The 92,908-nt window shown below is 37.8% G+C and carries 66 protein-coding genes; 27 read left to right on the top strand and 39 right to left on the bottom strand.

Annotated elements, in window-relative coordinates; genetic code table 11:
* Positions 1–122: 122 nt before the first annotated feature.
* The gene (locus tag ACSSV9_RS13330) at positions 123–2,561 is read right to left on the bottom strand and encodes a sigma 54-interacting transcriptional regulator (protein WP_437347755.1); all 2,439 of its coding nucleotides are present in this window, start codon (positions 2,559–2,561) and stop codon (positions 123–125) included.
* 64 nt (positions 2,562–2,625) lie between these two features.
* On the opposite strand from ACSSV9_RS13330, the gene ACSSV9_RS13325 reads away from it, so the two are divergent.
* A complete protein-coding gene (locus ACSSV9_RS13325; protein ID WP_437347754.1) occupies positions 2,626–3,417 on the top strand; it encodes an alpha/beta fold hydrolase in 792 nt (263 codons plus the stop codon).
* Positions 3,418–3,436: 19 nt separating this feature from the next.
* Here the strand turns inward: ACSSV9_RS13325 and ACSSV9_RS13320 are convergent, their stop codons facing one another.
* Positions 3,437–4,354: an EamA family transporter gene (locus ACSSV9_RS13320; RefSeq protein WP_437347753.1), complete on the bottom strand. Its 918-nt coding sequence runs from the start codon at positions 4,352–4,354 to the stop codon at positions 3,437–3,439.
* 96 nt (positions 4,355–4,450) lie between these two features.
* Between ACSSV9_RS13320 and ACSSV9_RS13315 the strand changes: the two genes are divergently transcribed.
* Genes ACSSV9_RS13315 through ACSSV9_RS13305 form a run of 3 tightly spaced genes read left to right on the top strand, consistent with a single transcriptional unit; the run spans position 4,451 to position 7,164 of the window.
* Positions 4,451–5,677 carry a mechanosensitive ion channel family protein gene (locus ACSSV9_RS13315; protein ID WP_437347752.1) on the top strand — a complete coding sequence of 409 codons (1,227 nt, stop codon included), beginning with the start codon at positions 4,451–4,453 and terminating at the stop codon, positions 5,675–5,677.
* Entirely contained in the window at positions 5,674–6,837 is a 1,164-nt protein-coding gene (locus ACSSV9_RS13310; RefSeq protein WP_437347751.1) for a thiamine pyrophosphate-dependent enzyme, read from the top strand. Before ACSSV9_RS13315 ends, ACSSV9_RS13310 begins: the two co-directional genes overlap by 4 nt.
* Before the next feature lie 3 nt (positions 6,838–6,840).
* Positions 6,841–7,164, top strand: a complete 324-nt coding sequence (locus tag ACSSV9_RS13305) for a cupin domain-containing protein (protein WP_437347750.1) — start codon at positions 6,841–6,843, stop codon at positions 7,162–7,164.
* A gap of 63 nt (positions 7,165–7,227) precedes the next feature.
* Here ACSSV9_RS13305 and ACSSV9_RS13300 read toward each other — a convergent pair whose 3' ends face one another.
* The 7 genes from ACSSV9_RS13300 to ACSSV9_RS13270 form a co-directional block, all read right to left on the bottom strand.
* Complete coding sequence (locus tag ACSSV9_RS13300; protein WP_437347749.1) at positions 7,228–7,500, bottom strand: co-chaperone GroES; 273 nt, start codon at positions 7,498–7,500, stop codon at positions 7,228–7,230.
* Between the two features lie 13 nt (positions 7,501–7,513).
* Complete coding sequence (locus tag ACSSV9_RS13295; protein WP_437347748.1) at positions 7,514–7,762, bottom strand: glutaredoxin family protein; 249 nt, start codon at positions 7,760–7,762, stop codon at positions 7,514–7,516.
* 68 nt (positions 7,763–7,830) lie between these two features.
* A complete protein-coding gene (locus ACSSV9_RS13290) occupies positions 7,831–9,726 on the bottom strand; it encodes a sodium:solute symporter family protein (RefSeq protein ID WP_437347747.1) in 1,896 nt (631 codons plus the stop codon).
* 9 nt (positions 9,727–9,735) lie between these two features.
* Complete coding sequence (locus ACSSV9_RS13285) at positions 9,736–10,917, bottom strand: ROK family transcriptional regulator (RefSeq protein WP_437347746.1); 1,182 nt, start codon at positions 10,915–10,917, stop codon at positions 9,736–9,738.
* A gap of 62 nt (positions 10,918–10,979) precedes the next feature.
* Entirely contained in the window at positions 10,980–13,919 is a 2,940-nt protein-coding gene (locus ACSSV9_RS13280) for a GH92 family glycosyl hydrolase (protein ID WP_437347745.1), read from the bottom strand.
* An 8-nt stretch (positions 13,920–13,927) separates the two neighbouring features.
* Positions 13,928–16,444 (bottom strand): carboxylesterase family protein, encoded by a 2,517-nt coding sequence (locus ACSSV9_RS13275; protein ID WP_437347744.1) that lies wholly within the window; start codon positions 16,442–16,444, stop codon positions 13,928–13,930.
* 11 nt (positions 16,445–16,455) lie between these two features.
* Positions 16,456–18,384, bottom strand: a complete 1,929-nt coding sequence (locus ACSSV9_RS13270; RefSeq protein WP_437347743.1) for a sodium:solute symporter family protein — start codon at positions 18,382–18,384, stop codon at positions 16,456–16,458.
* Between the two features lie 222 nt (positions 18,385–18,606).
* Here ACSSV9_RS13270 and ACSSV9_RS13265 point away from each other — a divergent pair, with 222 nt between their 5' ends.
* The 3 genes from ACSSV9_RS13265 to ACSSV9_RS13255 are packed head-to-tail and all read left to right on the top strand — an operon-like array spanning position 18,607 to position 24,495.
* A complete protein-coding gene (locus tag ACSSV9_RS13265) occupies positions 18,607–20,841 on the top strand; it encodes a glycoside hydrolase family 20 protein (RefSeq protein ID WP_437347742.1) in 2,235 nt (744 codons plus the stop codon).
* A 17-nt stretch (positions 20,842–20,858) separates the two neighbouring features.
* Positions 20,859–22,283 carry an alpha-L-fucosidase gene (locus ACSSV9_RS13260; RefSeq protein WP_437347741.1) on the top strand — a complete coding sequence of 475 codons (1,425 nt, stop codon included), beginning with the start codon at positions 20,859–20,861 and terminating at the stop codon, positions 22,281–22,283.
* Between the two features lies 1 nt (position 22,284).
* Complete coding sequence (locus ACSSV9_RS13255; protein ID WP_437347740.1) at positions 22,285–24,495, top strand: alpha-L-fucosidase; 2,211 nt, start codon at positions 22,285–22,287, stop codon at positions 24,493–24,495.
* On the opposite strand, the gene fucP is transcribed toward ACSSV9_RS13255, so the two are convergent.
* The 13 genes from fucP to ACSSV9_RS13190 form a co-directional block, all read right to left on the bottom strand.
* A complete protein-coding gene (gene fucP / locus ACSSV9_RS13250) occupies positions 24,482–25,780 on the bottom strand; it encodes an L-fucose:H+ symporter permease (RefSeq protein ID WP_437347739.1) in 1,299 nt (432 codons plus the stop codon). The genes ACSSV9_RS13255 and fucP overlap by 14 nt on opposite strands.
* Positions 25,781–25,785: 5 nt before the next feature.
* Complete coding sequence (locus ACSSV9_RS13245; protein ID WP_437347738.1) at positions 25,786–27,579, bottom strand: L-fucose isomerase; 1,794 nt, start codon at positions 27,577–27,579, stop codon at positions 25,786–25,788.
* A 228-nt stretch (positions 27,580–27,807) separates the two neighbouring features.
* Positions 27,808–30,150 (bottom strand): glucosamine-6-phosphate deaminase, encoded by a 2,343-nt coding sequence (locus ACSSV9_RS13240; RefSeq protein ID WP_437347737.1) that lies wholly within the window; start codon positions 30,148–30,150, stop codon positions 27,808–27,810.
* Between the two features lie 18 nt (positions 30,151–30,168).
* Positions 30,169–31,278 carry an ROK family protein gene (locus ACSSV9_RS13235; protein ID WP_437347736.1) on the bottom strand — a complete coding sequence of 370 codons (1,110 nt, stop codon included), beginning with the start codon at positions 31,276–31,278 and terminating at the stop codon, positions 30,169–30,171.
* Positions 31,279–31,303: 25 nt separating this feature from the next.
* Positions 31,304–32,494, bottom strand: a complete 1,191-nt coding sequence (locus tag ACSSV9_RS13230; protein ID WP_437347735.1) for an MFS transporter — start codon at positions 32,492–32,494, stop codon at positions 31,304–31,306.
* A 95-nt stretch (positions 32,495–32,589) separates the two neighbouring features.
* Positions 32,590–34,368 (bottom strand): T9SS type A sorting domain-containing protein, encoded by a 1,779-nt coding sequence (locus ACSSV9_RS13225; protein ID WP_437347734.1) that lies wholly within the window; start codon positions 34,366–34,368, stop codon positions 32,590–32,592.
* A gap of 52 nt (positions 34,369–34,420) precedes the next feature.
* The gene (locus ACSSV9_RS13220; protein WP_437347733.1) at positions 34,421–37,384 is read right to left on the bottom strand and encodes a TonB-dependent receptor; all 2,964 of its coding nucleotides are present in this window, start codon (positions 37,382–37,384) and stop codon (positions 34,421–34,423) included.
* Between the two features lie 176 nt (positions 37,385–37,560).
* Positions 37,561–40,143: a glycoside hydrolase family 3 protein gene (locus ACSSV9_RS13215; RefSeq protein WP_437347732.1), complete on the bottom strand. Its 2,583-nt coding sequence runs from the start codon at positions 40,141–40,143 to the stop codon at positions 37,561–37,563.
* A 3-nt stretch (positions 40,144–40,146) separates the two neighbouring features.
* Positions 40,147–41,478, bottom strand: a complete 1,332-nt coding sequence (locus ACSSV9_RS13210; protein ID WP_437347731.1) for a glycoside hydrolase family 125 protein — start codon at positions 41,476–41,478, stop codon at positions 40,147–40,149.
* Complete coding sequence (locus ACSSV9_RS13205; RefSeq protein WP_437347730.1) at positions 41,475–42,575, bottom strand: carbohydrate-binding family 9-like protein; 1,101 nt, start codon at positions 42,573–42,575, stop codon at positions 41,475–41,477. Before ACSSV9_RS13205 ends, ACSSV9_RS13210 begins: the two co-directional genes overlap by 4 nt.
* Entirely contained in the window at positions 42,559–43,518 is a 960-nt protein-coding gene (locus tag ACSSV9_RS13200) for a glycoside hydrolase family 130 protein (RefSeq protein ID WP_437347729.1), read from the bottom strand. The genes ACSSV9_RS13205 and ACSSV9_RS13200 overlap by 17 nt, the downstream gene beginning before the upstream one ends.
* 8 nt (positions 43,519–43,526) lie before the next feature.
* Positions 43,527–45,923 (bottom strand): glycoside hydrolase family 94 protein, encoded by a 2,397-nt coding sequence (locus ACSSV9_RS13195; protein WP_437347728.1) that lies wholly within the window; start codon positions 45,921–45,923, stop codon positions 43,527–43,529.
* A gap of 187 nt (positions 45,924–46,110) precedes the next feature.
* A complete protein-coding gene (locus ACSSV9_RS13190; RefSeq protein ID WP_437347727.1) occupies positions 46,111–47,559 on the bottom strand; it encodes a PQQ-dependent sugar dehydrogenase in 1,449 nt (482 codons plus the stop codon).
* 78 nt (positions 47,560–47,637) lie between these two features.
* Between ACSSV9_RS13190 and ACSSV9_RS13185 the strand changes: the two genes are divergently transcribed.
* Positions 47,638–48,165 (top strand): hypothetical protein, encoded by a 528-nt coding sequence (locus ACSSV9_RS13185; RefSeq protein WP_437347726.1) that lies wholly within the window; start codon positions 47,638–47,640, stop codon positions 48,163–48,165.
* A 1-nt stretch (position 48,166) separates the two neighbouring features.
* On the opposite strand, the gene ACSSV9_RS13180 is transcribed toward ACSSV9_RS13185, so the two are convergent.
* Positions 48,167–50,215 (bottom strand): bifunctional 3-deoxy-7-phosphoheptulonate synthase/chorismate mutase, encoded by a 2,049-nt coding sequence (locus ACSSV9_RS13180; RefSeq protein ID WP_437347725.1) that lies wholly within the window; start codon positions 50,213–50,215, stop codon positions 48,167–48,169.
* A 250-nt stretch (positions 50,216–50,465) separates the two neighbouring features.
* Here ACSSV9_RS13180 and ACSSV9_RS13175 point away from each other — a divergent pair, with 250 nt between their 5' ends.
* From ACSSV9_RS13175 to ACSSV9_RS13120, 12 genes are all read left to right on the top strand, one after another.
* On the top strand, positions 50,466–51,368 hold the full coding sequence (locus tag ACSSV9_RS13175) for a 4Fe-4S dicluster domain-containing protein (protein WP_437347724.1): 903 nt from the start codon (positions 50,466–50,468) through the stop codon (positions 51,366–51,368).
* Positions 51,368–52,603 (top strand): NrfD/PsrC family molybdoenzyme membrane anchor subunit, encoded by a 1,236-nt coding sequence (gene nrfD, locus ACSSV9_RS13170; protein WP_437347723.1) that lies wholly within the window; start codon positions 51,368–51,370, stop codon positions 52,601–52,603. The genes ACSSV9_RS13175 and nrfD overlap by 1 nt, the downstream gene beginning before the upstream one ends.
* Positions 52,603–53,697, top strand: a complete 1,095-nt coding sequence (locus ACSSV9_RS13165) for a cytochrome c3 family protein (RefSeq protein WP_437347722.1) — start codon at positions 52,603–52,605, stop codon at positions 53,695–53,697. The genes nrfD and ACSSV9_RS13165 overlap by 1 nt, the downstream gene beginning before the upstream one ends.
* A complete protein-coding gene (locus tag ACSSV9_RS13160) occupies positions 53,694–55,586 on the top strand; it encodes an ATP-binding protein (RefSeq protein ID WP_437347721.1) in 1,893 nt (630 codons plus the stop codon). Before ACSSV9_RS13165 ends, ACSSV9_RS13160 begins: the two co-directional genes overlap by 4 nt.
* On the top strand, positions 55,579–56,397 hold the full coding sequence (locus ACSSV9_RS13155; protein ID WP_437347720.1) for a response regulator: 819 nt from the start codon (positions 55,579–55,581) through the stop codon (positions 56,395–56,397). The genes ACSSV9_RS13160 and ACSSV9_RS13155 overlap by 8 nt, the downstream gene beginning before the upstream one ends.
* 24 nt (positions 56,398–56,421) lie before the next feature.
* Positions 56,422–57,564 carry a response regulator gene (locus ACSSV9_RS13150; protein ID WP_437347719.1) on the top strand — a complete coding sequence of 381 codons (1,143 nt, stop codon included), beginning with the start codon at positions 56,422–56,424 and terminating at the stop codon, positions 57,562–57,564.
* Positions 57,565–57,805: 241 nt separating this feature from the next.
* Positions 57,806–60,208 (top strand): multiheme c-type cytochrome, encoded by a 2,403-nt coding sequence (locus ACSSV9_RS13145; protein ID WP_437347718.1) that lies wholly within the window; start codon positions 57,806–57,808, stop codon positions 60,206–60,208.
* A gap of 87 nt (positions 60,209–60,295) precedes the next feature.
* The gene (locus tag ACSSV9_RS13140) at positions 60,296–60,841 is read left to right on the top strand and encodes a multiheme c-type cytochrome (protein ID WP_437347717.1); all 546 of its coding nucleotides are present in this window, start codon (positions 60,296–60,298) and stop codon (positions 60,839–60,841) included.
* A gap of 9 nt (positions 60,842–60,850) precedes the next feature.
* Entirely contained in the window at positions 60,851–62,119 is a 1,269-nt protein-coding gene (locus ACSSV9_RS13135; RefSeq protein ID WP_437347716.1) for a hypothetical protein, read from the top strand.
* 6 nt (positions 62,120–62,125) lie between these two features.
* Positions 62,126–63,331 (top strand): cytochrome c3 family protein, encoded by a 1,206-nt coding sequence (locus ACSSV9_RS13130; protein ID WP_437347715.1) that lies wholly within the window; start codon positions 62,126–62,128, stop codon positions 63,329–63,331.
* Between the two features lie 15 nt (positions 63,332–63,346).
* Entirely contained in the window at positions 63,347–64,342 is a 996-nt protein-coding gene (locus ACSSV9_RS13125) for a cytochrome c3 family protein (protein WP_437347714.1), read from the top strand.
* Positions 64,343–64,455: 113 nt separating this feature from the next.
* Positions 64,456–65,592, top strand: coding sequence for a 4-phosphoerythronate dehydrogenase (locus tag ACSSV9_RS13120; RefSeq protein ID WP_437347713.1), 1,137 nt, complete (start codon positions 64,456–64,458; stop codon positions 65,590–65,592).
* Between the two features lie 38 nt (positions 65,593–65,630).
* Here the strand turns inward: ACSSV9_RS13120 and ACSSV9_RS13115 are convergent, their stop codons facing one another.
* From ACSSV9_RS13115 to ACSSV9_RS13105, 3 genes are all read right to left on the bottom strand, one after another.
* Positions 65,631–67,226: a phosphoenolpyruvate carboxykinase gene (locus ACSSV9_RS13115; RefSeq protein ID WP_437347712.1), complete on the bottom strand. Its 1,596-nt coding sequence runs from the start codon at positions 67,224–67,226 to the stop codon at positions 65,631–65,633.
* Between the two features lie 102 nt (positions 67,227–67,328).
* Entirely contained in the window at positions 67,329–68,603 is a 1,275-nt protein-coding gene (locus tag ACSSV9_RS13110; protein WP_437347711.1) for a 3-deoxy-D-manno-octulosonic acid transferase, read from the bottom strand.
* Positions 68,600–69,652, bottom strand: a complete 1,053-nt coding sequence (locus ACSSV9_RS13105; protein WP_437347710.1) for a glycosyltransferase family 9 protein — start codon at positions 69,650–69,652, stop codon at positions 68,600–68,602. Before ACSSV9_RS13105 ends, ACSSV9_RS13110 begins: the two co-directional genes overlap by 4 nt.
* A gap of 66 nt (positions 69,653–69,718) precedes the next feature.
* Between ACSSV9_RS13105 and ACSSV9_RS13100 the strand changes: the two genes are divergently transcribed.
* Entirely contained in the window at positions 69,719–69,979 is a 261-nt protein-coding gene (locus ACSSV9_RS13100) for a hypothetical protein (RefSeq protein ID WP_437347709.1), read from the top strand.
* 62 nt (positions 69,980–70,041) lie between these two features.
* On the opposite strand, the gene fbp is transcribed toward ACSSV9_RS13100, so the two are convergent.
* From fbp to leuS, 6 genes are all read right to left on the bottom strand, one after another.
* Positions 70,042–71,052 carry a class 1 fructose-bisphosphatase gene (gene fbp, locus ACSSV9_RS13095; protein WP_437347708.1) on the bottom strand — a complete coding sequence of 337 codons (1,011 nt, stop codon included), beginning with the start codon at positions 71,050–71,052 and terminating at the stop codon, positions 70,042–70,044.
* A 13-nt stretch (positions 71,053–71,065) separates the two neighbouring features.
* Positions 71,066–72,856 (bottom strand): ABC transporter ATP-binding protein, encoded by a 1,791-nt coding sequence (locus ACSSV9_RS13090; protein WP_437347707.1) that lies wholly within the window; start codon positions 72,854–72,856, stop codon positions 71,066–71,068.
* Entirely contained in the window at positions 72,856–73,866 is a 1,011-nt protein-coding gene (locus tag ACSSV9_RS13085) for an NAD(P)-dependent oxidoreductase (protein ID WP_437347706.1), read from the bottom strand. Before ACSSV9_RS13085 ends, ACSSV9_RS13090 begins: the two co-directional genes overlap by 1 nt.
* A 12-nt stretch (positions 73,867–73,878) precedes the next feature.
* Entirely contained in the window at positions 73,879–75,630 is a 1,752-nt protein-coding gene (locus tag ACSSV9_RS13080; protein ID WP_437347705.1) for an ABC transporter ATP-binding protein, read from the bottom strand.
* Positions 75,631–75,693: 63 nt separating this feature from the next.
* Complete coding sequence (serS, locus tag ACSSV9_RS13075; RefSeq protein WP_437347704.1) at positions 75,694–76,971, bottom strand: serine--tRNA ligase; 1,278 nt, start codon at positions 76,969–76,971, stop codon at positions 75,694–75,696.
* A gap of 13 nt (positions 76,972–76,984) precedes the next feature.
* Positions 76,985–79,450 (bottom strand): leucine--tRNA ligase, encoded by a 2,466-nt coding sequence (gene leuS, locus ACSSV9_RS13070; protein ID WP_437347703.1) that lies wholly within the window; start codon positions 79,448–79,450, stop codon positions 76,985–76,987.
* A 181-nt stretch (positions 79,451–79,631) separates the two neighbouring features.
* On the opposite strand from leuS, the gene queC reads away from it, so the two are divergent.
* The 6 genes from queC to murI all read left to right on the top strand — a co-directional run bounded on the left by queC (position 79,632) and on the right by murI (position 85,864).
* Positions 79,632–80,318, top strand: a complete 687-nt coding sequence (gene queC, locus ACSSV9_RS13065) for a 7-cyano-7-deazaguanine synthase QueC (protein WP_437347702.1) — start codon at positions 79,632–79,634, stop codon at positions 80,316–80,318.
* Positions 80,319–80,363: 45 nt separating this feature from the next.
* Complete coding sequence (locus ACSSV9_RS13060; RefSeq protein ID WP_437347701.1) at positions 80,364–80,519, top strand: hypothetical protein; 156 nt, start codon at positions 80,364–80,366, stop codon at positions 80,517–80,519.
* 69 nt (positions 80,520–80,588) lie between these two features.
* On the top strand, positions 80,589–80,945 hold the full coding sequence (gene queF, locus ACSSV9_RS13055; protein ID WP_437347700.1) for a preQ(1) synthase: 357 nt from the start codon (positions 80,589–80,591) through the stop codon (positions 80,943–80,945).
* A gap of 62 nt (positions 80,946–81,007) precedes the next feature.
* Positions 81,008–82,396, top strand: coding sequence for a tyrosine phenol-lyase (locus ACSSV9_RS13050; RefSeq protein ID WP_437347699.1), 1,389 nt, complete (start codon positions 81,008–81,010; stop codon positions 82,394–82,396).
* Positions 82,397–82,469: 73 nt separating this feature from the next.
* Positions 82,470–85,028: a [protein-PII] uridylyltransferase gene (glnD, locus tag ACSSV9_RS13045; protein WP_437347698.1), complete on the top strand. Its 2,559-nt coding sequence runs from the start codon at positions 82,470–82,472 to the stop codon at positions 85,026–85,028.
* 17 nt (positions 85,029–85,045) lie between these two features.
* Entirely contained in the window at positions 85,046–85,864 is an 819-nt protein-coding gene (gene murI / locus ACSSV9_RS13040; protein ID WP_437347697.1) for a glutamate racemase, read from the top strand.
* 360 nt (positions 85,865–86,224) lie between these two features.
* Here the strand turns inward: murI and ACSSV9_RS13035 are convergent, their stop codons facing one another.
* From ACSSV9_RS13035 to ACSSV9_RS13005, 7 genes are all read right to left on the bottom strand, one after another.
* Positions 86,225–86,764, bottom strand: coding sequence for an NUDIX hydrolase (locus tag ACSSV9_RS13035; RefSeq protein ID WP_437347696.1), 540 nt, complete (start codon positions 86,762–86,764; stop codon positions 86,225–86,227).
* Positions 86,765–86,964: 200 nt separating this feature from the next.
* Positions 86,965–87,429 carry a bacterioferritin gene (gene bfr / locus ACSSV9_RS13030; protein WP_437347695.1) on the bottom strand — a complete coding sequence of 155 codons (465 nt, stop codon included), beginning with the start codon at positions 87,427–87,429 and terminating at the stop codon, positions 86,965–86,967.
* A gap of 27 nt (positions 87,430–87,456) precedes the next feature.
* Positions 87,457–88,449: an L-glyceraldehyde 3-phosphate reductase gene (gene mgrA, locus ACSSV9_RS13025; RefSeq protein ID WP_437347694.1), complete on the bottom strand. Its 993-nt coding sequence runs from the start codon at positions 88,447–88,449 to the stop codon at positions 87,457–87,459.
* Between the two features lie 545 nt (positions 88,450–88,994).
* Complete coding sequence (locus ACSSV9_RS13020) at positions 88,995–91,169, bottom strand: T9SS type A sorting domain-containing protein (RefSeq protein WP_437347693.1); 2,175 nt, start codon at positions 91,167–91,169, stop codon at positions 88,995–88,997.
* Between the two features lie 32 nt (positions 91,170–91,201).
* Entirely contained in the window at positions 91,202–92,077 is an 876-nt protein-coding gene (locus ACSSV9_RS13015) for a T9SS type A sorting domain-containing protein (RefSeq protein ID WP_014856207.1), read from the bottom strand.
* The gene (locus ACSSV9_RS13010; protein ID WP_014856206.1) at positions 92,074–92,535 is read right to left on the bottom strand and encodes a T9SS type A sorting domain-containing protein; all 462 of its coding nucleotides are present in this window, start codon (positions 92,533–92,535) and stop codon (positions 92,074–92,076) included. The genes ACSSV9_RS13015 and ACSSV9_RS13010 overlap by 4 nt, the downstream gene beginning before the upstream one ends.
* A gap of 34 nt (positions 92,536–92,569) precedes the next feature.
* Entirely contained in the window at positions 92,570–92,854 is a 285-nt protein-coding gene (locus ACSSV9_RS13005) for a hypothetical protein (RefSeq protein WP_437347692.1), read from the bottom strand.
* Positions 92,855–92,908: the final 54 nt, after the last annotated feature.

The following is a 92,908-nucleotide window of genomic DNA, read 5'->3' as shown; positions in this document are numbered from 1 at the left end:
TATTTTTCAAGGGAAATCGCTTCTTCGGTCTATTCAGATATCTTCTAAATTTTCATCGTGCGGTCGCTGAGTAGTCCTGGTAAGGACGTATCGAAGCGACCGAGTACAAGTAACCATAAGAACTAAAATTGACCTAACTTCCGATTTTTATCCGAGAGTAGATATTTAATAACATCGTCAAGATAATCGTGATAACGTACAGGCAGGTTTTTATATTTAGATGCAAAGACTTTTTTGACCTCTTCAAAATTGTTACTTTTAATTTTTTTCAGGTCGTTATTAATATTTTCGATATACTTGGAAGCCTTCGATTTTAACCTGTCTAATATTTCTTCGTCTTCAGTTCCGGCTATCGCTTTTACAGCTGCTTCAAAATTATAATTGTTTTGGACATAATTCTTAAAAAAGAGTCCTCGCAAAATTTCACCTACGATGGTTCGGCTGACATTTCCAATTTCCCGGGCTGTTTCCACAACAGAAGAATGTGAAAATTTTTTAGCACGCAGGGAATCGAGAATAAAGTTTTCCATGTCAGCTTTACGATAATGCCTGTATTCGTCGGGCAGGTCCGTAATCAAAATGATATTGCGTTCTTCTGCTTTAGCAAAAATAGCCGCTCTTTTTACAATCGATTCCAGCTCTCTTACGTTCCCTTTCCATTCATTTTTTACCAAGCATTCGAGTGCGGCTTTTGAAAACCTTAAATTGTCGTCCTCTCTTTCGAGAAAATATTCTGCTAAAACAGGAATATCTTCTTTCCTTTCCCTTAATGGAGGAATTTCGATATTAAGTACATTGAGTCTGTAATACAAATCTTCCCTGAATTTACCTTCTTCAATTAAACGTGCAAGATTTCGATTAGTAGCTGCTATTACACGTACATTGACCTTTTGCGTTTGAGCGGAGCCAACCTTCTGAAATTCGCCGAACTGAATAACTCTTAATAGTTTTGCTTGAAACGAATCGCTTGTTTCCCCAATTTCATCAAGGAATAGGGTACCGCCGTCTGCTGCTTCAAATAATCCTTTTTTATTGCTGAGAGCATTTGTAAAGGCTCCTTTAACATATCCAAACAATTCACTTTCGAGTAAACTTTCTGTCAAAGCAGCACAATTAAGAGCAATAAATTCCTGCTCTCTACGATTACTTAAATTATGAATTGCTCTTGCAACCAGTTCTTTGCCGCTGCCACTTTCGCCAATGATCAAAACTGTTGCATCTGTTGGTGCAACTTTTTCGATTGTTTTAATTACTTTGTCCATTGCACTGCTCTTATAAACAATATTTTCGAATTGATGCCTTCCTGCGTGTTTCTCCACTGGCTGTGAATCCTGCTCGAGCTCCTTTAATTGTGTTATTTCATTTTTTAATTTTTCTATTTGATTTAGCAATTCACCTTTAGCTTGTTCAGAAATCTTAGAAATGTTTTCGAGCAAAGCTTCTTTGCTTTCAAGAGTTTTTTTCAACAACTCGCTTTCGCTCAACGCATGCGTCGCCTGCTGTTTGTTTACCATTATTTTAAGATAAACTTCGAATGCCAGACATAAAATTGCAGGCAGGAAAGCCATCGTAAAATTGAATATTACGAAGAAGTAATTAAAAAGAATAAATGACGCAATTAGTATAAAAAACAGGTATGAAACAATCCGTATTTCATTTGAGCCAAAGTGGAAGAAATAAATGAATCCAATGAGGAACAACACTGAAAGTACTGACAATAAATTTGAGTATTTGTAATTCAATGATCGGTGTGTAATAATATTATCGAGAACAAAGGCATGAAATCCGACACCCGGTAATTCATCATCGTAATAAGTCTTGACCGTTTTTGCAATGGTAGGATCGCTCACTCCAATTAATACATATTTATTTTTGAATTTTTCCGGCCTTTTTTCAAATTCTCCGAAGAATTCAATCAAGGAGTAAGTTTTGAATTTGTGCCATGAATTATAAAAATTAACTTTAAGCAAATCTTTCGCTTCCGCATCGTCTTTGCCTGCAAGTTCAATTGCAAAAGCTTTCTCGTAACGACGATTTACAGATATAAACTCAGGAACGTAATATCCGTCAGAATCAATATAGTTCAGGTGTCCCGTTTTGAGCGAAGGGATTTCGTACTTTGGCTGTGAATAGATAATCGTATCGGAATTTGTAATAATGGAAGATAAAACTATATTATTATTTGACTTCTCTAAAACATCGTTCAACAAATCGTTATAAATCTCCTGAAACGCCAGTCTTGAAGAAAACATCAGTTCGATTCCAATTTTTTTTGCCCCAACCCGATTCAGATTGTCAACCAACAAAGCATAATAACTTCTTTTAAGAGGCCATCCTCCAAGCTGTTCAATGTCATCTGAATTAATATGAATAATAACAATCGAACTATCGGTTTCCTTGGGACCACCAATAAAGCGCATCAATTCTTCATAACCTTTATTTACAGGGATACGGATTAGTTCTAATTCTAAAGCAATAAGCAACCCGACTAATATTAACGACAAACGAATAATTTTTTCGTACTTAAATAAATTCGATAATGTCGAATAGTTTTTATCCATCAGAAATATTATTTTGGTTTCTTAATAGAAATAAATTTACGAAAAAATAAGTAAAGGAATAGTAATGAAAACCAATATCAACGGAATTGCGGTTTATACTTATGGCGACCCCAAAAATAACGCGATAGTATTTGTACATGGTTTTCCATACGACCATACAATGTGGGATGAACAGGTAAAAGAACTTCAGAAAGATTATTATTGCGTAACTTACGATGTAAGAGGACTTGGCAAAAGCCATATCGGCGATGGACAATATACAATGGAATTTTATGTTGATGACCTGTTTATGGTAATTAAGGAATTGAAGCTTCGTAAACCGGTCTTGTGCGGATTATCGATGGGTGGTTATATTGCCCTGAGAGCCATTGAAAGAAATCAAAATAAATTTGGTGCATTAATACTTTGCGACACCAGAGCAGAAGCGGACAATAACGAAGGCAAAATTAAACGCTCTGCAAATATTGATATGATTAATACAAAAGGACTCGAGGCATTTATAAATAAATTCGTCCCGACATGCTTTGCTGCAGAGGCAGTTAAAAAGAAAGCGAATTATTATACGTCAACGCTCGAAAAAGCTTACCGGAACAATCCCACAGGAGTTAAAGGTGCAATAATTGCGATTATGAGTCGTACCGACACGACCCATGTTTTACCCGAAATTAAAATTCCCACTCTTGTATTATGTGGCTCGTTCGACAGCTTAACACCTCATCAAACAATGCGCAAACTGGCAGAACAAATTCCTAATTCTGAATTTGCTATAATCCCACTTTCGGGTCATATGTCGCCAGTCGAAAATCCTGGAGCAGTTAACGATTTAATCAAAGGTTTTCTAAAAAGGAGAATTTAACTACAAATTAGCAGGGCGGTCACTTCTCCGTCCTGCTTAATTTCATTCTCAATTCCACACTCCCCTTTTTTACCAGATAAACCCCGGTCAAAATTATTGCAGCCGATAAAAGCAATACCAGATTAAATGCTTCGTCCAGAATAAGCCATCCCAGAAAAATTGCAATTATAGGATTGATATACGCATAAGTGGAAACGAACGAGACGGGTAGATGTTCGATTGCATAGATATAAGAACCATATCCGATTAACGATCCAATTATCAAGAGGTAGATAAAAGCCAGTGTGCTTTCTGTAGTAAAACTGAGATGTCTATGTTCTCCGATGATAATACTGACTAAAGTCATCAACGTACCTGCAATTGTCATCTGAAGAGCGGCACTCATTAAAGGATGAACTTTCGTCGTATTATATTTCGAGTAAATTGTGCCAAAAGACCAGCACGTTACAGCAACGAAAAGTCCTGCCACACCTTTAAGATAATGAGAATCAAAAATACTTATAATATTGCTACCAAAAATTAGCATTACACCCACCATTCCTGACAACAAACCAATCACAGTTTGTAAATTTAGATTCGCTCCTTTTACATAAAAAGATTCGATGCCAACAATCCAGAAAGGGACAGTAGTTATTAAAAGTGCAGCCAGGCCGCTTGGAATCCATTGTTCTGAAAAGACAACAAATCCATTCCCAAATCCCAATAGCAGGATGCCCACTACTGTGGAATGTTTAATGTCGTTCCACTCTGGCAGACGGTAGTTTTTTTTCATGAGGAATAAAAATAGAATTGGACCGGCTAAAAACCATCTGAAACCCGCAAAAAATAAAGGCGGCAGATCTTCCACTCCAACCCTTATTGCCAGATATGTAGTCCCCCAAATTATACAAATTGCAGCCCACGCCAGGTAGGCTTTTGTTTTTGTCTCTAATACCATAGTCAATTAAATTAGTGAATATAAAAATAATATTTTCTTACGGTAATTCCGGTCTTAACTATTTTATTAGTTTCGTAATTCAAGGATTTTGTTATAATGGAAAGTATAGAAAAATTTGTGAAAAAATTTCCTTTTGTTGCCGAGAACCTTAAGTTCTTAGGCATTCTTCTTTTGGCGGTAATAGTATATGCACTTACTAAATATATTTTGCTCCGTCTAATAAAAAAATTCGTACGTCACACAAAAACTGAGTTTGACGATATTCTACTGCACGATCGTGTTCTTAAAAACGTTTCCTACATTGCACCGCTGATAATAATCAAACTGTTCGCTTATACCATCCCTTCAATTGAAAATTTCATTCATGTTTTTGTAAATGCGCTTATTGTACTCTTGGTCATTTTTACTATTAATGGTTTATTGACGGGATTTACGGGCGTTTTAAATCGGATGGAAAGATTTAAAGAAAAGCCCGTAAAAGGATACATACAGGTTGTAAAAATAATCGTTTATATTTTCGGTGGAGTTATTTTCATATCGACATTACTTGGCGAATCGCCGTGGGCACTGATTGGTGGTCTGAGCGCCCTGACAGCTGTGCTTGTACTGGTTTTCAGAGATACAATTCTTTCATTCGTTGCCAGCATTCAGATTTCATCTTACGACCTTGTAAAGGTAGGTGACTGGATCGAGGTTCCCAAATACGGTGCAGACGGCGAGGTAATCGATATTTCCTTAAATGTCATAAAAATACAAAACTGGGACAAAACAATTACAGTTATTCCCACCTACAAATTAATTGAAGACTCATTCAAAAATTGGAGGGGAATGACTCTTGCAGGTGGCAGGAGAATCAAAAGGTCAGTTTATATTGACCAGTCAAGTATAAAATTCTGCAGCGAAGAAATGATTGAAAAATTCGAACGTATTCAGTTATTAAAAAATTATATAAAAACGAAAAGAGAGGAAATTAATAAATATAATCAGGAACGGAACATCGACGATTCTGTCCTTGTCAATGGAAGAAGAATGACAAACATCGGAACATTCAGAGCATATCTCAAAGAATATCTTCTGCAGCGCGAAGAGATAAACAAAGAGATGACATTTCTTGTAAGGCATTTACCTCCCGGTCCTGAAGGATTGCCGATCGAAATATACGTATTCACTAAAACTACCAACTGGAACGAGTACGAAGAAATTCAATCGAATATATTTGACCATATTCTTGCGGTAATTCCCCAATTTGAATTGAGAGTATTCCAGAATCCGACGGGATATGATATTAAAGAAGCGATCAATTCATTAAAAGAATACAAATGATGATGGAACCGATCCATAAAGCATTAGGTCAGGCACTCCACGACAACGGAGTAGAAGTAGTTACTTTTGTGCCCGGTTTCGGCGCATCCGAAACGTTTATGTCGTACAACGAAATTGCTGGCAAAATTGGTAAAATATCGTATCACGAAGAAGTTGCCTATACAATATCACACGGAGCATCAATAATCGGGAAACGTTCTGCACTACTTTGCAAATCACACGGTGTAATGAAAGCAGCAAACAGTATTACTGATTCGCTCTACACATCACCAGCAGCAGGATTGGTTTTGTTTGTTTTTGAAGACTTTACAGGCAAACATTCCGACAATATTCTCGATATTTATCCCATTCTAAGATCCATAAATATTCCCGTAATCAAGGCGGATAAAACAAAAATTTACGACGATGTACACACGGCTTATCAGCTCTCTGAGAAAACAAAACTTCCTGCGGCTCTTCTAATTGATGCCATGACGATTAATGAACCGTGCACATTTGAGCCACGCCTGGATTTAAAAAAGAATTTTTCATATAAAAGAAATATCTATTTCCATGTAGTTCATCCATTACTTGCAGAATATCAATACAAAGTTTTAACGACAAAAGTAGAAGGCGGTAATCTCGAAGCTGTATCGCGTCCAGAATTACCGATTGTGCCCGAAAGTTTGACCCCAAAAGTTAAAGAGGGAGCATCTAAGTATATCACTTTTTTCGAAGTATTTAAGAACATTAAGAGAGATATTACAACAGGCGATACAGGCTCGTCAAGTGCGTTTGCTTTTCCACCGTACAACTCGATCGACATTGTTACTTATATGGGCGGCTCGATCCCATTGGCATTGGGTGCATATCTCGGAGGATTCAAGAATGTTTGGGCATTAACCGGCGATTTTGCTTTTATATCTGCAGGTCATCTTGGATTGATCGAAGCTGTTCAAAGAAATATACCCTTGAAAATTGTTATCTTCTACAATCGCCGCTCTTCTGCAACCGGAGGGCAATTGATCAGTAAAAACATTCTATTCAGAATTCTCGCAGGCTATGAAAAGTTTATACTCGAAATCAGTAATCCTGAGGATATGTTCGAAATCGATTCTGTTTTAAATGAAGCCGCAGTTTCAGACGAAATGAAAATAATAATTGTCAACTATCCCGAATAAATTATGTTGCCAGAATTAAAAAATCTTTACGAAAAGATTCCCGATAAAATTCCAGATGAAATTTTTGAAGAAATTTTACGAACGGACAAACTAAGAATAGAAAGAATAATTTCGAAAGGACAGAAAAGTCCGGAAGGTTTCTGGTATGATCAAGATGAAAATGAATTTGTATTACTTTTAAAAGGATACGCCCGACTTGAATTTGAAGACGGGAAAAAAGTCGAGCTCAGAGAGGGGGATTATTTAATAATACCTTCGCGGTTGAAACACCGTGTGGATAAGACTTCCGCAGAAAAAGAAACGATCTGGCTGGCAATTTTTTATTAAAAAAGCGGTAATGACATTAAAGTCAGTACCGCTTTTACCAGTAAAGGAACATATGCAAATTTACTAATCTTCAATTATGGCAAGAATATCCGACCTCTGAATAATTTTGAGGTCTTTGCCATCGACACTAATATCCTCGCCGCCGTATTTGGCAAATAATACGCGGTCGCCTTCTTTAATATTTTGGCGTAAGTCTTCGTCGGTTCCAACTGCAAGAACCTTACCGATAATCGGTTTTTCTTTTGCAGTATCGGGTATTATAATGCCCGATGGCGTCTTAGATACTTCATCGACAGGTTCGATTAAAACTCTGTCGTCCAATGGTTTTACTTTCATAAACCAGCAACTCCTAATCTTTTATGTTTAACAAACGGTTTATTTTGGGTTTATCGAATCCCACAATTGGTTGATTATTGATTAAAATTACCGGTACGCCAGTTTGGCCTGTCCGTCTCATCATATCTCTGGCTGCAGCCTGATCCCGCGTAACGTCGATATCTTTAAAACGGATATTCTTTTCGCGGAAATATCTCTTTGCTGCATTACAGAAACTGCAAGTTGGTGTTGAAAATATTATTACTTTCGGTTGTGCAGACATCTTAAAGTACCACAAATTTTTTTAGCATATGATGAAAGTGGGATGAAAAGGATTCAAGGAGGAGGAAATTATTTTATAATTTTCTCAAAACCAATTTTTTTCAGATTATAATAAATTATAAAAGCACCACACGAACTAATTAAAAGAAGAATAAATCCCTTAAAATAATTCTGAAAAATCAGTGCACCCGTTCCAAACAAAAACGAATAAATGACAACAATGCCCGCCAACCAATTCACGAACATTCTAACAAAAATACTGCCTGATTGTTTAATCCCCATCAAATCCGTTATCTTTCTCCATCCAATGCCTCCCGGCTCAGTTCTTTCATAAAATTCAATTAATTTTTTTTGATTGACAGGTTTTGTCGTATAAGTTACAATCAACCAGATTATTGTTGTTATTAAAACTATTGGAAAAAGAGAGATCGGCGAGGGTATTCCGAGATAATATCTAACAAGAGGATATATAAACAATGGGGCAATCATTGCCGAGATTTCAGACCAGGCATTTATCCGCCACCAGTACCAACGCAATATCAGTACTGCACCAATACCTGCGCTTGCATTCAATATAAATTCCCATGCTCCTGAAATAGTAGAGAGAAAATATTTTGTGATCAAAAGTGAAAGTATCGTAAGAATGAGAATACTTACTCTTGAAATCATTACATAATGCCGTTCGTCGGCATTATTTTTTATAAATCTTCTGTAAAAGTCATTAATAATATACGAGGTTCCCCAATTCAGTTGCGAAGCTATGGTCGACATATAAGCGGCAAGAAAAACTGCAATAAGCAGACCAAGCAGACCAGCTGGTAAAAATCGTACCATCAATTTGGGATACATCATTCCAGGGTCTACAGTATTTTCATAAACTTCATACATTTCTTTAAATTCTGGTGAATTAGCATATTGAAGAGTATTTAAGTCTGTATTTGAATTATATGCTTCAACGACTTTATCATACATATCAGGATTTTGCGTTTTGAGTTGTTCAAGATTATCCGTGCGCGGCAAAATTACCAGCGCTGCCAGTGCAACCAGAATCCATGGCCAGGGTCTGATAGCATAGTGCGCAATCGTAAACCATAGAGTCGCAAAAAGACTATGTTTTTCGTCTTTGGCGGACATCATTCGCTGGGCAATATATCCTCCTCCACCTGGATCGGCGCCAGGATACCAGCTTGCCCACCATTGTAAAGCCACATAGGCAAAAAACGAACCAATTGATATTGAAAATATTCCACTTACTACTTCACTACTTCCAATTCTTGGAATGAACGATATAACCTGTGGTGATAATTTTTCTTTCAATTTCGTCATTCCACCCACCTCAGGTAACGAGACCACTATCACGGCAAGGATAATGCATCCGATCATGGCAAATACAAACTGAAAGCTGTCCGTTCTTGAAGTGCCTAATAGTCCAGAGGCAGCCGAGTAAATTCCAATAATGATTGCAGCAATTACAACAAGTCCAAACGAATCGTACTGTGGAAAAATCACAGCAAATATTTTTTCCATCGCCTTATGTACCCAACCGAGAATGATTATATTCATAAATAATCCGAGATAGAGTGCTTTAAAACCTCGAAGGGCTGCGGCGGCTTTGCCATCGTATCGAAGTTCAATAAACTCCACGTCTGTCATAATTTGAGCGCGGCGCCATAAACGCGCAAAAAAGAATACAGTAAGCATACTACCGATTGCCATATTCCACCAGAGCCAGTTACCCGATATCCCGTTTTTAGCAACTAATTCGGTAACTGCCAGTGGTGTATCTGCGGCAAAGGTAGTGGCAACCATCGCTGTACCCGAAATATACCACGGGAGGTTTCTGCCGGATAGAAAAAATTCACCGGTATTTTTACCGGCTTTTTTGGAATAATATAATGCGATAAAAAAAACCACCAGGAAATAAAACAAGATGACAGCTATGTCAATATAATTTAAGGTATGCATCGGTCAATACTATTGTTTGACCACAGGTAGTTTAAAGAAATTCTCCAGCACAAGAGATGCAGCGCCAACTGCTACGGAGAATTGATGATACCTATCTACTACGATCTCAAGTGCATTGCTCGTAATAGAGATTACCCTCATTTCAATCTCTTTCCTAACCGCTTCTATGATAACACCTTCAAGTTCTGAAACCACTCCTGTAAGTATAAGTGTATCGGGATTCAAAAGTGAAACAGCAGGGGCAATTGTCTGTCCGACAATACTCCCAATCTTTGAAAAGATCAGTTTTGCAATTTCATCTTCTTCTTTTGCAGCATGGAGCAACAATTCAATATCGATAGAATCGATAGAATTCAAAAAATTTTTCAGTACTTTCCCTTCGTGAAAGCGGCTTCTGTAGGATGCCAGTATCTCTTTGAGTGTGGGCAGATGTGGGTAAAGCTCGCCGGCGCAATATGAAGAACCTCTGTATAAATTGCCGTTTATTACGATTCCGATTCCAAGACCGCTTACATTTTTATCAATTTCAATCAAAATTGTTAGATAGTTTCTCGAGGCTTTAATATTGTTTTTCCATTTATATCCAACTGCTACTGCATTTGCGTTATTTTCAAGCAATACTTTAAAAGGAAATACATTCAATTTTTCAATAAGATTAAAATTAAGATCTGGTAATATACTCGACATAACAACCACACCTCGTTGACAATCAACAATACCTGCAAATGCGATTCCAACCCCAAGTATTTTCGATGTCTCTAAATTGTTATCTTCGATGGCAAAATTTACGGCAGTAATTATACTCTCGGCTAACTCATCAACAGTATTTACAGTATCAATCTTTATATTGCGACTATAAATCAGCTCGCCTTTAAAATTGAGAACTACCAAAGACATTTCGCCTACTTCGATGTCCAGTCCTATTACATAAGCAGCATCTTTATTGAGTGTCCACATATACGGTTTTTTGCCGCCTTTGCTGGTGGAATCCCCTTTTCCATAAAAAAGCACGAAAGATTTAGCCGATAGTTCTTTCAAAATATTAAATATTGTCGAGGGTCTCATACCGGTAATTTTAGCTAATTCGGAGCTGGCAATAACTTCATTCTCCTGAATTAAATTCAAAACCAATTGCTCGTTAATGTCTTTAACAACTCTCGCATGGAACGAAATTAATTTTTTACTTCTCATTCTTTTTTGTTCCTATGAAATTAAACTATATAAATAATACATATCGATATCAATTACAAGTTTTAATTAATGTCGATCTCATCGACAAAGATCCATGCTTTTCCACCACTTCCAGGATGCCAGGAAGGACACAATCCAATATTTTTTCCGATTATTTTAATATATCGGGCTTCACTATTTTTGAGTTCGACACTGAAACTCTTAATTCCTTCGAATTTATCGTACTCGGCTAACTTATATTCCCCGCTATAAACATTTACATAGTTCATTCCATCGATGGATAAATAAAAATCAACTTTTTCAGGTAGAAAAATCCACGAACCGATATTCTGGAGAAAACTTACCGATAATTTATTTATTTTCATAGATTTTCCAAGATCTATAATTACATCGAGATTTTTTCCTTCATATCCCTGCCATGCATCCGAATTAAAATTTTCATTTCCTTTAATACCGTCTATCAGTCCCCACTTTCCTCCTCCTGTATATGGATTGTCAAACGTAGTATTATAATGAATATCCCAATCACTCGGTACCTCGTGAAATTCGGAAGTTACTACTTTACTGTATTTGCCATTTTTAGTCGATACAAATTTAAGCTGACTCGAATTATTTAGAATTAATGGCTTATTATACAATTTGCCGTTTGTTATCGGGTCAGAGTCGTCCAGGGTATAATAAATTTCCGCTGCGTCTATACTTTCCAATTCAATCACTGTTTCGCCTTTAAATACTTTTTCACCGCTTTTAATAAAAGGAATCGGAATGAACTGGAGATCGACATAAGAGTGTGGTCTGTCGGATTTATTATATCCCCAATTCGTTGGTTTATCGGTCATCTCAAAGACTATACTTCCGCCATTTATAATATCTTCATGGGTTATATACGATTCAGAATGGTTCAAACCATTTAGTATTGCTGATTTTATATAAATATTTCTATCTGATAAATTCTCGGTCTTAATTTCGAACGATTTACCATTTGTGAAATTGATTACTGCTTTTTCAAAGTGAGGTTTACCAATAATATATTCGTTACTTCCCGGGCAAACTGGATAAAATCCGAGACTGCTTAAAACATACCAGGCGGACATCTGCCCGCAGTCTTCATTACCGCTTAATCCATCAGGTTTGTCAGTATACAATGTATTCAGAATTTTATCTACAATTTCCTGAGTTTTATACGGTTTCCCTACATAGTTATAAAGATAGGCAATATGGTGACTCGGTTCGTTGCCGTGAGCATATTGACCTATAAGTCCCGAAATATCCGGCTGATGTCGCCCTTTTAATTCTGTATTGGCATTAAACAGCTCGTCGAGTCTGTTTTCGAAATTCTCGTCACTACCGTAAAGGTCAATCAGACCATTGACATCGTGAGGCACAAAAAAGCTATACTGCCATGAATTTGCCTCAGTATAATCCCTGCTGACAACATAAGGATCAAAAGGAGAAACCCATTTCCCATTCTTCTTGGGTCTGAAAAAACGTGTTACCGGATCAAAAAGATTGACATAGTATTTTGAGCGTTCGAGATAATAATGATATGCGTCTTTATTACCAGCTCGATTGGCAATTTGAGCTATGCACCAGTCATCGTACGAATATTCAAGAGTTTTTGACACGCTCTCGTGCTCGTAATCAGAAGGTATATAACCCATTTCCTTATAAACATCGAGTCCCCGAAAATCGGACATTGCAGAGCTATTCATGGCTTTTAGAGCAAGATTTATATCGATACCAGGCAAATTTTTAATTATAGCATCTGCAATTACAGGGACTGAATGATAACCAATCATAGTGCCTGTTTCATTCGAGGCGAGTTCCCATATCGGCAATTGACCGCTTTCTTCGTACTTACGCAGCATTGAATTTATCATATCAACATTTTCTTCTGGAGCAATTAGTGTAAACAAAGGATGAAGCGCTCTAAAGGTATCCCATAGTGAGAAAACCGTATAGAGGGTAAAATTTCCCTCCTTATGAATCTTTCCATCCATGCCAATATACCGGCCGTCAACATCTGATTGAATATTAGGACTTAGAAAAGCGTGATATAGTGCAGTATAAAAGATTCTTTTTTTGGTTACATCTAAATCTTCAATGATAATTGAGGAGAGGCGTTTTTCCCATTCGCTCTCAGCCTCTTTTTTTATACTTTCGAAATCTTTGTTATTAATCTCGTGTCTTAGATTTTTTTCCGCTCCTTCCAGACTCGTATGCGAGATTCCAACTTTGACAAAGATCTTTTCGTTGGCTTCGGTTTTATAATGGAGAGCGACTTTTATGTTATTGCCCGATGCTTTATTAGAATTGACAGTTTTTCCGTTCTTAAAAATTGAGTAAGATTCGATGGGCCTGGAGAGAACTGCAAAGAAAAAAATTGTATGGTCCTTAGCCCATCCTGTTGATCTTCTGTATCCCTTTACTATTGTATCATTAACAATAATTATTTTTGAATCGATTACTCTGTCCTGAATTCCGTGTTTCAGGTCAATGAGAATATGAGAACTATCGGATTTCGGGAAGATATATTTATGATATCCTGCTCTTTTTGTAACAGTTAGTTCCACTTTAATTTTATAATCATCGAGAAAGACTGAATAAAAACCAGGTTCAGCAATCTCAGATTCATGTCTGAAACGAGAGCGATAACCGGAATCCGGATTATTTTTTGAACCCGGTTCAATTTTCAATTTACCTGTTGTAGGCATAAATAAAATATCACCGTAGTCGCCACAGCCCGTGCCACTGAGGTGAGTATGACTGAATCCAATTAATGAATTATCTGAATAATGATAGCCTGAGCACCAATCCCATCCTTCAGTATCCGTATCAGGACTTAGCTGTACCATACCGAATGGTAAAGTGGCGCCTGGATATGTATGACCATGTCCGTCAGTTCCGACGAATGGATTCACAAATTGTGTAAGTTTACTTTGTGCGACAATGCAAACTGCACCTGTAAAAACTATGGCAAAGAAATATTTAATGATTTTCATATAAGTACCTAAAACTTATTTATAAATTCACCATTTTCAATGCTCCAGTCGTTTCCGAAATAACCGATATAACGAATTCCATTTTCATCCGAATCGAGAATATTGCTGTCAAAAACCACAATATCCGGAAAACTAAGATAAGGGTGATAATATTGAGCTAATTCTGCCAGTTTCATTCCTTTTATTCCGGTGCCTGCAACAACGGCTACGCTGGCTATATCACTGTCTCTTCTCGGTCTGATCATTAGACAAGATAAATCTTTGCCGGAGTAAATTTTGTCTCCTATTTTAATTTTTCCTTTTTCAACGTTGACAGGGGAATCTTTCAATAATTTATTCCAGGCCGAATTAGTGGCAGCATTACCGTAGAGTACAACATTTCTGTCTTTATAAACAAGTGGATCGAATTGATCATCTTCAATAACCTCGATTGCCGAATTTCCCTGATACCACAAATACTCTGCATCAAACCGAGCTTTCTCATAAGCCCATTTGTTTTCTTCTTTTGTTCCGTGGGTACCATATACAAATAAAACATTGTTATTCAATACTTCTCTTATGTTTCCAAGGCGCGTAGGATTTTTATTTCCAGCATCCGGTTTGGTGGCGATTTCCCATATTCCGCCATTTTTACGAAGATATAATTTATAGTCCGGAGTTACATGGATATTCTCAATTTTCTGTCCATCAATTTCTACGGAAAAAGGCAAACCTGAATTTAGTACCGAAACGTCAAGCATTAAATAACATATATTATCAGTTACTCCTTTAAAAACTCTTTTGCCGTATTCCAGCGTGAAATCTACTTTGCTTGGTTTTTGTTGTCTTTCCTGATTAATAATTTCTATCCAATAATATTTTGATGAAATAGCTGGGTTAGCCGTTGTAAATTCAACTTTTCTGATCATCTGTTTTTTTGGAATGGAATGGCGCGCAAAGAAATCGAACATTGGCATCCAGTCCACGCAATCTGCACCAATTTCGTCGGAATTATCCCACCAATGTCCGGCACCTTTTTCAATATGGAATTCGTAATCCTTATGAAACTTAGAAACCACCTCCAGCATCGATTCAGCTTGAGATATCGGCACATTGTCGTCTGCATCACCGTGAATAACATAGATCCCGTTTTTGCTGAGATTTTTGGCAAATTGATAAGTGTCGCTCTGTTTTGATGAGCGAACCAGCATTTCTTTTACGTCTGATGTATCGATTAGATTTCTAATTCGATACGACCAGATGCTAATCCATCCAGCGCTTGGTCCGATGGCTGCAAAACGGTCGGGATAATTAATACCGAGCTGCCAGGTACCGTGTCCTCCCATCGAATGTCCTGTCAAATAAACTCTCTCTTCGTCAATGTTAAATTTCTTCAGCGCAATTTCAAGTACTTCAAGAGCATCAATTCTGCCCCAGTTCTCCCAATTAAAACCGTATGGTCTTCTGTTTGTAGGAGCTACAATATATCCCCAATTTTTATGACCATAGGAACTAGCCTGGTTAATTGCTTCGACGCCGGCTCCGTGCAAGCTCAGAAAGAGAGCTGGTTTGTTTTTCAACTCAAGCGGCGGATTAACAGCATAATATTGTACGCTTCCATCTAGTTTACTGATAAATGTTTCTCTTCTCGTTTCAAATCTATCTACTACTTTCAGTTCAATTCGTTCTGAAATTAAAATTTTTTCTCCATGATTCGATTTTTCTACAAGGTCAATCGTCAGCTTAATAACGTCCCTTTTATCTACTGCAGGAAGTTCAATCTTAAAAGGTGCTTTATAAACTGAAAGCGGATTAATTACGGGAAGTTTCGAATATGCTGGTATACTTCCTACTATAGAACTACCTGCATAAGTTTTAATAAACAAGTTGTTCAATTTTCGGTTATCAGCATTTATTAATAAAATGGCACCGAAGGACGAGGTTGGTTGATCGATGATCAAATCGGGTACAGTAAGGTCTTCTTTACTGAAAAGAATTGGAGGAATATTTTGATGAATTTTTACTTTTAATGCCCCACTTCTATTGCATCGGAAAACAAGATAGTTAACACCTTTTTTAAATTCAACGGGAATTAATGAATAATCAAACCTGGGTTCCCACGCTTCATATATATCCTTTGTTCTGTAAGGATTACCGCTTCTCATAGTGCCATTCACAAAAACAAAAGAGTGACCCATTGCTTCAAGTAAAACGATTTTGTCTCTTTCAGAATTATATTTCATATAGACATAACCGTTTTGTAATTCAGGGGCATTGAACCAGCCGTTCTCATCGGCATCAATTTTACGCCATTGTCCGATAATTTTATCACCTTTTTTAATTTTCTCTCCTGCAGTGGGCTCTTTCCAGTTATCGGTAACAATTGAACCGACAATCGGATCGGGACTAATTACATTATCTCTATAGGGATAGTCCATCTGGATAGCTAATCCGTCTTTTATTAATATCGTATCAGAGGTCTGAGCATTTAAGTTTAACAATGTAAAAAATAGCACAAGAAATGAAATTAATACTCTGGTTTTCATATTAGCCTCGTTTATTCATTGTTGTTAACTGTGCCGTCATCGTTATAATCTCTGGTCATGGTTTTCAGACGGTTCATCATATCCTTAAAATCGACGGTTCCGCCAATTATGAACCAGATGATAATAACGAATGAAACTGCAAGATTTATTTCGACATACTTTCTCCAGAAAGCCAGCCAAACCGAATCAGGTACATCGTATAAAAGATTCCATATCGTACCTATAATAAAAACCATTACCCATGCAAATGTCCACACATACGAAATGATATAAATCAGTTTATCACCTTTCGTAAATTCTTTACCTATACCGAGCATACGAAACCCTTTTAGAGGGACCTCGTTGACAACGATGCTCTCGTCTTTAATTGCATATTGACCGCGGTGTAACATTTTATCCATATTAAATTCCTGTCTTTTTCCCAACAACGAAACAAGGATATAGCTGAGAGACGAAACTCCCATCGAAATTGCCCAGAAATATTGTCCATTTATTGGAAAATCAGGATAAATTTGTTGAAGTATTATACCGCTTACAGCGACAATCGAACCGATAGTGAGCGAGACCCAAGCCGCTGCAGTAGTACCATATTTCCAGTAAAGCCCTCCGATAATGACTGAACCCGAGCCGCCAACAAAAATTGCTGCTGTAATAGCAAAGTAGAGAAAAATATATTCGGTCATCGGGAAAAATAAACTAAAGAGAAAAATAAATACACAAACACCCAGTATCGAATAACGGAGAACCTTGAGGTGTTGTTCGTGAGAAAATTTCTTTTTCCTGAAAGGTAGAACAACATCCTGGATAAAGATGCTGCCCCATGAATGCATATATGAACTGTTTGTACCAACAGTCGCCATAATCATTACCGCAAGCAGTGCACCTCTCAAGTAGAAAGGTAATATTTCGGAAAAAACAAGAGGAACTCTTAACTGGTTTTGAACAGCTTTGTTATCGATTCCATTCAATGTTTTTTCGACTGCCATCGACACATTTGAAAAATCCACATGGTGCAAAATGGTAAAAGCCACAACCGGGACGAATATATAGAATAACCACCTTGGAATATCTCTGAAGTTTGCCAGCACTTCACCCATTTTAGCTTCATGGGCGCTTTTGGCAGAAGAATAATATCCCTGTCCTCCCTGCCATGACATTTTACCATAGATAATTCCAACAACATTAATTAGAAAATACCAGAAATTAAAATCCTGAACCTCACTCGCCTTAAAAGGATTAATCAAAGAAGCGTTTTTTGGAACAGTACTTACAGCCTGCATTATTTGCTCCCAGTTGACGAAGAAAAGACAAAAAACGAGGATAGCAATAAATGTTATGTTTAAGAAAATGCCCTGTATAAATTCGGTAACTATTATAGCCACCTGTCCACCTACAAAAACAAAATAGAGAGAGACTACCAACAAAAGAGCCATAGTTACTGGGAATGTGGAAAATTCAACTCCCAAGAATTGAAAACTCAATGGGAGTCGGCAAAAATAAATAATAAAGCGAGCACTGACAGCTGGAAAAATTCCAAAATTCAGTAGTCCCGATATGAACGCCAGTATACCTGCATAAATTCTAAAATTTCGGCTGTATCTCATTTCGAGGAATTGTGCTACAGTTAATGCCCTTGTCTGTCTGAATCTGTAGATAACCCATCCGCTAACGGTTACAATTAAGAGTACAACAGCCATTATAAACTCCCACCAGCGCAGCACAAAACCGGCTACATAATTCATTTCCCACTGACCAACAATGGTAATGGCTCCAATTGCAGCCATTCCTTGAGATACTGTTATCATATATCTGCCTGCAGAACGACCTGCCGACAAAAAATCGGCCACACTTTTTACATGTCTTTTACTTAGATAAACCCCGTAGAAAGAAAAGCTCATTACTACGGCTACTATTAACCATTCATAAAAAGTTAAATCCATAAAATCACCATATTTTTTAGATTTTAAGTGAAAGCAGAATTCTTTAATTTAAGTAACTTTATTTTTAGAACGTTTTTATTTTATGAAAATAAACGCCGTATTTAATAAAACTATTTTAACTATTTTTTTATAAATTGCCAAAATAATTTTAGTATTTTTTTGATTTTTTGCATATTATTGTCAAAGGTATATTTTTTATAAAAAAATACAATGGAGGCAGTTATGAAGCTTTCTGCCGTAATTATGATTGGGTTACTGTTATCTATAACTCCTAAATATTATGGACAAAACAGCGCATTACAATCGCTGATTCCTAAACCGGAGAAAGTTATTCCATTGAAAGGGATGTTTACCTTTGACAATAAAATAAGCGTCATATCAACTAATAATAAATTAACAGCTTATTTTACAAATAGAATATTTGAACTGACAGGTATTAGTCTACTCAACAATACAACTAAAAACAAAACAATAACCTTTGAATTGGGTAAATTACCATCTGAAAGCGACGAGGAAGCGTATAACATCGAGATTAACGAATCAACAATTCATATTTATGCTAATACAGACGAAGGAATTTTTAGAGGGATTCAAACAATATTCCAGCTTATCCCCCCCGAAGTAAAAATGAAACGGAACGGTCAGCCATTCAAATTAGCCGCTTGCAAAATCGAAGACAAACCACGATTTCAGTGGCGGGGTTTGAATCTCGACTGTAGCCGCCATTTTATGAGTAAAAATTTCATCAAAAGGTACATCGACATTCTCGCGTATTTCAAGTTCAATACTCTTCACTGGCATTTTACCGACGACCAGGGGTGGAGAATCGAAATCAAGAAATATCCCAAATTAACCGAAATTGGGGCATGGCGAAAAGAAGCCGACGATTCAATTTACGGGGGATACTATACTCAGGAGGATATAAAAGAAATTGTAGACTATGCACAAAGCAGATATATAAATGTGGTTCCAGAAATTGAAATGCCAGGTCATTGCCTCGCTTCACTGGCAGCTTATCCTGAAAATTCCTGTACAGGTGGACCCTTCCAGGTTACAAATATGTGGGGCGTTATGAAAGATGTTTATTGTGCCGGCAGAGATTCTACTTTTATCTTCCTGGAGAATATACTGGATGAAGTAATTCAACTATTCCCCGGGAAGTATATTCATATCGGCGGCGATGAAGTTCCGAAAGACAGATGGAAAAACTGCCCCCGCTGTCAGGCGAGAATCAAATCGGAAGGTTTAAAAGATGAGAAAGAATTGCAAAGTTATTTCGTAAAACGGATTGTCAAATATTTAGAATCGAAAGGCAAGGTGGCAATTGGCTGGGATGAAATACTTGAAGGAGGACTTGCCCCCGGAGTAATAGTTCAATCCTGGCAGGGACACGACGGTGCAATAGCAGCGGCGCATCAAAAACATGCAACTATTTGTTCTCCTACTTCGCATACATATCTAAACTATGACCCGGATAATCTTGATCTCAAAATAGCATATTCATTTGAACCAGTCCCCGAAGAACTTAACGCAGAAGAAGCAGCTTACGTGATAGGAAGCGAAGTCAATTTATGGACAGAACATTGCCCTCAGGAAAAAGTAGACACTCAACTTTTTCCCCGTATTCTTGCCCTTTCAGAAGTATTCTGGACAAACAGCCAGAAAAATTATGACGAATTCTACAAACGTCTTAAATTCAAATACGATGACCTTGCTGCACTGGGCATTAAATACGGAAGGGAGTCAAAACTGATTACATATAAAATTGACCACGACAGCGATAATAACCAGTATAGAGTCACCTTCGACATCCATCAAGAAGGCATCGATCTCCGTTATACAACGAACGGAATAATGCCTACGTACAGGGCAAATATTTATAAAGAACCAATATTAATTGGCAACACGACAAAGCTTGTGGCCGCAGCTTTCAGAGATACAGTTTTTTTGGATAAAAAGATTAACTTCGATTTCATTTTTCATAAGGCCGTTGGAAAAGATATAAGATTAATTAACAGTTACAGCCTGCATTACAGGGCTAATGGCGACAATTCTTTAGTCGATGGAATAAGAGGGACAAACGATTTTCACGATGGTATGTGGCAGGGGTACCACGGTGTTGATTTCGAGGCAATTATTGACTTAGGTTCTATAAAGGAAATTTCGAAAGTTGTACCTCGTTTCATATTAAATTCAAACTCGTGGGTATTCCTTCCACAAAAAGTTATTATTTCAATCTCAGACGACGGAACTGAATTTACAGACGAAAAAGTAATAACAAACACTACCCCACAACAAAATTCTGAAATAATCGTAAAAGAATTTCAGGTGGATTATAGTGCAGCCAGAGCCCGTTTTATAAAAGTATTCGCTGAAAGTATAAAAGTATGCCCCGAATGGCATCCAGGAGCGGGTCATAAAGCCTGGCTCTTTATAGATGAAATCGTAGTTGAATAAATCTAAAGAGGAATTTTATGTCAGAAAAGAAAAAGAAATCGTTGCACGCCGGTGCCGTAAATATTGACGAAGCACTGAAAGTTTATTACCCGGAAACAGATAAACGAGTTCTCAAAAAATTGAAAGAATGGCAGAGTTTGAAATTTGGCCTGTTAATGCACTGGGCTCCTTCAAGCCAATGGGGGATAGTTGAATCGTGGTCATTGTGTTCAGAAGACGAAGACTGGTGTAAACGTAATATCGAAGATTACTGTGAATACAAAAAACAGTACGAAAACCTTATTACTACTTTCAACCCACTTAAATTCAATCCTGATAAATGGGCTGATGCAGCACATTCTGCCGGTATGAAATATTTTATCTTTACAACAAAACATCACGATGGCTTCTGCATGTACGACAGCCATTATACCGATTATAAAATTACTGGAAGCCGTTGTCCTTTCAGAGAGAATCCAAAAGGAGATATTACAAAAGCACTTTTTGATTCTTTCAGAAAATATAATTTTATGATTGGCGTATATTTTTCAAAACCTGACTGGCACTCCGACTATTACTGGTGGAGACGTTTTGCCACTCCCGACAGAAATGTTAATTATGACATAAAAAAATATCCGGAAAGATGGAATCAATTCGTAGAATTTACTCATAATCAAATTATGGAACTGATGACTGATTATGGAAAAATTGACATCCTCTGGCTCGACGGCTGCTGGGTGCGAAACTATACGGAAGAAGAATTGGAGTCAGAACGTAAAAAGGCAAATTTCAATATTTATCGCATTCAGAACCAGGACATTAACATTCCACTTCTTGCAAGGAAGGCAAGGAAAAAGCAACCTGGATTAATAATTGTCGATCGGGCAGTGCCGGGTCCTTATCAAAATTACCTTACACCCGAAAACCAGATTCCCGAAAACACCCTACCTTATCCGTGGGAAACATGTATGCCGATGACACCTTCCTGGTCTTATCAACCAGGGCTAAAGTATAAATCTACGAGAGAATTAATTCATCTATTAATCGATATAGTTTCAAAAGGAGGTAATTTACTATTGAATATTGCACCTACTCCTGAGGGAGACTGGGAACCGGAAGCCTATCAGCGGTTGAGCGAAATTGGGAAATGGATGAATATACATGGCGAGGCAATTTATGATTCGGCACCTCTCTTTCCTTATAACCAGAATCAAATTTCTTTTACACGTCGTGGCAATACCTTTTATGTATTTTACAGAATTAAAGAAGGAGAAACTACCTTACCGAAAAAAATCAACTTAGTTATTCCAGAGATAAAAGCAGAACCGACCGTCACGACTCTGGAACACGACAGAATACTTGATTACAAACGCTTGGAACAAAAAATTACAATCATAATTCCAGAAGAACTTCGAAGTGTGGGAAAGGATCAATATACATTTACCATGAAATTAAGGACATGATATGAGAAGGATATTATTATTAATCTTTACTCTTCCTCTGGTTATTTTTTCACAGTACAAAAGCAATATCGTATTTATTAATCAAGACGATACGCCCGCAGAAATTATTTATAAAGCTGCTAATGTAGTTCCAACAAAACGTCAATACGAGTGGCAAAAACTGGAACTTACAGCTTTCATCCATTTTGGTATGAATACATTTATGAATCTTGAGTGGGGACGAAAAGATTTTGATTTATCAATATTCAACCCGGTATCTATTAATACCGATCATTGGGTAAAAACTTTAAAGGATGCTGGTTTTAAACTTATCATACTTACTGCCAAACATCACGACGGATTTTGTCTGTGGCCAAGTAAATATACCAATTACGATATCGAGAATACGCCTTATAAAAACGGGAAAGGAGATATTGTAAAAGAGCTATCGGAATCCTGCCGCAAAGAAGGCATCAAATTCGGAATATATCTTTCTCCATGGGACATACACGAAGAAACCTACGGTACCGATGATTATAATGAATATTTTAGAAATCAATTAAGAGAATTATTAACGAACTATGGGCAGATTTCCGAAGTATGGTTCGACGGCGCATGCGGAGAAGGACCAAATGGAAAGAAACAGATTTACGAATGGCATACATATTATGAGTTGATTAGACAGCTTCAGCCCGAGTGCATAATTGCAAATATGGGTCCGGATGTAAGATGGGTAGGCACCGAATCAGGTTATGGAAGAAAAACTGAATGGAGCGTTCTACCCGGCAATATTTTGAATCAGGATTCGATTGCTGCATCGTCCCAGCAGAAAATATTGGATAATGCATTTATTCCACGTGACCTTACAGAAGAAGACCTGGGTAGAAGAGAAAAAATTTTCAAAGCCCGATCACTTATCTGGTACCCCGCCGAAATTGATGTTTCTATCCGCCCCCGATGGTTCTATCATAAAGAAGACGATAATTTCGTTAAATCGCCCGAAAAGCTTTTTGACATCTATTTTAATTCTGTTGGACTTAACGGTGTGTTACTCTTAAATGTTCCGCCCAATAAAGAAGGTCTTTTTGCCGAAGAAGATATCATGAGTCTTAATGGTTTTAAATACCTGATAGAAAATACGTTCGGAAAAAATCTTGCAACCGGTAAGATTATTTATATCTCCTCCGAAAAAAAAGGTAACGAAGCAAATTTAATTCTGGATAACAACAATGAAACCTTCTGGACAACAAACGGTTCGGACTCTACCGCCGTTATTGTTATTTCTCTCGATACGGTAAGAACCTTTAATTGTGCCATGCTACAGGAAAATATTCTGGAAGGCCAGAGAATTGAAAAATTTTCACTTGAATACTGGGATGAAAATCATTGGAAAAAGTTTGCAGAAGGTACTACAGTCGGATATAAAAGACTATTTAAATTCAGTCCCGTTACTACTTCGAAAGTAAGAATCATTATTGAACGGAGTAGAACAAATCCCACATTATCTACTTTTGGTTTATATATTAGTCCGCCGTCAATCTCCTTTTCAACTGCCGGTACAACTTTCAAAGATTCGATAGAGGTTAGAATAAATTGCGACATCCCTGACTCAAAAATATATTATACGCTCGACGGTTCACAGCCCGATAGTTCTTCATCCTGTTACAATGGAAGAATTATTATCGACTCTACAACTACAATTACAGCAATGGCAATCTCTCGAAACGGTAAAAAAAGTTTACCTGTTCAAACTAAGTATTATAAAGGGAAATACGAAATTGTATCCCTTACAGAATATTCTTCTGAGTATTCTGGAGGAGGTAAATATGCGCTTGTAAATGGAGTCCACGGCAGTAGCTACTTTAAAGATGGCAATTGGCAGGGTTATCATGGTAAAGACCTTGAAGTTATAATCGATTTAGAAAAGAATCGAGATATAAATAAAATATCGATCGGGTTTCTCAAAGATATAAATGCATATATTTTTTTGCCGAAAGTAATTAATTTCTACGTTTCTGAAAACGTTGATAATTTCACACTGATAGGGAAGAAATTTCCCGAGGAGAGTGAAGAAAAAGAAAAATCCGAGGTTCAGAATATAAGCATTAATACTAATGGTATTAAATGCAGGTATATAAAAATCGAGGCAAAAAACATCGGAGTTTGTCCCGAATGGCACATAGGGAAAGGAAGCAAAGCCTGGTTGTTTGTAGACGAAATTACCGTGGAATAGATATTTTCTTCTTCTGCTTGACGACGTATAAACCGTAATAAAGTATTATTAAAAAACAAATAAAAGGGATGATATAAGAGAAGTTGATATTGGACGTCAGATCGGACATTAGACCCTGCAAAGCAGTTAAAACTGCACCTCCCAGAATTGCCATTATAAGTCCAGAACTTGCAATTTGAGTATCATTCTTCAAGCCTTCTACAGCCAATCCGAATATCGTCGGGAACATCAAAGACATACACGCAGAAATCGACACAAGGGCGATAACACCCATATACCCTCTGGAAACTATAGCTGTAAACGTAAGAACCGCTGCTATACCGGATAAGTATACGAGTAATTTTGCAGGTGAAACATATTTCATCAAACCCGTACAAATGAATCGAAATAATGCAAATAAAATTAATGATATAAGATAGAAAGTGGCTGCATTTTTTTCATTCAGTTCCAGCTGCCTCATCACGTAACGAATTGTAAAAGACCATACACCTATCTGAGCTCCCACGTAGAAAAATTGTGCTGTAACTCCTAATAGATAATTTTTATTTCTTAATAATCTTTTTACGGATTGTTTAACATTTCCATATTCGACTTCATCTTTTGTGAGAGGCATTTTTGTAAGTGCAATAACTATCCACAATAATAAAAGTATTATCGCAACACCTACATATGGTCCCATAACGGCGGACAATTCAGCCGACTGAATTCTTTTTAGTTGTTCAGGAGCCATTGATAACCGTTCTGCACTCGATGCGTGGTTTAACTGTGATAAAATAAAAAGCTGACTAATAATGACTCCGGCAATAGAACCTACGGGATTAAACGATTGTGCAAGATTCAATCTTCGTGTAGCAGTTGATGGTTCACCCATAACAATTACATAGGGATTGGCAGAAGTCTCCAGAATTGAGAGGCCTCCGGCTAATATATAGAGTGCGAGCAGGAAGTGATAATAGTTCATCGTTTTACTTGCAGGATAAAAGAGTAAAGCTCCGGCTATGAACAATCCCAATCCAAGTAATACACCAGCCTTATAAGTAAATTTTTTTATGAAAAGTGCAGCAGGCAATGCCAGACAAAAATACGAACCGTAGAATGCAATCTGAATCCACGAGGTCTGGAAGTCAGATAAGCTCATTATTCTCTTAAATGCTGCCAGCAAAGTGTCTGTCATATTGTTAGCAAGCCCCCACCACGCAAAGCAGCTGGTTATAAGAATAAAAGGAATTAAATGGTTACGCTGCACAAGAGAAGGACTGGTTGATTTATCAAATTTACCGTTCATAAAAGTTATCTATATAATGGGCCGAAATTTTTACAGGCGGCAAAATCGGCGCTTTCTTTATCCGATGTACCAAATGTATTCCACACAGAAGGTCGATAAATTCGATCATCTTCAACATTATGCATATAAACAGGAATCCTTAATATTGATGCAAGTGTAATCAATTTATCGCCAATATGACCGTATGAAACAGCGGCATGATTAGCACCCCAGTTTAGCATAACCGAATATACGTCTTTGAAAGCTCCTTTACCCGATAATTTTGGCACAAACCAAGTTGTTGGCCATGTAGGATTGGTTCTTTTCTGCAGAATAAGATCTATTTCAGGCTCGAGTTCAACTGTATAACCTTCTGCAATTTGAAGTGTCGGACCCAAACCCTTTATTAAATTGAGTCTGCACATTGTTACGGGCATGCCACCTTCTGTCAAAAAGTGAGACGAAAAGCCTCCGCCCCTGAAATACTCTCTTATTGCCGGACACCACGTTGTGGCGTCAAGGCAGTCCTTAACTTCCTGTTGAGTAATTTCCCAGAAAGGTTTAATAGCTGGTTTACCATTAAGACGCTGTTTGCCCGTGCCGTCGAGCGCAGCCGAACCCGAATTTATTAAATGTATTATTCCGCCTTCAGCTATTCCATTCAGCTTTTTACCCGTCACCCTTTTAACAGCTTCTGGACTCCAATATGTACGCACGTCCGAAAAAATTTGAGCCGTATCTGTTAGCAAATGTCCAAACAACATACTAATGCCATTAAGGCTATCATTCTCGGTTGCTACAATGTACGGTTTGCGAATTCCATTCCAGTCAAAAGACGAGTTTAATATCGCTTCGAGAAAATCTCCATTAGGCATAAAGTCAGTCCATTGCCTTTGACCCTGGAATCCTGCTACAATAGCATTGTGTCCAAGTGCTTCCTCTTCAAAACCCAGTTCGGCAAGTTTAGGATTGCCAACCATAAGATCCCTGAAAATCAGAGTCATTTTTATTACAGTTTCCCATTCACTCTTGCGCACTTCTTCTGGAACTGGAGGATTATTTGGATCGTCACCTTCCAGGCAATTACTCTCAACCCATTTTAAGGCTTTTTGAAATTCGTAATTATCAAATATGTTCCAGTTAATCCTGCGAATTAACTCAGACATATCGACGAATTCGGTTTTCATGCCGAGATAGTTATACATAAAATGCGTATCGACTATAGAACCAGCAATACCCATAGAAACCGATCCCACGGAGAGATAAGACTTACCCTGCATTTCCATAGCTGCCAGAGCTGCTTTTGTAAAGAGGAGTAATTTTTCTTTAACATCATCCGGTATCGTCGAATCATCGCTTTCCTGAACATCTTTTCCGTAAATTCCGAAGGTGGGGATACCCATTTGATTATAACCCGCAAGGGCAGCTGCAAGATAAACAGCCCCTGGCCTTTCAGTTCCATTGAAGCCCCAAATGGCTTTTGGAATAATTGGAGTAAGATCCATTACTTCAGTACCATAACACCAGCAGGGAGTAACAGAAATCGAAACACCTACGTTATTTGCCTTAAATTTTTCCATACACAACGCAGCTTCTGCCGCTCCTCCAATGCACGTATCGGCAATAATACACTCAACGGGCATACCGTCGGAATGGCGTAGATTATTCTCTATCAGTTCGGCAGTTCGCTTAGCCATTAACATAGTTTGATTTTCTAACGATTCCCTAACGCCCTTTCGTCTGCCGTCGATTACAGGTCTTATTCCAACTTTAACGTGCTTTGTGTTTAGTTGAAATACTGGATGATCATTGAAATTCATAATTACCCCCTTATATTTAATTTACTCCAATATCTTTCTACACCACATTGATTTCTCTCTTAATCAACTCGTCGATCCTCATTTCGACTACAAGAATTTTTTGGCTGACGTTCGAGGAATTCGGTTTTGTAAGCATGCCCCAAAGTTTCATTTTATGATAAGAATTAATTAACAAATTTCCTAATGATAGTGCATTATAAAAGCTAATGTTACAATTTAACCGTGAACTTACTTTATATATTCAACCGATTTTCTTAATTCCATTGAATACTGGTAGAACTCTTTTACGTTCATCTCTTTAAGGAAGAGCATGCCGTGAGCAGCGCGCGCTCTTGGTATTGGATTGTTCAGAAAATATTTTTTCCCCAGGCAGTTCCTTATAATCTGATATTGTTCAACATATATTTGTCTTGCCAGTTGAGAAAATGGACCGTCATATTCCCAGCTTGGGAAACTTGCATCTTTTTGAGAACCATAACAGTTCATAAAAACATTGTCGAGAATAGCCATAGAATTCAGACTAACTGGCACATAAATGTTGGCTTCTGCGGGATGAAATCGGTACCAAACATTTCTATAGCCCCATATTTTGAGTTTGGAAATATCTTCCTCTTTTTCGTACAGTTTAAGAGCCTCACTTACAGCTTGCAATACTTTGTAATGAGTATCTGGTCCACTTCCTTCGGGGTCAAAAGCTACAGTTATAATAGTCGGCTTGATCTGTCTAATTAAATTGAGTATGGGAATAACATCTCTCTGCAATTCGGGATTTTCAGTGAATATATTCCCCTGATAAAAACCGAGCCTGAGATGCGAAACATCCTTGGATCTGAAGCCGTAATAAGCCCAGGTTAATTCTTCTTCCCATTCTCTTAACATCCCTTTTAATTTTTGTACGTGAGGAATATCTTTTTTACCGGGGTATTGAGTGCCAAAATAATTAATCAACTCGTCCACTCTGTCGATGATATATCTTAAACTTGTTTCTTCATAAATCTCTATAATATTTCTGAGCATTCTTCTGGAAGTTGCCTCAATTCTTTTGGAAATATTATTTTCGGCAATCCCATCAAGATAAAGGCTTATATCGCTGTCTTTGGCTTCAGTATTGTCGGGTTCGAAGTATCCGGTTTTATATCTTTCGTCGAACAAACCAGCGGTTAAATACTCTTTAAGTTTAGTCATCAAATGAAGCATATAAGAATTAGTAACCGCAGTAAAACCACTGGTAAAAATTGCAAAATGGTGTTTGTTCAAATGAGTTCTTACAAGATGATTAATAAAGGCTAAGTAGCCCAGCATTATATCGTCGTGATGCGGTGCAGTATGAAGAATTGTTTGATTGAGTGGAGTATTCATGCCTTTATTAAAGCGTTCTACAATATCATTATAAATTAGCTCATTGATTTCTTTAACAGACTTTCCGGATTTATTTAGAACAAGATTTGCAAGTTTATCCCCTGCATAATCGCTTTTATTTAATAATAGTAATTCTTTGCCGGTATTAACAGAAAGATTTATCACAACTTTTTCAAGCGATTTTCTAGATAATTTTGATTCTTTTTCGATATCATCATAAATTCTTTCAGATAAAAGGGAAGCTGCACCATTAGTAAGATAAAAACGAGAGTCCTTGAGTTTTTGCAATACCGTAGCGGGATATTTATTTGAAGCGCTGTTTTCAATCGAATCTTTTACGATTTTTGCCTTAGCTTCTCCTGCGGCAATAATTATAGCCGTAGCATTTTTATTATATGTAATGGTATTAAGGCCAATTGTAATTACGAGTCTGTTCGAAGCAACTTCGATTCCCCCCAGATCGACAGAGGCTGCAGCTTGTGTTTGATAATTAGTGGTTGTTAGTCTTGTAGTAGAATAGTGGTCGCTACCCTGAACGTTAAATCCGATATGCCCATCGGGACCTATACCACCCAGGAAAAATCCGATTCCTCCCATTTCTCTTATTTTTTTCTCGTACTGAGTGCAAAACTCGTCTACAATTTCAATCGTTTCTTTTTGTAATCTTTCAATGCGACTGCCCGGCAATTTAGTGCGTAAACTCAAGTCAACTTTGTTATCGGGGAAAATGGCCGATAAAGGAAGATTTTCGGCAGTACCAATTTTATTAACATTTATTAAAAGCGCATTATTAGGGTCAATTCCGAATGATTTTATATAAAATTTTTTTATGTAATAATAAAAGCTATTCTGCTGCGTCGAATCAATTGGATAAAATTCGTCAATCTGGACGAACTTAATTTTTTTCATGTCGGGTTTATTATTAGGATCCAGTTCATATCTTTTTAACTTTTGTTTGATTTCCGGTTTATCCCAATTCTTCATTATATGAGTAAACCAGTAGATAAAATACTCGGGCGTTTTACCGGTTGGCAAAGAAACAACACCTTCGGGATTTGCCTGGAGCCACTCTACAAAACGGAATGCAGTTAATTCACCCAACTCGGGAATATTTCCCACCTGAATAATTGGTATTTTTTCAGTCGGTTTATATATAAATTTCTTGCCGGATTTTTTTAGAAAAAAATTTTCAACTTTAGAATTTGGTTCCATGATTCTCCTGTTTTTATTTCACTGTTTATCGAGCATATTTATTGCGAAAGCATAAGCGCCCAACGCTATAGCTTTACTTGTTCCTAATTGTGAAATACCAATTCCAATCTTTTTCGAAGAGTCATATTTAACTTTTTTGTTTGTTCCGTAAACATTTATCTCTTTAGTTTCATTGCGCAAAAAATTTGTTAATTCGTTATTATCAGTAAGATTATATATTTGTGCCATCAACCGTTTTACTTGAGCTCCGTCGGAAGTTTTTTTATAATAACTCCTCATTTCGTCAAGCAAGAAAGGCATAAAAAGTTGAAAAGCACCTGCCAGTCCTCCTCCAATTACTACCGGGCAATCCATAATAGTAACCACATTTGCAATGGCATCGCCCACTACTTGTGCCATTTTTTTATAAGCTTCGACTGCAGCATTTTTATTTCCCTCAAGTTTTCCGATGGCAATTTCATAAATTTCTTTTGGTGAAGGTGTATCCGAAAAGTTGATACCTGCAGCTTCGCTATAGAGTCTTTTTACTCCTCTTATACTTGCATGTTCTTCTGCAAATTCTTCTGGTGAAATTCGATTACGTAAAAGCCATATTTCCCCAGCCATCGAGTTATCTCCCCTGTAAAGTTCACCATTGATAAATAAGCCGCACCCAAATCCAGTACCCAGAGTAATTCCGATCAAGTTATTATATCTTTTTGGATTACCTGCCTCGCTGAGCAATTTATTTATGTACGGTAGAAATCCGGCAAGTCCTTCGCCATAAGCATAAAGATCTCCATCGTTATTAATAAAAACAGGCAAACCGAATTTAGACTCCAAGAATGGCCCTAAGGCAACGCCGCCTCGATATGCTGGCAAATTTCCAAGGTCTCCCAGAATGCCATTTGGATAATCTGCCGGTCCAGGAAAAGCTATGCTGATTGCCGAAGGTTTTTTATCAAGTTTTTTTAAAACATAATTAAACCCATCAACAATATTGCCCATTGATTTATCGAGATCGTCGCCGCATGCATCAAGGCGGTATTCATCGACCAATTGTTTCCCGGACTGAAAAGCGGAGAAAACAAAATTTGTACCGCCACCGTCCAGTGTCATTATAATTCTGTTGTCTTTTTCAAAAGTCATGATTTTCTCTTATTTATTCTTCTTATTATTTCACAACAAAATTTATTCTTGTGTTGAAAACGGATACAATCCCGATGTAAATTATGCATAACAACGGGACAATAAATCCAGTAAGCACCCCACTTAGATCGTTTACAACTCCCATTATTAACGATACAACCGCACCTCCAGCGATTGCAGTAACCATTAGCCCCGACAACTCATTAGATCTCTCGGGCATTCTTTCAATCGTTATCGAAAAAACCAATGGGAATATATTCGAGAAACCCAATCCAGCAAGGACAATGCCCGTAAAGGTAAATTGAGTAATACCAGTAAACATTAACATCAGACCAATAAACGAAATGGTTACAGTAAATTTGAGAAACTTGTGCGCTTCAATTTTTTTGAGTATAAGAGAACCTAAAAATCTGCCTACGATAATTGGTAGAAAAAACAAAGACCAGCTGATCCATAAACTAAATCCAGCTATTTCGAATTTTTCTTTTAACAAAATCGGAACGCCAGCGCTCATCGACACTTCAGCACCTACATAAAGAAATATCGCAAACACCATCATTAAGACATACGGATTTTTTAATAGTTCAAAACACGATTTAATTGATGCTGGTACTTCTTTATGTTCTTTTTCGTGAATGTCTGTTCTTGCTGTTATTAACAATGTAACTAAAATCAAAGAAGCAAAAAGAGGGAACAAAATTGTCCACTCCATATTAAAAGCATAAGCTACAAAAGGAGGGATTAAAAATCCCATCGAAGAACCAACAGCTTTCAATGATTGTGCGAGCGATAAGTTTCTCGAATAAGCCCCTTCAGGTGAAACGTCTCTCATTATCGGATTCCCAACCACCTGTAAAATTGTTGCCCCAGCACATAGAAGTAATATCGACGCCAATACAACAAAGAAATCAAACTTACCTACCGAAGACAAGCTTACTGGCATGCCGTACATACCGTTAAATACAGGCAGCAATAATCCAATTAATGCAACCGAAAGACCGAGTATGAGTACATACTTTCTTCCCTTTCTATCCTGGATTATTCCTACTGGAATCGATAAAATTCCAAACATGATAAAACCAGTAAACGGTATTAATTGAGCCATTGTATAAGAAAGGCTAAAACTGTCCTTAGCCAAACCAACAAGGGGACCTACAACATCGCCAAATCCCATACATAAGAATGCCAGAAAAACTGGTAGCGCTCTTGATTTCATAGCAATATCCACATTATTGATATATTCGATTTGTAAAAATAATCAGCCAGCCGTCAATGCTTTGCGGCTGGCTTTATTGTTGCATTTGGAGGAGGCTACTTCATCAAAACAATTTTTCTGAATGCACGGAACGACTCGGATTCCAAACCGATGAAATAGACACCGCTTGCTACCTGTCTGCCAAAATCATCTCTTCCATTCCAGGTGGCCGAATATGTTCCCGGTGACATCTTCTGGTCGATGAGTGTCCTAATTTTTTGTCCGAGAATATTATATACATTTAATGTTACATTTGAAGATTTAGTAAGACTGAAATTGATCTTTGTCGTCGGATTAAATGGATTCGGATATGCTTCTGAAAGTGTAAATTCATTTGGTATTTCTGGACTAATTTCATCTACTCCTGTAAGCCATAGATTTTTTTGTTCAGGGAACCAGTTTAGGTCACCGATTGCAAAGCCGTCTGTACCAGCATGTTGTAGTATTGAATTCGAATAAGCAAGATTTTCTGGCAATGGCCACTTGGGTGGGAAATTCAATTCATAATGCCAGGGATTGTCAAGTTTTCTCGAAGCAATTCTACGAACATAAGCAACTAAACTGTCAATATGATTTACAACTCCCTGATCTGTAAAAACGGGGTCAGCTTCTAAATTATTCTGAACAGAAATATACGGTGAATAATCCCACGAAGCTGGATTTGTCAGAGAATCCAAACACCATTGGCTCAGATCGTTAATCCATCTTGCCATTGTAAGTTTTCTTACCAGATATTGTTTTGAATCATCTAACATAACGACGCTATCGGCAATTGTAACTGTATCGTTCCAGTCATTATAGAATTTAACTAATTTTTGCGGATTGAAGTAAGCATTGTTTTGAGCAACATGAACACGTTTGCTGGGATCGAACAAGTCAATGTAAATACCTCTTGCGGAATCGACGTATGCTTCCGGTCCAGTCATTTCGTGACCGTTATAAACACCTTTTTTTCTTATTCTATAAATACTTGAAGATACAGTATCTGGATAATTAAAGAACCAACCCTGTATTACTTGTTCAGGATCGCCACCCCAAGCATGCGCAGCATAGAAAAGATTATTCTTCATGTATAAGTTTGAAGCCTGTCTTATTAAGAACGGATTAACTACAGAATAAACAACAGTATTATGTTCGAATACTGAATACGGATCGTATCCGCGTATTGAAAAGATGTATGAATTGCAAGCGAAGAAAGTATTGTTAATAAAGATTGTGCTGTCTGGATGATCAAGCCCGCCTGACAAGAAAGGTTGGCCACCGAAATAGGAAGTCGAATGAATAAAGTTTCTGAAATGACAATCCTGAACATCGAGTTTAACGAATTTTGCACCGTCAACACGTATGCCGGCTTCTGTAAAGGCGTCGAATACAACGCGACGAAGTTTAAGCCAGATGCTATCTGCGCCGATATGAATTGCACGGCTCCATCCTAAAGTCTTGCCATCTGACCTCATCGAAAGAAGATATAAGTCGTTTAATTCTACTTTTATCCCCTTCTTAATAAACTTGAAAAACCACTCCTCAGAAGTACCGTCGGCACGGATTGCAGGTGCCAGTACTGGTGGTCTTTTTGTAACATCCCCCTTCGCAATAAACTTACATGACCTGTTAATTTCGAAAGCTTTTTCGATATAATAGATAGCGCCTCTGTCGAGCACGTAGACACGATACTCAGAAACTGCAGTGTCAGCATTGATTATGTTACTGATCTGCAGAGACTGGGAACCAGGAATATAAACAGTATCGGTAGTTGATTGTGCCACAACTTCAACCTGGAATGCCAAGAGAGAAAGGACTCCGATGGCAATCAAGAAAGCGTACAGCTTTTTCATATCATTCCTCCTATTATGTGTTTTAATTTAAGCCACTTAATGGGCATAATTTCTAAAATCTTAAACGCATTCCTAAATCAGCCATCATACCGTATCTTTGCTGATTTGTTACGTACTTTGTTTTTTGATTTATATCGATGTCATCTTCACCCGTCAAATTGTTTATATTCAGATAAATTTGTATTCCGTACCAGGGCAATTCTTGTTTAAATGACAAATCGAACCTAACATATTTGTCAGAGTGAACTCGGTTTTGATACCAGAAGTCGGGCCGCTTGAAAATGTTATCCTGATAAAGCATTGATACTCTGAAGGAAAAGCCTTTGTAATCATAACCAAGAGCAACATTAATGATGTCATTCGGCTGATAGAGCAAACGGTCAGAATAGGAGGTATCAACACTTACAGTGTGCTGGATGTAATTTTCATCGAGAATCGTTATTAAGTAAGTTTTCGGATAATCGGCTTCGGAGAAAATATGTGTGTAATTAATATTAAACACAAGACCGGTTAACGGTTCGGGTAAATACCAGAAGTGTGCCTGCCATTCTCCTTCAATGCCTACCAGATCAATTGGGATCGGATTGTTTATATATGTGTAAAGCGCAAAGCTCTCGGTTCTATTCTTAAGTTTTTCTTGCAACTCGGGGTAAGCACTGAAATCTTGCGGATAGGTTTTTGTAGGGAATACGAGATCTTTAATTTGTTTCTTAAATCCTCCAATTGAGAATAAACCTATTTCGTTGGCATAGATCGACATAATAGCATCGAAGTTTTCAGACCGTGCAGGTTTTAATCTATAGTTGTTATAAAGGATATAATTCGTACCGATATAGTATCTGGGAATTATAGAATTATAATCAGGATAGTTCAAAGTGTTTGTATAAGCGAAATGAAATTGTAGCCAATCCGTCGGTTTGTACCTTAAATGAACCATGGGCAGCCAATAACCGTGCGATTGAGTTTCTTCGGCTTCGGTATATTGAATATCGCCTGGAATTTGTTCGCCTCGAATACCCCGATAAGTTGTAGTTAAATTCTGATATCGCACGCCAGGGATAAACGAGATTTTCTGACCGAAATTTATTGAAGTCATAAAGTAAGCAGCGCTTTTGACTTCATGTCCGGAATAATCATAAAGTATCGAAGATAATTTATGAGGTTTATACCCGCCTCCGTTTCCAGCACCAGGATTTTTCTTTGCAACTTCGATTACCTGCATCATCAGGTCAACATTCAAAGGTGGCCCCAGCTGGTAATCTCCGCTCAGGAATTCTCCGTAACTGTAAGACGAGTCGATAAAATCGGCGAAAGTAATACTTGTACCAAATTGAGGAAAGGCGTTCATTACTGCTGCGGCAACCTGTCCTCCATCATCATAAAATACTGAGCCACTGCTCTGGTTATAGTCATACGATCTTTTTCGATACTGATAGGCACCACCGAATTTAATTTTTGCATTGACTAATTTACTGATCGTTATATCTCTAATTATATCGAGTGTACCGTTATATGTTCTATCCTTAGAAATATTATCGATATTGTAAATATCAAAAAAGACAGCATCTTCGGGGTCGTAAATAATATTTGAAGCAATAACCTGGGGACGTTGATATCTCAAGAGAGTAAATTTATTTTCGAAGCCTGCCCCATTCTGCCAGAAGTTAAAACTTACGTCGTTGGGGTAAGTGGTTTTTGAATAAGAATGCGAAAGGCGAAGTTCAATACCAAATCCTGCTAAAGAGTGAGATATGCTTAAAAGATTACTTAGAATGTCGAGATTATTTTCAGAATTAGTAGCGGAATAAAAAAGGTCGTCGTCCAATAAGTGGTATGATTCCTTTCTTGAGATAGTTTTCGTATTACTTCTGCTAAAGAAATTCATAAAACCGATGCTGCCATTGCTGTACTTATAATCGAGTACAACTGTGGCGCCGTATCGTTTACGATCTCTGAGAACATCGGTTAGAGTCATAGAGCGAAATTCTGGTTCGCCTTCATCTGTAATATTCAGTTTTCCAGCAAAGTTATAATCGGCAGAAAGTTCGTTTGCGCTGAGATTTCTATCTTCAGCAGAGCCCTGTGCGAAAATACCGAAACTATTATTCCAAAATCTTTGCTCATAGGATGCGACAAATTTATAGTCGTCGTTAGTATTCTTCAGGCTGTTGTGAGAGCCTTGTGTAAATAATTCGAAGGAAGGTTTACCTGTCGTAGTTTTAATAGCTTTTCGCATAGAGAAATTAATGACTCCACCAAGTAGAGTAGCATCCATATCCGGAGTAATTGCTTTGACCACCTCAATACCCCCGAGCATATTTGATGAAATCATACTCAGGTCAGTTGCCCGGTCGCCGCTGAGGGAGAGTTCATCACCAGCTTTAAATTCCGAGCGATGTTCGTTTGGATCGTTCGAAGTAACATTGGCAGGCAGCTCGACACCGTCGACAGTTACTCTATTATATTGAGGAGAAAGACCTCGAACAACAACACGCGAACCTTCGCCACCCGTTCTTATTAGAGATACGCCAGGTAAACGTGCTACGGACTCTGCTGCATTTGCATCGGGTAGTTCTCGTATTTTTGCAAAAGAAACTACATTCTTAATAGTTATGGAGGTCAATTGTTCGTTGATCGCTTTTGCCTGCCCTTCTGCCTGTGCAGTTATAACAATAGTGTCGCCATAGACCGACTCTGCTGAAAGATGGAAATTATATTCAGTAGTCTTTCCTTCTTTAACTTCAATCGATACTTCTTCCGGTTTATATCCAATAAAAGTAGCCTTGAGGATATATTTACCGGGTGGAACAGCATTAATTTGATAGATTCCGTCAAAGTCGGTAGCACTGCCAAAACTTGTTCCTAAAAGAATGACGTTGCAAAAGGGGAGCGGTTCGTTGGTTTGTGCATCCTGAACTTTGCCTTTTACTCTACCACCCGCTGCGTAAGCAAAACCTGAGAAGGCAAGTAATAATAAGATTACAAATCTCCCGCTAAGATAAGTTTTAATCTTCATATTTACCTCTTAATAATTATCAACTGTGCCTTATATTGTCTCTTTGTTTTTTCGTAATAAAAATAAACTTATTAAAAATAAGAAGCAATAAAAATAATAAACACAATATTTTTTTATGTACAGGGTAATAATTGGGCTAATTAATTTTACTTATGAATAAACTTTAACGTTTTTTATTATTTTAAATTAACTTTAATTTCTTTGATATACTTATTATCGCCCGAAGATAAACCCGCTATTAATTCATATTTCCCCGGCATAACTTGAAAACCAAGACCATCAACCCAACGGACTAAATTTTCCTTACTCAGATTAAATTCCACTTTGCCTTTCTTACCAGACTCCAATCTAATTTTTTTAAAACCAATTAATGTCTTTAGAGCACGATTATCGTTTTTCGCTTTGGTGTATAATTGTACTGTCTCTTCACCTTCATATTTGCCGTTGTTTTTCAACCAGGCTACAACCTTAATACTGTCCCTCTCAGAAATATAATCAGCTGATAATTCTACTTTTGAAATAACAATTTCAGAATAAGTCAATCCCCAACCGAAAGGATAAAGAACTTCCCCTTTGAAATAACGATAAGTCCTACCAAGCATTGAGTAATCTTCAAAAGGAGGCAGGTCATTTTCAGACTTATAAATTGTAACCGGTAGCTTACCAGAAGGATTATACTTTCCCCATAGTATGTCTGCTATAGCCTGTCCTCCCGCTTGACCGGGATACCAGGCTTCTAATATTGCAGGAATATTTTTACTTTCCCACTCGACCGAAATAGGACCACCGTTAAGCAAAACCAGTATTACCGGTTTCCCAGTAGAATGAACTTTTTTAATTAAGTTCAACTGATTATTTGGCAAAGATAATTTTAGTCGGTCGCCACCTTTGAAACCGTCCACATCGATTTTTAATGCCTCTCCTTCCATCCTTGGTGACAGGCCCATAAACATTAGAACTACATCTGATTTCAAAGCAGCCTTAATTGCTTTATCTTCAAGGTCATCATATGGAATCGACCAAAGCAATTGTATAAAGCCGTATCTTTCTCTTCTTACGAATTCTAATCTAATTTTATACGGTCTTCCTTTTTTAAAATTATAACTTCCATAAGTAATTTCGGGGTCAAACTCTCCTCTGAAACTCGCAATCAAAGAATCTTCTATAAAAATCTTAAAGTCATTATAACCATATCCAGCTATTTGATAGTTGCCAGTAATCGGTGGTATAACGTATCCTGTCCATCTAACACTGAAACTATCAGGATTAATATCATCAGCGGGAGAAGTATCCAGCCAGCGAAAATCAATTATTTTATCGTTTCTTATTAATGTCGGATCCCCTCTCAGTTCGGCGTTATTAAAATATTCTCCATTTAGACCTACTGTAGTTAAGTTGCTGTCGCTAAATAGGAAAGATGATTCAATCACTTCAAATGATGGGACTCCAGGGGCAAAGTCACATCCTTTTTCATAGAAAACTTTACCATTTCTTAAAACACTCTTAATTGCTTGTAGAGGAGTCACAAATTCTGAAGGGAAGCCGTGATAATTGCCAAGCAACGACTCCAGATTATTGGCATTAGGACCTATGACAGCAACTTTTTTAATATTTGAATCCAGAGGTAGCAGGTTATTCTCGTTTTTGAGCAACACGATCGACTTACGAGCAGCCTCCAGAGCTAGTTCTCTACTGTAACTATTTTCAATGTAAGATTCGTCGATCTTGGAATAAGGTACTAATTCGGGTGGATCGAACATGCCCAACTTAAAACGAGCAAGGAGTACCCGACTTAATGCTGAATCAATCTCCTTATCGGTTATAAATCCTTCCTCGTAAGCTTTCTTTAAGGAGAGGAACGTATTTCCACACTCCAGATCAGTTCCTGCAACTACAGACAAAGCCGCAGCTTTTTCAGGCGAATCAACTATTTTATGCGAGTTAAAGATATCATATACTGCCCAGCAATCTGAAACAACGATCCCTTTAAAGCCCCATTTCTTCCTCAAAATATCAATCAGCAGTGTATCGTTACCACAACATGCTTTTCCTCTGAGGCGGTTGTAAGCACACATTACAGAATAAGCTTTACCAACAGTAATTGCTTTTTTAAAGTGAGGTAGATATGTTTCATTTAAGTCGTAGTCGTCTACAAGTGCATTAAAATGATGTCTTTCTGGCTCCGGTCCGCTATGAACGGCGAGATGTTTCGGTGTAGCAATTGTCTTAAGGTATTTTTCGTCCTGGCCTTGTAATCCTCTAATAAAACTTACAGCCAGTTCACCCGTAAGGTATGGATCTTCGCCATAGGTTTCCATACCTCGTCCCCAGCGTGGGTCTCGAAAAATATTAATATTTGGAGCCCACAAAGATAAGCCCTGATAAATACCTCTTTGATTCTTTTTTAATGCCATGTTATACTTTGCACGAGCTTCGGTGGAAATAACATCAGCTATCCGATAAATAAGATCTCTATCCCATGTTGCAGCCATGCCTATTGGCATTGGAAAAACAGTAGCTCTTCCGTTCCTTGCCACTCCGTGCAATGCTTCGTTCCACCAATTATATTGAGGAATTCCGAGACGTTCGACTGCACTCGATTGATGTACCATCAACGAAATTTTTTCATCCAGTGTCAATCGCTTCAAAAGGTCATCCACTCTCTCTTCGAAAGGAAGACTTACGTCCAAATAATCGGATAGATCCTGAGCAAATAAATTTACTGAAATTAAAACCAGTACGAATAAATACTTTCTCATATATCAATAAGTCTTTTTTAACAATTCAGGATATTCGTTGTTAATCTTTAATATTAATTCTCCAAAGAGTGAATTAGCCCAGGCAAACCAGGATCTGGTATAGTCATAAGGGTTATCCTTGTTGAAGGACTCATGCATAAACCATGTTTCGGCGTGTGTTGCCTTTAGCAATTTTAGGCAATGAATAATTTCATCTTCATTATTGCTTGTAAGTGCTCTCATTATAATGGAAAGATGCCAAATTCTATTAAGCAGTGTGTGGGGACTTCCTACACCATCGCCTGCCTTTCCTACGAAGTAGTATGGATTATTTTCACTGAAGATAAATTTTCGGGTATTCAGATATATTTCGTCATTATAAGAAACGATACCAAGGTATGGCAAAGAAAGTAAGCTTGGTATATTGGCGTCGTCGATGAACAAACAATTGCCGAATCCGTCAATTTCGTAAGCAAATATTTTCCCGTAGTTGAGGTGCTCCTTGACGGCAAATTTATAAACAGCTACTTCAATTTCATCAGCTAATTCAGTCGCTTCACTTGCTGCTTCAGAATCTCCATAGATTTCTCTATAAATTTCAGCAAGCTGTCGCAACGATTTTATTGCAAACAAATTCGAAGGGACAAGAAAAGGAAATATAGTGGCATCGTCGGAGGGTCTAAATATCGAGACAATCATCCCGTTTGGTTTTATTGGATTTCCGTACCCGTCTCCTGGTACGGTATCTGTACTCCAGGAAGTAATTCTTCCAAATTTATAAGGACCTTTATCATGTTTGCGTTGTTGCTCTTTGAAGGTTCTAACAATTAATTCGAATGATTTTTTCCAATCATTTGAAAAATACTTTTTATTGTTGGTTGTTTTATAAAAGCCGTATGCAAGCCGAATAACATAGCAGAGTGAATCTAATTCCCATTTACGCTCATATACTTCGGATTTCATTTCTGTCAGGTCGCCGCTCCAAACGCTTTCTTTTGCGGCATCATTAAAAGCATTTGCATAGGGATCTATTTGAACAAACTTTAACTGCCTGTTCAAAAGTCCGAGAATTAATTGTTCCAATCTCGAATCTTGTTTAACAAGAGGTAAATAATGCCATACCTGCGCAGTAGAATCTCGTAACCACATAGCATTTATATCGCCGGTTATAATAAAAGTATCCGGGACATTGTCTTTAATCTCAAATTTAACTGTGGTATCCAGAGTATTAGGAAAACAGTTGGCAAACAAATCGGCAATCTCTTTATCAGCAATTTTACTGCGCATGTTTTCAATTAATTCATCCACTGCAGCACTGTGAAAACATCTGTTATTATAGGTCGGGCGTCGTATCATTTTTTTGTAATAATTTTAATTAATCCATCCTGAGTAATTCGCAGAAAAGAATTAGCGTTAAGTTTAACTGAGACTTCGTATAAATTTGTCGTAGCTTCGAGAGTCACACCATAACGATTTATATCAGCTATCTGGAGAAGCGAGAGATCATCACAATACCTTTTGTTTTTTTCATAAAATTCCCTCTGTGCATAATAGATCTGTCGTAATAACCATTTAATTTTCTCGATTTCATCAAATGAGAATTCGATATTTTTAGTATTTGCGGTGCTAGTTGAGAATTGAATAAAACCCCACATTTCCGGATAATGCATATTAATTACGCCCTGCGGACTCCAGACCCAGTTGTCTTCGGGATAAGATTTACCTGTTTCAGGATTAATTGTCTTTTCATACTTATTATCATTTATGGTTGTTTTCCATTCTACTCTTGAAAAATTAATTCTCCATTGATCTTTATCGCGCGGAGGCAATTCTAATTCCGTAATTTCACTGAAAGCGCTCCACGGAAATGCAACTTCAACTGTCCAGCAACTGTCAATATCACCCGGTTTATTAAGTGTTCCAAATATTTTAACTCCTGTTTTGAGTCCCTTAATATCGTAATTGTGCAGTGCAACTTTTTCACCATCTCTGTATGGTTCGATAAGAAGTAGATCCCAAACTGTATTTAAAGCATTCATTTCAAATTCCAGATAACGATGGCTATCGCCATCAGGGTCTATAAAGATTTCAAAGTCGTTATCATAAAATATAATGTCGTCGCGGTTTTTTAATGTCGCCCAAATATCAGGTTCCTCCAGTTCAGCGGCAATATAAAAATATTTATCGTCCCACAGCATCTTAACACGGGTTTTGAATCTAGGATGAGGGCGTATAGTACCTTCGATATCAATAAAATCTTCAGTCCAGAGAGCTGAAGCCCAGCATTTTTCGTCAAGCGAACCGTCAACTGTAATTTTTTCATCAGTACGATAGACGATATAATGTCGAGGATTAAATTCTATAATTGGGCGGGGAAGTGATTGACTAAACAAGAATGAGTTAAAAATTACGACAGGAATAAGACACATATTCAGATTAAATCTTAGCGGCATCAATAAGCTCCTCAATAGTTGTAAATGCAAGTGCAACAACAGTATCGGCCGCGCCGTAATAGATTAATACTTTGCTGTCCGGTAAAGCATACCCGTCTTTATCTTTTTCAACTATCACACCTGAGGGGAAACAAACATTCTGGACCTGACCAACCATTTCATACATTTCTCTCGGTTCAAGTATATTCAAGCTGCCACGTGCAATAACTTTTGCTGGATTATTCAGGTCGTGCAAAGAAACACCAGCTTGATAAATATTTGAACTCGAAAAATGAGTAGCTACGCCGTGATAAACATGAATCCAGCCTTCTTTGGTTTTAATTGGTGGAGGTCCCGATCCGATATTTTCGTCCCAATAGTGAAATCTACCTGACATAACAGGTTCTACGTATTTCCAATTAATCAGGTCGTCGGATTCAGATAAATAAATTGTGTTTCCCGTTGTTGGCCCACCTTTCAGTTTTACACTGTTTGGGCGCTCAAAACGTAAAAACTTTCCGTTAATTTTTTCAGGGAAAAGGACTCCATTCCTGGAATCGTCTTGCGAAACAATGCCTAAAAATTCATAATTATCGAAGTCTTCAGTTCTTGCCAAACCGAGACGGCAACCAGCGTCCATATCCATTGCAAACATCAAATAATAATGTGTGCCAATTTTAGTAATTCGAGTATCGTAGATGTGGTAGATTTTATCCTTAACCTTCTCGATGCCCTCGAACTTAATGATGGAACGATCGACTTCAAAATTAATTCCATCATCGCTAAGGGCTTTCATAAGAAAAGTTTCTCTGCCCCTGGTTTGAACTCTAAGAATGAGTAAATACTTATCATTAAATTTAATCGCACCGGGATTAAAAACTGAAGATACATCATATAGTTGACGGTTGACTGCAGGAATATCTTTTCTTGTAATAATAGGATTTCGTTCGTATCGAACAAGCATAAGTGTCTCTATTTATTTATGGTTTCTATAGTTTTTCCCATTAAAACTTTTACTCGACAAATTTTATTTTTAGTCAAAGGCAATTTATTTCCTACAATTTCTTTACCGTCAAGCATAATATAAGAAATACCCGATTGAACGCCGTCAGGATTTTCCACCTCGATAATATATTTAGTTCCTCTGAAGATCCTTTCAACGCGGATAAAATCCCACGAAGCAGGGATTACAGGGTCGACAATTAAGCCATCGTAATCAGGACGTATTCCAGCGATATAATCATAAAAGATTCGGTACATCCACGCTGCCGTTCCGGTTTGCCAGGAATGGCTCGCTTTTCCGGGAGAAGAATGTTCGTCACTCGTAATATATTGAGAATAGACATACGGTTCGGCCTGATAAATATCCGAGTCAATGCGGTTCGGCAATAGTTTACTGAAATAATCATAGGCTCTATTGCCGTTTCTCATTATACATTCAGCTTGTATTAACCAGGTGACGGGATGACAGAAAACAGCGCCGTTTTCTTTTTTACCAGCAACACATCTGGTAATCAAACCAATATTAGGATTAATTGATTTAAAGGCTGGAGCACAAATTTTTGGACCGTACTCGCTATCGAGATATTTTTTAACGCTTTCGAGTGATCGTTTTACTTTCGATTTGTCGTTTAAATTGGAAATAGCAGCCCAGCTTTGAGTATTTATAAATATTTTCCCTTCTTTTGATTTATTTGAACCGATGACCATACCTCCATTTCCGAAAGCTCTAATAAACCATTCTCCATCCCAGCAAAACTGCTCAATATTTTTTCTTATCTCATCACGTAGTTTTACAATATCCGTTATATCATCTACATTAAGGAATTGGAAAAGTTCAATAAGTTTATTGAGCATTGCGACATAGAACATAGCACCCCAGACACTTTCTCCACCATCGTCACCACCAATGTAATCGAGTGTATCGTTCCAATCTCCTCTTCCGAAGATAGGTAAACTGTGACGTCCCAGATTATTTTTCATGAAATTAACGACGACCAGTAAATGATCCTCAACTGTACCTTCCTTTTTATCTACGAAAGAAACATTTTCTCGTAAAATTGAAAAGTCGCCCGTCTCCTTTATATATTCTGTTACAGCAAGAATGTACCAGCCGGGATCATCGCAATGACGGGTCAATTCTCCTTTCCCATCGTCATAAAAATGATGATATACCCTTCCGTCAGAAAACATTTGCCTGGATAAGAGCAAGATACGCTCTTTAGCCTTTTCAGGGTGCGCAATTGTAACTGCTATTACGTCCTGCGAGGTGTCCCTGAAACCATACCCTCTGCTAATTCCCCAATAATAATAACTTGCCACTCTTCCAATATCAAAAGCAACTTTAGCCTGATACGGCACCCAATAATTCATAAAGATATTTACGTTTTTATCGGGAGTTTCAACCTGAGTATGCTGCAGAAATTTTAACCAGTAATTTTGAATTTCTTTGAAAGAATTTTCGATGTAATTTTTTTGTATAATTTTCGGAATTTCTTTTTTCCGTTCTTCAAAAGTTTCTTTAGGAAGTACACCCAACGAAAAGACTACGTTCTCTTGGCTGTTTGCATCAAGTTCTACTTTTACATTAATAGCACCCACAACATTTCCATAGTCCGTATTTAGGTTTGAAAATTTATCGTCCATTATTGCCTGTGGATTCGATTCATTATTATAAAAGCCGAGAAATCTTTCACGAAGTGTCTCATATTTTTCAATCGGGAAATTTGACGTAAAAAATGCCCATTGATTCCATTCTTTATTTTCTTGTTGTTGAGTACCATTAGTCTCTGTAACCCAGTAGGTCTTTGTAGCAAAAAGGGAATTTAAATTTTTATCAAAATATGCCCTATTAAAATGCTGGTCGTCGCACTGATTGATAAGGTCAATAAGCCCATGCCCCAGAGCAAACTCGACATAGCCCGTTAAGGATAAACGACGTTTTTTCCCCGACTTATTAGTAAGAACGATATTCCAGATTTCATGATTATTATTCAAGGGAACAAAATAAGTAACACGTGCATGGATACCTTCCACAAACGATTCGATAGTAGTATATCCCAGACCATGAATAACTTTGTAGTTCTCTGGATTTTCACCTGCGGGCTGCCAGCTTAGCGTCCAGACTTTTCCGGTTTCTACGTCTTTTACATAAATATATTTTCCGGGGCGGTCCGATGGTACGTCATTAATTCGATATCTTGTTATTCTCCCATGCAATGGACTTTTAATGTAACTGATACCGCCCGCATTATTAGAAATAGTGGAAAAATATTCGCCATTATAAATATAATTTATCCACGGCGTGGGTGTTTTAACATTGGTAATTATATACTCCTTACCGTCTTCAGAAAAATTACCATAATTCATTCCCGAACTCCAAATAAGAAAATTAAAATTAAGTATATTTTTTTGCAAAAATAACTAACTGTAAAATTAGACTTTAGTTCACAAAATAGCAAGTATTAATTTACTTTTTAGTTAATTATTTAGCATAAGCGTCATTAAACTAAGGAGAGTTATTTTTATAATAAAAAATATTATATTCTTTAACAGCTTATTTCAAAAAAACTATCTTCCTTACGATACCATTTTGTTGACGAGAAGTGGTGAATTTGTAAAAATAAACTCCGCTTGCTAATTTAACCTTCAGGTCACGAGTATCAAAATGATATCTGTGCCAACCTTCAGACTTGTATTCGTCGATGAGATGAGACACCTCTTTGCCCGCCAAATCATATAATTTTAAGGAAATATAACTTCCACTGTCTAAATAATAATCGATAATAGTACTGCTGTTGAAAGGATTTGGGTAATTCTGACTGATCTGAATTTCAGCAGGAATTCTATTTTTGCCGACGGAAACTGGCGAGCCTGTAAATTTGTAAATTCTACCGTTCGTATAATTTGCAAAATAGAGTTCATTCTTTTCATCTACTCCAAACGTAGAAATGGCATAGTCGGTATCAAATAACAACTCATTTTTTACTGCTCCATTATTAAATTCAAGAGACCAGATATTTCCAGAAACGAAATCGGCATAGACATATTTCCCTATAAGTTCTTCGGCGTCGCTTCCGCGATAAACAAATCCTCCAGTTATCGACCATCCACCTTGTTCATTGTGACCATACTCCCATATTGGCGTCGTCAAGCCGGATGTGTCGCAATTAGTCGAAGGATTATAACAATGAAAACCTTCCATAATACGCCAGCCATAATTCTTTCCTTTTTCAATCAAATCAATTTCTTCCCATTTGTTTTGTCCCACATCCGCAGCCCAGAGTAAATTCGTAATTGGGTCGTAGCTGAATCTCCAGACATTGCGTAAACCGTATGCATAGATTTCTCCGCGCGCATCGGGATTATTTACAAAAGGATTCTCCGCAGGTATCGAATAGTTCTTCCCATCATCTTTTCTATCAACATCAATTCGTAATATTTTACCGAGTAGCGACTTCAAGCTTTGGGCATTATTTTGAGGGTCACCGGCTGAACCTCCGTCACCAGTTGATATGTAAAGATAACCATCGTTACAAAACAAAACTTGACCACCATTATGGTTCGAATATGGCTGCAGAATTTCTAAAAGAATTTCTTCGCTTGAGGTTATTGCTTCAGTACGTGCGTCGTTTGTTTTAAACCTCGATATCACAGTTCTTCTCGGGTTATCTGTCGTATAGTTCACGAAAAATTCTCCATTGGTCTCGAAGTCGGGATGGAAAGCAAGTCCCAGTAATCCCTGCTCGCCGCCAAATAAGACTTTTCGACTTATGTCGAGAAAAATTTTAGGGGAATTTGCATCTTTTTTGTTCTCAAATGAATAAATAATTCCCGGCTGCGAAACCACAAAAATCCTGTCGCTTCCATCGCCCGCATTTTGAATATCTACTGGATAATCCACTTCGATATTTGGAAAAGCAAGCTCAATTTTAAGCTGCGCTTTGTTCTGGCCACATCCCAAAAGAAACAGCACGACGGTAAATAAATAAAGCCATTTTTTCATATCAGCCCCTTTCTTATTAATTTACAGTCAAATTTTTAATCGGAATTGGTATCGATAGAGTATATACAGGAAGACAGAATGAAAATAATTAAACTTTCCTTAATTTGCATCCTATTAAGTGCAGCATCAATTCATGCTCAAATTACTAAAATAGGCGTCGGTGCTGGCGGTGGGACAGTTAAAGGGAATTCGGTTTCTGTTGGTTCTTTAAGCAGCACTTTATTTATCGATACTGATATATTTTTGCCCGATTATATCAACATACGAGGAGGAATTTTATTTTCAAGAAAAGCCGAATATTTTCTGCCAGAAAATCGTAAAGGTAGGTACTATCCATTCATTAAATCTTTCTTCTTGAAAGTTATAATGGAACAAAATCTCTACAGACGCACATTTGTTGAGGAAGGAATTGGATTGGCAGCAATTAACGACCGCACTTTTTCCGATGTCGATTTCTGGGAACCCGGAATTACATTCAGTTTAAACGCAGGAATTAAGGCAACAACTCGTTCACGTTTAGCGGTCGGCATTGATTACGGATTGGGACTTACCCGCACTAATGCAGTCTATTTTTCTTTGCTGCTTTTATATGTTTATCAATTTTGAATCAAAGCTTATAAAGCTCTTTCATAAGCGACTCGAACTGTTCAAAATAAAGCGCCTGATCGGGGTCGCTCAAAGCGTTCGGAGGGTCGGGATGAAATTCAACCATAATACCGTGTGCTCCCACAACTTTGGCGGCCTTTGCAAGCGGAATGACTTTATTTCTTTCACCTATTGCATGCGAAGGATCGACTATAACAGGTAAATGCGTTAATTCCTTTAAAACCGGGATTGCACTTAAATCAAGAGTATTGCGGGTGGCGGTTTCAAAAGTTCTTATTCCACGTTCGCATAAAATTACCTGTCTGTTTCCCTGCGAAAGGATATATTCTGCCGCATTGAGCCATTCGTCGATTGAGGCGCTCAATCCTCTTTTGAGCATAATTGGTTTGTGAGTCTTACCTACTTCTTTCAGCAGGGCAAAGTTCTGCATATTCCTGGCGCCAATTTGAAGTATATCGGAATGTTTGGCAACCTCTTCCACCTGTTCGGTATCCATTACTTCCGTAATAATTGGAAGCCCATAATATTTACCCGCTTCTTCAAGAAGTTTAAGTCCTTCATATCCGAGCCCCTGGAAACTATACGGTGACGTGCGCGGTTTGAAACATCCACCGCGTAAAATATTAGCCCCATATTCTTTTACTTCGAGTGCACATTTCATTATCATCTCTTCGCCTTCAACCGAGCAGGGACCGGCAATCACAACAAAATTATCTCCACCAATTACAACATTTTTTACTTTTATAATAGTGTCTTCATTTTTGTAGTCACGGCTTGCAAGGCGATAACTTCTGGAAGTTTTTTTAATAATCGGAGCACTCTTTTTTTCTGCTGGAGCGACAGCAGGATCCCTTTTTTCATCTTTGTCAATAAAGGCAAAATTAAGTTGTGTTTTTTGTAGCTCCTGTGAAGGATAGGTTCCCAGTATTTTCATAAATCGGGTGTATTGCCCCAGTTCGTCCAGTACTTTCTGTATTGTTTCATTAGCCGTATTTCCTTCGAAATCGAGATAGAACATTTCTTCCCACGGATTTCCAATAATGGGACGGGACTCGAGTTTTGTTAAATTGATATTATACTTTCTGAATACGCTCAGAGCGTCTACGAGCGAACCGGGCGTGTGAGAAGTAGCTATTACAATTGAAGTTTTGCACGGTATTCTTTCGTCCACCGTCAAAGGTTTTCTCGAAGCAATTAGAAATCTGGTATAATTTCCGGGCTGATTGGCTATATCTTTTTTCAGAATTTTCAGTTTGAAATGCCGGGCAGCTTCTTCGCTTGCAATGGCAGCGTGATAAATATTTCCTTCTTCTTTAATTTTTTGTACCGACATTGCTGTATCGTCGAAATACTCCAGAGCAGCATTAGGGATTTGTTCGAGGAATTTACTGCACTGCGCTACAGCCTGATAATGCGCGTAAACTTTTTTTATTTTTTGGAGTTGTACGTCTTCCAGTGCAACGAAACAATGTTTAACCTGAAATTTTTCTTCACCAACTATTGAAAGCGTTGTGTGGAGCAGAAGGTCGTAGACTTCGTTAATTCCACCCGAAGTTGTGTTCTCAATCGGAAGTACGGCAAAATCTGCTTCTCCTTTTTCTGCTGCTTCAATTACTTCGTCGAATCTACGTTTAAATAAAAAGTTAAGTTTATATCCACTCCCTGCGAAATATTTATGGGTTGCTAAGTAGCTGTATGAACCTTCAATTCCCTGTATCGAAATTGTTATCTGCTTTTTTTTGCCCTCTTCTTTATTTAGAAGTTTTTGGATATAAGATTGCTGCAGCCGTACAGAATCTTCTATTATTTCGTAATAAACTTTTGTCACGTAATTAGCGTCCAGCCCGGCTTTTTTACCCAGTTTTACGAGTCTCTTTAAAAGTTCTTCTTCTCTTTTTTGATCCCTGATGGGTGCTTTGTTACTTTCTTTGGCAAGTATTACTTCCTTACTCAGCTGCCTTCTTTCAGCAAGCAAAGTAATAATATTCTCGTCGATCTTGTTGATTTTTTCTCGGATTGTATTCAGATCATATTTTATTTTTGCTGGCATTTCCTTGACCGGTAAATTATTGAATGCGAATCTAAAAAAAATTCAGGCCTTAAAAAAGATATTTTAACAGAATCGTTCAAAAAACGAGTTATTTCTAGATTATCAAAGAGAATAAAGGTACAATAATATCCTTAATATCATTTTTTCATTGACTTAATTTTTTTTAAAATCTAATTTAGAATAAGATAATAAACTCCATTTAGTAATTTTAAAAGTCGTTCAATGCGGCTTTTAATCAAAAGGAGGAAAAATGTCAAAGCAAACAAGAAGAAATTTCATCAAAACAGCAGCTGTTGCAGGGTCAGTAATTGCAGGATTACCCAAAAAGACGGATGCCGCTCCTAAAAACATTTTATCTGATGATCGGATGGGTGTATTGGTTGATACGACTGTATGTGTAGGATGCCGAAAATGCGAATGGGCTTGCAAAACAGCTCATGATATGCCTACTGCTCCCCTTGAAACTTACGATAACAGAGAAGTAATGAAAAAAATGCGTCGACCCGATCATACTTCTTTGACTGTTGTAAATGAATATGAATTCGATGACTATCCAAAATTCCCAATCGACGTAAAAGTCCAATGTATGCATTGTGATCATCCCGCTTGCGTATCGGCATGTATTGTTGGCGCCTTTTCGAAAGAAGAAAACGGAAGTGTAATCTGGGACTCCAGCAAATGCATTGGATGCCGCTATTGCATGGTTGCCTGCCCATTCCAAATTCCATCTTTTGAATTTCATAAAGCAATCCAACCCGAAATTAAAAAATGCGACTTTTGTTTCAGTCGAACTAAAGAAGGGAAATTGCCCGCTTGTGTCGAAATTTGTCCGATGGAAGCCCTCACCTATGGCAGGCGAAAAGATTTGATTGACGTTGCACGGCGAAAAATTGAACTCTATCCCGACAGATATATCAATCATATTTACGGCGAAACAGAAGTTGGAGGCACTGCCTGGCTCTATCTTGCAAGCAGAAAATTTGAGGATTTACAATTTCCTAAACTGGGGAATAGCCCTGCACCAGGTGTTACAGAAGCAATTCAACACGGCATATTCGCCTATTTTCTACCTCCAATTGCACTCTATGCTTTGCTCGGCGGCGTAATGTGGATTAATAAAAATCGTAAAAAATCTGAGGAGGGGGAAGAATAATGGAAGATTTTATGAAACCGACTGCACTCAAAACAAAATATTTTACTCCCGGTGTAATTGTCATTTTTGTATTTGCGACAATAGGAATTCTCTTTTTACTTGCAAGATTATTCTTCGGACTTGGAGCTGTGACCAACTTGAGTAACCAGTATCCGTGGGGCATCTGGATTGGAATCGATGTTGCAGCTGGAGTGGCACTGGCTGCGGGTGGATTTACTACAGCTGCTCTGGGTCACATAATGCACAAAGAGGAATATCATGCCATTGTTCGTCCCGCTCTGCTGACAGCTCTACTGGGCTACACTTTCGTTGCGCTCAGCGTTGCTATGGATCTCGGTCGCTGGTATTATATATGGCATCCACTCATTATGTGGAACGGAAATTCTGTTTTGTTCGAAGTAGGTATGTGCGTAATGGCATATCTTACCGTTCTCTATATCGAATTTATACCGATTGTAACTGAAAGATTTATTGGCAGGGTTAATCTGCCGGGCTTCCTCTCATCACTTAATAAACCGATTGATTCGTTGTTGAGAATACTCGACAAAACTCTCAATAAAACTATGTTTATATTTATAATTGCTGGTGTAGTTCTTTCGTGCTTGCATCAATCGTCACTCGGTACATTAATGGTAATTGCCGGCCCAAAGATGCATCCCCTCTGGCAAACTCCTATTCTGCCATTGCTCTTTCTCCTCTCGGCAATCTCGGTTGGTTTTCCAATGGTGATTTTCGAGTCACTAATTACCTCCAAGTCTTTCGGCCTAAAACCTGAAATGAAAATCCTTTCAAACCTCGGTACTATGGTTGCTCCTTTGCTTGGTATCTATCTGGCTTTTAAACTCGGCGATATGGTAATTCGTAAAACTTTTGTTTATCTAAATGAAATTAACACCGCAAGTATTCTCTTCCTAATAGAAATTTTCTTTGGCATTATAGTTCCACTCAGAATATTTATTTCTCCTAAGCTCACGAAAACTCGAACGGGTCTTTTTATTGGTTCTGCGCTCGTAATATTCGGAGTACTCCTGAACAGAATAAATAATTTTATAATAGCTTACAATCCACCGTATAAATTCACACCATACTTCCCTTCAATTGGGGAAATATTTGTAACTCTCGGTTTTGTGGCACTCGAAATACTTCTGTTCCGTGCTTTTGTGATGGTATTCCCAATAGTATCGGTGCCTCAACCCATAGCATCCAAAACCAAATTTTTTATCAGAGGTAAATAATGAAAAAAATAATAGTAGTTTTATTGTTGACGCCTCTATTTCTGTATGCACAACATTCTAAATTGAATTTAGAATGTAAAACATGTCATTCATGTGATATTCCTACCAAAGAGAATCCATGTTTGATAGATTGTCCGAGAGAAGAGTTAATACGAATAGATCAGAAGCCCGAGGAAACTTCACGAATAATAAAGATTGATAAGATAAAAGAAACAAATCTTTACGAGCCGTCTATTTTCGACCATTATGCACATTCGGATATGTCAATTATGTCCGGTGACTGCAGAATTTGTCACCATTATAATCCGCCTGGAAATATAATTAGTTGCTCAAAATGTCATAGTCCACAGCGCAAGAGAAACGATATCAGTAAACCTGATCTCAAAGCTGCCTACCATCGACTTTGTATCTCATGTCATCGAGAGTGGAGTGGTAACGTCGAATGCATCAGCTGTCATGCGCCTGTCGGCTCGCAAAAGAATCAGGCATATAAAGTTTACGAGAAAAAATCGATTCACCCGGAAATCAATGCCCCTGTCAAGAAAGTTTATAACACAAATTTTTCAAAAGGAAAACTGGTTACGTTTTACCATGAAGAACACAATAAAACCTTCGGATTCGAATGTAGTGACTGCCATAAAAACGAGAGTTGTGTAAAATGCCATGCTATTAATAAATCCGCGCTTAAACAATCGCCAGCAATACTGCATTCAAAATGTAATAAGTGTCACGATACGGAGAATCAAAAATCATGTTACTTATGTCACTCGAACGTCGAAAAAACGATGTTCAATCATAAACAACGCACCGGTTTCGATATTTCAAAATTCCATTCCGACTTAAAATGTTCCAGATGTCACGTAACCAAAGGTAAATATACTGGACTTAATAAAGAATGTAAAAACTGCCACGGTATCTGGACAACTGATAATTTCGACCACAAGGTAACAGGATTAATTCTCGACGAGGTTCACGTTGAATTCGAATGTGAGAACTGTCATCAGGATACGTCGTACCAGAATAAAACATGTGAAAATTGTCACGACGATAAATCGTATCCCAACGATAAACCCGGAAAGGTAATTAAAAAATGAACGGACTCAATGAAATACATTTTTTTAGAAAAATTGGATTGAAATTAATTTTGATTGTAAGTCTAACTGTCGTTTCGATAATAGGGGTATACGCTTATATAAAAATAAATTTTCAGTCTAATCGTCTTCTTGCCGAAGTGGAACGTCATGCAAATCAACTGAGCGAAACTATTAAAAACAGTACACGATACGGAATGATGCTCAATCAAAGAGATTATGTGGACGAAATTGTAAAGACGATCGGACAGGATAAAACAATCCACAATATCAGAATATACAACAAAGAAGGGAGAATCATCTATTCAAGTAATCCGGAAGATCTGGGCAAAATGCTCGATAAAAAAGCCGAGAGTTGTTATGCATGTCATGCTGAAAATAAACCGCTCGAGCGCCTTCCTATGAAACAAAGAACGCGTATTTTCAAACTCGGCGATAATTCACAGCGAATCATGGGGATAATTAATCCAATTTATAACGAGAAATCGTGTTACGAAGCCGAATGTCATGCTCACCCTAAAGAAGCTTCGGTTCTCGGCGTTCTGGACATTACGATCTCACTCGAGGAAATAGACGCCACTATAAAAAGAAACGAAATCCAGGAATTAATTTTTACAATCGTCTCAATTCTTTCAATTGGGATTATCATAAGCATTTTTGTCAAAAGATGGGTAGACCATCCCGTTAAAGAGCTGGTAAAAGCGACCAATCAGATTGCCGCCGGAAATTTAACTTATGAAATTAAAGAGATAAGTAACGACGAATTGGGATATCTTGCTAAATCTTTCAATAACATGACAAAAAAACTTTACGAAACGCAACAGCAATTATTCCAATCGGATAAAATGGCTTCTCTGGGCAAGCTTGCAGCAGGCGTAGCACACGAAATTAACAATCCTTTAACCGGAGTGCTTACTTACAGCAGTTACTTGATGAAAAGAGCTAAAGATAATCCCGAATTGCAGGAAGATCTGCAGGTAATTGTAAGGGAAACGATGCGATGCAGGGACATTGTAAAAAGCCTACTCGATTTTTCAAGGCAGTCCTCGCCCAGAAAAAATCTTATTAATATCAATGAGATAATCGAAAGGACAGAATCGGTAGTTCATAATCAACTTGCTCTCAACAATATTAAACTGACAAAAATACTCGAAAATAATTTACCACAAATAGCCGCCGACCAGAATCAAATACAGCAGGTTTTGTTAAATCTTATTTTGAACGCAATCGACGCCATCGGTAGTAAAGGCGGTGAAATAATAATAAAAACAAAACAAATGACACTTCCACCTAAAGGCTACATGCACATCAAAGGGGCACTTTGTCCAAAGAATCACAATTTGATCGACAACGAAAATAAAATAGCCGGAATGTCGTCCATTCGAGTAAAAATGAAATCGGGCGATAACGAAGGCAATGTATTCATCGACCCAATTTACGGCAGGTCGCAGCATTACTTCGGAATTCCAATCGAAAAAAATTCTCGCATAAGTATTCATTGTCCAATTTGCGACGTCTCATTAATAGATCGGAATTTAAGCTGTCCGGTTTGTGGCGGACCCGTATTCAAATTCGAAGTACCCGGTAAAGGCTATGTAGAAATGTGCGCTTCGTTCAACGATGACTGGCAGAGGTGGGAAAGAATCGACAATGCCGGCAATAGAAAATTCGTCGAGATCGAAATTTCTGACAATGGATGCGGTATTCCACCTGAACATTTAAATCGTATATTTGAACCCTTTTTTACAACTAAGGGACAAAAGGGAACCGGTCTCGGATTATCCGTAGTCTGGGGAATTATCGACAATCACGACGGCGCTATTTCGGTTAAAAGCGATACCGGCAAAGGGACAACTTTTTCAATTAAACTTCCGGCCGAAAATTATGAATAGTGATTTCGACATATTGATAGTTGACGATGAGACCGTCATTATTGACTCGATATTTAAAATATCCAAACTTAATAATCTAACGGCTGATTCCGCCGAGACTTATGATACAGCAATTCAAAAAATAAAAAGTAATCGGTACAGACTGATTATTTGCGACATTATGCTGCCCGACAAAGACGGCTTTGAAGTCCTAATGTCGCTCAATGCAATCAGGTACGAAGCGCCTGTTATAATGATTACGGGTTATACTACGCCCGAGATGGCAGTCAAATCGATTAAGCTTGGAGCTTTTGACTTTCTTCCCAAGCCCTTTACTATTGATGAACTTTCGGCCGCTATAAAAAGAGGCATAGCCTATTGCAATCTTAAATACAGAAGAACTAATTACAAAAACGATTTACTTTATGTGCAGTGCCCTTCTACGTACTACCGTTTCGGGTATGGCTCGTGGATAAGACCCGATTTGCCGGTTAATATTATCAGCGAAGAATTTAGCTATGGAAGTTTTGTTACAGGTGTGACGGACTTGTTTGTAAAACTAACAGGAGGGGTTAGAAAAATTGAGCTGTTTCAAATAAACGATAAAATTTCCCAGGCGGCTGTCTCAGCTTATATTACAGACAATGACGGTTTAACCCATTCTTTTATCATGCCGCTAAGCTGTCGAATAATTGACTGCAACGAAAAGCTCATTGAAAATCCTGAATTGATCGAAAAAGACCCATATTTCGAAGGATGGTTTTATAAAGTGATTCCGCTGAATTTGAAGGAGGAAAACGAAAACTTAATTCCGTGTAGTTCCGACAGATAATTTTTAACAACAGGAGAAATAGATATGTCGTTATTCGTTTTACTTTTAATCATTTTGATAATTGTGGATGTAATAGTCAGATTATTTATCAAAAAATATGAAGATGCAAAACTCCGCAAAGAAAGAGAAGCGGTGCTTGCTGAAGTCATAAAGGTCGACTACGGCAAAGAAGTCAAAACGTTAAAAAGAGCAGAAGTTCCAAACCCGAAAGCTCGTATTCTTTGTGTCGATGATGAAGACGTAGTGCTCGACAGTTTTCGGAAAATACTGGTACTTGACGGCTACTCCGTCGATACAGTAAATTCAGGTCACGAAGCAACTACTCTTGTACAGAGTCATCATTACGATTTTGTTTTTACCGATCTTAAAATGCCGGAAATGGACGGAGTCGAGGTAACAAAAACAATTAAACACTTACGACCGGATATCGATGTAATTATCATAACCGGTTATGCAACTGTTGAATCGGCTGTCGAGTGTATGAAATACGGAGCAATGGATTACGTTCAAAAACCATTTACCGAAGATGAGCTCCTTGATTTCACAAAAAAATGTCTTATCAAAAGGCAGGAGCGGATAAAGAAACAGCTCAAACCTCGAGTTCATATTTCTCACCTACCGGAAACCGAAAAAATTGGACAGGGAGAATTTTCGATACCCGGCGGAGTGTTTATTTCCGATAATCACTGTTGGGCTGCCATTACCGAAAACGGTGAAGCTCGGATTGGAATTGATGATTTTGCAAAAAAAATTGTAGGAAGAATTGATAATATTGAATTTCCGAATCTTGGTATGAATATCAAGAAAGGGCAAACATTATTCAGCCTGATTCAGAAAAACCGCGTTATCAAATTTGTTTCGCCTTTAAGCGGTATGGTAAAAGCAATTAATAACGAATTGCGAGAAAATATCGAACTGCTCGATATTACTCCCTACGGCAAATACTGGATTTGTACACTCGATGCAGATAATCTCGAATCCGAACTTGCCGAACTAAAAATCGGGAAAAGCGCGGTGGCTTTTTATCAGGAGGAAATCGATAGATATCTCGAAACTTTCAAGGATAAAGTCAAAAGCGCTAACGGGAAAGAGAATTCTTTTAGCGGAATTGAAAATCTGGAAGATAAAGACTGGTATCTGGTTGTAGGCACGTTTTTCGAAAAATAATTCTTCAATCCCGCAGGAAATAATCTGCGGGATTTTTTAATCAACATTTTTATTGCTTTAGTCTTTACCAGTAGATATCTTTAGACAGGATATTTAAGTCCATTATCTTATTAATACGAAAGAGAATTCTCATTCTTAATAAATAAATTTATTGCCGAATAAAATTATGGATTTTCAACCGTTCATTTTTCAGCACGATATTTGCTAATTATGTCTTTCGCATAAATTATCTGGAGATTAAATGATTCGTAGAATTGTTCTTTTATCTGCCTGTTCCTTACTTATATTGTTTAACTATGAAATAAATGCTCAGGATTTTAACTGTCTTGACTGTCACGAAATAAGTATCGAAAAATCCGTTCACTACGAAGCAATTGAATGCCAGGACTGTCATCAGGATGTGGTTGATGAAGAACATGCGGAGAAAGGCGCTAAAAAAGTTGACTGTTCAGTTTGTCACGACGACAAGGTTGCCTCGGTTCAAACAGATATTCATCATAGATTGAAAATTAAAAACGCACCTGGATGCGTTTCATGTCACGGCTCGCACGAAATCAAAAAGCCGTCGACTTCCCTCGCTGCCAATTCCAAAGATTATTGTTCAAAATGCCATGAAGCAAAACCATTGCTTACAAATTACCATGTTGAAAAGGTCAGCAAAAACAATTGCCTCAGCTGCCACAAAAAGGAAGACGTTAAACTAACACTTCCTACGTCTGTTCATAACAAACTCGAATGCGCTGATTGCCACAGCTTTATTGCTCAAAATATTTCGAAGCATCCTAAGAATTTAAAAATTACTGAAATTGCAAATTGCTATTCCTGTCACGTCGACATTGCCGCTCAGCACAAAGAAAGCATCCATGGAATTGCTCTAAGCGAAGGTATTGATGACGCAGCTAAATGCTGGGACTGCCATGGTTCACATGATATCAAAAAAGTCGACCATCCTTCAAGTCCAGTTAATTCTGTTAACATTAGCAAAACCTGCAGCAAATGCCACGATAATCCCGAGATTGCTAAAAAATATGAGATCGGGCTGGTAAATCCTGGCATAAAATACAGCAATTCAGTTCACGGCATGATGGTAAAGAGTGGCAACAAAGGAGCCACATGTACTACCTGTCACGGTGTTCACGATATAAAAAATAAAGTTCAGCAAGGTTCTAAAATCTCAGCATTTAATTTGCCTGAAACATGCGGACAATGTCACGAGAAAGAAACCAAGGAATATTTAGAATCAATTCATTGGATACGTGCCAAAAAAGGCTATCGTGAATCTCCCGTTTGCAACGACTGTCATAACGAACACGATATTAATCCAATTTCCGGTTCCAACAAAAGGCTCGAAGCCCGTAAAATACAGCAAAAAACCTGCATGGTTTGCCATGAAAATCCGCGTATTACTGAACGTTTTGGTATAAACGGCAATAAGGCTAAATCGTACCAGGATAGCTATCACGGACTTGCAGTTATGCGCGGCGATAAGGACGCAGCTATGTGCGTCGATTGTCACGGTGTACACAAAATTTTACCAAAAGAACATCCCGCATCCACTGTCAACGTATCGAACGTTACAGAAACATGTAAAAAATGTCACCCTGACGCTACTCCAGTCTTTTCACAAAGTTATTCTCATGTAACAATAAATGAAACTGCTGCCAAAGTCGAACAAATTGTAACTGACATCTATTTCTGGCTGATCTTCTCTGTCATAGGCGGCATGATTCTCCACAACCTGCTCATTTTCTTATTTGAAATCAAAAAGAAGAAAAAAAGAATCGAAAAAGAAATTACCATACCACGTTTTACAAGGAGCGAAGTAGTTCAACATTTCCTACTGCTTGTTTCGTTCATAGTGCTGGCAATTACGGGTTTTGCACTTAAATATCACACGAGCTGGTGGGCAGAATTATTAATGTACTTTGGAATGACCGAAACCGTTCGTCAATATATTCATCGCGGTGCTGCAGTTGTTATGATTGGCGTAGGTGTATATCACATCTTCTATCTTCTTTTTACACCTCGAGGAAGAGAAGTTCTCAAAAATCTATTGCCAAAACATACCGACATAATCGAAGCACGAGATACAATACTTTATTACCTCAGAATCAAAAAGGAAAAACCGATATACGACAAATACGACTACACTGAAAAAGCTGAATACTGGGCTTTAATTTGGGGTACTGTAATAATGGGAACGACAGGATTTATTCTCTGGTTCCCAACTGTTGTGGGCGACTGGGCTCCTGTATGGCTGATTAAAGTTAGCGAGTTGATTCATTTCTACGAAGCTATCCTTGCTACTCTTGCAATACTCGTATGGCACTGGTTCTTCGTTATTTTCCATCCACATGAATACCCGATGAGTTTGACCTGGATCGACGGCAAAATGACTCTCAAGAACTACAGACATCATCACGAAAAACATTTCAGAAAAGTTCTTCTGGAATGGAAAGAATTTAAAGCCGGCAAACGAGAAGAGAAAAAACTAAGCAACTCTACTCTTCTATTTACCAAAACATTGAGAGAAAATAATCTTGACCCGGATACTATTTTCGACAAAGAACTCGAAAACGACCCCGAACTGAGACTATGGCTCGACAATAAATTAAATACAGAAGTAAATAAAGGAGAGAAATAGAGATAAAAAGACACTTGCCTCTTGATATTGATTGAGCTATATTCATTATAAATTAATAATCAACTATCAATAAAGTATGGAGGATATATGTTTAGAAATGGTATCCATATTACCATCTTAGTGGCACTATGTTTCTTTTTAATAAGCGGTACATCGATGGCGCAGGGACACGCATATACTGGAGTAGAATCATGCGGTATGTGCCACAAGACTGAAAAGCAAGGCGAACAATTAAAAATATGGCAGAATAGCAAACACGCCAATGCATACAAAACTCTTATGACAGAAGAAGCAAACAAACTTTCAGGCGAAGTAAAAGCTGTCGAAAATCCAAAATGTCTAAAATGTCACGCAAGCGGTTATGACGTCGACCCAAAATTACTCGGGAAGAAATTCTCTGTTGCAGATGGTGTCCAATGCGAAACATGCCACGGTCCAGGAGAAGACTATAAATCAATGAAAGTTATGAAAAACAGGGAAGAAGCTGTTAAAAACGGATTGATAATATGGAAAGACGAAGCCGAAATTGAAAAAAATTGCAAAACTTGCCACAACGAAGAAAGTCCGACTTACAAAGAATTCAATTTTGCCCAGATGTGGCCTAAAATTGCTCACCCTGTTCCTAAAAAATAAAGGCTGAACATGAAAAGGTTATTATTATTATTATTTTTTCTATTCATGCCGTTTATATTAGAAGCTCAAAATATAAACGGCAGAATAACATCTTCAATTTATTCTTTTGAAAGATTTAATACCGCCAGTTCATCTGATACATATTTCAGAACGTACCAGGCATTAAATTTGAACGCGAATTACTCAAAGTTCTCGCTGCGCACACGCTTTAATTTCGAAAGTAATCTGAGCAATACACTCGATGCCGATCCACGCTTTCGATTTTACAATCTTTATCTCGAAGCTCGCGACCTCTTCGGTATTGCTACTGTTAAACTTGGACGGCAGCCACTCTTTACACCTGTGGCTGGTGGCCTTTTCGATGGTATTAATCTTAAATTAAAGTATGCCGGATTTTCGCTGACAGGCTTCTACGGCGGTAACCTGCCAGCTTATCAAAAACTTGAATTAACCGACGACTTTAGCAACAATTATATTTTGGGCGGTCGTTTTGAAACAGTTGCACTAAATAATTTTCGTCTTGGCATTTCGTATATCGACAAAAATTTCAAATCGATGGATTACTATGCTGAACGCCTCGACGAGAATCTTGACCCAATTACTCTACTCATTCAATCTAAATCGAATCAATACAAGTTACTTTCCGCAGATGCTTATTATTCGTACGATAATCTTGTCGACGTAAGTACTCGTTACGAATATGATTTGAATTACGAAGTGACTTCAAAATTCGAACTCGACGGAAGAGTAAACGCAACCGACAAATTTGGCTTTAATTTCTATTATAATTACCGGGAACCGAGGATACGTTACAACTCGATATTCTCTGTATTTGATTACGGAAATTCGCAGGAAATCGAAGGAGGTTTCGACTATAAATTATCTGCTTTCTATCGCCTCTTTGTAAAATATGGAAATGTAAAATTCGATTCCGAAAATTCTTCGAGATTGAATCTCGGACTTACTACTCAGTATGGCTCGGTTTCTTACCGTAAGACTTTTGGCGACGCTGGCGAGCTCGACGCTGCCTCGATCTTCTTAGCCAGGTCGTTCGTCGAAGGATTAATTACACCTTCTGTTGGACTTACGTACACCAGTTACAAACTATCGAGCGACGACGAAACCAACTCAATTACTTCTCTCCTGGCTGGGATTAATTTCAGACCATGGAGAATTTTATCTTTCGATTTCCAGACTCAGTATTTTAACAATAAAATTTATAAGAACGATTTCAGAGTTTTATTCAAAGTTAATTACTTGTTTAATACAAACTTGTAGACTATTATGAAAATTAAATTTATTTATCTGCCGCTCGGCCTTTTAATCTTCGTATTTATTACAGTAGCAGCCATTGATGCGAATAAAGGCAACGAGCCACGTAAAACGAACAAAGACATAATAAAATTTTCTCACGAGCTTCATAGTGAAGTAACAGACTGTGCGTCGTGTCATACCAATGTGGCAAATAGCACAAAAATAACCGACCGACTTTTACCCGAGAAAGGTGTTTGCGCTACGTGTCACGACGTTGAGGATACGGATAATTGCCAGATGTGTCATTATGAAGATGTTTTCGAACCTCTAATCCAAACAAAAAGTTCGCTGATATTCAACCACAGTTTTCATATCAACGAGCAAAAGATGGAATGCACTACATGCCACAAAGGATTAGACGGTGTAGATTATGGCTTTGAATCAAAGAGCGTCAATCCACCGATGAGTAGTTGCATTACATGCCATAACAACAAATCGGTAGCTGTAAACGACTGTGAAGTCTGCCACGTTTCAACTGTCAATTTACTTCCCGAAGACCATCAACAGGCAGGGTTTTTCAGGGCACATAAATTTAAAGCCACCGCCATGGATAGCAATTGTGAAATGTGTCACGACAATAGTTTTTGCGAGGCCTGTCACGTTTCGACTACAATGATGACAGAGACAAATTCAGAAACCGATTTTTACGTTCCATACTCCCCGCATAAATTTACAGACAATACAAAGACTCAGGAGATAACAAGGGTTCATGATTTGAATTATCGTTTCTCGCATGGTATCGATGCAAACACTAAAGCTACCGAATGTCAGACATGTCATCAGGTAGAAACCTTCTGCGCTGAATGTCATAACAATGGCGGAGGCGATTATGCACTTGAAGGAACTATGCCGGCTTCACATTCAAAGCCTAATTTTGTTACAATCGGAGTTGGAACCGGCGGTGGGCAGCACGCAATTCTTGCCAGAAGAGATATTGAATCGTGTTCTGCATGCCACGACCTTCAGGGTGCCGACCCGAATTGTATCCTCTGTCATGTGGATAACGATGGCGTTAAAGGAACTAACCCGAAAACCCACGTAAGCGGATTTATGAACGACTCGGATGGCGCCTGGCATTCCGATTTTAATGCCGTATGCTACTCGTGCCATACGGATGCCAATGCCCGTCCCGACGGTATTAAAGGTGTGGGATTCTGCGGTTATTGTCACAATTAAAATTTTGGGTAGATTATGAAATACATTAAATATTATTTGGTCTTATCGTTAATATTCGTTTTGGCTGCTTGCAGTGACGTTCAGGAGGAAATTACTCCACCAGCTCAAATGAGCGTTCATGGTACTGGATTTTTGTCACAATCCTCCGATAATTTTCACGGCAAAAAGCTGACAGATAATAGTATGGAAAGTTGTAAACAGTGCCATGCATCGAATTATTCAGGTGGTACTTCGGGCGTTAGCTGTGTCAATTGTCACCCTGCAATTAATGTCCACGTCGACGGAATTTTACTCCCCAATTCAGATAATTTTCACGGAAGATTTATAGCCGCTACAAATTGGAATTTATCTCAATGCGCTCAATGCCATGGGGAGAATTATACTGGAGGATATTCCAGCCCTCAATGTACAAACTGTCATAATAAAGCAGGTGGTCCTGAAGCTTGCACAACCTGTCATGGCGATTTCTACAAAGGCGATAACATTGCTCCACCACAGGCTACCAATAATGCAAAAAAAACTACAGACCCGGCAGTCGGGGCACATCAAGCTCATTTGAATGCATCCATTCTGTCCAATCAAGTAGCATGCACGGAATGCCACATTATTCCTTCCTACTTTGAAGCACCCGGACATATTGACAACACACAACATGCAGAAGTTTTATTCGGTGCATTCTCTTCTTCAGGACCTTCAAATCCGTCGTATGATTTTGTAAACAACACTTGCAGAAACACTTATTGTCATGGCAATTTCGAATTCAAAAAAGAAAATTCGGAATATCAATTCATCTATACAGCAGATAAAATAACAGGAAATAATTTTTCACCGAAATGGAATCAAGTGGACGGAAGTCAGTCGGCATGTGGAACCTGCCACGGTTTGCCGCCTACCGGTCACGAAAGCTACGAAATCCGAGCCTGTGGTATATGTCATGAAGGAATTGTCGACAAATACGGCAACATTATCGATAAATCAAAGCATATCAATGGCAGAATTGATTTATTCTAAATTTTCTCACCTTTAAAAGTTAGGCCGGCCCTCAAAAAGCCGGCTTTTTTATTATCCTGATTGAATCATAATTTGATTATTTTTGTCACTAAAAAATTTTTGAGGTCATTAAAATGCTGATAGTAGCAGACGAAAACATACCACAGGTTAAAAGTGCATTCGGACAATTTGGCGATGTTAGATTATTTCACGGTAGATCAATTACAAACAAAGACCTTATCGATGCGGATGTTTTGTTAGTAAGATCGATTACTAAAGTAGATAAAAATCTTCTCGAAGGGACTAAAGTTAAATTTGTAGCCACTGCCACAATTGGAACAGACCACATCGACCAAGATTACCTTCGCAAAAATGGAATCCAGTTTGCCGACGCAGCCGGGTGTAACGCCTATTCGGTCGCAGAATATGTAATTAGCGCTATTACTGAAATTTTTTTCCGCAATAATGTAAGTTTCCACAACAGTACACTTGGCATTATCGGTTACGGCAATATCGGTACAAAAGTAGATGCATTTGCCAGGTCGCTTGGTATAGATACAATAATTAATGATCCTCCGCTCAAAAGGAAAAGTGGGGATGAAAAATTTAAGAGTCTTCAGGAAGCGCTCGATTGCGATATTATTACATTCCATGTGCCTCTGAATAAAGGTGGACTTGATAATACAATTCACCTCTTGAATGAAAACAATATTAAAAATATTAAAGACGGTTCTTTGTTGATTAATTCCTCGCGTGGACCCGTTGTTGACAACATAGCATTAAAAAATGTTTTAAAGCACAATAAAAGATTTTACGCTGTCCTCGATGTGTGGGAAAACGAACCATCTATCGACAGAGAGCTACTCAATATCGCCGATATTGCAACACCACACATTGCTGGATATTCTTACGAAGGCAAACTCAACAGCACTCTCTTTGTATACAATAAATTTTGTGAATACATCGGAGTCGAGAAAACCTGGAAGCCCGATTATTTATCCCTGCAGAATAACTTAATTAAACCACCACAAACAGAAAACAATGTTGAACTAATGAAGTACATTTTAAATAATATTTACGATATCAATGAAGATAGTATTAAACTTAAGGAAGGTATAAAATTATCTGACGAACAATTTCCACGTTACTTTGACGACTTAAGAAAAAATTATAAAATACGGCGTGAGTTTTTCAATTATAAAATTGATAGTTCTTCATTAAGGACAGAACAGATTTCTTTTCTAAAAACCTTACGTTTTGAAATTGTATAAAATGCTGTTCCGATAGCCATACGGAACAGCATAAATTATCAAACCAGAGGGCCGGCATTTTTTACTTCTTCAGAAACATTATTTTCGAAGTTCTTAAAATTTTCTTTGAACATGTTTGCTAACTTACGAGCTGTTTCGTCATATTTGGATTTATCCGACCAGGTATTTTGAGGATAGAGGATACTATCCGGAATGCCATTAATTTTTGTTGGCACTTCGAGTCCGAAATAATTGTCTTTGTAGGTTTCGACTTCATTGAGTTCGCCAGCAAGAGCAGCATTGAGCATTCTGCGTGTATATTCAATCTTCATCCTGCTGCCAATGCCATAAGGACCACCTGTCCAACCAGTATTTACAAGCCAGCAGTTCACGTTATATTTTTGAATTTTGTCCCCCAGCAATTTTGCATATACTGAAGGTTTAAGGACCATAAAAGGAGCGCCAAAACAGACGCTGAATGTTGCCTTGGGCTCTGTTATCCCCTTTTCCGTTCCAGCTACTTTTGCCGTATAGCCCGATAAGAAATGATACATTGCCTGTTCAGGTGTAAGCTTTGCAATTGGCGGCAGTACTCCGAATGCATCTGCCGTCAACATAACAATATTTTTCGGATGCCCTCCTCTGCCATCGGGAACAATATTGGGGATATAATTAATCGGATAAGCTGCGCGGGTATTTTCAGTAAGAGAATCGTCGTCAAGGTTAAGCATTCTTGTATTCACATCCATGGCAACGTTTTCCAGAATTGTCCCAAACTTGCGTGTTGTTTCATAGATATAAGGTTCAGACTCAGCCGATAATCTGATTACCTTTGCATAGCAACCGCCTTCATAATTAAATATTCCTCTGTCGCTCCAGCCGTGTTCGTCGTCACCAATTAATTTTCTCTCCGGGTCGGCAGATAAAGTTGTTTTGCCAGTTCCCGATAATCCAAACATTACTGCGACATCGCCATCCTTTCCCACATTAGCCGAACAGTGCATCGACATAACACCTTTGAGAGGCATAAGATAGTTCATTACTGTAAAAATCGATTTTTTAATTTCTCCGGCGTAACTTGTTCCCCCAATTAATACAAGTTTTTTACCGAAGTTAATAATAATAAATACGCCGGAATTCGTGCCGTCGGTTTCCGGGTCGGCTTGAAAATATGGCAGATTTATCACGGTAAATTCCGGTTTATGATTTATAAGGTCGTCGCCATGCGCTTTGATAAATAAATTTCTTGCGAATAGACTATGCCATGCTGTTTCAGTAATAACTCTTATTGGCAGTCGATATTCAGGGTCTGCACCTGCATAACAATCCTGTACATACAAATCCTTGTTCTGCACATAAGAACACATATGTGCAAATATTCTATCGAAATATTTTTCTTCAATCGGTTTATTGACTTTACCCCACCAAATCTGTTCCTGACTCGAAGGTTCTTTGACCAAAAATTTATCGTTCGGGCTTCTGCCGGTATGCTGCCCTGTTCTTACGACAAGAGGTCCCATGTGAGCAATCATCGCCTCGCGACGTCTTGCCGCCTGTTCATAAAGCGCTGGAGTTGAAAGATTGTAGAAAAGATTATTAATATTCTTTATTCCCATGTCGTTCAATTGCTGCCAGATTTCTAATTTTGACTTCATGAAAACTCCATTTGATTATATAATACGATACAAAGGTATAAAATTGGAATTACTTTATCAACTTAGGTATTTTTAATCGGATGGTTTACTTATTACGGTTATTTATAGGTATTTGTAAATTTCTTTAATTATCTTATCTGTAGCGCCTGTATTGGATTTGACAAAGTTGCCAGCTATTTTCCCGATTTTAGACCGATATTTATCGTCGGTAATCAAACGCCTAAATGCTCTATAAGCTTCCTTTTTATTTTTAATAATAATTCCGCCGCCTATTTTATGCATTTGAATAGCTTCCTGGCTCGTTTCAATTTTGGGACCGTAGACGACGGGAATTCCATATACTGCCGGTTCGAGTACATTATGAATTTGACGAAAACTTCCGCCAACATAAGCAACATCCGCATAACTATAGAGTGTTAGCAAGATACCAATCGAATCTACAATAATCACTCGTTCGTCTCTGTAATGATTCATAAGCGAAAATCTGATTGTGGAATATTTATTATGAAAATCGCTTTCAATCTTTTCGAGATGCATTAAATCGGGTTCGTGTGGAACGACAATAAGCATTAGTTCCGGCACATATTTCATTAACTTGATAAGGGCGGGAAAAATTATCTCCTCATCGGCCTCCCAGAGACTGCCAAGTACAAGCGTTTTTTTATTTTGCAAAACATCTTCCCGAATGATTTTTTTTTCCTTTGCAGTTAAGCTTTTAATATAAACTCTGTCAAAACGCGTATCGCCAACAGGAATAACTTTTTCTGGAGATAATCCGAACTTGAGGAAATTAATGGCATCGTTTTCAGATACAGTTAGAATTTTTGCAGCGCTTTCGAAAACATGCTTATGAAAAGAATTTATTACAGGTAATAAACGTTTGCTGCCCGAGCGCATCGTAGCATCTGCTATTATATATGGTATACCTCTTTTTTCGAGCTGCCAGATTGTATTCGGCCAGATGTCGTATCTCATAAATACGACCAGGTCAGGCTGCGTTATGTCCAGAAAACGTTTAACATCCTTTATCGTGTCGAAAGGCATATAGGAAATTATATCTGCATGTGAATATTTAATTGAATTTCGGTAGCCAGAAGGAGAAAAAAATGTAACAAGAATTATTAACTCTTTTTCTTCTTTTAATTTTTCAATAATTGGTTTTGCTTGTTCGAATTCACCCATAGAAGATGCGTGGAACCAGACCAATTTTTTTCTACGGTCTATACCGGCAATAGCAGGAATTAGATTTTCGAACAAGTACTTCCTGTCAGCGACACTCGTCCTTACCTTTTCGCCTGCCAGGGGGGAAACAACTTTTATTAGCTCAAAGAGCGGATAAAAGAAAGCATTATATAAAATTTGCCAGAGTATTTTCATCTATCTTCGAGTAATTCTATAATATTATTAAAAACAAGTTCTGGGGTTAATTCTGTCATGCATTTAAAATGACCTCTGGGACAATTTTCCCGCCCGATATGACTGCAGGGGCGACATCTCAATCCTTCATTTTCTACCAGTCTAAATTTAACTTTATACGGAAGGAAACCAAACTCTTTGACACTTGAACCAAATATTACAATCAGTGGAATATTTTGAGATGCAGCCAAATGCATTAAACCAGTATCGTTGCTTACAACAAGTTTACACCTTTTCATGTGAGCCGCCAGATTTAGCAGGTCGTCATCCGTACTCAAATCTACCGCCTCTGGAATTCTGCTGGCAATTGTATTGCATAATTCCCTGTCGTCCCTTCCTCCGAATAGGAGTGTTTTAATTCCTCTTTCGTAAATCTTGTTACCCAATTGAACAAAATAGTCAGACGGCCACATTTTAGTAAAATGCTTTGAGCCAGGACAAACTCCAATATAATTGCCCTCATCCAATTCGATATGAATATCGTTCGGCAAAAAAACTTCTGTACCGTAATCATCCAGTTTCAAACCGGGAACTGCAGTGGAATAAAGTTCAGGTATCGATTTAATTTTATCGTATAAATTAATCCTGAATTTAGATAAAAAAATTTTTTTTGCGGTCGGTTTTCTGAAACGGAATATTTGTCCTCCCGCTGCAATATTGATTCTGTTACTCCTTAAATTATTCTGCAAATCGACTACGATATCATAATTTCGAGAGGCTATGTATTTCAATAATTCCTTTTTATTATTTATTTCATACTGCAGCACTCTGTTTAGATATTTATTGTATTTCAGTGCATCAACATACTGAGGTTTAACCACAAAATCGATTTCTGAATTGTTATATTTTGACTTCAATGCGCGAATAACAGGTGTGGTCAGTATTACGTCTCCAAGTGAGCTGAGTCGTATTACGAGAATTTTTAGAGGACGATTTTCATTCACAAAGTGAATACCATTTTTTATTGCAAATTTAGATATTTCGTCGAACGATTCAAAACCCGTAACCATATCGTTGGCAACTAAGCACAATCTTCATTATTTTTGACAAACAAATTATGAAATGCGAGTTGAATTATGACTACATTACCATCGCCCGGAACAAAGACTTTTCCCGAAGACTCATTAGAAAAAAAATGTTATAATTTTGTTGAAACGCTGGCAAAGTATATACCAATTCCGAATGAGAGGTACAGATTAGCATTCAATTTATATCGTTTTAAAAAAGGTGAAGGTGATCCACCAGCGGTTATTTTGAGATCGGCAAAAATCAAGTTTGAAAATATTAGCCAGCAAGAACTTGCCGCTTTGATTGACGAAGGCATCAAAAATTTCTGATTTATATTAAAGGCTGGATTTCTTCCAGCCTTCTTTAATTTTATGCCACTTGAAAATCTGCTTTATTCTTTCTCTTCGTTCAGGAATTTTTTCAAAAGAATAATATCATCTTTACTGCCTGCAAAAATTGGCGTTCGTTCGTGAAGTGACGAGGGAATTAATTCCAGAATTCTTTTTTCTCCATCGATAGCCATTCCCCCTGCAGCTTCAATGATAAACGAAAGGGGATTGCATTCGTAAACAAGTCGCAATTTACCTTTTGGATTCCTCCTGTCGCCCGGATACATAAAAGTACCACCGTACAATAGTGTTCTGTGGATATCGGCTACCATCGAACCAACATATCTCAACTGATACGGTTTGCCTTCAAACTTATTTGCCTGCAAATGCTTTATATACTTTTTCAATCCCTCACTCCATGAATTATAATTACCTTCATTAATACTGTAAATTCTGCCGCGTTCTGGAATTTTAATATTATCATGCGAAAGGAGGAATTCGCCAAAGGCTGGATCCAGCGTAAATCCGTATACACCGTGTCCTGCACTGTAGACAAAAATGGTTGAGGGACCGTATACAATATAGCCCGCAGCCACCTGCATGTATCCAGGTTGAAGACAGTCCTCAATTGTGCCAGGTCCATTACCCGGCGTAATGCGTCGGTAAATCGAAAATATTGTACCGATACTCACATTTGCTTCGATATTCGACGAGCCGTCTAAGGGATCAAACAAAAGAACATATTTCCCGATTTTTTGATGAGGTGGTAAGTGTATTATGTTTTCGTCTTCTTCGGACGCCATAACACAGAAGTGACCACCGTGATCCATTGCTCGAATAAGCATTTCGTGTGCGAAGATGTCAAGTTTTTTTACTTCTTCGCCGTGTACGTTGGTCTTTCCGGTAAAACCAAGAATTTCAACAAGTCCTGCTTTGTTTACTTCAAGAGAGATTACTTTGGCAGCAAGTCCCAATTGCAGTAGGATGGCCGACAGTTCTCCTGTAGCCTCAGGATGCAACTTTTCGCCTTCAAGGATATGACGGGGGAGCGTCATAAATTGCTTCAAGGGCATAACGCCTCCTGCATTAGTTTGTTTTAATTACTTCCTGATCTTTATATTGTAACTGATAAAGCTTGTAATAGATTCCCTTTCGAGCGAGCAATTCCTGATGCGTGCCGACTTCTTTCAATTCTCCTTTATGCATAACGAGAATTTTATCGGCATTCTGAATAGTCGAAAGACGGTGAGCTATTACAATTGAGGTTCTCCCCCGTAGTAATTTTTCTATTGCTTTTTGAATTAGAATTTCAGTTTCTGTATCGATGCTCGAAGTTGCTTCGTCGAGAATTAATATCCTGGGATTAAAAGCAAGGGCACGTGCAAATGAAATCAATTGTTTCTGTCCCACGCTTAAAGTAGCCCCTTTTTCTTTAACCGCCTCATTGTATTTCCCTGGCAGTTTCATTATAAAATCATGAGCACCCACTGTTCTGGCTGCATCAACTATCTGTTGTTCGCTTATCTCTTCGTTGCCGAGTGATATGTTAGATTTTATCGTACCCGAAAAGAGATATACATCCTGCAGAACAACTGAAATATATTTTCTCAAGTCTCTTTTATCAACTTTACTGATATCGATGCCGTCGAGACAAATGGTACCTTTTTCGATATCATAAAAGCGCGTTAGGACATTGATAATGCTCGTCTTACCTGCACCAGTAGCACCTACGATTGCCGCCGTTTCACCGGCGTTAATTTTAAACGAAATATCTTTCAAAACGTATTCGCCAGGATTATAAGCAAACCAGACATTCTTAAATTCAATTTCTCCTTTTACATTATTTAGTTTAATCGGATTGTCAGGATTTTTAACGAAAGTATTATCATCGAGTAGTTTGAATATTCTTTCTGAGGAAGCCATAGCAGTTTGGAGAATATTATATTTTTCGGAAAGGTCCCTTACCGGTCGCCAGAACATTTCTGTGTACTGGAGAAATGCAATTAGCACGCCGAGTGTAAGATTGTTTTGTACCACCTCGCCACCGCCGTACCAAATTATTAGTCCAATCGATATAGCACTTAAAAGTTCGACAAAAGGAAAGAAGATAGCATAGTAAAAAACCGACCGTATATTTGCATGTTTGTAATCTCTATTGATTGAAGAGAACTTTTTCAGTTCGTCTTCTTCTTTTGAAAAGAGCTGAACCACATTCATTCCGGTTATATGTTCCTGCATGTACGAATTAAGTCGAGCCAGGTGATACCTAACATCGCGATAGGCTTCTCTAACTTTTTTCCTGAATAAAAAAGTGGCATAAAAAAGAATCGGAATTACCGAAAGAGTAACAAGCGAAAGATCCCACGACATTGTAAACATAAAGAAGAAAATCCAAATAATAACAAAGACATCGCTAAAAACCGAGACGATTCCCGACGAAAACATTTCGTTTAGTGATTCTACGTCGTTTGTTACTCTCGTTACTATTCGTCCGATCGGAGTTTTGTCGAAAAATCTTAAAGCTAATTTTTCCACGTGACGAAAAAGTTGAACCCTGATATCGAAAATTATCTTTTGCCCCATCAATTCCGTAAAGTAAGTCAAAAAATATTGCACCACTGCTTGCGACAAGAGTGTTCCGAGCAAAAGTGCCGAGATTGTTATCAGTCCTTCGAAGTTTTTATTTGCAATATAATCGTCGACTGCAATTTTGGTCAGGTAGGGTCTAATTGAAGGCAAAATAGCGACCACAATATTCAAAAGAATTGCAAGGAATATATAACCTTTGTACGGCTTAACGTAAGTTAATAGCCGCTTCATTAATTTAGCGTCGTAGGCTTTCCCTAATATTTCATCGTCTTTTCTGTTATCGGTCATTAAATTACTTTATAGTAGTTCCTGTTTTCGAAAAATGAGTTAATATTTTCTGCGGTGGTTTCGAGAATCCGCTCGATCGCTTCATGTGAATCGAAAGCCATGTGAGGAGTTAAAATAACATTTTCGCGCCTTAGCAAAAGATTTCTTTTGAAAATTGCATCGATCTTTTCGAGTTCGACGTTTTTTGTAAGCATTTGATTTTCTTCTTTCAAAAGCTCTTCGCCTTCAAAAACGTCCAGGCCGGCTCCACCAAAAATCCCTTTGTCGATTGCATAATAGAGCGCCTGAGGTTCGATAAGACCACTACGTGCGGTATTTATAAAAAGTGCGCCTTTTTTAACAAGCTCAATATTGTTCATATTGATCAAATGATGAGTGCTTTCGTTATAAGGGCAATGAAGTGTAATTATATCGGAGGATTTCAACAGGGTACTTAAATCGACATATTTGAAATCAAGAAGTTCTTCCAGAATATGATTTTGTTTTACATCGTAAGCAAGAACTCTCATACCGAATCCTCTTGCAATTTTCATGACGTGCACGCCAATACTGCCGGCGCCAATTACACCCAGTGTTTTGTTTCGTAAATCGAAACCTCTCAAACCTTCGAGCGAAAAATTACTTTGCTGTGCCCTGACGTATGCTTTGTGAATGTTTCTCGATAAAGTCAGAATTAATGCAAATGTATGTTCAGCTACTGTATTTTCACCGTAGTAAGGCACATTTGCTACAGCTATTTTCTTTTTCTTTGCATAGACTGTGTCGATATGATTATACCCCGTACTCCTTGTGGCAATCAGTTTAAGTTTCTTTGCCTTGTCAAGGATTTTCTTATCCACTTTGTCATAAATAAAGACCGATAGAACATCGGCATCTTTAATAACTGGATTATCGGGAGAGAGTGTGTCCTTGTAGAAAAAGAGTTCATACTTATTTTTATCGAGCTTTCTATTTATGTAGTTTTTTTCTTTAGACGGTATTGAAAAAAAAGCGACTTTTATTTTTTTCATATAAATTTCCCCTCAATTTAATTCTTTTAATTCTTCTTCGAGCAGCTGCTTGTAGTGGAGGTCGGCATAAATTCCGCCTAATGCTACAAGTTCATCATGAGTTCCTTCTTCAGCTACTTTACCGTTATCAAGCACGAATATTTTATCCGAGTCTTTTACAGTTGAAATTCTGTGGCTGATAATTATGCTTGTTCTGTTTTTCATGAATTCTTTCAAGCCTTTAAGGATTTCCTCTTCAGTATGGGTATCGATGGCAGAAAAAGAATCGTCGAGTATTAAAATTTTTGGGTCGATTGCAAGAGCTCTGGCAAGCGATGTTCTTTGTTTCTGCCCACCTGAAAGAGTAATACCGCGTTCACCTAAAATAGTATCGTATCCTTTGGGAAAAGATTCAACGTCTTTTGCCAGTTGAGAAATTTGAGCAGCATATTTAATCAATTCCTCGTCTTCTTCGCCATTACCGTAAATAATATTTCTGGCAAGAGTATCCGAGAATAGAAATGTTTCCTGAGGAACAAAACCGATATTTTTTCTGAGGACCTTAAGAGGTATTTTGCGTACGTCCACTCCATCAATTGTAATCATACCTTCTGTTACGTCATAAAATCGTGGAATTAAATTTACCAGCGTGGTCTTACCGCTTCCGGTCTTGCCTATAAATGCAACAGTTTCGCCTTTGTTTATTTTCAGATTGATGTTATTGAGTACAGGCGGAAGAAAATCGTTATATCTGAAACTTACATTTTTGAATTCTATTTGTCCTTCGATATTTTCTATTGAGTAATCGGTTTGTTCGCTGTCGATAATTTCATACGGTTCGTTAAAGAATTTTAACAGGCGTTTCATACTAGCATCGGCTTGCTGCACCAGATTGGCCACAAATCCAAAAGATATCATTGGCCAGATCAACATTGAAAGATAAGATATAAATGCAACTATAATACCGAGCGAAATTTCTCCGTCGATTACCATCCTGCCACCAACAAAGATTACAATAATGGCAGAAAAACCTGCGATAATAAAAAAGATAGGATGAAAAAGCGCCTGAAGCCTTACAAGGTCCATCTTCCTTTTCAGATATTCTTCGCTTTGTTTAGTAAATTCTTTTAACTCATAATCTTCTCTGACGTACGATTTTATAACTCTGATTCCCGAAAAATTTTCCTGAGCCTTTTCAGTTAACTCGGAAAATTTTTCCTGTATCCGTGTATATTTTAAATGGACTTTTTTCATAACGATATAAACCAGATACGACAGAAAAGGCAGCGGCAGAAGCACATAAAAAGTGAGCAGAGGACTTAAAGAAATCATAATTGGAATTATCATCAGGAATAATGTGCCATTGTCAATCGAATACATTACTGCCGGGCCAACGAACGACCGCACCGCATTAATATCGTTTGTTGCGTGCGACATTATATTTCCTGTTGAATTGTTCTGGAAAAATCGTAAGGGCAGCTTTTGGATGTGTTCCCAGAAATCCTGTCTCAGGTCGTATTCAATTTTTCTGGAAGCGACAATAATTGTTTCGCGAATGAAAAACTGAAACACACCAGCAATTAAAGTAATGCCGACAGTATACAGGGCATAGTTAAAAATGAGGTGGGTATCCAGATTGTTTCCGAGCAAATTTATGCTGTCTTTTATCAGAATTGGTACTAAGACAGTAGCCACATTAGAAATCAGTATAAAGAGAATTCCAAGCAGGTAACTGCTTTTATACCGGAGAAAGTATTTTTTTAAATAGATTAAATTTCCGAACAACTTTTCGAAAGTCCTTTCTGGTAGTAAACAACCGTAAAATAGAAATAATTCCTCTTAAAGTTGTCAGCCGATAATTTCGAAGCCGGTATATTTTTGCAAAGCTTTTGGAACAATAACTTTTCCTTCGGGCGTTTGATAATTTTCGAGTAAAGAAACCATAAGTCGGCTGGTAGCCAGTCCACTGCCATTCAATGTATGAACGAATTCTGTTTTTTTAGAACCCTCTCGTTTGAAGCGAATGTTAGCTCTTCTGGCCTGAAAAGCTTCGAAATTACTGCACGAAGAAGCTTCGAGCCACTTTTTTTCCGCAGGCGACCACGTTTCGATATCGTAACATTTAGCTGCAGAAAAACTGAGATCGCCTGTACACAAAAGAATAATTCTATAAGGAATATTAAGTGCTTGCAAAATGTCTTCGGCGTCCTTAACCAGTCCTTCCAGTTCCTCGTAAGAATCTTCTGGTTTTGTAAACTTAACCATTTCGACTTTATTAAACTGGTGGACGCGCAAAAAGCCTTTTGATTCTTTGCCGTAAGATCCGGCTTCGCGCCTGAAACATGGTGTATAACCGACATATTTTATCGTCAGCTCGGTTTCACTCAATACTTCGTTACGATGTATATTGGTAATCGGGACTTCTGCAGTAGGTATCGGATACAAGCCGTCTTTTTCAATATAATACATATCTTCTTCAAGTTTTGGAATTTGCCCTGTGCCTTTCATCGAATCTCTGTTTACGAGAATCGGCGGAAGAATTTCTTTATAGCCGTGTTTCTGTAAATGGAAATCGAGCATAAAATTAATCAGAGCGCGTTCGAGTGTAGCGCCGGCTCCTTTATAAAGCGGGAATCCCGAACCTGAAATTTTTGTACCCCTTTCAAAATCAAGTATGTCGAGCTTTTTACCAAGTTCAATATGGTCGAGTATTTCGAAATCGTTCTCAAAGCTAAATCCTTCAGGCAACCATCTTCTCACTTCAACATTTTCTTCAGCGCTTCTACCCACAGGGACCGATTCGTGCGCCAGGTTAGGAGTCCATCTCAAAATTTCATCGAGTTCCTCGTCAATTTTACGAAGTTCATTATCGAGTGCTGCAATTTCGTCCCCAACTCTTTTCATCTCTTCGAAAACAGATGCAGTATCTTCACCCTTCTTTTTCAAAATTGGAATTTGAGAAGACACTTTATTCCTGAGCGCTTTTAATTCGTCATTTCGCGCGATTATTTTCCTTCTTCTTTCATCGAGTTCAAGAATTTGCTCCACATTATCAGGAGCGCCCTTGTCTCGTAATCCTTTCCTTACTAAGTCCGGATTATCTCTAATAAATTTGATATCGAGCATCTGCGATTCCTTTTTATTGCACTACAATATTATAAATTTTATTTGGCACATATATTTCTTTAATTATCTTTTTACCATCGACATAACTTTTAATTTTGTCGTCGTTAAATACAATATTTCTTACATCTTTTTCCGGTGTATCGACGGGCAATTCAATTTTAGCTCTTACTTTTCCATTTACCTGCACAACAATTGTCACGGTTTCGTTTACCAGTGCCGCAGAATCCGCTTCGAACCAAATCTGCTCTTCATAAATTGATTTTTGTTTGCCCAGTATACTCCAGCATTCTTCTGCAAGATGAGGAGCCAGCGGCGCCAGCATTGATGCTAATCGTTCGAGCGTATATAATTGAATTTCTTTTCTGCAATGCTCAATATTTTTGAGGTCATTTAGTAATTCCATCAAAGCCGCAACCGCTGTATTAAATCTGAAGTTATCAATTTCCGTATCTACTTTTGCCAGCGTTTGATTGACTTTTTGATAAATTTTTTTCTCTTCATCGGCAAGTTCATTTAATAAGTATTTATTTTTTACAGGAGTGTCGGTAGCAATTCCTTTATAGTTATTAAAGAGAGTATAGACTCGTTGAACAAATCGGTCGACTCCAACTATTCCTTTATCGCTCCAGTCGCCCCCGAGTTCATAAGGTCCCATAAACATTAAATACATACGAAAAACATCCGAACCGTATTTCGACAGGAATTCATTCGGGTCGACCACGTTGCCTTTCGATTTAGACATTTTTGCGCCTTGATTCGTAATCGTACCCTGATGAATTAATTTCTGGAACGGCTCGTCACTGTTAACCAATCCAATATCTCTAAGAAACTTATGGATAAAGCGTGCATAGAGCAAGTGCATCGTAGCGTGTTCAGCTCCTCCGACATAAACGTCGACAGGCACCCACTTGTTTGCCAGTTCCGTATCGAACATACCATCTTTGTAATTTGGGTCGAGGTAACGTAGATAATACCATGACGAATCGACAAAAGTATCCATTGTATCGGGATCTCTTTGGGCTGGCGCTCCACATTTTGGACAGGTTGTTTTTATAAATTCATCACAACTTGCAAGGGGCGAGCCACCGTCGGGTTTAAAATTCACTTCATACGGAAGCACTACCGGAAGCTGGTCTTCAGGTACAGACACTTCGCCGCACTTATCGCAATGAATAATGGGAATGGGTGTACCCCAGTATCTTTGACGAGAAATCAGCCAGTCTCTCAATCTATAATTAACCGTTCTTTTGCCGAGTCCCTCTTTTTCAATATCATCAGAAATTTTTTCGATACCGACATCGGATCTGAGGCCGTTATACTTTCCTGAATTAATCATAATGCCAACATCAGTATAAGCTTGTTTCAATTCATCGTTTTCGCCAGTGCCGGGTTGAAGAATTACTTTTTTGATGGGCAGATTAAATTTTTTAGCAAATTCGAAATCACGTTCGTCGTGACCAGGCACTGCCATAACGCAGCCTGTGCCGTATGTTGCCAATACATAATCGGCAATCCAGATTGGCACCTTTTCACCATTAATTGGATTAATAGCATAAGCGCCTGTTGGAACTCCCGTTTTTTCTTTTGTTGTGGATGTTCTCTCAACTTCGGTTAGAGATCTAATTGATTCGATATACTTTTCAACCGATTCTTTAAATTCTGGTTTAGTTATTTTTTGTACAAGTTCATTTTCCGGCGCAAGGACAACATAAGTGACTCCGAAAAGTGTATCGGGTCGGGTTGTGAATACTCTAATTTTTTCATCCGACCCTTCGATTGCAAAATCGATTTCGGTTCCATAGCTTTTTCCAATCCAGTTGATTTGCATGGTTTTGGTTTTTTCGGGCCAGTCGATTTTATTTAATCCTTCGAGCAATTCGTCTGCGTATTCGGTTATCTTAAAGAACCACTGAGTCAGGTTTTTTTGAATAACTGTAGTGCCACATCTTTCGCAGCCGCCGTCGCTGAGCACCTGTTCCCTCGCCAGAACTGTCTGACACGAAGGACACCAGTTAACAGGTGCATTTTTTCTGTATGCTAAACCTTTTTTATATAACTGTAAAAAAAGCCATTGATTCCATTTATAATATTCCGGCACGCACGTCATCAATTCTGCATCCCAGTCGTACATTCCTCCCATTCTTTCGAGCATTGCACGAATGTCTTTAATATTTTTAAGAGTACTGTCCTGCGGATGAATGCCTGTTTTAATTGCATAATTTTCGGCAGGAAGGCCAAACGCATCGTAACCAATTGGCTCAAATACATTAAACCCTTTCAACTTTTTATAGCGCGCAAACGTGTCAGTTGGTCCATAATTGTACCAGTGTCCAATGTGCATCTTAGCCGCCGAAGGATAAATAAACATTACAAGTACATAAAGTTTATTGTCAATCTTTGTTAAATCGGTTTTAAATACTTTTTTGTCTTTCCAATATTTTTGCCACTTAAGTTCGATCGATTCAAAAGGATATTTCATATTACACACAAAAATTGTTATAAATTGAACTGAAACTTATCAAAAATGGGCTGGTTAATCAAGAATCGTAAAATTATTCGACAATCTATCGATGATTGCCTGCCGAATCGTGCCGTTTTGTTGCTCGCCTATAATTGTAGTTGAATTTTGTTATTTTTGAGTATAACAATAAAAGGGTGAGATGAAAAAATTAGCTGTAGTTGCTCTAAGCGGAGGAATGGATAGCTGTGTTACAGCAGCAATTGCCAAGAAGGAATACGAACTGGCACTCCTGCACATAAATTACGGACAGAGAACCGAGAACCGGGAATTAAAGGCTTTTAATGACATTGCAGAATTTTACAATGTTAAACATAAATTAGTCATCGATTATACTCATTTTTCGAAAATTGGCGGTTCATCTTTAACCGATAAGAAGATTGAAGTGTCCCGCGCCAACATTGAGAGCAGAGAAATTCCCACTTCATACGTTCCATTTAGAAATGCAAATATACTATCGGCCTGTATAAGCTGGGCTGAAGTTTTAAAAGCCGAAGCTGTTTTTATTGGGGCAGTTTACGAAGATGCCAGCGGCTATCCTGATTGCCGTCCAGAATTTTTCGAAGCTTTTGAAAAGATGGCAGATCTTGGTACAAAACCCGAAACAAAAATTAAAATTCATACTCCAATTATTCATCTTTCCAAAGCGGAAATAATTAAAAAAGGAGTGGAACTCAACGCGCCATTACACTTAACCTGGTCGTGTTATCAGAATGAAGACGAGGCTTGTGGCGTTTGCGACAGTTGCGCTTTCAGACTTCGTGGTTTCCAAATTGCTGGTATTGAAGATCCGATTCCATACAAAATCCGTCCTGTGTATAAAAAATAAATTAAGAATCTGAGATCATGAAACTCGGGATATTGCAACCATACTATGAAAGATTACAAAAACTTTTTTCTTCATTACGAAACGAAATCAGCTAAAAATTTCGAAGACGATTATTTCGTTCTTATATTTAGTTTGACTTCTTATGTTGATGTTCAAAAAATACTTGCATTGAAAATCTATCAACGTCTGAAAAGTAATTAACTAATTTTGTACATCAGAAAATTCAATTGGTATAAAAATTTTCAAGCAAAGAAAAGCAGAGGTTAATTTATGAATGAAAAGCAAAAAATACTTGAGACATTTCCGAATCCCAATCCAGAAAGAGATTACATAATTATCCATACTGCCCCGGAATTTACATCACTTTGTCCCAAGACCGGTCAGCCCGACTTTGCAACTATAATCTTAGAATATATCCCCGACAAGCTTTGCGTCGAGTTAAAATCATACAAGTTCTATCTCCAATCATTCCGTAACGACGGCATCTATTTTGAAGCAGTCACAAACAGAATTTTGAACGACCTTGTGGAGGTGCTTCAACCACGTAAAATGAAATTGACGGCTAAGTTTAATACACGCGGCGGAATTCATTCTGATATTATTGCGGAATATCAGAAAGAGCAATAGCCAAAAGCTATTGGAATTAATAACCGATCGCAAATCTGATCAAAAAAACGTGAGGTCACACAATGGCAAAACGGAAAATCAAAAGAAGCTGGGCTGAACCATTTAAAATCAAAATGGTCGAACCCATTAAAATGACTACGCGCGAATACCGTGAAAAGTGCGCTAAGGAAGCCGGCTATAATACCTTCCTCCTACGATCCGAAGACGTTTATATCGACCTGCTTACAGACAGCGGTACCAACGCCATGAGCGATTATCAATGGGCGGGCTTAATGATGGGCGACGAAGCTTATGCCGGCAGTAGAAATTTTTACTACTTATGGGACAACATTAAAAAATATTACGGTATGCCCTTTTTCGTCCCTACTCATCAAGGCAGAGCAGCCGAGCATATTATTTCAAAAATTATGATCAAGCCCGGCGACTATATCCCAGGCAATATGTACTTCACCACTACACGTTTACATCAGGAACTTGCCGGCGGTACTTTCGTCGACGTAATTATCGACCAGGCTCATATTCCTCAGAACAAACATCCCTTCAAAGGCAATATCGACACAGATAAGTTAGAAGATTTGATTAAAAAAGTTGGTGCAAAAAAAATTCCATATATCAGTATGGCTGGACCGGTCAATATGGCGGGAGGGCAACCTTTTTCGTTGCAAAATCTTAAGGAGGTACACAAGATTGCCAAGAAACACGGAATAAAATTATGGTTCGATGCAACTCGTGCAACCGAGAACGCATATTTTATCAAAGTCCGGGAAAAAGGATATGAAAATAAATCGATAGAACAGATACTAAAAGAAATGTGCAGCTATTTCGATGGTCTCTGGGTTAGTGCAAAGAAAGATTTGATGGTAAATATCGGCGGATTTTTAGCTACACGCGACAAAAAAGTTTACGAAGAAGCACGCAATATGGTAGTAGTGTATGAAGGTCTTCACACTTACGGAGGACTGGCAGGCAGAGACATGGAAGCTATGGCAAGAGGAATTGAGGAAATGGTAAAATTTGAAAATGTAAGTTCACGCGTTGGACAGGTGGAATACTGTGGCAAGCAACTCGAAAAATATGGCATCCCACTTGTTTATCCCTTTGGAGGTCATGCTATTTTCCTGGACGCAAAAAAATTCTTGCCTCATCTCAAACAGGATTTATTCCCTGCACAATCCTTAGCTGCCGAAATTTATATTGATAGTGGTGTAAGAGGAATGGAACGCGGAATTGTTTCTGCAGGCAGAGATCCCAAAACAGGCGAGAACCGTTATCCCAAACTCGAACTGGTTCGCTTGACTTTCCCGCGCCGCGTTTATACCCAATCCCACATCGACGTTACAGTTGAATCGATAGCTCAGGTTTATCAGGACAGAAAGAAAATTAAAGGATTAAAAATGGTCTACGAACCAAAATATTTGAGATTCTTCCAGGCAAAATTCGTAAAATTGTAAAGTCATTTTTTAAAAATGTTTACGGGACTGGCAAAAGTTAATCCGACGGACTGTCAGTCCCGATTATTTAAATATGAACGAAGCACTCAAATTAAAAGAAATATTTATAGCGGAACGACACCTCCTTTTCAACGATGATGATCTTCTGAAAGATGCTTTTCAATTTTCGATTCGATGGAGCGTCCTCGTCGAAGAATTTATTCTCAGAACTTTAAAAGACATCAAACTTGATTGCGCTATTGCTGCAGTCGGTAGTTTTGCAAGACGTGAACTTTCTCCATATTCAGATATCGATATAATGTTTATCTACGACAAAGTGCCTCGCAACGACAATATTATTAAACAGTGCGTAACAATTCTCTGGGATACCGGTATCGAAGTTTCTCACACTGTCAGGGATTATTCTGATATAAATAAATTTTTAAAAGAAGACCTTCATGCATTCACACAATTTTTCGAAACACGATTCATTTGCGGCAACGACGACATTTATAAAGAATGGAATAAAAAAGTTTTGAGTTCTCTCAAGCAGGAAACAAAAAAGAATCTGATAAACGAATATTTCGTTGATATAAACCTCAGATATCAAAAGTATGGCTCTTCTGCAAAAGTACTCGAGCCAAATGTGAAATATACAGCTGGTGGTCTGAGGGACCTGCAAGTTTTGCAATGGATCTATTCTCTCAAGAACGATATAATTATTGATACACAGAAAGAAGTTACACAAACCGAAGTCTTTCTCGAACTTCTTAAAAAAGATAAAATAATTATTCCCAAAGCAGCAAAGAGATTATTTGAAAGTTACAAGTTCATATTAAACACAAGAAATCATCTTCATCTAATCTCCGGTCATAAAAACGACCGTCTTGAATTCAGCGATCAGGAAAAAATTGCCCTTCGGCATGGCTATACCGAGAGCAACTGGAAGGAATATATGCGTCGCTATTTTGATTCGGCTAACGTTATAAAACGTTTTACAATAACTATGTCAAAGCGCTTCGAAGATGAGATGTCTAAACCGATTTCAGATTATCTTTCCATTCCGCTCGATGAAGATTTTACAATGAAGGGCAATATAATTTATCTTGCAAGCGACATTGAACTTACAATGTCGGTAATACTCCGGGCATTTTATTATCGAGGGTTACACGACGCTCGTTTTGACGACGTTCTCCGTTCAAAAATTATCGAAGCCGTTGTCGACCTGGAAGAATCGAATGAAACCGAACATCAATCTTCCGTCTTTTTCAGAGAAATTCTCAGGCTACCTAAAAATGTGAGTAAAACACTAAATGTAATGAACGAGCTGGGGGTACTTGGCGCATTCCTGCCTGAATTTGGTGAGTTAGTAAATTTTTTTCAACCTGGCGTCTATCACTGCTATACAGCCGACGAGCATACATTAATCGCATTGACTAATCTCGAAAATCTCAGCTACGAATCAAATACACTAAGTCGTCTCTTCTTGAGTATAAAAAACAAAGATATTCTTTACCTGGCTGTGCTTTTCCACGATATTGCAAAACCGATCACTATTTCCGGACACGAAATTATTGGTGCTGAAATTGCAAGTTCTGTAATGGAAAAGCTCGGATATAGCACGGAAGAAATTCAAAAGGTTCAGTTCCTTGTTCGACACCATCTTACAATGGAACAGGTTGCATTCAGAAGAAACTTAAACGACCCGACAACATTGAATCTATTTTCAGATTTATTCCCGGATACCGAACTGCTCGATCTTTTATATCTTCTTACGTATGCCGATCTATCAGCAGTTTCTCCTGTTGTATGGACACAGTGGAAAGGCGAACTGCTCTACGAACTTTATCATAAAACCAAACGAATGCTCGAAGAAAGAATTACTGGCGAAGAACTATTAGCTTCGAGTATGCTCGAAATAATGGAGCAATCGGAGGTCTTTTTAGACAAAACTGTCAAAGAGCATATTGAATCGATTGACGATCTGGGTTACTTACAATTTTATTCTGCTGAAGAAATTAATCAACACATTGAAGAAATCGAGAAAGGTTCCAAAGTTTCTGTCTTTTTCAAAGAAGAGGCAGGTTATACATCGATTACCGTAATTACGCGTGATTCCGATGCCCTCCTTTCGAGGCTTTGCGGTGCATTGTCAATCAACGATCTGAATATTCACGATGCAAAAATATTTACTCGCAAGGACGGAATTGTAATCGATAATTTTAATGTAACAGATTTCAGAACAAATGAAGCTGTGGATAAATCCCGCTACGAAAAGATAAAGTCAGATTTAATTTTAGCTGCCTTAAACGAGCTTCAGATAACAAAAGAATTCAACCGTATTAAATCCAAATGGTGGCGTCTCGAAAACAAACTATTCAAGCGTAAAGGCAAAGTTAAGATTGTTTTTGAAAAGCACGATAGATACACAATCATTGATGTATTTTCACCGGATCGGCTCGGGTTATTATATCAGATTACGCGAAAAATGAACGAACTTGGTCTATCGATTTACTTTGCAAAAATCAATACAAAGGCCGACGATATAGTCGATTCGTTTTATATCCTCGACCGCCATAAACGGAAAGTATCCGCCAACGATTACGAATTAATCATTCAACAACTAACGGAAACAATCGAAGAAATGTTATAGGAGGTAAATTGAATTTTATGAACAGAACAAACCCAATCGGATTTTTCGATTCGGGTATCGGAGGTCTTACGGTTGTAAGAGCAGTTACCAACTTGATGCCTAATGAAAACATAGTTTATTTCGGAGATACCGCAAGAGTACCCTATGGAAATAAATCCAACCATACGGTAATTGAATATTCAATTCAGGCGGCAAATTTTCTCCTTAGAAAAAATATTAAACTGCTTGTAGTAGCTTGCAATACTGCTTCGTCGGTAGCACTCAATGAATTACGCAAATTACTGACGGTGCCTGTAATCGGAATGATTGAGCCGGGTTCACAAATGGCTTTAGCAGAATCACGAAATCGCAAAATAGGAGTTATTGGCACTTACGCTACTATTAACAACAAAGCTTATTCGAAACAATTAAAAAAACTTGACCCGAAAGTTCAAGTTTACGAAAAAGCCTGTCCTCTGTTTGTACCGTTGGCCGAAGAAGGTATGACCAACCATAAAGCAGCTGAATTGATTGCCAGAGAATACCTGACAGAATTAAAAGAAAAAGATATCGACACTCTCGTACTGGGATGCACTCACTATCCTCTCCTGAGAGATACAATTCAAAAAGTGATCGGCAAAAAAGTTAAATTGATTGATTCCGGCACCCCAGCAGCCATGATTGTTGAAGATTATCTTAACGGCAGACAACTGCGCAATAACTCCGTTCATGAAGGGAAACACGAGTATTATGTAAGCGACCTGCCATCAAAATTCAAATTAATAGCAGAGCGCTTCCTGGGCAAAAAAATTAACAACATTCATAAAGTGGAGCTTGAAGAATTAACTAATGCATGAGATGATATTTTTTTGAAATTCGCTTTTTGTAGTTTTTTAGAAATTGCTAATAATCTTATGTAAGGAGAAAATTCATTTCCAAATTTAGTAGACGAATTCATCTAACAAACAGCAGGCCACATTAACAAAACATTTTGAATTGATATTCAAATTGTCTGAGTCTGTATAAAACCGCGTAGCCCGACAAAAAACGTTTATTCAACTTTAATAATTAAATGAAATGGACGCTGAAAGCATCAATTAATAATACTTTATGCCTTCATTGTATATTTGTAAAGCTACAAATTTGGCAGTTAGCTAATTTTTATAATTAAAATAATATGCAAAAAAGGATATCAAAAAAATTATTAATGTTATCAACTACTCATTTTTGTAGTGCAACTTTAACATCATTAGTCCGCTTATAGTTTTAGCATCTACGATTTCGCCCTTAAGAATTTTTTCTTCAGCTTCTTCGAGTGTCATTTCGAGCAATTCCATATCCTCTTCACCTTCTTCGCGTGCATGTTCTCCATCTATCAAATTTTCTGCAAGGAAGATATGAAGCACTTCATTGCAAAAGCCAGGGGTAGTATAAATTTTTCCTAATTTAATAACTTTCTCTGACGAATAGCCAGTTTCTTCTTTGAGTTCTCTTAAGGCACATTTTTGTGGGTCTTCGCCTTTGTCGAGTTTACCGGCGGGCAATTCGATAACAAATTCGTTATGCGGATATCTGAATTGTTTTACAAAAATAATCTTCCCGTTTGACTTCAGCGGAAGAACGACGGCTCCTCCCGGATGAACCGCAACCTGACGCGTTGCCAGATTACCGCTGCCGTTATACTGAATATCGTCAACTTTTACGCTGAATACTTTTCCTTCGAAAACTATATTGCTTTTTATTACTTTGAAATTCATTCGTTCCTCTTATTAAATTAGTTCCGCTCCCGCTTGTATTTATGCTGCTTCAAAAAATTGTCTCCCGCTTTATAACAAACATATAATTAACCGCCAAGACGCAAGACGCTTCTAAGAAAATTCCCGGCGTTTTCCTGCGAACTCGGCGGTTAATTATTTACGTTGAAAAATTCAGTTTCAGACCGACGATGAATCGACAGTTAAACCTGATTCGAAAGATAGCCGTCGAGACCCATTTGAGAAATTTGAGCGCGCTGCTTTTCAGCCCATTCAACGTGTCCTTCTTCCATCTTTAGAATTTTGGTCAACAATTCGGCTGTCGATTCGTCGCCAACTTTACGCGCTAGAGCAATGGCGTCGTTATAAGCTTTTACCGCGTCAGCTTCGGCTTCCTGGTCGTTGTTGATAAAATCCGGGACCGATTTCCCGATATTCATTTTTTTCAATTTGTTAACTACCGGAGTGCCTTCGAGAAACAGAATTCTTTGAATGAGCCATTCTGCATGGTGCATTTCGTCGATAGCCTGTTTTTCGATGGCTTCGTGCAATTTTCCGTAGCCCCATTGTTCGCACATTTCGGAATGAACCATATACTGGCTAATGGCTGTTAATTCGTCAGCCAATAAATCGTTCAATACATCGAGTAATTTTGCATCTCCTTTCATCTTTACATCTCCCAATTATTTTGTGAGTTATTCATTTAATATTTTCTCTATTTTGTTCAGCTCTTCCGAACTAAATTCAAGATTGTCGAGCGCTTTGACGGCGTCTTCGATCTGTTCCACTTTGCTTGCGCCGATTAATGCGGAAGTAATAACCGGTTTTCGCAATACCCACGCTATTGCCATTTGAGCCAAAGTTTGATTTCTGCCTGCGGCTATCTCGTTCAGTTTTTTCACTTTTTCAAGTTTATCCTGAGTAATTCTTTCGGGTTTCAAAAAGCCCCACGGTTTGGAAGCGCGCGAACCTTCCGGAATTCCTTTTAAATATTTATCGGTAAGCAGTCCCTGTTCCAGCGGAGAAAATACGATGGCTCCAACTCCTTCCTTTTCGAGCAAGTCGGTTAAACCGTCTTCAATCCATCTGTCGAACATACTGTAACGAGGTTGATGAATTAATAAATGATGACCCATTTGCTTCAGGATATCGACCGCCTTTTTAGTTTCTTCGGGCTTGTATTGTGAAATTCCGACATACAAAGCTTTTCCGCTTCTTAAAATCTGGTCGAGCGCGCCCATTGTCTCTTCCAGAGGAGTTTCAGGGTCGGGACGATGATGATAAAAAATATCGACATACTCCAATCCCATTCTTTTAAGGCTTTGATCGAGGGATGCGATCAAATACTTACGCGAGCCGAAGTCTCCGTAAGGGCCCGGCCACATTCCCCATCCCGCCTTTGTGGAAATGATTAATTCGTCTCTGTAAGGCTTCAAATCTTTTTTCAAAATGACCCCGAAGTTTTCTTCTGCGGAGCCCGGAGGCGGTCCGTAATTGTTTGCCAGATCGAAATGAGTAATGCCGAGATCGAACGCGCGGCGTACAATAGCCCGCCCGTTTTCGAAAACGTCGACTCCGCCAAAGTTATGCCACAATCCCAATGAAATTGCCGGTAGTTTTAAGCCGCTCTTCCCGCAGCGGTTGTATTTCATTTTGTCGTATCTGTTTCCGGAAGCTAAATATTCCATTTTCCCTCCGTTTCTTGAAAAATAACCATACAAAGATAATCTAAATTTTATTTAAATTTTAGTGGGAATTCTCTAACGAGCATCAGATATTTGAGTGTGTCCATAATTATTGAGAACAGAATAAATTATTATTAAACAAAGTAATTTTTTATATGGAAATGTATTAGCGTTGATTTTCGCAGAATCATTAATGCAGCGTATAGCATGAATGGCGGATAAGAATTATTATTCATATTTATCGCGTTTGTACTTTTAGCTGTCCATCCGATCCGGAATAAAACTATTATATGATTAAAACAAAGTAATAAATTCCGGTTTCAATTCACAACGCGTCCGTCGAACAAATTTATTATTCTGTTTGCGAATTTCGTATATTCGGGCGAGTGGGTTACTTTCAGACTTCCGTAAAGATATAATGGATTTACTAATGGATCATCACAAAGATTTCATAGCTGTGTTATATTAAATACATATATAAAAAACGGAGAGCATCATTCATAATCATATATTGCTCTCCGCTAATTTCTATTAATCAATTATTCGCCTTATTTCATCAAAGTCATTTTACCGACTGCAGAATATTTTCCTGCGGTTAGTTTGTAAACATATGTGCCGCTCGGCAAATTACTTCCGTTAAATTCAACTTCATATTCTCCGGACGGTTTAACTTCGTTTACCAATTCTTTTATTTCTCTGCCAAGCACATCATATACTTTCAGTGTAACAAAGCTCGCTTCGGGCAAGCTAAATCTGATTTTCGTAGCGGGGTTAAACGGATTGGGATAGTTTTTAAATAAACTAAAATTATACTTCTCGCTATATACTTCAGAAAAATTATTTGCATTTAACTTCGGTAATGGATCTTGCATAATTCCTGCGATTTCAACCTGATTGCTTGGTACCGAAGTTAAATTAGTATTATCAACTGCGACAACATAATATTTCACTGATTTTTCCCATATTGGTTTTGTATAACTTATTTCATAATCGATAAATGTGTTTGTTGGATGAGATACTACGCCGGCTAAATAAAAAGATGAATTATCATAACTGCGGTATATTTTGTAACTTGATATATCCGGTTCCGTATTTAAATCCCAGGCTAACGATGGGTGGTCGGGGTCTGAGAATGTTAAGTGTAAGTTTTGGGGTATTGAAGGAGATGCATTTTCAGCAGTATTTACATAAATATTTAACGTATATACACCATTGCTGAAATTTGTTATTTCAAAACCAAACGCTGTTGTTTGATTTGCCGCTCTTTGATTGTTTGGGTTACTCCATGGAGAAAATACTTGATTATAACCTATACGAAATGCGTCGTTACCATCACCATGAAATCGTATATCTACTACAGGTTCCTGAGTAACAGGATTTTCTGTAAAATGAATTGGCTGAGGACTTATTAAACCTGCATAGCTAAAAGGAATATATTGATTATCATGATATCCGCTCGTTTTATTTTGAATTAATTGCTTAAAGACAGGCAATTGACCAGAGCCCCAAGGATTGTCTACTGCTTGATTTACTTCCCAATTGTAACGTCCATCTGCAGGAATAAGCTGCAGCCATGAGGATGGATTTGTTCGATTTGGAGCTCCGACTTTTCTGATCACATAAATACCGTTTTCAACACTTCCATCATGAGAACCCCAGAAAGGAGCATTATTTTCCCAATACGATAATTTTTGATGATTTTCTATGAAAAAATATTCTTGTGATGATGAATTAATCACAAATCTATAAGCATTTCCTCCTGTTACGAAATCGCTGAGGGTTCTTCCCGTAAGAGTCTGTGTCGTATTATTTATTGTATATGTTGTAGAATCTGAAGTCCAGCCCAAACGGTATCTTTCCCACGCATTAGCTACATATGTTCTTATCCCCCAGGCAGATAACATTCCCCAGAAACCGAAACCATTATGATAATCGTTGTTACCAATTAAATAATGAGAAAATTCATGTATTACATTTCTGAATGGGTCCTCGGTTAAATAATTTCTTACTGTCACACCGGAACCGTATGGTATTGAGTCACCTCCACCAAATGACGTTGCTATTTTCCTCTGGTTGTTGTCCACATTAATAATTCCTATATTTCCCAAATCACCATAATTGCTTATAAATCCTAAATCTATTAAACCTTGATCGGGATCATTTAAATCTTCTGAAATATTCCTCCAGACAAAAATGATCATATCAACGTATGTATCGGCATTATTATAATATGTATAATCACTTACCCAATCCCAGTTATCAAACTCGGCAAAATCCCATGTTGTATCAAGTTGTTGGATTATTTCTTTTTGAATATTGCCTCTTCGATTACTGGTGTAATTATTCATATACCAGTCTCTTGTATGCGGTGCAATTACGTGAACTTCCTTTCCAATAAAATGAAGCTTGTTGCCGGACATTTCGTTAAAATAATGGGTTAGCGAACCTTGAGTAGGGTTAGCTGACCATGTTTGATCGACCCAATTATTCATATTTTGAGGAGAGTTGCTTTTAACCCATCTCATATTATTAATATCATAGTTGTCATCTGGAAATTCCGCGAAGATAATTAATACATTTATTGTCCCTTCGGAAGGAAGCCATCTTCCTTTTGATTGCGCCGGAACTTCTTGTACTGATACAGTAACACAATTGTATACTTGTGCAAACAAATGGAAAGATATAGTAATATACAAAGTTACAATATATTTTAGCGTTTTCATTTTAGCCCCCGAATTTTGTTAATATGATGTTATTACTTTTGTAGTATCATTTTTTTTGTTTGTATAGCTTCATTTGTAATCATTTGGTAAAAATATATGCCCGTTGGCAATCCAGTTCCATCGAATTTTACCTCGTAAATTCCTGGCTGCTTTTCTTCGTTAACAAGTGTTATGATTTCCCTTCCAAGCATGTCGTAGACTTTTAGAGTAATCTTCCCGGCAGCAGACACTTTATATCGAATAATAGTTGAAGGATTAAACGGATTGGGGTAATTCTGAAAGAGAACAAAACCGGATGGTATCGGAGTAGCCTCGTCTTTTACATCAACTATACCATAAGTTACTCCGTTTATTCTGCAGCCTCTCAATAAAAGAGGTTGTAATACATAATTTTCTCTTGATATACGTCCAAATCCGTAAGCTAATTTTTCTACATCAAGGAAAGTTGTATCAATAAGAGAATCCGGTCTTATCCATAGTTGAAAATGTTGAATCTCCTTTATTAATGTGCGTTTCCCGAATACATACCCCTCATAAATTCCGCTTACCATCGATTCTTCCCACTTGCTGGAATCTTCAACTATAACAACCCACCGTTCACCTACCTGTGCATTTAATTTATATAAATGCCGGTTATCAAATTGAGGAACGTTGAAAACATTATAATTCCTGTCTATTCTATAATTAGCGCCGTAATACAAAGGCGGATCATAAAAGAATATAAACCTGCTGCTGTCTTTCGGGTCTATCGAATCGCGCAGTACTGTATAATGCAGGTCTCCTCCCGCCCTCGTATATTCCCAATGGTCGCCTAAATTAGCCGGAAAAAACTGATACGGGTCATCATACTGAGCAAACATAATTGATGTTAAGAATACGAATAAAATTGTTAAATAAATTGATTTCATTTTACTAAAACCATTGATTTTGTAATTATTGTAGAGCCAGATATTAATGAGTAGTAATAAACTCCGCTGGGAAGATTCTGTGCATTAAAAACAGTACTGTAGTTACCGGGTGGTTTTGATTCATTAACCAGAACAGCTACTTCTCTTCCTAGAGGGTCATAAACTATCAGCCTTACATGAAAATATGAATTGCCGTTTTTGTTTTGAGGAACGGAATAATTAATAGTAGTTGTGGGATTAAACGGGTTCGGATAATTATTATTCAGATAAAATTCTGAAAGCAGAGATTGATTTTTATTATCCTCAACGCTTACAATCGTTCCATATTTACGCCCGTTAATAATTGCTCCGGTACAGTAGCTAAGCGGGGATTCAAGACTAAAAAAAAATGTTCCGAAACTCTCTATTATTTCTTCCCACCAGAATAACTCCAGTATTTCAATTCTGTGGCTAATCACTGTATCTCCCTCTAATATTACCCAATTTGTATCTTTAACAAGTGTAGATTTTTGACCAGGGTAATGAGAAAGGGTTCGGAACGGTAAACGAATATTTGTAAGTTATATAACGTGACCACCAGGGATTTTCCAAACTATCAACGGGTAATTCTTCCGTATAATCTCCGTTTCCATTTACATCCTCAAAATCGAGCATAAAGGTTACGCCGCTTACAGTATCGTTTCTTTCCCAGCAGACAAGGTCGTTACTTAGCGGATTAATTTTATAGTATATTTTCTTAAAATATCTTTTACCATTAGAGACATCTGAAAAATTCAATTAGAGGAACAGATTTATAAGTATTGTCGTTTTCATTGAAAAAATAAATCATGT

Origin of the sequence: Melioribacter sulfuriphilus, from assembly GCF_051488685.1 — a bacterium.
Lineage (GTDB): Bacteria > Bacteroidota > Ignavibacteria > Ignavibacteriales > Melioribacteraceae > Melioribacter.
The sequence above is the reverse complement of the archived record's forward strand: the minus strand, read 5'-3'. Positions and strand labels throughout refer to the sequence as shown.

Bases quoted from the DNA above. Each gene is read 5' to 3' on its own strand.
- queC (WP_437347702.1), top strand. From the start codon at position 79,632: ATGAAAAAATTAGCTGTAGTTGCTCTAAGCGGAGGAATGGATAGCTGT.
- murI (WP_437347697.1), top strand. From the start codon at position 85,046: ATGAACAGAACAAACCCAATCGGATTTTTCGATTCGGGTATCGGAGGT.
- ACSSV9_RS13200 (WP_437347729.1), bottom strand. From the start codon at position 43,518: ATGCTTGTTCGATACGAACGAAATCCTATTATTACAAGAAAAGATATT.
- ACSSV9_RS13100 (WP_437347709.1), top strand. From the start codon at position 69,719: ATGACTACATTACCATCGCCCGGAACAAAGACTTTTCCCGAAGACTCA.
- ACSSV9_RS13205 (WP_437347730.1), bottom strand. From the start codon at position 42,575: ATGCCGCTAAGATTTAATCTGAATATGTGTCTTATTCCTGTCGTAATT.
- ACSSV9_RS13255 (WP_437347740.1), top strand. From the start codon at position 22,285: ATGAGAAGGATATTATTATTAATCTTTACTCTTCCTCTGGTTATTTTT.
- nrfD (WP_437347723.1), top strand. From the start codon at position 51,368: ATGGAAGATTTTATGAAACCGACTGCACTCAAAACAAAATATTTTACT.
- ACSSV9_RS13125 (WP_437347714.1), top strand. From the start codon at position 63,347: ATGAAATACATTAAATATTATTTGGTCTTATCGTTAATATTCGTTTTG.
- fucP (WP_437347739.1), bottom strand. From the start codon at position 25,780: ATGAACGGTAAATTTGATAAATCAACCAGTCCTTCTCTTGTGCAGCGT.
- ACSSV9_RS13215 (WP_437347732.1), bottom strand. From the start codon at position 40,143: ATGAGAAAGTATTTATTCGTACTGGTTTTAATTTCAGTAAATTTATTT.
- ACSSV9_RS13300 (WP_437347749.1), bottom strand. From the start codon at position 7,500: ATGAAAGTAAAACCATTGGACGACAGAGTTTTAATCGAACCTGTCGAT.
- ACSSV9_RS13285 (WP_437347746.1), bottom strand. From the start codon at position 10,917: ATGAGAAGTAAAAAATTAATTTCGTTCCATGCGAGAGTTGTTAAAGAC.
- ACSSV9_RS13275 (WP_437347744.1), bottom strand. From the start codon at position 16,444: ATGAAAACCAGAGTATTAATTTCATTTCTTGTGCTATTTTTTACATTG.
- ACSSV9_RS13150 (WP_437347719.1), top strand. From the start codon at position 56,422: ATGTCGTTATTCGTTTTACTTTTAATCATTTTGATAATTGTGGATGTA.
- ACSSV9_RS13020 (WP_437347693.1), bottom strand. From the start codon at position 91,169: ATGAAAACGCTAAAATATATTGTAACTTTGTATATTACTATATCTTTC.
- leuS (WP_437347703.1), bottom strand. From the start codon at position 79,450: ATGAAATATCCTTTTGAATCGATCGAACTTAAGTGGCAAAAATATTGG.
- ACSSV9_RS13235 (WP_437347736.1), bottom strand. From the start codon at position 31,278: ATGACTTTTGAAAAAGACAACAGAATTATAATGACACTGGACGGTGGC.
- ACSSV9_RS13225 (WP_437347734.1), bottom strand. From the start codon at position 34,368: ATGAAAAAGCTGTACGCTTTCTTGATTGCCATCGGAGTCCTTTCTCTC.
- ACSSV9_RS13305 (WP_437347750.1), top strand. From the start codon at position 6,841: ATGTTGCCAGAATTAAAAAATCTTTACGAAAAGATTCCCGATAAAATT.
- glnD (WP_437347698.1), top strand. From the start codon at position 82,470: ATGAACGAAGCACTCAAATTAAAAGAAATATTTATAGCGGAACGACAC.
- ACSSV9_RS13220 (WP_437347733.1), bottom strand. From the start codon at position 37,384: ATGAAGATTAAAACTTATCTTAGCGGGAGATTTGTAATCTTATTATTA.
- ACSSV9_RS13115 (WP_437347712.1), bottom strand. From the start codon at position 67,226: ATGAAGTCAAAATTAGAAATCTGGCAGCAATTGAACGACATGGGAATA.
- ACSSV9_RS13290 (WP_437347747.1), bottom strand. From the start codon at position 9,726: ATGCATACCTTAAATTATATTGACATAGCTGTCATCTTGTTTTATTTC.
- ACSSV9_RS13320 (WP_437347753.1), bottom strand. From the start codon at position 4,354: ATGGTATTAGAGACAAAAACAAAAGCCTACCTGGCGTGGGCTGCAATT.
- ACSSV9_RS13325 (WP_437347754.1), top strand. From the start codon at position 2,626: ATGAAAACCAATATCAACGGAATTGCGGTTTATACTTATGGCGACCCC.
- ACSSV9_RS13015 (WP_014856207.1), bottom strand. From the start codon at position 92,077: ATGAAATCAATTTATTTAACAATTTTATTCGTATTCTTAACATCAATT.
- ACSSV9_RS13160 (WP_437347721.1), top strand. From the start codon at position 53,694: ATGAACGGACTCAATGAAATACATTTTTTTAGAAAAATTGGATTGAAA.
- ACSSV9_RS13240 (WP_437347737.1), bottom strand. From the start codon at position 30,150: ATGGAACCAAATTCTAAAGTTGAAAATTTTTTTCTAAAAAAATCCGGC.
- mgrA (WP_437347694.1), bottom strand. From the start codon at position 88,449: ATGGAATATTTAGCTTCCGGAAACAGATACGACAAAATGAAATACAAC.
- ACSSV9_RS13085 (WP_437347706.1), bottom strand. From the start codon at position 73,866: ATGAAAAAAATAAAAGTCGCTTTTTTTTCAATACCGTCTAAAGAAAAA.
- ACSSV9_RS13195 (WP_437347728.1), bottom strand. From the start codon at position 45,923: ATGAATTATGGTAATTTTTCTGAAGACGGTAAGGAGTATATAATTACC.
- ACSSV9_RS13135 (WP_437347716.1), top strand. From the start codon at position 60,851: ATGAAAAGGTTATTATTATTATTATTTTTTCTATTCATGCCGTTTATA.
- ACSSV9_RS13260 (WP_437347741.1), top strand. From the start codon at position 20,859: ATGTCAGAAAAGAAAAAGAAATCGTTGCACGCCGGTGCCGTAAATATT.
- ACSSV9_RS13295 (WP_437347748.1), bottom strand. From the start codon at position 7,762: ATGTCTGCACAACCGAAAGTAATAATATTTTCAACACCAACTTGCAGT.
- serS (WP_437347704.1), bottom strand. From the start codon at position 76,971: ATGCTCGATATCAAATTTATTAGAGATAATCCGGACTTAGTAAGGAAA.
- ACSSV9_RS13035 (WP_437347696.1), bottom strand. From the start codon at position 86,764: ATGAATTTCAAAGTAATAAAAAGCAATATAGTTTTCGAAGGAAAAGTA.
- ACSSV9_RS13165 (WP_437347722.1), top strand. From the start codon at position 52,603: ATGAAAAAAATAATAGTAGTTTTATTGTTGACGCCTCTATTTCTGTAT.
- ACSSV9_RS13280 (WP_437347745.1), bottom strand. From the start codon at position 13,919: ATGAAAATCATTAAATATTTCTTTGCCATAGTTTTTACAGGTGCAGTT.
- ACSSV9_RS13315 (WP_437347752.1), top strand. From the start codon at position 4,451: ATGGAAAGTATAGAAAAATTTGTGAAAAAATTTCCTTTTGTTGCCGAG.
- ACSSV9_RS13175 (WP_437347724.1), top strand. From the start codon at position 50,466: ATGTCAAAGCAAACAAGAAGAAATTTCATCAAAACAGCAGCTGTTGCA.
- ACSSV9_RS13270 (WP_437347743.1), bottom strand. From the start codon at position 18,384: ATGGATTTAACTTTTTATGAATGGTTAATAGTAGCCGTAGTAATGAGC.
- ACSSV9_RS13180 (WP_437347725.1), bottom strand. From the start codon at position 50,215: ATGCCAGCAAAAATAAAATATGATCTGAATACAATCCGAGAAAAAATC.
- bfr (WP_437347695.1), bottom strand. From the start codon at position 87,429: ATGAAAGGAGATGCAAAATTACTCGATGTATTGAACGATTTATTGGCT.
- ACSSV9_RS13110 (WP_437347711.1), bottom strand. From the start codon at position 68,603: ATGAAAATACTCTGGCAAATTTTATATAATGCTTTCTTTTATCCGCTC.
- ACSSV9_RS13185 (WP_437347726.1), top strand. From the start codon at position 47,638: ATGAAAATAATTAAACTTTCCTTAATTTGCATCCTATTAAGTGCAGCA.
- fbp (WP_437347708.1), bottom strand. From the start codon at position 71,052: ATGCCCTTGAAGCAATTTATGACGCTCCCCCGTCATATCCTTGAAGGC.
- ACSSV9_RS13330 (WP_437347755.1), bottom strand. From the start codon at position 2,561: ATGGATAAAAACTATTCGACATTATCGAATTTATTTAAGTACGAAAAA.
- ACSSV9_RS13265 (WP_437347742.1), top strand. From the start codon at position 18,607: ATGAAGCTTTCTGCCGTAATTATGATTGGGTTACTGTTATCTATAACT.
- ACSSV9_RS13130 (WP_437347715.1), top strand. From the start codon at position 62,126: ATGAAAATTAAATTTATTTATCTGCCGCTCGGCCTTTTAATCTTCGTA.
- ACSSV9_RS13210 (WP_437347731.1), bottom strand. From the start codon at position 41,478: ATGATACGACGCCCGACCTATAATAACAGATGTTTTCACAGTGCTGCA.
- ACSSV9_RS13140 (WP_437347717.1), top strand. From the start codon at position 60,296: ATGTTTAGAAATGGTATCCATATTACCATCTTAGTGGCACTATGTTTC.
- ACSSV9_RS13120 (WP_437347713.1), top strand. From the start codon at position 64,456: ATGCTGATAGTAGCAGACGAAAACATACCACAGGTTAAAAGTGCATTC.
- ACSSV9_RS13090 (WP_437347707.1), bottom strand. From the start codon at position 72,856: ATGACCGATAACAGAAAAGACGATGAAATATTAGGGAAAGCCTACGAC.
- ACSSV9_RS13310 (WP_437347751.1), top strand. From the start codon at position 5,674: ATGATGATGGAACCGATCCATAAAGCATTAGGTCAGGCACTCCACGAC.
- ACSSV9_RS13105 (WP_437347710.1), bottom strand. From the start codon at position 69,652: ATGGTTACGGGTTTTGAATCGTTCGACGAAATATCTAAATTTGCAATA.
- ACSSV9_RS13155 (WP_437347720.1), top strand. From the start codon at position 55,579: ATGAATAGTGATTTCGACATATTGATAGTTGACGATGAGACCGTCATT.
- ACSSV9_RS13245 (WP_437347738.1), bottom strand. From the start codon at position 27,579: ATGAATTTCAATGATCATCCAGTATTTCAACTAAACACAAAGCACGTT.
- ACSSV9_RS13190 (WP_437347727.1), bottom strand. From the start codon at position 47,559: ATGAAAAAATGGCTTTATTTATTTACCGTCGTGCTGTTTCTTTTGGGA.
- ACSSV9_RS13060 (WP_437347701.1), top strand. From the start codon at position 80,364: ATGAAAGATTACAAAAACTTTTTTCTTCATTACGAAACGAAATCAGCT.
- ACSSV9_RS13050 (WP_437347699.1), top strand. From the start codon at position 81,008: ATGGCAAAACGGAAAATCAAAAGAAGCTGGGCTGAACCATTTAAAATC.
- queF (WP_437347700.1), top strand. From the start codon at position 80,589: ATGAATGAAAAGCAAAAAATACTTGAGACATTTCCGAATCCCAATCCA.
- ACSSV9_RS13230 (WP_437347735.1), bottom strand. From the start codon at position 32,494: ATGAAATCAAGAGCGCTACCAGTTTTTCTGGCATTCTTATGTATGGGA.
- ACSSV9_RS13145 (WP_437347718.1), top strand. From the start codon at position 57,806: ATGATTCGTAGAATTGTTCTTTTATCTGCCTGTTCCTTACTTATATTG.